The following is a 115343-nucleotide window of genomic DNA, read 5'->3' as shown; positions in this document are numbered from 1 at the left end:
GCGGGGTACACGGGCCTCTGGACCGCGTACTACCTGAAGCAGCAGCGCCCCGAACTGCGGGTCGTCGTCATCGAGCAGCGGCACGCCGGCTACGGCGCGTCGGGCCGCAACGGCGGCTGGCTGACGAACTCGGTCACGGGCGGCCGCGAGCAGTACGAGAAGACCCACGGGCGCGACGCCGTCGAGCGGTTCCAGCGCGCCATGAACGAGACGGTCGACGAGGTGATCCGCGTCGCCGAGGCCGAGGGGATCGACGCCGATATCAAGCGCGGCGGCGAGTTCGGCGTCGCGTACACGCCGGCGCAGGAGTCGCGGCTGCGAGCCTTCGCCGCGTCGGAGCAGCGGTGGAAGCACACCGACCTCGAACTCCTCGAGCAGCCCGAGGCGCAGGCCAAGATCAACGTCGCCCACACCCGGGCAGCCGTCTGGCACCCGCACGCCGCGCGCATCCAGCCGGCGAAGCTCGTCGCGGGCCTCGCCGCCGCCGCGGAGCGCCTCGGCGTCGAGATCTACGAGCGCACCCGCGTCGTCGAGATCGCCCCCCACCGCGTGCACACCACGCACGGCACCGTCTCCGCCGAGTACGTGGTGCGCGCCACCGAGGGGTTCACCGCCAACCTCAAGGGGCTGCACCGCCTCTGGCTGCCGATGAACTCCTCGCTCATCGCCACCGAGCCGCTCGGCGCCGACGTGTGGGACGAGCTGCGCTGGAACCAGGGCGAAGTGCTCGGCGACTTCGCGCACGTCTACATGTACGCGCAGCGCACCGCCGACGACCGCATCGCGATCGGCGGCCGCGGCGTCCCCTACCAGTTCGGGTCGAAAACCGACACCGACGGCCGCACGCCCGAGGTGACGGTCGAGACGCTCAGCGAGATCCTGCACCGCTTCTTCCCAGTGACCCGCAACGCCGCCATCGACCACGTGTGGTCGGGCGTGCTCGGCGTGCCGCGCGACTGGGCGGCGACCGTGGGGCTCGACCGGGCGACGGGCATCGCCTGGGGCGGCGGGTACGTCGGCACGGGCGTCACGTCGACGAACCTCGCCGGCCGCACCATCGCCGACCTCATCATCGGCAACGACACCGAGATCACCGGGCTGCCCTGGGTCAACCACCGGGTGCGCAAGTGGGAGCCGGAGCCGTTGCGCTGGCTCGCCACGAAGGGCCTGTACGCGGCGTACGGGCTCGCCGACCGCTCGGAGCTCGCGGGCCGACCGCAGACCTCGCCCATCGCGCACATCGCCGACGTCGTCACCGGACGGCACTGACCCCATCACCCTCAGAGGAGCAGCACGCATGACCACCACCACCGTCCGCACGCACGCCGCGCACGGCACCGACACCCTCGACCTCGGCGGCCACGCGCCGAAACCGACGGCGCTGACCCCGGGCCAGACCGAGGCCTCCGCCACCGTCTGGGACGACGCCCGCATCACGACCGGGCTGTGGGAGTGCACCGCGGGCGACTTCACCGCCGAGCGCCTCGGCTACACCGAGATCTGCACGATCCTCTCGGGCCGCGTGACCGTCGAGGTCGCCGGCGAGGAGCCCGAGGAGTTCGGGCCCGGCGACGTCATGGTCATGCCCTCCGGCTGGGTCGGCGTCTGGCGCGTGCACGAGCCGCTGCGCAAGCACTTCACCACCATCGCGGACTGACCGCATGACGACGAGAGCGGGTCGCCCGACGGCGATCGTGGTGGGGGCGGGCGCCTGGGGGCTCCCCGCCGCACTCGGGCTGCAGGATCGCGGGTGGAACGTCACCCTGATCGAGCGCTTCGCGCCGGGCGGCCCCGAGGCGTCGAACGGCGGCAGCACGCGGCTGTGGCGCCTGGCCGACACGCAGCCGTGGCGGGCGCGCTCGCTGCGCGGCACGCTCGACGCGATGGAGCGCCTCGGCGAGCGGCTCGGCGAGGCCGTGCACCGCCGCACCGGGCTGCTCTGGCGCGACGACGCCTCCCTGCCCGCCGTCGCCGCGTCGCTCACCGCGATCGGCGAACCCGTCGAGCGCATCGCCGCCGACCGGGTGGGGGACGCCTTCGCCGGGCTGCGCCCCGACGGCCGCGACGCGCTCTACGTCGAGCAGGCGGGCGTGGTGCACATCCACCGCCTCCTCGACCGAGCGCTCGCAGCCTTCGTCGACGCCGGGGGAGCCTACCTGCCCCAGACGCGCGTCACCGCGATCGAGCCGGGCGACGGCTCCGCGACCGTGCGGTTCGCGGACGGCGCGAGCCGCACCGCCGACCAGGTGCTCGTCGCGGCCGGGCCGGGCACGGCGGAGCTGCTGTCCGGCCTCGGCATCGCGCTGCCGCTCACCCCCTACATCGAGCAGGTCGTCTACGTGGGCGACCCAGCGGCCGCGCCCCCCGCACCCGATCTCCCCGGGCTCGTGGACTGCCCGCAGGCGGTGCCCGCCGCCGACGGCCCCGACTCCGCGGGCGTGTACGCGATGCCCAACGGAACGGCCGGGTACAAGATCGGGCTCGACCGCCCGCTGCGCGCCCTCACCGGCGGCACGCTCGGCGACGACCTCGACCGCGCCCCCGATCCCGCGCGCACCGAGACGATCCGCGCCAGGGTCGAGCGCGACCTCACCGCCATCGCACCCCGCGTGCTCGGCGCCCAGGTCTGCACCTGGACCGACTCCGGCGACGGCGACTTCATCATCGGGCGCACCCACCCCTCGGTCGTGCTCGCCTGCGGCGACTCCGGCGAGGGATTCAAGTACGCTGCGTTCATGGGGGAGTACCTCCCCGCGCTCGTGGCGGGCGACCCCTCCGACGCGGAGTTCGACCGGCACTGGGATCCGACCCGATTCGGAGCGGAGACGGCCCCGCGCCGCCACTACAGCCCAATCGGCCGGCACTGAGCCCGCCGCCCGCACCCCCGGCGGTGGGCACTGAGCCCGCCCCCCGCACGGCCCGAACCGCCCACCGATCACCACCAGAACGGAGCACCATGGAGCACACCGGAGGCGACCTCGCACTGATCGGCGCGTCGCTGCGCAGCAATACCGAGGAGGATGCCGACGCGACCGCGATCCTCATCCGCGCCGGGCGCATCGAGCTCGTCGGCACCGACGAGGAGGTGGCCGAAGCCGCCGCGCAGTTCGGCATCGACACGCGCGACGTCGGCGGGGCGACGGTGACGCCCGGCCTCTTCGACTCGCACACCCACCCGCACTGGGCGGCGTCGGTGACCGCCGGCCTCGACCTCGGCGGCCTCGAGACGATCGAGGAGCTGCGCGCCGCGCTGGCGGCGGAGCACGCGCGCCTGCCCGAGGGCGCCTGGCTGCGGGGCTGGAACCTCGAATACGAGGCCTTCGAGCACACCGGCCTGCGCGGCGACCTGATCGCCGACGCCGCCCCGGGCCGGCCCGTCGCCCTCATCTGCTACGACCTGCACACCGGGCTCGCCACCGCACCCGCGCTCGCCGCAGCCGGCATCACCGGCGCCCGCGACTTCGACGATGCGAGCGAGATCGTCGTCGACGCGGCCGGCAACCCGACCGGAGAGCTGCGCGAACCCACCGCCTACAACCTCGTGTTCGACGCCGCGCCTCGGCCCGCGCACGACGAGGAGCGCGACGCGCTGCGCGACATGTTCCGCCGCCTCGCGTCGGTCGGACTCACCGGCGGGGCGATCATGGACGGGAAGGACGCCACCGTCGAGCTGCTCGCCGAACTGGAGGAGCGGGGCGAGCTGGATCACCGCTTCACCGTGCACCACTGGCACGCCGTGGGCGACACCGACGCCGACGTGGAGCGCGTCATCGCCGCGAAGGATCGCGCCGGCCGCCTCTGGCAGACCGGCGCCATCAAACTCTTCAGCGACGGCGTCATCGACACCGGCACCGCGTGGCTGCACGAGCCCGACGCCTGCGGCGACGGGCGCGCCGCCTTCTGGCCGTCGTGGGAGCGATACGGCGAGGTGGTGCGCGCCTACCACGACGCGGGCATGCTCATCGCCACGCACGCGGTCGGCGACTACGCCGTCAGCCGGGTGCTCGACGTCTACGCGTCGCTCCCCGAGCGCGACGGCCTGCCGTTCCACTCCATCGAGCACCTCGAAGTGCTCTCCGACGCCGACGTCGAGCAGCTGCGCGGCAGCCGCACAACCGCCTCGATGCAGCCCCTGCACATGCAGTGGCGATCCTCCGACGGCAGCGATACGTGGGCGAAGCGGCTCGGCGAGGGCCGCAGCAGCACCGGCTACCGGGTGCGCGACGTGCTCGACGCCGGTGCGACGCTCGTGCTCGGATCGGACTGGCCGGTGGCGCAGTACGATCCGCGGATCGGCATGGCGTGGGCGCGCGGGCGGCACACCCCGGGCGACCCGTCAGCGAACGTGTTCGAACCGGCGCAGCGGCTCACCGCCGAGGAGGCGCTGCTCGCCTACACGCTGTGGCCCGCGCGGGCGCGCGGTCACGCCGATCGGGGCGTCATCGCGATCGGCGCGGTGGGGGATCTGACGGTGTGGGGCGCCGACCCCGTCGCGACCGACGCCGACGCGCTGCCCGCCGTGCCCATCACGCTGACCGTCGTCGACGGCCGCGTGGTGCACGAGGCGTAGGGGGCGCCACTCCCGCTTGCGAGCGGGGTCGCTTTCCGTGCGTGTTGCGCGCGCGACACGCACCAAAAGTGACCCCGCTCCGTAAGGAGGAGGGGGAGGGTTGGGGCGGGGCGGGCTCGCCGGTCAGGCGAGCGCGGCCGCGATCCTGCGTGCCTCCCGCAAACCGCTCTCGATCGCGCCGTCGACGAAGCCGCCCCACAGGTCGGCGTTGTCGGTCGTCGCGAAGTGCACCGCACCGTGCGGGCGCTGCAGATCGGCGAGGTACCGGGTGAGCTGGCCGGGCCGGTGCGTCATCCACGTGTTCTGCGACAGGGGGTCGGCCATCCAGTCGTGACCGGTGGCGGCGGTCACCTCGATGCCCGGACGGAAGGCGTCGACCGCCGCCTGCACCGCCGCGACGTCGTCGAGGTCGAGGCGCGTGTGATCGGGGCCGAACGCGACCAGCAGCGTGAACTCGCCGTCCTCGTCGACGCCGTAGTACTCGGCCTTGAGCACCGACAGCGGGTCGTGCTGACTCGCGTAGGCGAAGAACCGCCGCACATGGCCGCGCGCGCGAATCCACGCCTTCGTGCCCTGCGACGCGACCCGCTCCTCGCCGAGCCGCCGCCACGCCTCCGGCAGCGGCGGGTCGAAGGCGATCGTCGATAGGGCGTTCGCCGGGAGCGTGGAGACGACGCGGCGGGCGCGGATCCGCGACCCGTCGACCAGCTCGACCTCCGCGCCGGGCTCCGCGCCGGCGGCGACCTGCGTCACAGCCGCCACCGTCGCCCCCAGGCGCACGTCGCCCCGCACGTCGCGCGCGATCTCGGCCGTAAACGCGCTCATGCCGCCCACCACCCGGTACGTCGCCGACGCCTCGTGCATCAGCTGCCAATGGCCACCCGTCGCGGCCACCCAGCGGAGGGCGCTCGACAGGCCGACCTGATCGAGCGGGGCGTTCACGTGCCCCACCCACACCGACTCGTTCGCGGCGCGCGCCTCGGGGGCGAGCCCGAGGGCGTCGATGCGATCCTGCACCGTGAGCGCGTCGAGCTCGGCGATGCCCCCGCTCGTGGGGTCGACGCCGCGGGGGATCGCGGTGCGCACGTCATCGATGATGCCCTGCTGCCCGTCGGCGATCACCGCCATGAACTCGGCGATCGTGCCGGTTCTCGGGGTTCCGTCGGCGTCGCGCCAGTACGCCTCCTCGGCGCTCGGGCTGCGCTCGATGTCGCGGCCGTACCGGGTCATCTCGGCCCACGTGTGCGGCTGCACCCAGTGCACCCAGGTGCCGCCGAGCTCGAGGTCGTGCCCGAAGCGGCGGTCGGTCCAGGTGCGCCCGCCCACGCGATCGCGCGCCTCGAGCACGACGACGCTCAGGCCCGCCGCGCTCAACTCCCTCGCGGCGATCAGCCCCGCGAACCCCGCTCCGATGACGACGACGTCGACCGACTCCATGCGCTCCTCCTCGAGTGCTCGTTGCCCCGATCCTATCGGCGCGCATCGGGGGCGCTGCGCGCGCCCCGCCCACCGCTCCGCCGCTGCTGCCGCTCCGCCGCCGCTGCGCCGCCGTCCCCCCCCCTTTGTGCGAGCGGGGTCACTTTCGGAGAGTGTCGCGGGGCTGCACCGCTTCGACACCCTCCGAAAGTGACCCCGCTGCAGAGTGGCGGGGCGGCGGAGCGGCAGCGGCGGTGCGGCGGCGCAGCGGCAGCGGCGGCGGGGCGGCAGCGGCGGAGCGGTGCGGCGGCGGGGCGGCAGCGGCGGAGCGGCGGGGCGGGCGCCGGTCAGAGCTGGGCGACCACGCGGGAGAGGAGATCGGCGAGGCGCGGCTCGGCGGCCCTGCCCTCGGCGAGCACCTCGGCGTGGCTCAGCGGATCCCCCATGCCGGCGGCCGGGTTCGTGATCAGCGAGAGCCCGAGCACCTCCATGCCCGCCTCGCGGGCGGCGATCGCTTCGAGCGCCGTCGACATGCCGACGATCTGCCCGCCGATCGTGCGCAGGTAGTGGATCTCCGCGGGGGTCTCGTAGTGCGGGCCCGGCAGCTGCACGTACACGCCCTGCTGCAGACTCGGCTCCACCGAGCGCGCGACGTCGCGCAGGCGCGACGCGTACAGGTCGGTGAGGTCGACGAAGTTGGCGCCCTCGATGGGGGAGACGGCGGTGAGGTTCAGGTGGTCGCTGATGAGCACCGGCTCGCCGGCCCGGAACGCCGGATCGACCCCGCCCGCGCCGTTCGTGAGGATCATGATCTCAGCGCCCGCGGCGGCGGCGGTGCGCACTCCGTGCACCACGGCTCGCACGCCCCGACCCTCGTAGTAGTGGGTGCGCGCCCCGATGATGAGGGCGTGCTTGCCGTTCGCGAGCCGGATCGAGCGCAGCGTGCCCGAATGGCCGGGCACCCCGGAGGCGTGGAAGCCGGGCACCTCGTCTGCGGAGACGACCGCGACGGTCTCGCCGAGCACGTCGGCCGCCTTGCCCCATCCGCTCCCGAGGGTCAGCGCGATGTCGTGACGCTCGACCCCGGTGAGCCGGGCGATCGCGGAGGCGGCGTCGGCGGCGAGGGCGCCGGGTGAGGTCGGCGCGCCCGGTGCGGCGGAGTCGGATGCGTGGGCGGCGGGTGCGGCGTCGGATGCGCGGGCGTCGGGTGCGGCGGAACTCATGCGCACCAGCTTAGAGCGCCGGGTCGCCGGCGCGCCGCCCAGCGCGAGCACGAGGGTTCGCGCCGAGACCGAGCGTTTCCACCGTGCAGAAAGCCTCGGTCTCGGCGCAAACCATCCGGCTCGGCCCGGGGGGGGGGGCCAGGCCGCCGCGCACGGCCGAGCCCAGCCCGCCGCGCACGGCCCCGCCCCGCTCACTCCTCCGGGCGGAGGATGCGGTATCCGCGGCGCACGTCGTAGCCGTGGATCTCGCGGGTGTCGAGCACCGCCATGAAGTCGAGCACCTCGGCCGAGATGACCTGGCCGGGCACGAGCACCGGGAACCCCGGCGGGTACGGCGTGACGAATCCCGCCGAGACGGGCACGTCGCCGCGCGAGACGCGCCGGAGCAGCTCGGCGTGCGAGACGTGCTCCACCGCTCCCCGCTGCTGCCCGCGGAAGAACGCGGCGCGCATGTCGCCGTCGGGCAGTACGCCGTCGGTGGCGTAGCGGGGGGAGAACGCGCTGAAGTCGGGCAGCGGCGGCATGTCGGTCTCGGCCCCTGCGAGCAGGTCGGGATCCTGCTGCGCCCGCGCCTCCTCGAACCGTTCGGCGAGTTTGACGAGCACCTCGATGAGGTACGCGATGGCGCTGCGCGACGTGCCGATGTTGGTCATGAACAGCACCGTGTTGCGGCTGGTCTTGTTGACCTGGATGCCGTAGCGGTCCATGAGGTGCTCGTGCTTGAAGGTGTCGCCGTCGACGCCGGTGCGGCTGATCTCGATGGTGATGCGCGAGGGGTCGACGACGAACTCGTCGGTCGCCCACGCCTCCCACATCGACGCGAGCCCGTCGCGCAGCGGCATCGGCCGGCCGGCTTCGCGGTTGGCGGCCGGCACGAGGTCGTGAGCGGTGAGCACGCGGAAGGTGCGGCGCAGCAGCGGGTGCCGGGCGATCGCCTGCGAGAGGCTGGTCGCGAGGTCGAGCTGGCGCTGCACGAGCTCGAAGCCCTCGAGCTCGACCTGCCGGCGGCCGATGTCGAGGGAGGCGAGGATCTGGTAGTTCGGCGAGGTGGAGGTGTGCGTCATGTACGCCTCGTGGAAGGGCTCCTCGGCGTCGCGCACCCAGTCCTGGTCGTAGACGTGGATCATGGACCCCTGCCGCAGGGCGGTGAGCGTCTTGTGGGTGGACTGCGTGGCGTACACGCGGATGCGCGCGTCGGGTGCCGGGATGAGGCGCTCGGAGAGCCACACCTCGTCGCTCGCCGGCGATCCGTCGGCCTCGTAGAGGCGCTCCCGCTGCGCGCGGTGGGCGGCGGCGTGGGCGGTGGTGCCGAGCTGCTGCTCGAGGCGCTTCGCGGCGGCCATCGCGGTGCGCCGCCGGGTGACGGGGTGGAACGCGGCGAACGCGAACCAGGCCTCGTCCCACAGGAAGACGAGATCGGGTTTGATGGCGAGGCACTCGGCCATGACGCGCTCCGGGTCGTACACGATGCCGTCGAAGGTGCAGTTCGTGAGCGTGATCATGCGCACCTCGTCGAGGCGGCCCTGGGCGCGGTAGTCGAGCAGCAGCTGCTTGATGCGGTCGATGGGCACGGCGCCGTAGAAGGCGAAGTCGTTCAGCGGGTACGCCTCGAGGTAGGCGGGGCGCGCCCCGGTCAGCATGACGGCGTGATGGTGCGACTTGTGGCAGTTGCGGTCGACGAGCACGACGTCGTTCGGCGCCATGAGCGCCTGGTGCACGATCTTGTTCGCGGTCGAGGTGCCGTTGGTGACGAAGAACGTGTGCTTCGCGCCGTATGCGCGGGCGGCGAGATCCTGCGCCTTCTTGATGGCGCCGGTGGGGGCGAGCAGCGAGTCCAGGCCGCCCGAGGTGGCGGAGGTCTCGGCGAGCAGCAGGTTCAGGCCGTAGAAGTCGGCGAGGTCGCGGATCCACTTCGAGGCGACGACGGAGCCGCCTCGCGCGACGGGCAGGGCGTGGAAGACGCCCACGGGCCGCCGCGCGTGATCCTGGATGGCGCTGAAGAAGGGGGTGTCGTAGAGGTGTGAGACGCGTCGCAGCAGCGTGAGGTGCAGTTCGAGCTGGTCCTCGCGCCTGAAGACGCGGCGGAAGCGGCGGGTGAGCGCCCCCGCGAGATCTTCGATGTGGGCGCCGGCGACGAGGTAGAGGTCGAGTTCGGGCCGGATCGCGGCGAGCGTGTCGGCGAGGCCCAGCACGCGCTGCACCGAGGCGAGCGAGCTGCGCGCCGGGGCCGAGCCTCGGACGACCTCGGCGCGGGCGAGCCGGATCGACTCCTGCAGGTCGCGGCTGAGCTTCTGCCGGGTGCGCTCGCTGAAGCCGGGGCGCACCAAGCAGGCGAGGATGTTGGGGTTCGTGAGCACGGCCGCCACCGCGTCGTCGGCCGAGGGCACGACGACGTAGTCGTAGACGAAGTCGTCGGCGGGGCCGCGCAGGCGGAGGAGCTCGGTGCGGAGGCCGTCGCGATCCTGCGCCGTCGTCTCGTCGACGACGAGCACTTCGAAGCGGGGGCGCGGGTCGGCGTCGATGGTGAACTCGGCGCGCTCCGCCTCGTCGAGGTATTCGTCGCGCGGTTCGTCGGGCACGGTGTCGTGGCGCAGCCGGTGCACGACGCGGCCGATGCGGTCGAGGGCGGTGCGGTAGTCGCCCGCTTCGAGCAGTTCGCTGATCGCGGCGACGTAGCGCTGGCCGAAGCCGGCCCAGTACAGCTCGATGGTCTCGAGCGCGCGCAGGTTGCGGTGCACTTCACCGTCGGTGGCGAGCGCGTCGGCGGTCTCGGAGTCGGTGGCGAGCCGCTTCACGGCGAAGCGGAGGTACTCCCATGCATCGCTGCGCAGCCGCCAAGAGGAGGCGGGCATGCCGGGGTCGCGTTCGAGGGCGGCGGGCGCGTAGGCGTTGCGGCGCCGCAGGGTGCGCGGGGGCAGGCCGCCGCTGATGGCGTCTCTGCCGGCGTGGGCGTCGATCGAGGTCGCGGCGGAGGATTCGATCCTCGTCATGTGTGGCGGTCCTTCCAACTTCATCGTGTGGTGTCGGCGCGGGCGCGCCGACCGGCCCGGATCCCCCGGCTGCGCAGGCTCGTAACTGTCGATCTTAGGCGACCGCAGATGCGGCTCCGGGCACGCGGCCCGCTGGGCGGGGCAGCCCGCGCGGACGGGCGACGAATTCGCTGTGAGATCTTCCGACCAAGGTTAGGTTGACCTAAGATGAGGGTGTGAACTTCTCTGAACCATCCGATTTCCCCGAGGCTGTCTCGGTCGTCGACCCCGACGGCATCGACTGCGTGGTGGCTGCCGGCGACGCTTCGGACCTGCCCCAGCTCGGGGAATGGCTCCGCGAGCTGCCCGACACGGCGTACGGCCGCGTCTTCATCGAGGTGTTCTCCGAGATTCAGATCGAGACGCTGCCGGCACCCCCGAACGTGGGCATCACGTGGCTGTGCCGCGAGCAGCGCGAGCAGAGCCCGCGGCCGGGCCTCGGGCGGCGGCGCGGCGAAGCGCTCGCCGGCGCCGTGGACGCCTGGTTCGACGAGTGGCTGTGGGCCGACGGCGAGGCCGTGCGCAACATTCAGCTCTGGATGGGCGCGCGCACGAGCTCGGTCATGCAGACCTACTGGATGGGGCTCGACCGGCGCCTCGAGAAGCGGTGGCCCGGGTACTGCGATCGCGACTGCCGCACGGAGTGCCAGCGGGGCGAGTGACGCCGCTGAGCGCAGCGCAGACGCGGCGGGCTGGGGCGGAGCGCGGGCGCGAGGGCCCCGCGTAGACTTGCAGCATGGCGAAAGCGAATGAACGGAAGCATCGGATCGCGATAGTCGGCGGCGGCCCCGGCGGCTACGAGGCGGCGCTCGCCGGAGCCCAGCTCGGCGCCGAAGTCATTCTCATCGAGCGCGCCGGAGTCGGCGGCGCGGCCGTGCTCACGGATGTCGTTCCGTCGAAGAGCCTCATCGCCACGGCGAGCGCGGCGCAGAGCGTGCGCGATTCGGGGCGGCTGGGTGTGCAGGCCTTCGTGCCCGGCGGCGACGGCAAGCCGGTGCGCCCCGAGATCGCCGTGAACCTGGCGGCGGTGAACAAGCGCCTGCTCGCGATGGCGGGCGCGCAGTCGGTCGACATGCTCCGCTCGCTCGAAGACGCCGGCGTGCGCGTGGTGCAGGGCGAGGGCCGGCTCGACGGGCCGAACGCGGTCGTCATCTCCACGGCGGCGGGCGGCGGCGGCACCGACTTCGACCGTATCGAGGCCGACACGATCGTCGTCTCCGTCGGGTCGAGCCCGCGAGAGCTCGACTCGGCGAAGCCCGACGGCGAGCGCATCCTCACCTGGAAGCAGCTCTACGACCTGCCGAGCGTGCCCGAGCACCTCGTGGTCGTCGGCTCCGGGGTGACGGGCGCCGAGTTCGCGAACGCGTACCGCACCCTCGGCTCCGAGGTGACGCTCGTGTCGAGCCGCGACCAGGTGCTCCCGGGCGAGGATCGCGACGCTGCGGGCGTGATCGAGCGGGAGTTCACCCGCCTCGGCATGCAGGTCATGTCGAAGTCTCGCGCCACGTCGGTGTCGCGCACGGAGACCGGCGTGCTCGTCGAGCTCGAGGACGGGCGCACGATCGAGGCGACGCACTGCCTGATGGCGGTCGGGTCGATCCCGAACACCGCCGGCCTGGGCCTCGCGGAGGCCGGGGTCTCGCTGACCGACAGCGGGCACATCCGGGTGAACAAGGTCGCCCGCACGAACGTGCCCTCGATCTACGCGGCGGGCGACTGCACCGACTTCTTCCCGCTCGCCTCGGTCGCGTCGATGCAGGGCCGCACGGCCATCATGCACGCGCTGGGAGACTTCGTGCGCCCGATCGATCTGCGCAACGTCGCGGCGAACGTCTTCACCTACCCCGAGATCGCGACGGTCGGCTGGAACGAGAACTCGCTCGCCGAGGCCTCCGACGTGGCGAAGGCCGTATCGCACACGATCCCGTTGAGCGTGAACCCGCGCGCGAAGATGATCGGCTTCACCGATGGCTTCGTGAAGCTGTTCGCGTGGCAGGCGTCGGGCACGGTGATCGGTGGCGTCGTCGTGGCGCACCGCGCCAGCGAGCTGATCTTCCCGCTCGCGCTCGCCGTCGAGCACCGGCTCACGGTCGACCAGGTGGCCTCGGCGTTCGCGGTCTACCCGTCGATGACCGGCGCGATCACGGATGCGGCGCGTGCGCTGCATCAGCACTGAGCGGGACGGCATCGTGGATCGCAGCACCGTGGATCGCAGCACCGTGGATCGCGGCATCTCGCGGCGACGTCTGCTCAGCGGGGCGGCCGGCGTCTTCGGCGCCGGCGCCGCCGCCGTGCTGGCGGGCTGCGCGCCCGCGGGCAAGCCCGATCCCGTGCCGTCGGATGACGACGTCAAGGCGTACGCGACCGTCACCGTGGTCGACAACCGCTTCGAGCCCGCCGAGGTCGAGATCGCGCCGCAGCAGGCGGTGCGGTGGGTGTTCGTCGGGCCGGGCGAGCACGACGTCGTCGCCGACGACCGCGGCTTCGTGAGCGAGCTGCTCGTCGAGGGCAGCTACACGCACCAGTTCACCGAGGAGGGGGAGTACCCCTATCTCTGCTCGATCCACCCCGAGATGCGCGGCGTGGTGCGCGTCGTCGCACCGTAGCGCGCCGACGCACCGGTGCGCGTCGCCTCACCCGAGCGTCGCGTCGCGTCGCGCCCCGATCTCGATGGGGAACGGCGGTGCGGCGACGAGCTCGGTGATCGCGGAGCCCGCGCGGAACACCATCGCCTCGTCGAAGGGGTGCCCGACCACCTGCACGCCGATGGGCACGCCGACCGGTGAGAGGCCGCTCGGTACCGAGAGCACGGGGACGCGGTTCGCGATGTTGAACGGGCTGGTGAGGTGGGCCTCCCAGTAGTGCTCCAGGTGCCGCGTCGTGCCGTCGGCGTCGCGCACGTCGATGCCGTCGAGGTACGCGCCGTCGGCATCGAGCATCTCGACGGCCTGCGTGGGCGTCAGGAGCACGTCGACGCCCGCCATGGCGGCGGCGAGCTCCGACTGCACCGCGGCGTCGAGCGCGAGCGAATCGGGGAGGCTCACCTGCGACGCGGCGCGGGCGGCGTCGGCGATGAAGCGCCGCGTGTAGTCGGCGAGCTCCGCCTCGGTGCCCGCGGTGAGCCGCGACATCGCGGGGCCGAGGATGTGGCCGAAGTGGGCGAAGGCGGTGCGGCGCAGCCGGTCGGTGGTCCAGGGGAGATCGACCTCGACGATCTCGGCGCCCGCGGCTTCGAGCGCGCGGGCCACGTGCAGGGTGCGCTCCCGGATCGAGGCCGCGACGGGGTAGTCGCCGAGCGTGAGCGAGAGCCCGACCCGCAAACCCTGCGCTCCCGCAGCGCCCTGCAGCGCGGAGGTGAGCGAGCCGATCGCCTGCGGTCCCCACGACGCGTGGTCGCCGGGGTGGCGCCCGCTCATCACCTCGGCGAGCAGCGCCGTGTCGGCCACGGTGCGCCCCATCGGGCCGTCGCCGCGGTACCAGTCGGCGGAGAGCGGGGGCGCTCCCGGAATGCGGCCGTAGGGCGCCTTGTACCCGACGGTGCCGGTGAACCCGGCCGGAATGCGGGTGCTGCCCGCGATGTCGGAGGCGGTCGCGAGCACCGCCATGCCCGCGGCGAGGGCCGCACCGGCCCCGCCCGATGATCCTCCCGGCGTCGCGTCGAGGTTCCACGGGTTGCGCGTCACGCCCCACATGGGGGAGTGCGTCGTCGTGGCGCACGAGAACTCGGGCGAGGTCGTGCGGCCGTGGATCACACCGCCCGCGGCGAGCACGCGCTCGACGACGGGGTGGTGCGCGGCCGCGATGTCGCCGCGGCAGGCCGCGAGCCCCTGTTCGAGGGTGAGCCCCGCGATCCCGTGCTTCTCCTTCGTCGCCACGGGGATGCCGAGGAGCGGCGGGAGCGGCGCGTCGCCCGGGCGGGCTGCCGCGTACGCGGCGTCTGCGGCCCGCGCCGCCGCCCGCGCGGAGTCGGCGAGGATCTCGGTGAAGGCGTTCACGCCGGGGTGCTCGCCGTCGCCGTTCACCGCCTCGATGCGGGTGAGCACCGCCTCGAGCAGCGCGGACGGGGCGAGGTCTCCGCTGCGGAAGCGGTCACGGGCGGTGTGCGCGTCGAGCAACGCGAGCTCTGCGTCGCCGCTGATGACGGCGCGGCGGGTATCGGGGGTCTCGGGCGCGCTGATGGCGCCGGTGCCGCCGGTGCGCTCGGCCGCGGGTGCGGCCGTCGATGCGGATGCCGTGCTCATGATGCCTTCTCGGTCACGCGCTCGCCGCGAGTGCGGATGCGGTCTCGGGCTGCAGGGCGCCGTGCACGAGCCGCCAGCCGACCTCGGCCAGCATCTCGACGCCGGCCACCATGTCGGCGTCGCTCGTGTACTCCCGCTCGCAGTGGCTCACGCCGTCGACCGAGGGGATGAAGAGCATCACGGTGGGCGCGATCCGGTTCATCGCGACCGAGTCGTGCCCGGCCATCGTGCGGATGCGACGGGCGCCCAGCCCGAGATGCGCCGCGGCCTCCTCCGCGAGGGCGAGCCCGGCCTCGGGGTAGTGCTGGTTGTCGCGCACGTCGAAGTCGCGGGCCGTGATGGTCAGCCCGTAGGCGTCGGCGATCTCCGCGATGTCGGTGCGCAGCCGGTCGCGGGCCGCGAGCACGACGGCGGCGTCGTCGGCGCGGAGGTCGGCGACGAGGCGCACGCGGCGGGCCACCACGATGGGCGAGTTCGGCTCGAGGGTGAGCTGACCCACCGACGACACGAGCGTCTCGGGCGGGAAGAGCTCGGTCACCTCGTGCACGCGGGTGATCACCTGCGCGGCGCCCAGCAGCGCGTCGTGCCGATCGGCCATCGCGGTCGCACCGGTGTGCGACTGCTCCCCGAGCACCTCGATGTCGAGCTTCTGCGTGTACCAGCTGCGATCGACGGCGCCGATCGGCAGGCCGTCGCGTTCGAGCAGGCGCCCCTGCTCGATGTGGATCTCGGCGTACGAGGCGATGGCGGGGCGCTCGTCGGCGCCGAGGTACCCGATGGCGGAGAGCGCCTCGCGCACGCTCGTGCCCTCGAGATCGCGCACGTCGAGCATCTCCGCCTCGTCCTTGATGCCGGCGAACACGGAGCTGCCCATGATGGAGGGGGCGAAGCGGCCGCCCTCCTCGTTGAACCAGTTGACGACGGCGAGGTTGAACGGCGGCCCGTCGGCGGCGGCGCCCGCACCCGAGACGCGAGCCGCGATCCGCTCCGCCGCGTGCAGGGCGGCGATCACGCCGTAGGCGCCGTCGAAGCGGCCGCCGAGCGGCTGCGAGTCGAGGTGCGAGCCCAGCAGCACGTAGGGGGCTCCGGGCACGAGCTCGACGAGCGCGAACTGGTTGCCGATGCCGTCGACGCGGGTCTTCCAACCGCGCCGGGCGGCGAACGCGCCGAACCACTCGCGCGTCTCGCGATCGGCGGGGGTCGCGGCCTGGCGGTCGACGCCGCCGGCGGGCGTCGCGCCGATGCGGGCGACGGCGTGGAAGTCAGCGAGAAAGGCATCGGGGGTCATCGGACAACTCCTGTCAGGGGCTTCCGCTTCAGCGGATGGGTTTCGGGGATGCGGGTGAGCACGAGCACGAGGAACACGATCGCGGCCGCTGCCGCCATGTAGACGCCGGGGCTCGCACCGAACCCGGTGGTCTCGACGAGCCACGTGCCGATGAACGGCGCGGTGCCGCCGAAGATGGCGTAGCCGACGTTGTAGCTGACGGCGGCGGAGGTGAACCTCGTGCGGGTCGTGAAGATCTCGACGAAGAAGGTGTAGCAGCCGCCGCCGTACACGCAGACGGCGCCGACGAAGAGGAACTGGCCGAGGATCGCGAGCGGCAGCGACCCTGACGTGACGAGCATGAAGGCGGGCACGGCGAGCAGCGCGATGACGGCCGCGCCCGCGATCAGCATGGGCTTGCGCCCCACGCGGTCGCCGATCATGCCGCCGACCGGCAGCAGCAGCGCGTACAGCAGCATGGCTGCGGCGTTGGCGAGCAGCGAGCTCTCGCGCGAGAGATCGCCGGCGGTCTGCACGTAGGAGACGAAGTAGCCCGACAAGAAGTAGAAGCCCATCGCCGTGAGCCCCATCACCATGATGACCTGGAGCATCTTCAGCCAGTTCTCGCGGAAGGCGTCGCGGATCGGCGTCTGCCGCTCGGTCTGCTGCTGCTCGGCCTGCACCTCCTTGAACGCCTCCGACTCGTCGGTGCGGGAGCGGATCCACAGCCCGAATGCGGCGAGCGGCAGGGCGAGGAGGAACGGGACGCGCCAGCCCCAGCCCTCGAACGCGTCGGCGGGGAGACTCTGCGAGAGCGCGAGGATCAGCGCGCCGCCGATGACGGAGGGCAGGGCGGTGGCGGCGAGTGTGATGTTCAGCCAGAGCCCGCGCCGATGCTTGGGGGCGTGCTCGAACACGAAGGCGGGCGCGCCGACCGACTCGCCGCCGGCCGAGAAGCCCTGCAGCAGGCGGCAGAGCACCAGCAGGATGGGCGCGGCGATCCCGATCTGCGCGTACGTGGGGAGGAGCCCGATGCCGGCCGTCGCGATGCCGATCGTGAGCAGCGTGATGTACAGCACGGGGCGGCGGCCGTAGCGGTCGCCGATCGCGCCGAAGAACAGCCCGCCGAGCGGGCGGATGAAGAATGCGACGCCGAAGGCGGCGAACGTCGAGAGGAGCCCGACCGCGGGGTTGTCGCTTGGGAAGAACAGGGTGGCGAGGGTGAGCGCCGAGAGGCCGTAGAGGCTGAAGTCGTAGAACTCGATGAACTGGCCCACGCTGCCGGCGAGCAGCACGCGCAGACGCTTCTTGTCGAGCCGCTTCCGCTCCGCGACGGGCAGCGGCCCGGTCGGGAGGTTGACGGGGTCGGTGGGCGGCTGGGCGGTGGCGGTCGGTTCCGCGGCGCGCGACGACGCGCGCTCGGGGGCGACGGGATGGGCTCGGTCGGAATTCAGCGTCATTGCGTCCTCCATGGATGTCCCGGTCGGGTCAGGTCGATGTGCCGCAGGGCCGGTGACCGGGTTCCCCAATCCTCGAAGACGGGGAGCGCGGCGTCTAATGGGAAGGTTCGTTGCGGCCGATCGACGCAGTCGATGCCCCCGCGGAACCCTGGTAGATGTCGCGGCAGACCTCGACGAAGGCCTGCGCCTTGCGGGTGGGCGAGATGTCGCGCCGCTGCACGAGCGACACCTCCGTGGGCGGGAACTCGTCGGAGAGGCGCAGCGGCACGACCCGTTTGCCCGAGTAGGTGAGGCTCTGATCGAGCCACTGGTTCAGGATCGAGTAGCCGTGGCCGCGCGCCACGTACGAGCGCACCGTCTCGTAGCCGAGGGAGACGTGCCGGATGCGCGGCTCCAGCCCGAGCTGGCGGAAGAGCCGGAGGTAGTAGTCGCCGGTGTGGGGGAGGTTGAGCAGGATGAAGGGGTCGTCGGCGAACTCTCGGAGACTGACGACGGATCGCCCGGCGAGCGCCTGGGCCCGCGCTTCGGGCACGATGACGTGGGGCGGCACGCGGTCGATGACGGTGCGGGCGAAGCGGTGGTCGACGCCGAGGTCGTACATGAGCGCGACCTCGCAGCGCCCGTCGTGCAGCGCCTCCTGCAGGCTGCCCTGGTCGCCCTCGAAGAAGGTGAGCTGCACCTCGGGGAACGCGGCCTCGAACCGGTCGAGGATCTCGGGGGCCCGGAACGGCGCGAGCGGCGCGTAGATGCCGACCGACAGCTCGCCCGAGAGGGCCTCGCTCGCCGAGCGCACCGACGACGCGAGCAGCTCCGCCTCTTCGAGCAGGGCAGGGCCGCGGGCGAGCAGCGCCCGGCCGGCCGGGGTGAGCTGGAGGCCGCGCCCGCGATCCCGCGTGAAGAGCTCGACGGCGAGTTCGCGCTCCAGCTGCGAGATGGCGCTCGAGAGCGTCGACTGGGTGACGCTCAGCTCCGCGGCCGCGGCCGTCATATTCTCGAGGCGCGCCACCGCGCTGAAGTACGAGAGCTGCACCAGGGTGAACGCCGTTGTCATGCATCCATGATCGCAGTGCACGATTTCAGCGAGGTTGCGCGCCCGCCCTCACGGGCGCGACGCCCGCCCTCGGGCGCACGGCGCGCCCGCCCTCCCTCACGCGCGCTGGAAGACGGCGAGCGATTCGAAGTGGTGCGTGTGCGGGAAGATGTCGAACGCGCGGAGCCCGGTGAGCTCGTACCCCGAGTCGCGCAGCGACTTCGTGTCGCGGGCGAGCGACACCGGGTCGCAGGCGACGTAGACGATGTTCATCGGCGCGAGCTCGGCGAGCTGCGCGGTGACGCCGTTGCCGGCGCCCGCCCGCGGCGGGTCGAGCACGACGGTGCCGCGGCGCAGGCGCTCCCGCACGGGCCCCGAGGCGCGCAGCAGATCCGCGAGGTGCCGGTCGACCCGCGCGGTGTGCGCGAGCGCCCCGACGATCGCGGAGAGGTTCTCGGCCGCGTCCTCCGTGGCGGCCGCCTCCGCCTCGACTGTGGCGATCTTCACGCCCGGCCCGGCTGCCTCGGCCACGGCGGCGGCGAGCAGCCCCGCCCCGCCGTAGAGGTCGAGGTTGCCGGCGACCGGGTCGAACCTGCCGTCGTCGATGAGCTCGCCGATCGCGTCGCGCACGGCCGTGAAGAGCACGGCGGGAGCGGCGCGGTGCACCTGCCAGAACCCGCCGGCGCGCACGAGGAACCCGCGATCCTCGACCCACTCGTGGATCGGATCGCTCGCGCCCGACCGCTGCTTCTCCCCGGCGAGGGTGAGCAGCATGCGCGGGTCGTCGCCCGACGGATCGACGAGGTCGACGGTGTCGACGCCGGGCATGGCCTCGGCGAGGGGCGCGATCTGGTTGATGCCCTCGGTCGCGAGCGGCAGCGACTCGACGGGGATCACGCGGCGGCTGCGGGCGGCGTACGGGCCGACGGCGCCGGTCTCGGGATCGACGTGGAGGCGCACGCGCGTGCGGTAGCCCAGGCCCGAGTCGGCGGCGGGGTCGGGATCGGCGTCCTCGTCGTCGACGAAGACGGGAGGCGGCTCGACGATGTCGGCGAGGGCGTCAGCCGCGTCGTCCGCGCCCTCGGCGGTCAGCTGCACGCCGCCGAAGCGCTGCATCGCGTCAGCGAGCACCTCGGCCTTCAGCGCCCGCTGGCGCTCGAGCGAGATGTGCCCGAATTCGGCGCCCCCGGCCCGGTGCTCGGGATCCCGCGCGATGGCGGCCTCCGCCCAGACGTGCTCGCGGCGATCGGGGGAGGCGTCGAGCACCTCGACGGCCGTCGCCCGGGCGAACGACTTCTTCTTCGCATCGGTGACGCGGGCCCGCACCCGTTCGCCGGGGATCGCGTCGGCCACGAAGACCACGCGGCCCTCGTGACGCGCGACACCGACACCGCCGTGGGCGATGCCGGTGACGACGAGGTCGACCTCGACGCCGGGTTCGAGCGGGGCTGAGCTGTGCAATGCAGTCATGCCCTCATTCTCCCACTGCGCGAGGTCGACCTCGGGAGGCGGCGCGTGCGCGCCGCGGTACTGCGCCGGGATTACGCGGCGCGGTTGCCCTTGCGACCCGTGATCAGGCCCCAGACCAGCAGCACGACGATCGCGCCGCCGATCGCGACCAGCCAGGTCTCGATCGAGAAGAACTCACCGAGGTCAGCGCCGAAGAGCAGGCCTCCGAGCCAGCCGCCCACGAGGGCGCCGATGACGCCGAGGATGAGCGTAGCGATCCAACCGCCGCCCTGACGGCCCGGCAGGATGGCCTTCGCGATCGCCCCTGCGATCAGCCCGAGCAGCAAAAATCCGAGGAAACCCATGAGAACTCCTTCCGTTCACGGGGAGGCACGGTGCATCCCCATGACCACAAGGTACGTCGGATCGCTCGAGACGGAATAGGGGGTTGTCGCCGTCGAAGGTGCTGGTGTAGCGCGCGCACGAATATCAGCCCTCGTCGCTCCACTGACGCACGGCGCCGGCGGCGGCGCCTCGGGCTGATCGGCAGTCGATCCCTTCCTCCCCTCGGAGTGTATGCACGCGAACTGAGTGTGTACAGAGGCTGACTCGGGAATCCGCCGTGAACGCAATGGCGAACCCGCTCGCGCCCGGGCCGTACACTGCTGAGCATGCGTCTTCACCTCGCGTCCACGTCGCCCGCCCGGCTCTCCGTACTGCGCGGAGCGGGCATCGAGCCGGTGTGCTTCGCACCCGACGTCGACGAGGAGGCGGAGGTCGCCGCGCGCGAGACGGAGCTCGGGCGCGCGCTGACCGCTCCGGAGCTCACCGAGTATCTCGGGCGGCTCAAGGCGGAGGACGTGGTGCGGCGCCACGGCCCCGACGGCACGGGCGAGATCGACGGGCTCGTGCTCGGCGGCGACTCCATGTTCCTGCTCGACGGCGAGATTCTCGGCAAGCCGCACCTGCCGGAGGTCGCGCTCGCACGCTCGCGGCAGCACCGCGGCCGCACGGGCGTGCTGCACTCGGGGCACTGGCTCATCGACTGCACGGGCGGCGCGACGCGCGGCGCCGCGGGGGCGGTCGACACGGCGACCGTGACGCTCGCGAGCGACCTCGCGGACGCCGAGCTCGAAGCCTACGTCGCCACGGGCGAGCCGCTCGAACTCGCGGGCGGCTTCGCCATCGACGGCCTCGCCGGGGCGTTCATCGAACGCATCGAGGGAGCGCCGAGCTGCGTGATCGGGCTCTCGCTGCCGGCTCTGCGACGACTCGTGATCGCACTCGGTCACCACTACCCCGATCTCTGGAGCGATTGAGCCGACGCGCCTCAGTCGGTGCGCGCGAGCAGAGCGACGGTGAGCGCCGCGATCGTCGTTCCCGCAGAGAGATCGACGTCGAGCAGCTCCTCGATGAGCGCGAGGCGCTGGTAGAAGACGGATCGCGAGAGCCGCGCCCGCTGCGCCGCCAGCGATCGGTTCGCGGGGTGCTCGAGGTACGCCCGCAGCACGAGCAGCAGGTCTCCGCTGTGCCCGGGCCCCGACTCGGCGTCGTGCGCGATGAGGGGGCCCAGCGCATCCGATGCGAACTCCTGCACCTCGGGGGTCGCCGCCAGGCCGCGCACCAGATACGCGAGCGCCTGCCGCTCCGCCTGCTGCACCGTCACCCGGCCGGTCGACGCCGTCGGACGCAGGCGCCCGGCGGCGCGCACCCGCTCCAGCGAGGTGATGAGCGAGCGCACGCCGCGGCCCGGGGCGCCGAGACCGAGGTGGGCCCGCCATGCCGGAGGAGTCGTCGAGGGGATGAGCATGTCGAGCTCGCGCGCCAGGCGCACCGCGAGCGGCGGCGGCGATCCGGAATCCGCCGCGGCCGCTACGCGCGGGTCGTCGGCGGGGAATGAGAGCAGCGCGAGCAGCAGAGGGCGATCGTGATGGGCGACGCCGTCGTCGGCCGGCTCGGGGGCGATGATCACGCGGCCCTCGGGCGCGACCGCCCGACGCAGCGCCGTCTCGAGCACCGCCCGCTCGAGCGACGTGTGCGCGCCGAAGCCGTCGGTGCCGCGCAGCGTCGCGCCGAGCAGCGTGCGCCCCTCGATCGTCAGGCCGGCGGCGGCGAGCTGTGTGGCGAGCTCGCCGTCGCTGCGGTACCGCCCGTTGAGGAGGGCGTCGAAGAGGCGCTTCGCGCTCAGCCGCAGCCACTGCTCGCCGTCGGGGTCGGCCAGCTTGCCGAGCGCGAGCGCGAATGCTCCGAGCTCGAGCACAGTGCACCGGCCGGCCGGGTGCGGCGGCCCGGGGAGCGCGGAGAGCCGCCCCCAGCGCCTGCCCTGCGCTTCGACGGCGACCGAATCCGATCCGTGGGGCAGCGCACCGGGCTGCGGCGCCGACCACGGGGCGAGCGCCGTCTGCGGGAGGAGCTCCGCGCCGGTCCAGGCGACGACCCGGCCGGCGGAGTCCTCGAGCACCACCGGGGCGTCGAGGGTCTCGGCGAGGCGTTCGACGACGTAATCGACGGGGCTGCGGTTGAGGCCCAGCTCCGTGAGCATCGTGTGCACCTCGGCCCGCGCCGCGAGCGCCTCCGTCTGCGCCGCGAGCACGCGCTGGTGCACCCGCTGGGTGATCTGCACGAACCGCACCTCGCGATGCAGCACGATGAGCGGAATGCCGTGCCGCTCGCACGCGTCGGCGAGCTCGGCCGGAGCGGCGTCGAAGTGCGGCCCGAGCTCGAGCACGGCCGCGGCGGGGCCGGCGGCGACCACGGAGGCGGCGAGGGCCGAGAGGGCGGGCGCGTCCGTCGGCCAGCCGGCCCCCGTCGTGAGGATCAGCTCGCCGCCCTCGAGCAGCGGGAGGGCGCCGGCCCCCGCGACGACGTGCGCCCATCGCACGGCGCGGTCGAGCCCGGCGCGGCCGGCGACGAGCTCGGGCGACCCCGCGCGCAGCTCGGGGAGGGCGAGGGCGTCGGCGACGGTCACGGGCGGTGCGTCGGCATGCATGTCAGTCATATCGAACAGAGTGTACGGGAGCGGGGCCAATCGTGGATGGAATGCGGTCGATCAGCCGACACTCGCCTGTCACACTGGGTCGTGGCGGAATCGACGATTCCGAACAGATTGCCCGAAGAGCGGCGATCCCCGTCACGAACGCGTACGCGCAGGCACGCGCACTCACGAGAAAGCAGGCGAAGCATGGCACGGATCCCCCACGTCATCGGCGGCGAGAAGGTCGACACCGCGGAGCGCACCCAGCCGGTGTACAACCCGGCGACCGGCGAGGCGCAGCACGAGCTCAGCATCGCATCGGTCGAGACCGTCGAGCAGGCCATCGCCGCCGCGCAGGAGGCGCTGCCGAAGTGGCGCCGCACGAGCCTCACGAAGCGCGCCGACGTGTTCTTCAACCTGCGTCAGCTGCTCAAGCAGCGCACGCCCGAGCTCTCCGCCATCGTCACCAGCGAGCACGGCAAGGTGCTCTCGGATGCGGCCGGCGAGATCGCGCGCGGCCTGGAGAACGTCGAGTTCGCGTCGGGCCTGCTGCACCTGCTGAAGGGCGAGCGCGACGAGCAGGTCTCGACCGGCGTCGACGTGCACTCCATCAAGCAGCCGGTGGGCGTCGTCGCGGCGATCACCCCCTTCAACTTCCCGGTCATGGTGCCGCTCTGGATGATCGCGAGCGCCATCGCGTGCGGCAACACCGTCGTGCTGAAGCCCTCCGAGCGCGACCCCTCCGCCTCGGTCTTCATCGCCGACCTCTTCCGCGAGGCCGGCCTGCCCGACGGCGTGCTCAACGTCGTGCACGGCGACAAGGTCGCCGTCGACACCCTGCTCGACAGCCCCGACGTCAAGGCCGTCTCGTTCGTCGGCTCGACCCCCATCGCCAAGTACATCTACGAGCGCGCAGCCGCCAACGGCAAGCGCGTGCAGGCGCTCGGCGGCGCGAAGAACCACATGCTCGTCATGCCCGACGCCGACATCAACGTGACCGCCGACGCCGCGATCTCCGCCGCCTACGGCTCGGCCGGCGAGCGCTGCATGGCCGTCTCGGTCGTCGTCGCAGTGGGCGACGTCGCGGATCGCCTGATCCCCGAGCTCACGAGCCGCATCGCGAACCTCAAGATCGGCGACGGCACCGATCCCGCATCCGAGATGGGCCCGCTGATCACCCGCGAGGCCAAGGAGCGCGTCGAGGGCTACGTCGCGGGCGCCGAGGCCGAGGGTGCGACCGTCGTCGTCGACGGCCGCGAGGCGCAGTTCGAGGGCGACGGCTTCTTCACCGGAGTGTCGCTGATCGACCACGTGCAGACCGACAGCAAGGTGTACCGCGAGGAGATCTTCGGGCCCGTGCTCGCCATCGTGCGCGTCGACAGCTACGAGGAGGGCCTCGAGCTCATCAACTCGCACCAGTTCGGCAACGGCACCGCGATCTTCACGCGCGACGGCGGCGCAGCCCGCCAGTTCGAGTTCGAGGTCGAGGCCGGCATGGTCGGCATCAACGTGCCGATCCCGGTGCCCGTGGGCGCCTTCTCGTTCGGCGGCTGGAAGGACTCGCTCTTCGGCGACTCCCACATCTACGGCCCCGAGTCGATCAACTTCTACACGCGCTCGAAGGTCGTCACCACCCGCTGGCCGAACCCCGACCAGTCGAAGATCGACCTCGGCTTCCCGAGCAACCACTGAGGAGCGACCGCATGAGCGACTACATCGATCTCACCGGCGCCGAGCAGAGCTTCGGCGACACCGACGCCCAGCGCGAGGTGCGCGAGAACGACCGCCAGTACGTCTTCCACTCGTGGTCGGCGCAGGGCGCGATCAACCCGCTGCCCATCGCGAAGGGCGAGGGGGTGCGGTTCTGGGATTACGACGGCACCGAGTACCTCGACTTCTCGTCGCAGCTCGTCAACCTGAACCTCGGCCACCAGCACCCCGGCCTCGTCAAGGCGATCCAGGATCAGGCGGGCCGTCTCGCGACGATCCAGCCCGCCATGGCGAACGACGTGCGCGGCGAACTCGCCAAGCGCATCGTCGAGCACTCCTTCGAGGGGGCGCGCTCGGTGTTCTTCACCAACGGCGGCGCCGACGCCGTGGAGTACGCGGTGCGCATGGCGCGCCACCACACCGGCCGTCAGAAGGTGCTGGCCCGGTACCGGTCGTACCACGGCTCCACGTCGACCGCGATCACGCTGACGGGCGAACCGCGGCGCTGGGCCAACGGCACGCTCGATGCGGGCGTCGTGCACTTCCACGGGCCCTACCCCTACCGCTCGGCGTTCTACGCCGAGACCCCGGAGCAGGAGACGGAGCGCGCGCTCGCCCACCTGCGGGCGACGATCGAGCTCGAGGGGCCGGCGACCATCGCGGCCGTCATCCTCGAGAGCGTGACCGGCACGAACGGCATCCTCATCCCGACGCCCGGCTACCTCGCCGGCGTGCGCGAGCTGTGCGACGAGTTCGGCATCCTGCTCATCGCCGACGAGGTGATGGCGGGGTTCGGGCGCACCGGCCATTGGTTCGCCTACCAGGCGTTCGACGTGAAGCCCGATCTGGTGACGTTCGCCAAGGGGGTCAACTCGGGCTACGTGCCGCTCGGCGGCGTCGTCATCTCCGAGGCCGTGCACCAGACGTTCGATCAGAAGCCGTTCCCCGGAGGGCTGACCTACAGCGGGCACCCGCTCGGCGCTGCGGCGGGCGTCGCGACGTTCGACATCTTCGCCGAGGAGGGCATCCTCGAGCGGGTGCGCGACCTCGGCGAGCGCGTCGTCGGGCCGCGTCTGCGCGAGATCGCGGAGCGGCACCCGTCGGTCGGCGAGGTGCGCGGCACCGGGCTGTTCTGGGCGATCGAGCTCGTGAAGAACCCCGAGACCCGCGAGCCCCTCATCCCGTTCAACGCGTCGCGGGAGGCCGCCGCGCCGTTCAACGCGGTCGTCGCGGCCTGCAAGCAGGCGGGCCTCTGGCCGTTCGCCGCGGGCAACCGCCTGCAGGTGGCGCCGCCGCTGATCATCTCCGAGGAGGATCTCGTGCGTGGTCTCGACATCATCGACGAGGCCCTGAACGTCGCCGACGGGTACGTCGGCGCGTAGCCCCTCCGTCAGCGCACCGCAGCAGACCCGCTCCACCGTCGGTGGGGCGGGTCTGCTGCTGCATTCGGGGCCGTGCTAGCATCGCCGTATTGCAGGGTCAGACACTGTCTGCATATGCAAGACGGCAAGCGATCACGAGGAAGTGCGATGACCGAAGCGACCCCCGGCCCCCGTTCGGGCGAACCGCAGCGCGGAAGGGGCGCCCGCCGCGCGACGGGCACCCCCGTGCTGCAGACCGGCATCAAGATGCTCACCGTCATCGACGCGCTCGCACGAGCCGAAGCCGGGCTCTCGGTCTCCGCGCTCGCCGAGCGACTCGACTGGGCGCGGGCAGCCGCGCACCAGTACCTGCAGACCGCGGTGGCCGCGGGCTGGGCGTTCCAAGACGAGAACGCGGTGTACCGGGTCAGCCTGCGCGTCGCCGACCTCGCCTCGCGCGTGAACCCCGCGAAGGAACTGCGCCCGATCCTGCTCCCCGTCATGCAGGAGGCCGTGGCCGAGCTCGGCGCCCCAGTGTCATTCGCCGTCATGGAGCAGAGCACCCCCGTGATCGTCGAGCGGGTGGAGCCCGCACGGGCGAAGTTCATCAGGCGGGGCTACGAGGCCCGGGTGTCTCCGAGATCTTCCGCATCCGGCCAGGTGCTGCTCGCCTTCTCCGATGAGGCGCACCGCGCCGCGGCCCGCGACTCCGGTGTGCTCGACGACGCCGTCTACGCGCGCATCAGGCTCCAGGGCTACGCGCTCGTCCACTCCGAGTGGCTGGGCGACCGCATCACCGCCGTGGCCGTGCCCATCGCCCACGAAGGCGCCGGCATCGGGGCGCTCAGCGTCATCACGGAGCAGGGAGCCCTGCCCGACGACCGCCTCATCGACGCGATGCTCCGCGCGGCCGGGCGGCTCCACGACGCCTTCGCGTCGCGGCAGCCGTAACCGCACGGCGCCCCTCACCAGAACCCCCGCAGCACGCCGCCCGACCGCGAACGAAGGATGAACCCGCATGACCGACACCGTCGCCAGCACCATCGTCACCCACCTCGAGAGGCGCGGCATCGCGCGGGTCTACCACGTTCCGGGCGAGAGCTTCCTCGGGCTCCTCGACGCCCTGCACGACTCCCCGATCCGGCTGGTGACCGCCCGGCAGGAGGGCGGCGCCGGGTTCATGGCGCTCGCGGAGGCCCGGCTCACCGGCCGCGCCGGCGTCGTCGCCGTGACGCGGGGGCCGGGGGCGGCGAACGCCTCGATCGCGATCCACACGGCCTACCAGGACTGCACCCCGCTGGTGGTGTTCGTCGGGCTCATCGCGACCCACGTGCGCGACCTGCAGGCGTTCCAGGAGTTCGATCTCGCCTCGTGGTTCGGGAGCACGGCGAAAGCGGTGTTCACACTCGACCACCCCGAGACGGCGGCCGAGCGCGTCGCCCGCGCGTTCGAGATCGCGGAGTCGGGCAGGCCCGGCCCGGTGGTGATCGGGCTGCCCGAGGAGGTGCTCGTCGCCCCGGTGGCGCGCACGCGCGACCTCGCGCCGGCCGAGCGGCCGCCCGCGCGGTACGGCGACGATGCGCTCGCCGCAGCGGCCCGCGCGCTCGACGCCGCCGAGCGGCCCGTGTTCGTCGTCGGCGGCGACGGCTGGGACGAGGCGAGCGCCGCGCGGCTGCGCCGTATCGCCGAGCACGCCGCGATCCCGGTCGTCTCCGACTTCCGCAGCCATGACGCGTTCCCGCACAGCTCGCCAGCCTGGGTCGGCAGCCTGGGGTTCGGTCGCAACGACGGCGCGGCGGAGGCCTACGGTGAGGCCGACCTCGTCTGCTACCTCGGCACGACGCGACGAGACGTGCTCTCAGACGAGTACACCCTCGGCGGCGGCGAGGCCACGACGATCGTCGTCGGCGACGACGCCGACCTGCTCGCGCACGAGGGGCAGACCACCCTCCACTACGTCGCCCCGCCCGCGGCATGGCTCGACGGGCTGACGCAGCTGGGCGCGGGCTCGCCCGAGCGCCGCGCGCGCCTGCAGCGCGAGCGGAAGGCCTACGTCGCCTGGAGCACCCCCGCTGCATCGCGCGCGGGCGAAGACGTGTGGCGGGGGGAGGTGTTCGGTGCGATGCAGCGGCTGCTGCCCGACGACGCCATCATCACCGCGGGAGCCGGCAACTACGTCATCGGCGCGCTGCGCTACCTGCACCACGAACGGCCGCGCACCTTCGCGGGCCCGCGCAACGGCGCGATGGGCATGGGGGTGCCCGCCGCGGTCGCCGCGTGCCTCGTGCACCCCGACCGCACCGTCGTCGCGCTCGCCGGCGACGGCTGCTTCGGGATGAACGGGCAGGAGCTCGCCACGCTGCAGGCGACCGGGGGCCGCGCCATCGTCGTCGTGATCGACAACAGCGGATACGGCACGATCCGCTCGCACCAGGAGCGCCACTTCCCCGGCCGCCCCTCGGGCACGGAGCTGACCAACCCCGACTACGCGATGCTCGCCCGAGCGCACGGCATCGCCGGGCATCGCGTGGACGACGCCGCCGAATTCGCCCCCGTCTTCGCCCGAGCGCTCGACTCGGGCGCCTCCGCGTTGATCTGGCTGCGCCTCGACCCGATCGTGCCGGGCCGCGCGGCATGAGCGAGCAGAAGAGCGTGCGCACGAGCGCGGGTGCGAGCGCGGGTGTGAGCGCGAGTGCGAGCGCGGGTGTGAGCGCGAGTGCGAGCGCGGGCTCGTCGCGCGTCGACGAGGTGCTCGAGCGCGCGTCGCGGGCCTTCGCCGCCTGGAGGGGGGAGCCGGTCGCCGCGCGGGCGGAGATGCTCGCGCGCGCGGCGGAGGTCTACGAGCGGCGCGCCGACGAGATTGCGCGGCAGATGGCGCGAGACATGGGCAAGCCGGTCTCGCAGGGGCTGGCCGAGGTGCGCTCGTGCGCGGCGATCCTCGCCCACTACGCAAGCGAGGCGGCTCGCGTGCTGCAGCCCGAAGCCGTCGCGCTCGATGACGGAGGCCGCGCCGAGGTGCGCCTGCAGCCGACCGGCGTCGTGCTCGGCATCATGCCCTGGAACTACCCGCACTACCAGCTCGTCCGCTGCATTGCGCCGAATCTGCTGCTCGGCAATGCGGTCGTGTTCAAGCACGCCGCCGTCTGCGCGGGGAGCGCCGCGATCGCGGAGCGCATCTTCGCGGAGGCGGGCGCCCCCGAGGGGCTGGTGGCCCACTCGGGGTTCTCGCACGACGAAGTGTTCGCGGCCATCGCGCACCCGCTCGTCGCCGGGGTGTCGTTCACCGGCGGCGAGGCGGTCGGCGCCGAGATCGCCCGCGCCGCCGGGGCGTCGCTCACGAAGGTGGTGCTCGAGCTCGGGGGCAGCGACCCGTTCATCGTGTTCGACTCCGAGCGCTGCGACGAGCTCGCGCGGCTCGCGGCGGCGATGCGGCTCTCGAACGCCGGGCAGACGTGCGTGTCGCCGAAGCGCATCATCGTGCGGCGCGACCTGCTGCCCGGGTTCGTGAACACCTTCTCGGCGGAGTTCCTCTCGGCGCGCGCGGGCGATCCGCTGCTCGCCGAGACCGTGCTCGGGCCGCTGTCGAGCGCGGCGGCGGCCGACGAGCTGCGCGGCGCGGTGCGGTCGGCGCAGCGGGGCGGCGCCGAGGTGCGGGGCGACCTGACCCGAGACGACGCGGATCCGCGTCGCTTCGCTCCCGTCGTGCTGCTCGAGCCGCTGCGCGATCAGCCGGTGTGGCGCCGAGAGCTCTTCGGGCCGGTGGCGATGATCGTGGGTGCGGACTCGGTGGACGAGGCGATCGCGCTCGCGAACGATTCGCCGTACGGTCTGGGTGCCACGGCGTTCGCGGATACCGAGGAGGCGGCGCAGCGCTTCGCCGCCGAGATCGATGCGGGCATGGTCTCGGTCAACCGCGTCAGGGGCGGGAGCCCGGCGCTGCCGTTCGGCGGGGTGAAGCGATCGGGCTTCGGCCGGGAGCTCGGCGTGCAGGGGGTGCGCGAGTTCGCGAACCAGCAGTTGGTGGTGATCGACGAGGGGCGTTCGGCGGACGGTGCGCGAATTGCATAGCAATACGATGTAATCGCTGGTAGCATGGTCGCCATGACCGCCCAGCGCTTCTCGAATGCCCAGGGCACCGATGCTTCGGGTGCCGATGCTTCGGACTCCGATGCACTCGCCCGCGACCTCACTCGCGTCTCGGGGCGCTTCGCGCGCATCGCCGGGCGCGTCGCCGGTCGCGGATACTCCCTCATCGCCTGGCGCGTGCTCCTCGGGCTCGAGCAGTCGGGCCCCGCGCGCATCAGCACGCTCGCCCACGAGCAGCGCGTCGCGCAGCCCTCGATGACCGGGCTCGTGCAGCGGCTCGAGGGGGAGGGGTGGGTGGCGCGCGCACCCGATCCCGCCGACGGCCGCGCCACACTGGTCTCCATCACCCCCGCCGGCAGCGCGGCGCTCGTCGACTACCTCGGCGCCGCCGCCGAGCGGCTGCGCCCCCACCTCGAGGCCCTCTCCGAGTTCGACCGAGCCACCCTCGCCCGCGCCGCCGAGCTGCTGCACCAGCTCGGCGACCGCATCGACGATCCATCGGGGGAGCGCCGGGAGCGCCCCGCCGCCGGATCGCCGTAGAGCCGGATCGCCGGAGGCCCGCGGTGCCGCAGCGCCCGCGCGGCGGCACCGGGCCGCCTCGCAGTGCCGCATCGGCCCGGCGCACCGGCCCCACCGCCGAGCAGCCCTCCCCCTCACCACGCAGAACCGCGCGCACCTGCGCGCACGACCCAGGAGCAGATCACGTCCACGACAGCCGAATCCCGACCAGACACCGGTTCCACCCCGGCGACCTCCAGTACGCCGAAGGCGTCGATCCTGCGCCAGCCGACCGCCGTGTGGGCGATCGCCTTCGCGTGCGCGGTCTCCTTCATGGGCATCGGCCTGGTCGACCCGATCCTCCCCGCGATCAGCCACGAGCTCGGCGCGAGCCCGAGCCAGACCATGCTGCTGTTCACCAGCTACCTCTTCATCACGGGCGCGGCCATGTTCTTCACGAGCTGGGTGTCGAGCCGGCTCGGCGTGAAGCGCACCCTGCTCGCCGGCCTCGTGCTCGTCGTCGTCTTCGCGGCGCTCGCCGGCGCCTCGGGATCGGTCGACGCGATCATCGGATTCCGCGCCGGGTGGGGGCTCGGCAACGCGCTCTTCATCTCGACGGCGCTCGCCGCGATCGTCGGCGCGGCCTCGGGCGGCTCCCGTCAGGCGATCGTGCTCTACGAGGCGGCGCTCGGCGTCGGGCTCGCCGTCGGCCCGCTGGTCGGCGGCGTGCTCGGCTCGCTGTCATGGCGCGGCCCCTTCTTCGGCACCGCGGGCCTGATGGCGATCGCGCTGATCGCGATCCTCGTGCTGCTGCGTCAGCCGATGCGCGGCGCCGATAGCGCCGCCGGAGCGACCGCCCCGGCTCCCGAGAAGCTCTCGATCCTCGCCGGATTCCGCGCCCTCCGCAATCCCGCCCTCCGCTCCCTCTCGCTCGTCGCGCTCTTCTACAACTTCGGCTTCTTCGTGCTGCTCGCCTACAGCCCGTACCCGCTCGAAGCCGCGGCGTCAGCCGTCGGCAGCGCATTCGGCGCCCACGAACTCGGCCTCGTCTTCTTCGGGTGGGGGCTCGCCCTCGCCATCACCTCGGTGCTCGTGGCGCCCGCCCTCACCCGCCGCTTCGGGCTGCGCCCCGTGCTCTTCACGATGCTCGGCGGGCTCACCGCCTGCCTGGCGCTGCTCGGCTGCCTCACCGGCTCGCTCGTCGGCCTCGTCGTGATCGTGATCGTCAGCGGACTGCTGCTCGGCGTCATGAACACGGCGCTCACGGAGGCGGTGATGGAGGCGACCGATCTCCCGCGCAACGTCGCCTCGTCCACCTACTCGGGCGTGCGATTCATGGGCGGCGCCGTGGCCCCGGCCGTCGCGGGCCCCATCTCCGAGGCGCTCGGCGCGGGCGCGCCCTACTGGTTCGGCGCGGGCGCGATCGTCGTCGCCATGGTGATGCTCGGGATCGCGGGGCGCCACCTCGCGCACATCGGGCGTCCGCACGAGAGCGCGACCGAGGAGGCGCAGAGCATCACGGCGGGCGACGCGTAGGGCCGGTCGGTCGGGCCGGGGTGGTCGCCCCGGTGCCCGCCGCCCGCCGCGGTCCGCCACAATAGAACCATGGCAGACACCGCGATCCCGCTCTTCCTCGACTGCGACCCCGGCATCGACGACGCCATAGCGATCGCCTACCTGCTCTGCCAGCCCGACGTCGACATCGTCGGCATCGCGGCGAGCGGCGGCAACGTGTCGACCGAGCAGGTCGTGCGCAACACCCTCGGGTGGCTCGCACTCGCCGGGCGCCCCGACCTGCCGGTCTTCCCCGGCGCCGTGCACCCGCTCGCGCAGCCCGCCGATGAGGCGCGGGCGGAGGCGGCGGAGGCGGCGGGCGATCCCGGGCCTGACCCCGAGTACGCGGAGGTGACGCACGGCGACACCGGCGCGGGCTACGCGGCGCTCCCCGAACCCGCGAGCCCGGTGCGCGACCTGAGCGCTGCGCAGGCGTGGGTCGATGCGGCGCGGGCGCACCCCGGTGAGCTGATCGGCGTCATGATCGGGCCGGCCACGAATCTCGCGCTGGCCCTCGACATCGCACCCGAGCTGCCGCGGCTGCTGAAGCGGCTCTTCGTGATGGGCGGGGCGTTCAACTACCGCGGCAACACCCAGCCGACCACGGAGTGGAACGTCAGCTACGACCCGGAGGCGGCGGCGCGGGTGTTCGCCGCGTTCGGCGACGCCTACGTGGCGGGAGACGCCCCGTTCCCGCCGGTCGTCGGCCCGATCGAGGCGACCGAGATGGTCGAGATGACGCCCGAGCGCCTGAACCGCATCGTCGGCGCCGCCGATCCCGCGCCGGCGCCCTGGCCCGCTCTGCTGCACGAGCTCGGCGAGGCGCTGCGCTTCTACTTCGAGTTCCACGAGGCCGACGGGCACGGGTACCTCGCCCACATCCACGACCCGTACGTGACGGCGACGGCGGTCGAGTGGGCGCGCAGCGCTCGCGGGGCGGCGGCCGAGCGGCTCCGCGGCGACGGCGCGCGCGACGCGGCCGAGGTGCAGGCCGAGTCGCGCGGATCGGCGACGGCTGGCAGAATTCCGTGGGCGGAGACCGCGTTCGCCCCGATCGACGTCGAGCTCACGGGCACCCTCACTCGCGGCGAGACCATCGCCGACTGGCTCGGCCGGTGGAATCGGCCGGCGAATGCCGAGATCATCCGCCGGGTCGACGCGACGCGTTTTCTCGACCATCTCACCGACACCCTCAGGGAAGGACCGCAGTATGACCGCGCAAGATAGCGTCTCTGGGCAGGGGCTCGCCACCACGACGAGTCCCGGAGAAGCCCGCACCACCGCCCCGAAGTGGGCGTACCTCCTCACCGCAGCCGGCGCGCTCGTGATCATCGCGACGTACGTCGCCGTGCTTTTCACCCAGCCGGCCACCCTCGGGCAGGATCTCGGCAACACCACCCTGTGGGTGATGGTCGGCTACCTCGCCGGTGCAGCCCTCATCGCCGCCGGCACGCTGCCGCTCATCCCGCGCAGCATCTTCGCCCTCATGCCGATCGCGATCGCCCTGAACATCACCGTCGGGCAGATCGTCGGCACACTGACTCCCATTCCGCTGTACCTCGACTCGCTCGGCTCCGTCATCATCGGCGTGCTCGCGGGCCCCGCAGCCGGTGCGCTCACCGGCATCCTCGGCAACGTCATCTGGGGTGTCACCATCAACCCCACCGTCATCGCGTTCACCGCGGGAGCCGCGTTCGTGGGCGCCGCCGCAGGGTGGGCGGCCCGACTCGGCGCATTCCGCGCTCCGTGGTGGGCGGTGCTCGCCGGAGCCATCGCCGGCATTCCCGGCGGCGCACTCGGGGCGCCCGTGGCCGCGTTCGTCTTCGGCGGCGGCCTCGGCGTGGGCACCGGCGGCATCGTCGCGACGCTGCAGGCCGCGGGCCTCGAGATGCTGAACGCCACTACGGTGCAGAGCCTCGCATCCGACACCGCGGACAAGGCGATCATCTTCCTGCTCGCCTTCCTCGTGCTGCGCGCGCTGCCCAAGCGCATCGTGCGCCGGTACCCGTTGGCCATGCGGTCGCTCGCGCCCGCGCGCTCGCGCTCGGGGCGACCCGTCGGCGGCGCGTAGGGCGCCGCGTGCCGGTGCGTCAGCTCAGCTCGGCGGCGGGTGCGGGGCCGCGTTCGGCTCCGCGTCCGCGGCCGGCGGCTGCAGCCCTGCACCCCGCCACCGAGCTCGTGCTGCTGGTGTGCGCGCTCGTGCTGACGTACGGCATCCCCTCGCCCCTCGTGCCGGTCGCGCTGCTCATCGCCGCGGCCGGGGTTGCAGCGCGATCCCCGCGGGTGCGCTTCGGACGGTGGATCGCGACCCTCGCGGCGCTCGCGGTGCCGATGCTCGTCATGGTCGGCATCGTGCAGGGCCTCTTCTACCCCGGAGATGACGTCGAGGTGCTGTGGCGCTGGGGGGCGGCAGCGGTGACCGTCGAGGGGCTCTCCGTCGCCCTCCAGCTCTGGCTGCGCGTCGCGGCGATGGTCGCGGTGTGCGCGCTGTTCGCGTTCGGCTCCGATTCGGCGCGCACGTTCGACGGCATGATCCGACTCGGCATGCCCCTCGGCATCGCGTACGTCTGCGCCACCGCGCTGAGCCTCATCCCGCTGCTGCGCGAGCAGGTGTCGCGGGCGCTCGCCGCGCGCGCCGCGCGCGGCTGGGACACGGCGCGCCTCGGCACGCGGGTGCGCCTCATGCCGGGCATCATCGCGGGGCTGCTGACGGCGTCGCTCGTGCAGCTCGACCAGCGGCACGACACGCTGGAGCAGCGCGGGTTCGGTCGTGCGCGGCGCCCCGCAGAGCTGCAGGATCACCGCGACGGCGCCGCGCAGCGCGCGCTCCGGTGGGCGGCGCCGCTCGCGACCGCGCTGCTCGTGGCGTCGGCGCTCACCGGTGCGCTGCACCTGCCGACGGCCTCCGAGCTGCTGAAGGTGCTGCGTGGCTGAGGCGTTCGAGCTCTCGCTCGCGGGCGCCGGGTTCGCGTTCCACGACTCGGAGGAGGCCGCGCTCTCGGGGATCGATCTGCGCGTGCGCGCGGGCGAAGCGGTCGCGGTGCTCGGGCCCCAGGGGTCGGGCACCTCGACGCTCTGCCGTCTCGCGGCGGGGCTGCTCGACGAGCGGGGGGTCGGTTCGGGCGCGGTCGACGCCCCGGCGAGCGTCGCGATGCTCGGGGAGGATCCCGAGGCGCAGCTGACCGGGATGACGAGCTTCGTCGACGACGAGGTGCGGCTCCCCACACGGCTCTCGGGCAGCACCCGACCGGTCGACGTCGGTGCGGCGCTGCACGCGTTCGGCATGCGCCGCCTTCTCGGGCGCCGCCTCGACACGCTCTCGGGCGGCGAGCGGCAGCTAGTCGCGCTCACGAGCCTCATGACGCTGCGGCCGGCGCTACTGGTGCTCGACCAGCCGGGCCTCTCGCTCGATCCCGGGGCGCGCGGCCTGCTCGCGGTGGCGTTGCGGCGCTTCTGCGCGCGCGGCGGGGCGGTGCTGCTGGCCGGCCACCAGCACGACGAGCTGACGGCGGGGGCGGATCGCGTCGCGTTTCTGCGGGGCGGGCGTCTCACGGCCGGCCCGCGACCCGGCGCGCTCTCCGACGCGGTGCTCGGCGAGCACGGCGTGTGGAGCGCCGTCGGCGGGGATCCGCATCGGGAGGCTCCGGTCCGGGAGACCTCGGGCCGCGCGGGCGACGCGCGCCTCGATGTGCGTGCGCTCACCGTGAGCCGGGGGCGGTCGACGATCTTCGCCGATGTCGACTGCCGTGCGACGCGCGGCGAGGTGGTCGCGGTGGTCGGGCCGAACGGGGCCGGCAAGTCGACGCTGCTCCGCGCGGTCGCGGGCCTGCTCGACGCGGAGGCCGACGTGCGCGTCAACGGGGCGGTGCTCGTCGACGGGGAGCACCTGACCGGCATGCCGGTGCATCGGCGCGCGCACCGGGTCGCCTGGGTGGGGCAGGATCCCGGCGCCCAGCTCTCGGCGTCGACCGTGCGGGCCGAACTCGATCGCGCGCTGCCGCTGCCGCCGCACCGGCGCCGCGAGCGCGCGGGGCTGCGGGCCGCCCGCGCCGCGGAGGTGGAGCGCGTCTTGGCGCGGACCGGTCTCGCCGAGCACGCGAATGAGCATCCGTACGACCTCGATCCCGCTCAGCAGAAGGATCTGGTGATCGCCTCGGCGCTGCTGCTCGGGGCGGGGGTGCTGCTGTTCGACGAGCCGACGCTGGGCCGCGATCTGGCGGGCATGCGCCGCCTGGAGCGCGTGATCGCCGAGGTCTCGGCGGCGGATGTATCCGTGGTGCTCTCGACGCACGACCTGCGCTGGGCCGGGCGCATCGCCCACCGCACCCTGCGCCTCGGGTGAGAGATCCGGCTTCGGTGAGACCGAATGCGGCCCGGACGCCTCACCGAAGCCGAATCTCTCACCGAAGCGGCGGGCTGACCGAACTCAGCGTTCGAACTCAGCGCCCGCCCCGCGCTTCGCTCCGTGGGCTGGCGCTGTGGCGCCACCGGGCGCGGAGTCCGAACGCGGTGCGTTCGAACTCAGCGCCCGCCCGTTGCGAGCTTCATGAGGTCGCTGTCGAAGTCGATCCCGAGCTCCGTGCCGCCCGCGCTGCCGTAGGAGTGCTGGTACGCGCCCCACGATTCCCCGCGCACCGACTCGCGGAATCCGCCGTCGACGAGGGCGATCAGCTCCGTCGCGGCGCGTTCGATCCGCTTGCCGAACTCCCGGCTCGTCCAGTCGTCGGGCGCGGCGAAGAGGCCGGTCGGCACCGTGATGGTGCGGAGGTACGAGAAGAGCCCGCGCAGCTGATCGTCGACCACGAGCGCGTGCCGCGCGCTGCCCGCCGTCGCGCCGAGCACCACGGGCGTGCCGATGAGCAGGTCGTTGTCGAGCACCTGGAAGAAGGCGGTGAACAGGCCGCTCGCGCCCGCCTTGTAGACGGGGGTGGATGCGACGATGGCGTCGGCGTCGCGCATGATGTCGCTGGCCGCCTGCAGAGCGGGCGAGACGTGCTGGGCGACGAGCGCCGTGGTCACATCCTCGGCGAGGGCGCGCAGGTCGACGAACCTGATCTGCAGTGCGAAGCCGCGCTGCGCGGCGATCTTCGCGGCCGCGTCGGCGACTCGGTTCGCGAGCATCGTCGTGGTGGAGGGGTCGCTCGTGCCGGCGCTCACCACGGCGAGGGTGCGGGTCGGGGCGGCTGCGGGTTCGGTGACGGAACCGTCGAATGGGGTGGTCATGGGGTGCTCCTCGAGCGTGTCGCGGTGAGAACGGGATTGGGGATCAGGCCGCGCCGCCCCCGCCGGTCAGCTTGCCGGCGAGGCTGCGCAGATCCTGCATCTCCTGGGGGGTGAGTGCGGCGCCGAGCTGACGGGCGACGCTCTTCGCGTGCGCCCGCCCCACCTGCTGCTGCAGGCCGCGGCCCGCAGGGGTGAGGCTCAGCAGCACGGCGCGGCCGTCGTTCGGGTCGGGTTCGCGCGCGATCAGATCGCGGGTCGCGAGCCGCTCCACCATGCGCGAGAGCGCGGGCTGGCTGAGCAGCACGCCGCTCTGCACGTCGCACATGCGCATGGGGGCGTCGTGCTTGGCGAGGGTGTAGAGCACGTCGTACTCGCGCATGCTGATCTCGGACCACATGTGCTCGGCGGCGAAGGTGTGCATGAGCGCCGAGTGGGCCGACATCACCGACTCCCACGCCTCGTTGGCGAGGCGCACATCGATACGAGCGGGCTGATCCATCTCGCGTTCTCCTTCTCATGCTCTGACGTGGGTGCGTGCTGCGGTGGGCGAGTGCGCCCGGCGGCTGTCGGCGGCGCCGGGTGCCGGGCGCACTCGCGGGTTCTCGGTTCAGGCGAGCCCGAAGGCCGCGCCCTGCTTCGCCGGGGAGTCCTGGTACGGCGAGCCACCCGTTACATTGTCTCCCCGGTTGGCGTTCGGGCGGGGCTGGCGCGGCGCGGCGTCTCCGTACTTCGCGGTGACGAGGCTCGCGTGAGAGGGCGCCTCCGCGGCCCGCGGGTCGCGATCCTTCGCCATCTCGGCCCGCAGCACGGGCAGCACCTCGGAGCCGAAGAGGTCGAGCTGCTCGAGCACGGTCTTGGTGGGGAGGCCCGCGTGGTCGATGAGGAACATCTGCCGCTGGTAGTCGCCGAAGATGTCGCGGAATCCGAGCGTCTTGTCGATCACCTCCTGCGGGCTGCCGACGGTCAGCGGGGTCTGGCTCGCGAAGTCCTCGAGCCGCGGCCCGTGGCCGTAGACGGGCGCCTCGTTGAAGTAGGGGCGGAACTGCGCCACCGCGTCCTGCGAGTTCTTCGCCATGAAGGCCTGCCCGCCGAGGCCGACGACGGCCTCCTGCTGCGTGCCGTGGCCGTAGTGCTCGAAGCGCTCGCGGTAGAACCGCACGAGGCGCAGGGAGTGCTCGGAGGGGGCGAAGATGTGGTTCGAGAAGAACCCGTCTCCGTAGTAGGCGGCCTGCTCGGCGATCTCGGGGGTGCGGATCGAGCCGTGCCACACGAACGGGGGCACGTCGTCGAGCGGCCGCGGCGTGCTGGTGAAGCCCTGCAGCGGGGTGCGGAAGTTGCCGTCGTAGTCGACGACGTCCTCTCGCCAGAGGCGGTGCAGCAGGTTGTAGTTGTCGAGCGCGAGGGGCAGTGCGGAGCGGATGTCCTTGCCGAACCAGGGGTAGACCGGTGCGGTGTTGCCGCGGCCCAGCATGAGGTCCATGCGGCCCTGCGCGAGGTGCTGCAGCATCGCGTACTCCTCGGCGATGCGCACCGGGTCGTTGGTGGTGATGAGCGTCGTGCTCGTGGAGAGCTTGAGCGTCTTCGTCATCGCGGCGATGTAGGCGAGGAAGGTGGTGGGGCTCGAGGAGAAGAAGGGGGCGTTGTGGTGCTCGCCGATCGCGAAGACGTCGAAGCCGACCTCTTCCGCGTGCACGGCGATCTCGGCGAGCCCGCGGATGCGCTCGGCCTCGCTCGGCGTTTCGCCGGAGACCGGGTCGCGGGTGACGTCGCTGACCGAGAAGATCCCGAATTCCATGATGTGCTCCTGTGTCTCGCGTGCGCGGAGTCGGGCTCCGCACGTGGTGTGCGCCATTTATATGCGCTTGCATACAAATCTAACACGGCGGCGCACGATTCATTCCCGGTAATCTGAACCGCGATGCCCGCACCCCGCCGATACCCGAGATCTCCCGCCGTGACGGGCCAGCGCGCGGTCGATCGGGCGAACGATCGGGGGAGTGCGGGATCGCCGCGCCGCGCGCTTCGATACGCACTCGGAGGGTTCGCGCTCGCCGCGGTGCTGATCGCGGCCGCCGTCGCGGTGCTCCTGACGGGCGCCCAGCCCGTTGCGCCCCCCGTTGCTCCCGCTGCGGAGCCCGAGGCCGCGGGGGAGCCGCATGCGGAAGCCGACTCCGCCGATGCGCCCGCCGCCGCGGACGACGCCGCGGGTGATGCGGCCGGCGCCGATTCCGCCGATGCGCCCCTCGCCGCGGATCCGGAGTGGCTCGCCCGCGTCGCGGCCGACACGGGCATTCCGAAGCGGGCGCTGAGCGCCTATGCGAGCGCCGCGCTGACCCTCGCGAGCGAGCAGCCGGGGTGCCGCCTCGGGTGGAACATGCTCGCCGGCATTGGCAGCGTCGAAACGGATCACGGGCGCATCAACGGCTCGCGCCTGCTGCCGAGCGGGCAGACGACGCCGCGCATCATCGGCGTTCCGCTCGACGGCACTCGATTCATCGCGACTCCCGATACCGACGGCGGGGCCATCGACGGCGACGCCGAGTGGGATCGAGCGGTCGGCCCGATGCAGTTCATTCCGCAGACCTGGGAGATGTTCGGCCGCGACGGGAACGGCGATGGCCGCGTCGAGATCGACCAGATCGATGACGCGGCGCTGTCGGTGGCGGCGCTGCTCTGCGACCCCGGGCTCGATCTCACGATCGGGGAGCACTGGATCGCGGCCCTCGACGGCTACAACCCGAGTGCCGCCTACAACAACGATGTCGCGGATGCCGCCGAGCGCTACGCGCGGTACGGGTAGGCGTCGTGGCGGGGCGATGCGCGGAGGGCGCCGCGCCTACGGCTGCTGCGCGGGGCCGCGCATGAGCGAGTCGAGATCGAGTCGGATCTGGTGCGAATCGCGCCGACCGGTGTCGAGCCCGGGCGCGAACGGCGCCTCGATGCCGCTCGGCGCGGGGTGATCGAGCGGGTCGCCGCGCGGCCGATCGGCGACGATGTGCTCGAGACCGGCGAGGTACTGGTTCAGCTGCCGCATCACCTCGGCCTCGTTCGCCGCGAAATCGTCGACCACGAGATTCAGCTGCACCGCACCGTCGAGCACTTCGGCCGCGAGATCGTCGAGCAGGTCTCGTATGTAGCGGTCGAGGCTCTTGATGTGCTCCGCGGGCCCCGTCGCCCCGAGGCCGATCGCCGCGTTCCGCGTCACCGCGAATGCAGTCGAGCACGACTCGTTGAGGTCGGCGATCTCGGCGAGCTCCCGCGCGAGGGCGGGCAGCGTGTGGTCGGCGATGTGATTCAGCGATTCGGCGTCCATGCCGATGGCGGCGGTGGGCCCGAGCGCGACATCGTCGAGGTCGTAGTCCGCGCGATTGCCTGCGCGCTGCGAGTCGTCGATGTGGGCCTCGATCGTTCTGCGGATCGTCGTCTCCTCGGCTCGCACATGCTCCGAGAGCGCGTCGAGCGCCGACCGCAGCTCGCTCAGCACCGCTGCATACGTATCCGCTCCGATCGTGACGGTTGCGGACTGGGTGCTCTGCACGGTCGCGAGACTGGCGCTCACGAAGTCGATGGCTTTGCCCACCACTCCCGGGGCGAATGCTTTGATTGCCTGAGCGGCGACACCGATGAAGCCGAACGTGTGCGTGAGCTCGTCGCCCTCATCGGTCACGACCGCCCGCATGGCCGATGTCGTGAGCGTGATGACGCTGATGAGTTCGGTGCGCACGGCAGCCCACAGCTGCTGCTGCGCGAATACCGACCCGCCCCGAGTGAGCGTCAGCGCGAGGTGGCTCTCGATGACGGCCGGGATGCGGAACAGGTACGTGCTCCGGAAGTTCCTCGCGGTCGCCCCGGTGAAGTCGGCGCTGTCGGCGGCGATCGCCGACAGCGAGCTGTCGATGACCGCTCCGGCGCCCCGATGTGCTCCGGAGCCGTCGGTCCAGTGCTCGCGGATGAGGCGGGTGGTCACATCGCGACAGGCGGCGATCGAGCGGTCGAGGTCTTCGGGGTCGGGCAGCTCCCGCCAGGGATCGAGCAGCTCGCTGATCGTGCTTCTGACCGCTGCGAACTGCGCCGTGTAGTCGATGTTGTGCTCGGGCGCTGCCGCGAACCCCGTGTCCATCGCCGGGGTGAACGTGCCGAGGCCCCCGCCCGAGCCGGTGGACGGATCGGGGCGCTCGATGCGCTCCACGCCGTTCGCGAAGGTGAGGTGGTACTCGCCGCCGCGAACGGCGAAGCTCGTCAAGGGGTCAGCGCCCGCGAGCTCCTGCATGCGCGCGTCGATCGATGCGACGATGATCTCGCCGATCACGTGATCGCTGATCGCCTTCGACGTCATGGGTCATCCTCTCGACCCCCCGATCGCGCTGAACAGTTTCGCGAGTCCGCGCCACTCGCCTGCTCGGCGCGTGGTGTGACTCATCATCAACATAGTGCATGCTCGACACGATCGCCAACCCGGGTCTGCCCGGGCCGGGTGCGCCGCTCAGTCCATGCCAGCCCCGCCCGGGCTCTCGCCCTGCCCGAGGCGCTGGAGCGTCGCCGACTGCCGGTGCTGCGCGAGCCTGATCACCCCGAGTCGGCGCAATACGAGTCCGAGCAGCGCGGCGATCCCGCCTCCAGTCACCAGGACGAGGGTCGTGTGCTGATTCAGTCGAGCGACGCTGCAGCGTTCCGCAACGCCGAGCTCTGCTTCGAATCGATCTTGGTCGGTCACTTCATCCGCCCGGTTGTCAAGATATTGATCGACTGCTGCGTATGCGGGCGCATAGCTTGGCAGGCCTCCGATGAGTGTGCCGCCCTGCAGCAGCCCCGCGGCCAACGGGCGGCAGCTCGCCGGTGCCCCTGCGTACGAGATGAGCGGCGGCGCCAAGTACAGCCACCCCGTGACGATGACGAAGACGGCGGCGATCGCGATGGTTCGGCGCCGGCGCCTCCGTGCGCTGCTCGTCCGCCTGCGTGCCGGGGTGGTGGTGTCTGCTCGCGTCATGCGCTGCCTGCTTCGCTCTCGGTGCTGCTGGGCCCACCCCGCCCGACTGGTGACCGATAGTCTACACGACGAAGCGGGTCGCATAAGCGCGGGGAGCCGCGGCAGACGACAGCGGGCGGTGCAGGATCCCGTGATCCCGCACCGCCCGCTCGCCGGCGGCCGACTACTCGCCGAGCAGCGCCTGAATGCGGCGCACGCCCTCGACCAGCGCCTCGTCGCCCAGGGCGTAGCTGAAGCGCAGGTATCCGCTCGGCCCGAAGGCTTCGCCGGGAACCGCTGCGACCTCGGCCTCCGAGAGGATGAGGTCGGCGAGTTCGAGCGACGTCTCCGGGGTGACCCCGCGATACGTCTTGCCGAGTGCGGCGGTGACGTCGACGTAGGCGTAGAACGCGCCCTCGGGGGTCGGGCAGGCGAAGCCCGGCACCCGGTTGAGCTCGGCGACGATGAGCTTGCGGCGGCGGTCGAACGCCTGGCGCATCTCCTCGATGGGCTCCTGCGGCCCGGTGAGCGCGGCGATGGCGGCTCGCTGGGCGATGTTGTTGACGTTGGAGGTGAGGTGCGACTGCAGGTTCGACGCGCCCTTGACGATGTCGGCGGGCGCCACCATCCAGCCGAGCCGCCAGCCGGTCATGGCGTACGTCTTCGCGACGCCGTTGACGAGGATGGTGCGCTCCTGCAGTGCGGGAACGGCCTCGACGATGGAGACGGCGCGCACGCCGTCGTAGGTCAGGTTCTGGTAGATCTCGTCGGCGATGATCCAGAGGCCGTGCGATTCGGCCCACTCGCCGATGGCGCGGGTCTCCTCGGGGGAGTAGACGGCGCCGGTCGGGTTGGAGGGCGACACGAAGAGCAGCACCTTCGTGCGCTCGGTGCGCGCGGCCTCGAGCTGATCGACGGTCACCTTGTAGTGCTGCTCGGCGCCGGCGAACACCTCGACGGGCACGCCGTCGGCGAGCTGGATCGCCTCGGGGTACGTCGTCCAGTACGGCGCGGGCAGGAGCACCTCGTCACCCGGATCGAGCAGCACCTGGAACGCCTGGTAGACGGCCTGCTTGCCGCCGTTGGTCACGACGACCTGCGACGGGTCGACGGCCCAGCCCGAATCGCGAGCGGTCTTGTCGGCGATCGCGCGCTTCAGGTCGGGCAGGCCGGCGGCCGCCGTATAGCGGAAGTTCTTCGGGTCGTCGAGCGCGCTGCGAGCGGCCGCGACGATGTGCTCCGGGGTCGAGAAATCGGGCTCGCCTGCCGCGTAGCTGATGACCGGACGGCCCTCGGCCTGCAGGGCTTTCGCCTTCGCGTCGACCTTGAGCGTCGCCGACTCGGCGATTGCGGAGATCTTCTTTGATAAACGGGAGATGTGGCTCACGCTCCGATCCTATCCCGGGCCGGCAGGCCGTGGCGGGCGGTCTCGCGCGATGCGCGAGTCGCGGCGGGGAACGGGGCTTGCCGCTGCAGCGACGCGCCCGGGCGGTCGGCGCTCGGTTCGACACGGGCGTGCGGATCACGTAGAGTGTCTCTCGGTAGTTGACTTCTGCCAGAATTTCCTATGCCTGGCGGCCACGGATCTTCCGGCCGAGAACTCCATAGGGCAGTGGCGCAATTGGTAGCGCAGCGGTCTCCAAAACCGCAGGTTGCAGGTTCGAGTCCTGTCTGCCCTGCCACACCCGTTCGGCGCGAGAGCGCCGAACGGGGGCAACGGAAAGGACATGCCAGTGAGCAGCACCGAAGTTGAGGAGAGCGGCGGCCTCGTCGAGCGCGCCAAGGCCGATCGCGCCGCGAAGCGCAACTGGTTCAGCCGCATCGTCCTCTTCATCCAGCAGGTCATCGCAGAGCTGAAGAAGGTCGTCACCCCGACCCGCAAGGAGCTCATCAACTTCACCCTCGTGGTGATCGCCTTCGTGTTGATCATGATGGCGCTGGTGTGGCTACTCGATCAGGCGTTCGGATTCGTGACGGTCTTCCTATTCGGAACGACGCTCGGCTGATCGGCCGACGAACGAACCGACCGCAGAGCAAGGAAAGCAAGTAGAGATGACGAGCGAGAACAACACCCCCGAGGCAGACCTCGACGCGGCACTCGACGCACTGGTGCAGTCGACGGACCCCGATGTGGACGCCGCGGTGGAGGATGCGCTCGATATCGACAGCGCCGAAGAGGCCGAGGCGGCCGCGGCCGCCATCGTCGACGAGGAATCCGAGGAGGAGACCGGCGAGGACGGCGAAGCCGCGGTCGATCCCTACAAGGCCTTCAAGAAGGACCTCCGCCGCCGCCCGGGCAAGTGGTTCGTGATCCACACGTACGCGGGCTACGAGCGCAAGGTGAAGTCGAACCTCTGGAACCGTCGCGAGACGATGGGCGCGGTCGACGACATCTTCGAGATCCAGGTGCCCATGGAAGAGGTCATGGAGGTCAAGAACGGCCAGCGCAAGATGGTGACGCGCGTGCGCATCCCCGGCTACGTGCTCGTCCGCATGCACCTCAACGAGACCACCTGGTCCGTTGTGCGCCACACCCCGGGCGTCACCGGCTTCGTCGGCAACGCGCACAACCCGGTCCCGCTGCGCATCAACGAGGCGTTCGAGATGCTGAAGAGCACGGTCGAGCTCGAGCCGGCCGCCACGGCGAAGGGCAAGGCCGCCGCCAACGCCGCCGCGCAGGGCAACGTCGAGATCGACTTCGAGGTCGGCGAGACCATCACCATCAAGTCGGGCTCGTTCGAGGGGCTCCCGGGCACGATCAGCGAGATCAACCCGGCGTCGGGCAAGCTCACGGTGCTCGTGTCGCTCTTCGAGCGCGAGACCCCGGTCGAGCTCAGCTTCGACCAGGTCACCAAGATGGTCTGAGCGCCGCGCGCGCTGCAGTGCAGAAGAGCCCCGCTTCGGCGGGGCTTTTCGCATGTTCGGGGGGTACGGTGACCGCATGCATTCGGGTCGGGCGGTCGCGCGCGTGAGGGCCGCAGCGGTCGGCATCGCGGCGGCGCTCGCGGTGCTCGGCGTCGCCGAGCTCGTCGCCGTGCTCGTCGCACCCGGCTCCTCGCCGCTGTTCGGCGTCGGCGCCCTCGCGATCGACCTCGCACCGAGCTGGGTGAAGGACGCCATGATCGCGCTGTTCGGCACCGCCGACAAGATCGCCCTCTTCGTCATCCTCGGCGTCGTGGTGCTCGGCCTCGCCGTGCTCGCGGGCATCGCCGAGGTCGTGCGCCGGTTCGCGGGCATGGCGGTGCTCGCCGCGGTCGCGCTGGTCGCGCTGGTCGCGATCCTCACCCGCACCGAGGCCACCCCGCTCTGGGCGCTCCCGACGATCGCCGGAACGCTCGCCGGCCTCTGGGTGCTCGGGGTCGGCCGCCGTCGCGCGCTGGCCTGGAGCGCCGCCGAAGGATCGGGGGCCGAGGGGGCGGGAGGCGCCGGAGCGGTCGGAGCCGCTGGCGTCGCGAGACGCAGCTTCCTGGTCTTCGTGGGCTCGACCTCGGCGGCGGCGATCCTCGTCGGCGTCGGCGCGCGGGTCAAGAACGCGGGCAGCGCCGCCTACACCGCGGTGCGCGCCGCGATCCGCCTGCCGCAGCCCGCCAAGGCCGCCGCCCCGGTACCCGTCGGCGCGCAGCTCGACGTGCCGGGCATCAGCCCGCTCATCACCCCGAACGCCGACTTCTACCGCATCGACATCGCGCTGCAGGTGCCGCGCATCGACCCGTCGACGTGGACGCTCGAGATCACCGGGCTCGTCGATCGGCCCCTGACGCTCACGTACGAGGAGCTCCTCGCGCTGCCGCTCGAGGAGCACATCACCACCATCGCGTGCGTCTCGAACACGGTGGGCGGCGACCTCATCGGCAACGCCACGTGGCTCGGCTACCCCGTCAGGGAGCTGCTCGCCAAGGCGGGCGTCGCGCGCGGTGCCGACATGGTGCTCTCCTCGGGGCCCGACGGGTTCACGGCCGGCACGCCGCTCGACGCCCTCACCGATCCGCGTCGCAACGCGCTGCTCGCCGTCGGCATGAACGGCGAGCCCCTGCCCGAGCAGCACGGCTTCCCCGCTCGCCTCATCGTGCCCGGCCTGTACGGGTACGTGTCGGCGACGAAGTGGGTCACCCGTCTCGAGGTGACCCGGTTCGCCGACGCGGAGGGCTACTGGACGCCGCGCGGGTGGTCGGCTCGCGGGCCGAACAAGACCGCCTCGCGCATCGACACCCCGCGCTCCGGCGCGGAGGTCGCGGGCAGCACCATCGCCATTGCGGGCGTCGCCTGGGCGCAGCACACCGGCGTCGCAGGGGTTGAGGTGCAGGTCGACGACGGCGAGTGGCAGCAGGCGACCCTCGCCCCGGCGATCTCCGACGACACGTGGGTGCAGTGGTCGCTCGAATGGGCCGCGACCCCCGGCCCCCACACCGCTCGCGTGCGGGCGACCGATGCCTCGGGATACACTCAGACCCCCGACGAGGCGCCGCCCGCGCCCGACGGGGCGACCGGCTGGCACACCGTCGAGTTCACCGCGTAGCGCGCGCCCCACCGGGCCCGCTGCGAGGACGGCGGTCGGACGTGCGCGATCCCGAATTCTCGGGTAGACTTGCCTGGTTTGCGTCTGCGAACGCCACTGGCGTGAGCCGAGGTGAACGAGTACCGCATCCGGAACGGCCGGACTCGCGGGAGAGCTCGCACCACCGTGCGAGTTCGAAGGAAAGGAAACAATCATGGCAAAGGCCAAGAAGGTTACCGGTCTGATCAAGCTTCAGATCCCGGCCGGTGCAGCCAACCCCGCGCCCCCCGTGGGCCCGGCGCTCGGTCAGCACGGCGTCAACATCATGGAGTTCTGCAAGGCGTACAACGCTGCGACGGAATCCCAGCGCGGCAACATCGTGCCGGTGGAGATCACCGTGTACGAGGACCGTTCGTTCACGTTCGTGCTCAAGACCCCTCCGGCAGCCGAGCTGCTGAAGAAGGCGGCGGGCGTGCAGAAGGGCTCCGGCACTCCGCACACCGTCAAGGTCGCCAAGGTCACCGCAGAGCAGGTTCGCCAGATCGCCGAGCAGAAGCAGGCCGATCTGAACGCGAACGACATCGACGCTGCGGCGAAGATCATTGCGGGCACCGCTCGCTCCATGGGCATCACGGTCGAGTAAGGGGCATCGGACATGGCACAGAAGTCGAAGGCGTACCGCGCCGCTGCCGAGAAGATTCAGGCAGACAAGTTCTACACTCCCGCCGAGGCAGTCGCCCTGGCGAAGGAGACCGGTTCCACCAAGACCGACACGACCGTCGAGGTCGCCGTCAAGCTCGGTGTGGACCCCCGCAAGGCCGACCAGATGGTGCGCGGCACCGTGAGCCTGCCTCACGGCACCGGCAAGACCGCGCGCGTCATCGTGTTCGCCGTGGGTGCTGCCGCTGAGGCGGCCATCGCAGCCGGCGCCGACGAGGTCGGCGGCGACGAGCTGATCGAGAAGGTCGCCGCGGGCTACACCGATTTCGATTCGGCAGTCTCGACCCCCGAGCTCATGGGCAAGGTCGGTCGTCTGGGCAAGGTGCTCGGCCCGCGCGGCCTCATGCCGAACCCGAAGACCGGCACCGTGACCCCGGATGCGGCGAAGGCCGTCACCGAGATCAAGGGCGGCAAGATCGAGTTCCGCGTCGACAAGCACTCGAACGTGCACTTCATCGTCGGCAAGGCCTCGTTCTCGGCCGAGCAGCTCACCGACAACCTCAACTCGGTGCTCGACGAGATCTCGCGTCTGAAGCCGTCGTCGGCGAAGGGCAAGTACGTGCAGAAGGGCGCCGTCTCGACGACCTTCGGCCCGGGCATTCCGCTCGACGTCTCCGGCCTGTAATACCCGCCGGATCCAGTGCAGCCCCCGACCGCTCCGCGGTCGGGGGCTGCACTGCTCTCGGGGTGCTGCGGGACGTGCCCGCGGCACCCCGATTCCGGGGCTGTGGATAGGGGTTTCGCACCCCCTCCCCTCGATTAGGATGATCACGTGACACTCTGTTCCCGCGCCGCGCAGGCGCCCGCACGCGCACTGCGCGCGGGCGAGCGCGAGCCCGTCGCACGGGGAGCCGTTCGTGGTTGAGCGTGCACCGGTGGGCGCTCCGGCGATCCCCGGGTTCAGCTACGTGCGCCCGCTCGGCTCGGGCGGGTTCGCGCAGGTCTTCCTGTACGAGCAGGACATGCCCCGCCGCCTCGTCGCCGTGAAGGTGCTGAACGGCGCGGCCCGGGGCTCATCGGCCGTCGACGAGCTGCGCGAGGTCTTCGAGAGCGAGGCCGACGTCATGGCGCGCCTGAGCAGCCACCCATCGGTGGTGTCCATCTACCAGGCCAGCATCTCGCTGGAGGGGCACCCGTACCTCGCCATGGAGTTCTGCCCCGCCTCGATGGGCGCCCTCACGAAGGGCCAGCCGGCGCGCCTGCGCGACGTGCTCGACGCGGGCGTGCGCATCGCGGGCGCCCTCGAGACGGCGCACCGCGCCGGAGTGCTGCACCGCGATATCAAGCCCTCGAACGTGCTGCTCACGACGCTCGGCCGCCCCGCGCTCTCCGACTTCGGCATCGCGCAGGTGCTCGGCCGGCGCGAGCTCGACGGGGAGATGGCGATGTCCATCCCGTGGTCGGCGCCCGAGGTCGTGGGGCTGCAGAGCACCGGCAGCGTCGCGACCGAGGTGTGGTCGCTCGGCGCCACGCTGTACTCGTTCGCCGCCGGCCGCTCTCCGTTCGAGCTCGCCGACCGCGCGCAGAACTCCCGGTCGAAGCTCACGGAGCGCATCTCGAAGGCGGTCTACCAGGCGATACCCGGCGCGCAGGGCTACGAGCGGTTCGACGAGGTCGTCTCGCGCGCGCTGCGCAAGAACCCGCACGAGCGGTACGCCTCGATGGCGGAGTTCGGCGAGGCGCTGCAGCAGCTGCAGCGCGTGTTCGGCTACGACGTGACCCCCCTCGAGATCGTCGCGGAGGCCTGGCTGCCCCGCGCCGAGGCGGTGCCCGCGGGCACGCGCGGCCCCGTCGTGAGCACCGTGGGGCGCGTCACCCGCGCCGAGGCCCGCGCCGAGATGCTCGCGCAGCGACGCGGCACCGACGATGACGGGCTCATCCTCGACCGGCCCGCCTCGCCGTGGCGCGCCGGGCTCATCGGGGCGGGCGTCGCGCTCGCCGTGGTGGCGGCCGCCGCGGGCGTGCTGTGGGCGATGAGCGGCGGTGCCGGGTGAGCGCGCCGCCGAGCGCCGGGCGCGAGCGGTTCCGTCGGCTGCAGTGGTGGATCGCGGGGGCGGTGTCGTTCGCTCTCATCGCGACCGTGGCGGTGATCGCCAACGGCTACGACGCGCGGGAGACGCCGCGGGCCGAACCCGGGGTGTGGGTGGCTCGCGAAGCCGGGCAGTACGCCCGTGTGAACACCGACACCGGCGAGCTCGACCTCGTGCGGAAGGTCGCCGATCCGAGCGGGGTGCTGCAGTCGGGAGCGCGCGCCGCGGTGCTGTCGCACGGCAACGGCCGGGCCTGGCCGCTCGACGCGGGCGACCCCGTCGATCTGGGCGACCGCGCCCCCGCCGCCGCGAGCGGAGACGAGGCCGCCGACGGAGACGCTGCGGGGGAGGGAACCGCGACCCCCGTCTCCGACGCGGAGGAGGGCGCGGGCGACGCGGCGAGCGCGGCCGGTGCCGCGGCGGGCGGCGCCGAGGCGGTGCGTCTGCCCGACGGCACGCGCGAAGTCGTCAGCGCCGGCCGCTTCGTCGCCGTGCGAACGGAGTCGGGGGCCGTCTACGCCGGGGAGATCGCCGCCGACTCGGCGAGGCCCGCCCTCGGAGGCGCGGCCGCGGCGTCCACCGATCTCTCGGGCGACGACGGCGCGCTCGCCGACCTCGAATCACGCCTGGCCTCCCTCGAACGCGTCGACCCGCTCGCCGGCGAGGACGACGCGGCGGGCGGCGGTGCCGCCGGCGGCGACGCGGACGATGACGGCGGGGCGGCCGGCGGGGCGGCGGCGGAGAGCGTCGACGGCGGATCCTCATATCGCGCATCAGCGATCGCCCTCACCGAATCGGGCCGCGTCGCGCTCTTCTCCGGCGACGACGACGCGGTGCGGGAGTACGACCTGACCCGCCGCGAATTCGTCGGCGGGCCGCTCGACGTACCCGCCGAGGCCGGCGACGCACCCGCACCCCAGCTCGCGCTCGTCGCGGGCGACTGGGCGCTGCTCGACCCCGAGAGCGGCGCGCTCTGGCGCGAGGGCGGCGCTTCGACCGAGCTCGACCTCGACGGCTCCGCGCGACTGCAGGCGAGCGGCGGCGACGGCGCTCGCGAGGGCCGCAGCGTGCTCATCGCCGACACGAGCGGGCTGACCGTCGTCGACGCCGAGGGCGAGGCCGAGCGCGTCGTCGAGACGACCGGCACGCCCGCGCAGCCGGTGTACATCGGCGAGGTCGCCTACGCCGCGTGGGTCGGGCAGAACTCCGGCGCGCTCTGGACCTCGGAGGAGGGCGAGAAGCCCCTCGTCATCGACGACTCGGCGCGCGAGGCCGGCGACCTGCTGCCCGTGATCCGGTCGAACGGGGAGCGCGGCGTGCTGAACGAGATGCGCACCGGCATGCTGTGGACGCTGCCGGGCGGCGATCTCATCCCCCTCTCGCAGTGGACGATCTCCGACCCGCCGAAGGAGGATCGCGGCACCGTCGTCGTCGAGGACGTGACCGAGCAGGTGCCGCCCACCGCCGTCGACGACGCGTTCGGAGTGCGGGCGGGCGAACCCGCGCCGCTGCCGGTGCTGCTCAACGACTACGACGCGAACAAGCGCGATGTGCTCACGATCGTGCCCGACTCGATCGGCGACCCCGGCCTCCCCGAATCGTTCGGCGCCCTGCAGCTCATGCCCGACGGCCAGTCGCTCACCGTTCAGCCGGCCGCCGACGCGAGCGGGAGCGCCACCTTCACCTATCGCGTCACCGACGGCGCCCTCCTCTCGGAGCCCGCGACCGTCACGCTCACGGTGGTGGGCGACGAGACGAACACGGCCCCCGCGTGGTGCCCGGTCGAAGGCTGCCAGCGGGAGTGGCGAGTGCCGTCGATCGCGCCCGGCGGCACGCTCGTCTACCCGGTGCTCGAGGGCTGGGTCGATCCCGAGGGCGACGTCATGACGCTCGCCGCGGCCGAGGCGGTGCGGTCGGAGGATCCGGTGCGCGCGATCGTCACGGCCGACGGCCGACTCGGGATCCGGCACACCGACCCCAACGCCGGCGCGTCGGATGTCGCGCTGCGGATCACCGTGCGCGACGGCCGCGGCGAGGAGGCGCAGCGCGAACTGACGCTCGTCGTCGACCCGAGCGCGACCCCCGAGTTCACCGCGACCGCGACGACCGTGCAGGTGGGGCGCACCGCCACGGTGCGACCGCTCGACCGCGTCGCCGGCGGGTCGGGATCATTCGCGCTGCTCGACGCCACCGACCCGAGCGGCACCGTGCAGGTCACCCCGAAGCCCACGAGCGGCGCCGTCGAGATCGCGGCCTCGGCGGCGGGCACGGCGGCCGTCACCGTCACCGTGCGCGACACCGTGACGGGCGGCGAGATCACCGGGCAGGTGCGCGTCACCGCGACTCCCGCGGGGCCGCCGCTCGCACTCCCGGCCCTGCGCGCCTTCGTGCGCCCGCTCACCGATGCGACGGTCGAGATACTCGATGCGATCCCGGGCGCCGCCTCCCGCTCCCTGTCGGTGGCGGGAGCGGACGTGGCGGACGGAGATCTGCAGGCCGACCTCATCGACCACGCCCAGGTGCGCGTTGCCGGCAGCACCCCCGACGGCGGCACCGGCCGCATCGGGTCGGTCGACGTCACCGTCGCCGAGGGGGACGCCCGGGCGACCGGCAAGCTCACGGTCTTCCAAGTGCCCGACACCGGGGCCACGGGCGCGATCGCGGTCGCCGACACCGCCACCGTTCGCGCCGGATCCGTCGTCGACATCCGCGTGCTCGACAACGACGTCGCCGCTCCGGGCGAGCGCCTGCTGCTCGATCCCGAGATCGTCGGATCGGGCACGAAGGGCGAACTCGCCTTCGCCTCCGGCAACGTGCTGCGCTACCTCGCGCCCGATCAGCCCGGCACGTACCGGCTCAGCTACACCGCGTACGGCGCCAGCGATCCCGCAGCCGGCGACGTCGGCTCCGTGATCGTCACCGTGCTGCCCGAGGGATCGAACCGCGACCCCGAACCGGCCGCGGTGACCGCGCGCGTCAGCCCCGTATCCACGACCCAGGTGCGCGTGCCGCTCTCGGGGGTCGACCCCGACGGCGACCGCGTGCGCCTCGTGAGCGTCGAGGGCGACGCCGACGCGGGCATCTCGGCGACGGTGAACGCCGCCGCCAACGGCTTCGACGTCACGGCGCTCGCGGACGCCGCGGCCGGAGCCGTGGAACTGACCTACAGCGTGCGCGACGCGGAGGGGGCGACCGGCACGGGCCGGCTCTCCGTCATCGTCGTGCCCGCCGCCGAGTCGAGCGCGATCGTCGCATCGACCGATTACCTGCGGCTCACCCCGCAGAGCGAGCCCGCCGTGGTGCGCCCCCTCGACAACGACGTGGACCCCGCCGGAGGCGAGCTCTCCATCGAATCGGTCGTGCCCAACGTCGTCGGAGGTGCGAACAGCCCCGAAGCGCGGCAGCTCGCCGAGCGACTCGACCTCTCCCAGCTCGAGGAGGGGCGCATCTCGGTGCAGCCCGGCGACGAACTCGGCGCCGTCTCCTACCGCTACACGGTGCGCTCGGCGGCGACGAAGAGCACCGCCGACGGGCTCATCGTGGTGCACACCTCCGAACGGGTCGGCGCCCAGGCGCCCACGATCACCGACACGGTGCTCAACGTGCGCGACCGCGCCGAGCTCGCCGCTGGCGGCGTCGACGTGGTGACCGACAAGGTGCGGTGGGCGACGGGCGACGTGTCGAAGCTGAAGCTCTCGCTCTGGTCGGGAACGCGCGACGGGTATCGCGTATCGGGCTCGAAGATCGCGGGGGAGTACCGACCGGGCGGCGACACGGTCGTCTTCAAGCTCACGGGAACGGACGCCTCGGGGCAGGAGGTCGCCTCGTACGGCCTGCTCGTCGTGCCGCCGCTCGACGAACTGCGGCTGACGCTCAAGCCCGACCTGCAGCCCATCAAGGTCGACGAGAACGAGCAGCGCGAAGTCGCGGTCTCCGATCTCGTCGACAGCGGAACGGGCGACCGCGTCGAGCTGCGCCGCGAATCGTTCGCCGTGGGGCGCGCGCAGGCCACCTGCGAGGCCGTCTCGGCAGACCGCCTGCGGTACTCGGCGGGCCGCGAGGCGCCGTGGAACGACTCCTGCCTGATGCAGGCGCGACTCGTCGGCCAGAAGACGTGGACCACGCTGCCCGTTCCCGTCGTCGTCGTACCCGACGAGCCGGCCGTGCAGGCCGCGCCGCTCACACGCACCGTCGACCCCGGCACGAGCGCGACGATCGAGCTCGTCGACATGGTCACCTGGCAGGGCGGCCGCGAGGGCGACGCCTCGAAGCTGCGGTTCGAGGTCTCGGGCGGCAGCTCCCTGTTCTCCGTCGTGCAGAAGGGGGCGACCCTCTCGGTCGAGGCGCGCGCCGACGCGGTGCCCGGTAGCCAGGAGTCGGTCTCGGTGGCGGTGAGCGGCGCCGGCGCCTCTCGCGCCCCCCTCACGCTGCGCGTGGGGCAGGCGCCCCGCGACCTGCCGAAGGGCGCGACCGTCGCACTGCAGTGCACCGTCGGCAGCTCGTGCCAGACGCAGCTCGTCGGCGTAGCGGGCGAGCACGACCCGTTCGCGGGCAAGAGCGGCGGCGGGCTCAAGCTCGCGGCGGTCAGCGGGGCGGGCTGCTCGTACGGCAGCTTCACGCGCGTCGGCGACTCGGGCGTCTCGGTCTCGTGGCCCGGCGGGCCGGAGATCGGCGGCACCTGCCGCGTGGGCTTCACCGTCGTCGATGCGCAGGGCCGCACGGGCGAGGGCGTCATCGAGTTCGACGCCCAGGGGCTGCCGAGCCGGCCGAGCATCCAGCAGACCGGGTATACCGCCGACAGCGCGAGCTTCACGGTGACGCTGGGCGGTCGCCCGGCGCACCCCGCCGTCTCGGGCGTGAACCTCTCGGGCGGCGGATCGACGAGCTGCACCGCGGTCGGCGGCGCATCGTTCCAGTGCGTCGCCACGGGCCTCGCGAACGGGCAGAAGCACCAGTTCACCGCGCAGGCCGTGAACGCCGTCGGCTCCTCCGCGGCGTCCACTGCGGTGACCGCGTGGGCGTACGCGGCGCCCGCCGCCCCGAAGGTCACGGTCGAGCCGATCAAGAACCCGCGCAACACCGACCAGAGCACCGGGGGCGTGCGGCTCTCCGTCAGCGGATCGAGCGATACGCGAAGCTTCGCAGTCTCGTACCGCGGCGTCGACGGCGGCACGATCGACGGCGCGCAGGGCAGCCGCGAGTACACGGGGCTCGCGGTCGGAGCGGTGTCGTTCACCGTGACCCCGACCACCCGCTTCGACGTGCCCGAGATCGGCGGCGGGTCGAACACCGGTGCTGCGGCGCAGGGCGACGGGTTCGTCTACGGGGCGCCGCACCTTTCGCGAGCATCGCTGACAACAACAGGGGACAACTCGGCTGTCGTTGGCCATGACGGCACGAGCGACGGGGTGACGTCGAGGTACACCATCAGCGACCCGTACGGGCAACCCGGGGACTGCTTCGCGGACGGACAACTCAACGACCCGAATTTCAAGGCGTTGAAGAAGTATCGCGTCTACACCGCCAAGGTGTGCTTGAGTAACGAATTTGGCCGAAGCGAAGTGACGACGAATCCAGAACTCATTGGGGGGTCCGTCCCCCGACCGACCGCGTCGTTTACAATCGGTCCTGATCCTCGAGCTGCGGAGACAGGCTACGACTATGCCTTGTCGTCTGCAGAGATTGCGACCGTCGAGGGCGCTGTCGGTCAGTGGTCGGTAGGCAACGCTGTCGTAGCGGCAGACCAATTGGGTAGCGCACTCCGTGCGGATTCCGCGCAGAAGGTGCGGGCGCGCCAGTGTATCGACACTCGCAATGAGAGCTCCTGTTCGGATTGGGCCGATGCTCGCGTGAACACCGCCCCGACAGTGGTGACGGTTCGCGAGCAGGGCACGTGTTGGGTTGCAGCCTCCCCGCCGCGAACAGCGGAGGAGAAGCGCGCGCTGCTGAGCATCTCCGCTGCGGCGAGGGAGTCTGCGATTGTGACGGAAGGCGTACCAGAGGGTGAGCGGATCCCGCTGACGATCACGTGGACAGGCGATTACAGAAATCTCGCTCCCGTCACCATCAATGTGTGTTACCAGCCCGAGACGCCGACAGCACCGGAGCCGGGCGGCGATCCCGATCCCAGCACCCCGCCGCAGACCCCGTAGCGCACGCACGCACCACGTTTCGACCAGCCCCGCCGAAGGAGCCGCATGACCGCACAGCCGCAGACCTCGTCCCACGCCATCACCCCCGATCAGGCGCAGTGGGTGGCGCAGCTGTTCGCGACCACGGCTGATGCGATGGAGCAGGCGATCCACGGGAAGCGCCGCGTCGTCGAACTGGTGATCGCGTGCGCCCTCGCGGGCGGGCACGTGCTGCTCGAAGACGTGCCCGGCACGGGCAAGACGGCGCTCGCCCGCGCGCTCGGCCAGGTGATCCAGGGCACCTCCTCGCGCGTGCAGTTCACCCCCGACCTGCTGCCCGGCGACATTACGGGCATCACCGTCTTCGACCAGCGTGTCGGCGCCTTCGAGTTCCATCCGGGCCCGATCTTCGCGAACGTCGTGCTCGCCGACGAGATCAACCGCGCCAGCCCGAAGACGCAGTCCGCGCTGCTCGAGGTGATGGAGGAGGGGCGCGTCACCGTCGACGGCACCAGCCACGATGTGGGCAGCCCGTTCCTCGTGATCGCGACGCAGAACCCGGTCGAGCAGGCCGGCACGTACCGCCTGCCCGAGGCGCAGCTCGACCGCTTCATGGTGAAGACCTCGATCGGGTACCCCGACCAGGCGGCGATGACCCGCATCCTGCAGGGCGACCGCGCCCCGCAGCAGCCCCTTTCGCCGGTGGTGACCACCGGAATGGTGACGCAGGCGCAGGATCTCATCAGCCGCGTGCACGTCAGCCCCCTGGTCGCCGACTACGCCGTGCGCCTCGTCGAGGCCACCCGGCGCGCGAGCGAGGTGCGACTGGGGGCGAGCGTGCGCGGCGCCCTCGCGCTCGTCCGGCTCGCATCGGCGTGGGCTGCGGCGAGCGGCCGCCACTACGTCACCCCCGACGACGTGCGCGACCTGGCGATGCCCGTGCTCACGCACCGCCTCGTGCTCGAGCCCGAGGCGGAGTTCGACGGGGTCACGGCGGCGCAGATCCTCGGCCAGATCCTGCTCGACATCGCGGCTCCCCAGGAGAACGGCACCGCGTGAGTCTCGACACCTCGCGCGCCCCGGTCTCGAACACCGGGACGAACACGCGCGGCAGCACCGCCACGCGGTTCGGCGACACCGTTGCGGGCACGGGCCGTGCCGGCACGCGCCGTCGCCGTGCCGCGCGGCGCTGGTGGCGCCGCAACCGGCGCAGGGTGCGGCGCCAGTGGCGGCGCGTGCGCGAGACCGTCACCCCGACCGGCTACTTCGTGCTCGGCGTCGCCGTGCTCTCGCTGCTGCTCGGCGTCGCCTTCGGGTGGGTGGAGGCCTGGTTCGTGGCGATCGGCTTCGGCGTGCTGCTGCTCGTCGGCCTGCCGTTCCTGCTCGGGTCGCGCGCCTACCTGATCCGCATCTCGCTCGACCGCATGCGCGTCGTCGTCGGCGGCGAGGTGGCGCTGCGGATCGATGTCGAGAACTCCGGCGCCCGCCCCGCGCTCCCGGCCACGGCCGAGCTGCCGGTGGGCGAGGCCCTCCGCGAGATACCGATCCCGTTTATCGGGCCGCGCGGCACCGCGACGGTGCCGGTCGGCATCCCCGCGGTCTCCCGCGGCGTCATCGAGGTGGGGCCGCTCACCCTCGCGCGCCGCGACCCGCTCGGCCTCGTGCGCCGCGAGATCACCTGGCGCGACCGCCATCTCGTGCACGTGCACCCGCGCACCGCGCTCCTGCCGCAGGGATCGGCCGGGCTCGTGCGCGACCTCGAGGGCGCTGCGAGCCGCCGCCTCACCGACTCCGACCTCTCGTTCCACGCGGTGCGCGAGTACGTGCGCGGCGACGCGATGCGGCACGTCCACTGGAAGTCGACGGCGAAGACCGGAACGCTCATGGTGCGCCAGTACGAGGAGTCGCAGACGGCGCGCGCCGCGATCCTCTTCGACGCCGTGCGAGCGGAGTACGCGAGCGACGAGGAGTTCGAGCTCGGCGTGAGCGTCGCCGCATCGCTCGGGCTGCAGGCCGTGCGGGAGGGGCGGGAGCGATTCATCGCGTCCCAGTGGGCGCCCGGCCGCGTGCGCCCCAGCATCGACGGGCTCGAGGAGCTGCCGTCGGGCACGCCTGCGCAACTGCTCGACGCGTGGGCCGAGCTCGAAGCCGCCGAGGATGCGCTGCCCATCGAGCGGCTCACCCGCGGCCTCGCCGAATCGCGGCGCCCGCTCTCGATCGTCGCGGTCATCACGGGCTCGGTTCCGGATCCGTCGCGGCTGCGCCGCGCCGCCGCCGCGTTCACCGAAGACGTGCGGGTGCTCGTGGTGCGCGTCGAAACCCTCGCCGATCCCGCAGCGCACCTCGTCGACTCCTGCACCATGTTCACCGTCGGCGCGATCGGCGACCTGCCGCAGCTGATGGTGCGGGGAGGGCTGACGTGAGCGCGCCGGCAGAGCCGGGGCGCCGGCGGCGGCCCGCGCGGGGCGGTCGCCCGTCGTTCGAGCGACGCCGTCGGCGCGGCGCGCCCACCAGCCCCGCTCTGGTCGTCGGCGCCGCGATGCTCAGCGCCGTCGCCCTCGCCGCCGGTGCGTTCTCGGCGATGCCGATCTACCGCACCGGCTGGGTGTGGGTCGTCGCCGGCATCGCCTGGGCCCTCGCGTTCGGCGTCGTGTGGGCGGGCCGGCGCCTGGGATGGGGGGTCGCCGCCATCGCCGCCCTGGTCGCCGCGTTCGTGGTGGCGGTCGTGCCGCTCGGCGTGCCGAGCGCGCTCGGCACCGGTCCGCTCGGAGTGCTCGGGGGCCTCATCGACGGACTCGCCACGGTGACGCTCGGCTGGAAGCAGCTGCTCACCCTCACCCTGCCCGTCGGTACCTACCAGGCCGTCATGGTGCCGTGGCTGCTCGTCGCCATGTGCACGACGGCGATGATCGCGGCGCTCGCACTGCGCGGGGGCCGAACTGCGCCCTTCGCCGCGGTGCCCGCGCTGCTGCCCGTCGCGTTCGGCGTCGTCTTCGGATCGTCGGCGGTGAGCGCTCCCGCCCAGATCGGACCGGTCACCGTGTCCGCGCCGCGCGAGCTGCTGCTGTGGGCCGTCATCTGCGTGGCGGGCGCCGTCTGGGTCGCCTGGTCGTCGGGCATCGGCCGGCGCCGGGCGCTCCGCCTGGGGCGCTCCGCGCAGCCCGCCGAAGGAGCCGGCGGGGTGCGCCGCAACGCCGTCGTTCGCGCCGTCAGCGCAGTCGTCACCGCGGCCGTCGCCCTCGGCGTCGGTGCGGCGGTCGCACCGCTCGCGAACGCCGACCGGCAGGTGCCCCGCGACCGCGTCGACCCCGAACTCGTCGTGCGCGAGCAGACCAGCCCGCTCGCCGGATACCGCGCTGCGAAGCGCGACGCCGCGTTCGCTGCGCCCATGTTCAGCGTGCAGAGCGACGGCGCGATGCCCGAGCGCCTGCGCATGGCCGTGCTCGACGGCTACGACGGGGTCGACTTCTTCGTCGAACCGGGAGCCGACGGCCGCTTCACCCGATTCCCGAGCGGCGAGGCGGTGCCCGAGCCCGTCGACGTGTCCGTCGAGATCGCGGAGGGGTACGACGGCATCTGGCTGCCCATCGCGCCCCCGCTCGCGGCGCCGCCCGTGTTCGAGGGATCGCGATCCGGCGCCCTCGGCGACGCCTTCTACGTCAACCGCTCGAGCTGGGCCGCGATCGCGGTGCCCGGCGGGCGCGGGGTGCGCGCCGGAGACGCCTATACGGCGGAGATGAGCGCCGCCGACGGCGCCGACCCGTCGGGCGACCCGGTGCAGGACGCGCCGCTCATCGACCTCGAGCGCACCCCGCAGCTCGCGCAGTGGCTCGCCGCCCAGCAGCTGCCGACAACGGTGGACGGACTGCTCGAAGCGATCCAGCGCCTGCGCGACCGAGGCTACCTCAGCCACTCCCTCACCGACGGCGACGGGGAGCGCGCATGGTTGGAGGCGGCGGCCGAGGCGCACGGGGTGAAGTTCATCCCGAGCACCGGCGGGCACTCGATCGCCCGGCTCGAAGCGCTCTTCCTGCAGCTGAACGAGCAGCAGCGCGCCGCCGGCGACGGGGCGGATGAGCGGGCGCTCGTCGCGGGCATCGGCGACGACGAGCAGTTCGCGGCCGCCGCCGCCCTCATCGCCCGCGCGATGGGATTCGACTCGCGCGTCGTGCTCGGCGTGCGACTCGGCTCCGCAGACGACGCGGGAGTGCCCGGAGTGCCCGCCTGCACCGAAGTATGCACCGGAGAGCATCTCGCGGCATGGATCGAGGTGCGCGGCGACGACGGCGCGTGGGCCGCCGTCGACACGAGCCCGCAGGTCGAGACGCCGCCCATCACTCTCGAACGCGGCGAGCAGCTGCCCGAGTTCCCGTCAGTGCCCGAGGAGCGCGACGCGAGTCAGGCCGATCCGCCGTCGGGCACGAGCGGCGATTCGAACGAGCCCTCTGAGACGCAGGATCGCGACGCGTTCGCCGCGCTGTGGCCGATTCTGCGCGCCGTCGGGCTCTCGCTGCTCGCCCTCGCGCTGCTCGCCCTCCCCCTGCTCTTCCTCCCGGTCGCCAAGCGGATGCGCAGCACCCGACGCCGCCGTGCATCGACCCCCGAGGAGCGCGCGCTCGGCGCCTGGGACGAGCTGGTCGACGGGTACGCCGACATCGGCCGCGTCGCCGCGATGCCCGGAAGCCGGCGCGACATCGCGGAGCAGCTGCGCGTGCCGTCGGGGGAGTGGCTGGCCGCGACCGTCGATCGGGCGGTGTATTCTCACGAGGGAATAGACGGCGACGACGCCGAGCAGCTGTGGGCCGCGGTCGATGGTGAGATCTCGGCGAGGCGCGCGGAGCTGGGATTCTGGAAGCGCCTGCGCGCCCGATACTCCCTCCGCTCGCTCATGCCGCACACACGTACACGACGCGTCGCTCGCCTGCCGCGACGCGCGAACGCAGGAGGACGATGATGCGAATCGGAATGGCGCCGGAGGTGAGCGCCGCAGTGCGCACCGACCCCGGCATGCTGCGAGCGGTGAACGAGGATTCGGCGCTCCTCGAGTTCCCGAGCTACCTCGTCGCCGACGGCATGGGCGGGCACGAGGCCGGCGACCAGGCGAGTCGAGCCGCGGTCGACGCGTTCGCCTCGGTGATCCGCCCGGGCGAGCTGTCGACCGTGCGCGACGTGGGCCTCGCCCTCGACGCCGCGCGCGAGGCGGTCGGCGCGGTCGCGGCGCACCGGGAGCGAGGGGCCGGCTGCACACTCACGGGAGCCGTCATGGTGCGGCACGAGGACCGGGCGTGCTGGCTGGTGCTCAACGTCGGCGACTCGCGGGTCTACCTGCACCGCGGGGCCGAACTCCACCAGGTGACCGTCGACCACTCGCTCCGCGACGAGATGATCGCGGGCGGCGCTCGGCCCGACGCGCTCCCCGGCCGAAACGTCATCACGCGCGCGCTCGGATCGGCCGACACCACCGCCGACAGCTGGTTGCTGCCCGTCGAGGACGGGTCTCGCCTGCTCATCTGCTCCGACGGGCTCACCACCGAGGTCGACGACCAGCAGCTGCGCGCCGCACTCACCATGGGAGGCCAGCCCGATGCGGTCGTCGAGGAGCTCGTGCAGCGCGCCAACGAGGCCGGCGGGCGCGACAACATCACCGTGCTCGTGGTCGATGTGCTCTCCGGCGGATCGGCCTGGCACGTCAGCGCGGAGCCCGAGTCGAGCATCGCCACCGAGAGCGAGAACGATCACACCCTGACCGCGACCGTGCCGAGGCGCGGGCAGTGAACGAGCCGCAGGGGGCGGGTGGATCGGGCGGGCCGGGCGGATCGGGCGGATCGGGCGGGCCGGGCGGGCCGGGCGGGCCGGGGGTTTCACGGGAAACGGTTGACGAGACGATCGTGACTCCGCGGGCCGTGGAGCCTGCGCCCGGGGCTCGACCCGGGGCCGGGGCCGGGTCCGGGCCGGGGTCCGAGTCCGGGTCCGACGCTCCGCCGGTGGACGAGACGATCGTGACGCCGCGCGCGGCTCCGCCCGCGCCGAAGCCCGACGCCGCCCCCGTGGACGAGACGATATTCGCCCCGCGCGCGGCCTCGCCCGCTCCCGCGCCCGCTCCCGCTGCTTCCGCGCCTCCCGCGACCGGTCGAGCTGCGGCCAGGCGTGCTGCAGCGTCGTCGTCCACGCCCGACCCGAGTATCCCGGGCGCGGGCGGCTCCGGCTCGGGCGGCTCCGGCGGGGCGGACGCGGCGGCCGACGCCACAGCAGTCGCAAGCGCGTCAGTGCCGGAGGTGGCATCGCGGGCTTCCGGCGGTTCGGGGTCGACGAGCTCGGATGACGCGGCGCGCTTCAGCCCCGCGCGATCCGACTCGGCTCACGCGCCCTCGGCGGGCACCGCCTCCGCGCGCAATCCGGCGCCGCCCATCGAGGAACCCGCATCGCTCGAACTTCCCCCCGAGCTCGCGGCGCGCATGTTCAAGTCGCCGCTCGACGCCCGCTACCGGGTGCCCGAGGCGCCCACCCCGGCGCCCGAGCACGCGTTGCCCCGCCGCGGGGTCAGCCCGGCGCTTCCGGTGATCACGTCGCAGCGCACCGGGCGGCGCGCTGCCGCTGACATCGACCCGGAAGCCCGATTCGGCCCTCCGCCGGAGTCGCGCCCCGCCCCGCCTGCGGCGGACCGCTCGGCTGTGCGCTCGACGCTCCGCGCCAATCGTCGCTTCGGTACGGGCGCCCTCGTCGGGTTCGCCGCCAGCCTGCTGATCGCGGTGGGCGGGCTCTGGGGCATCGCCGTGCTCGCGTTCGGCTAGAACGCCGCGGCGCGCTCCGCCCGCGCCGAGCGCGGCGCCCGGCGCTCCGCGCCCCGCTTTTGCGCCGAGCACGGGCTTGGAGCGGAAGGGGCCGTCGGGGCCCAGCACGCCGGGTGTCGGTACGGGGCCGGGTGCGCCGTCGCCGAGCGGGTGGACGCCGCCGGGGTCGGGAGGGCCCGGGGGCTCGTCGGGCCCGGATGGGTCGGGCCCGGGCGGAAACGGTTCGGGGCCGGGCGGGCAGCAGCCGACGGGCCCGGGCGGCTCGCAGGGGCCGAACGATCCGCCGTCAGGGGGCCCGGATTGGCCGCACGTGATCGCGGACCCGCCGATCGTCGATCCCAACCGGCCCGGAGGCGATTCCCCCGGATCCGGTGATGATCCGCACTGGACGGACCCCGGTCGTCGGCCGAGCGTGGACAGCAGCCTCGACGGGTCGACCATGCGCAGCGGGCTGGGTGCCGCAGGGCTGGGTGCCGCCGGGCTCGCGGCCGGCGCGAAGCTGGCGGGAGCGGGTGGCGGCGGCGGGCTCGGAGTGGGCCTCGGCGCCGTCGGGCCGGGCGGATTGGGCGCTGCGGGCGGCCCGGCAGCGGGCGGTGGCGGCCTGCGCGGCGCGGCGGCGGCGGCAGGCACCGGTGGCTCGGGTGCGTCGAACGCGTCGTCGAACTCGTCGGGCTCGGGCCGGGGCGCTCGCCCCGGCGGCATGATGATGGGCGGCGGCGGTGCCGGTGGAGCGGCCGAGAAGAAATCGCCGAAGTCGGGCCTGGGCGGCTACATCGCCCCCAAGCTCGAAGACGAGGGCGACGGCGGCCCCGCGGCACGCGCGTCTCGCGCGGGCTCGCGCACGACGGAGGAATGAGCGCGAACCGCCGGTGAAGCGGGCCCGGAACGCCGCCGGCGTTCCGGGCCCGCATCAGCGGCGCGTGCGTAGTGGAGGCGGGAGACCGCCACGGCTCGGGGGAGCAGATCAGAAAGCAGGAGTTCATGAAGCACCCCCGACGGCACCCAGCAAGCAGGCGTACCCCCGCCCGTGCGGCGTTCACCCGATGGAGCACCGCTCTGCTGGCGGCGGTCAGCGTGACGGCGGTCGCGCTGTCGGCGGCGGGCCCAGCTGTTGCGGCTCCCAACTCGGATGATAGCCGCGAGTCGGGGTTGTGGCACGCGGAGAAGTTGGGGTTCGATAGTCTGCGGGATTCGGGTGCGGCGGGTGCGGGTATGAAGATCGCGGTGATCGACACGTTCGTGAATCCGGATGCGCCGGAGTTGGCGGGTGCGAATCTGCAGGTGCGGGGGACGACGTGCGTGGATCCGGATTCGGGGGAGCCGCATCAGATCGTGTCGGATGATCCGGATCAGGCTGCGCATGGCACGAATGTGGTGTCGATGCTGGTCGGCAATGGGGTCGCGGGTGATGGTGGGCTGGGGGCGCGTGGGATCGCGCCGGAGGCCGAGGTGTGGTTCTACGGGGTCGGCGATCTCGATCAGGCGGGGTCTGATCAGTGCAAGCTGCAGGATCCGACGGTCGAGGAGGGCGGCATCGACCTCGCCCACGACATCACCTGGAGCGGTAGGAAAGTTGAAAACAATACGAGTGGGCTTGGGGATTCAACGGCCCTCGCGGCGCGGGCCGCGATTCGCGACGGCGCCGACGTCGTGTCGGTCTCTGTGCTCGCCGGCGGACCTACGGATTGGGATCAGGTCATCTTCGAGTCGTTGATCGCTGAGGTGCCGATCTTCGTCGGGGTGCTAAACCCTGATGATTTATTTGCACTGCAAGGCGGTCCGTACATGCACAACGGTGCGTTCGCGATCAACGCAATCGAAGAGGACGGTTCGCTGTTGACCGACCGGGAGACGGGGATGACGTCTGGAGCCAGCGGAACCATCGCGGTGGCAGCGCCGGGGGGCCGGTTGCTCGGGGTCGGCGATGACGAGGGGTGGGGGCCTCGGCTGATCTCGGGGACGTCGTATGCGACGCCGCTCGCGGCGGGTGCTGCGGCGCTGGGGATGCAGAAGTATCCGGATGCGTCACCCTTCCAGGTGACGCAGGCGATGTTGCGCACCACGGGTTCGGGCGGGGTGCACGAGATCGAGTGGGGGCTCGACGAGCTGGGTGCGGGGTACCTCAACGTCATGGAGATGCTCAAGGCCGATCCGAGTCAGTTCCCCGATGAGAATCCGCAGTGGGTCACCAGTCTGGATGACCCTCGGTGCGAGCAAGACGGGAAGCCGGGGTACATCGCGGACAACGGCCAGGTGATGTGCGGCTGGAGCGCGAGCCCGTTCGTCGAGGGGTACGAAAAGTATCGTGCGGCGTACGTCGACGGTGAACCGATCGCGCCGTTCGGCGAGCTCGAGGCGACGCCGTACACGACGCAGCCGCTCGATGAGGAGCCCGCGCAGGTGGCGGAGTCGGCGGGCGTGTCGCCGTTAATGGTGGCCCTCGCGGTGGTCGGGGTGCTGGTGCTGCTGGGCGGTATCGCGGTCGCGATCGTGCTCGTGGTGGTGTCGCGTAAGCGCAGGCGCAACCGCGAGCAGACGACGACCTACTGACCGGCCACCCACTGCTGCCACTTCTCGGCAGTGAGCGCGGGCGACATCTCGGCGGCCACCTCGGCGATGGGCCGCCCCTCCGTCATCGAGTCGACGGCCAGGGCCCAGGGGTCTCCGCTGTTCTCCGCGACGAAGAGGTAGAACGATCCCGCCGAATCGTAGGCGACTCCCGCGGTGGCCTCTTGCAGAAGCCGGTCGTCGGTGAACACTTCGACACCGAGCGACGCGACGGCAGACGTCAGCTCCGGGTAGGCGACGAACTCCGACGCGCCGGATGCGTACTCGGCATACCGGGCGAAGCCCTCCAGCGCCGCGCGCGACGTGCCCCAGTTCTGCGAGGGCGCCGCGGTGTAGTGGATCGCGTGCGCGAACTCGTGGATGAACACGGCGCGTCGGTCGTAGTCGGCGCCCGGGCCGAGGATCACGGTGGTGCCGCCCGTCGCGTTGCCGGTCGCGATGGTCGGGTCGATCAACTCCGAGGTCTGCGAGGGCCGGTAGAGGGATCGGGCGAAGCCTGCGGCGTCGATCTCGCCCTCCGGCTGCTCCCTGTTGCCGTACCGCCAGTGCTGGAGGCGCTCGTTGCTCGCCGTGATGCCCGACGTGAAGCCGGTCTGGGGCACCTGACCGCCCATGCGGGTGGCGAGCTCGAGGGTCGTCGCCGCCGCCTCCTCGGCCTCGTCGATGGAGCGGGTCACCAGTTCGCGCTCGTCCTCCAGCGCGAAGAGCACCACGTGATCGCGGCGCTCGACGTAGATCTTGCCCTCGTCCCACGGCTGGATGATGTCGCGCGGAACGAAGGAGGTGATGCGCAGCGCATCGTCGCTGCCCGATGTGGTGATGCGGTAGTAGCTGCCCTGCGTCAGAATGAGGCCCGCGTCGGCCGTGCCGCTGCCGCGCATCTCGTTGGCCGGGAATCCGAGGTCGACGCCGATGTTGACGAGTTGCGATCCGTCCTCGTCGGTGGTGGGGGTGATGAAGCCGGTGGTCCAGCCGATGGCCGAGAGGTTGTCCCACCACAGCGCGAGCTGCTGCTGCGCGTCGCCCTCGGCGTACGACAGGAAGAGCTCGCGGTCGTGCGTCTGCAGCGCGGTGTTGAGGTCGAACCACGCCTGCTCGTAGGTGCTCGACTCCGCGGCGTAGTCCTCTTCGATCCACAGGGGCGTCGTGTCGCCGATCGGCACCGCCGCCGCCTCCCCGGCCGGAAAGGGGCGCGGCCAGACGACGGCGGCGACGGCGCTCGCGCCGGCGAGGCAGAGCACGGTGACGCCCACGATGATGAGCTGGGCGACGCGCGCCCCGCGGTTGCGCGGGGGGCGCTGCGCGACCTGCCCGGTACGGGTCTCGGGTGCGTTCATGCTCCTGCCACCTCCGCGACCTGGATGAAACGGAGCGTCTGCCCGGGGATGCTCGACTCGTCGGGCGGGGTGGCGGCGACGGTGAACACGTACTCGGAGTCGCCCACGGTGATCGGATACTGCGAGAGCGGCGGCAGCGAGGAGAACCCGGCCCGGGCTCCCATGATGTCGTTCGGAATCTCGCTGAACTCGTTCATGACGGGGAACTGCTGCGCGACGGCGGCCGGGTCGAGCGCTTCGGGCCGCAGGCTCGCGTCGCCCTGGCGGAAGAGGCACGAGCTGCGCAGCATGCCGTCCTGCCGTGAGAGCCGCGACATCTCGAGGATCATCGCCTCCACATCGAAGCACACGGTCTCGTCGCTCTCGACAGCCGCGTCGGTGAAGGTGGTGGCGAACTCCTCGCCCGAGGAGTCGTAAGAGATGGTCGATCCGGCCGCGAAACCGGCGACCCGCCACGGCCCGACCGCGCTGGGGGTGCGCGAGGCCTGCGAGGCGCTCGGCTCGTCGGAGCCGTCGTAGTAGAAGGGGCGGGTGAGCCACACGGCCTGCGTCAGCTCGGAGGTGAACGTCTCGCCGTCGACGGTATAGGTGTAGGTGAAGTCGACGGGCACGGAGGCGGAGTCGGCGGTCTCGGGCTCGCCGCCGATGTAGCTCTCGGTGGCGTTGGCGTAGTCGAGCTCTGCGAGGTCGTACCGGTAGTCGATGGCGAGATCGAGCTGCTGCGCGGAGGCGAGGTCGCCGTACAGGGGCGTCGCGGTGTCGTCCGTCTCCGGGTGCAGCGCGGGGTCTGCGGCGTCGCGCCATGCCGGGTCGCCGACGGTCGTCGCGGCGAGGAACTGCTCGAGGGCGGCGCCCGGGTCGCCCCGCAGGGCCTCCGCTTTCGCGCCCGCCATCCAGGCGAGGGCGGGAACCGTCGCGACGACGAGCACGGCGCACACGATGAGGGTGGCGACGGTGCCCTTCGTCCAGGCGCGCTCGTGCGGCGCCTTGCGGCGGCGCTGGTACGCGGGCGCGGTCGCCTGCGTCGCCGCGTACGGGGTCTGCGGGGCTGCGGGGGCGAGATGCTCGGTCCAGGCCCGCCCATCCCAGTAGCGCAGCAGCCCGCTGCCCGCCGGGTCGGCGTACCACCCCGCGGCCGGTGCTCCCGTCGATCCTTGCCCGAGCTCCATGGAAACTCCCCTGCATTGCACGTTGACTCTTGTCTGCGCCCGGTTGCGAACCCGTTCGCGTCCCCGGCCGCCGTGCTGACAGACCGTTCCCCCGCACACAGTGTACCGGGCGTGGGCCCGGGAGATGCCGCATCGCGATGTCGCACGTCGTTGATAGTCTGAATCGGCGGCCGCAGGCACGGGCCGCGCGCAGCGCCGTCTCGAAGGAGCACATCGATGAGCAGTCGACTCGCGCCGCCGCGCATGCCCTCCGGCAATGTGAATGTGCAGGCGCCCCCCGAGATCGAGCCCTCCGAGGGCGGCAGCAGCCTGCTGACCTCGGCGCTGCCGATGCTCGGCAGCGTGGGCGCGATCATCATGGTCTCCGTCAGCAACGCCGGGCCCACGGGCTGGATCACGGGCGGCATGTTCCTCATCTCGGCGCTCGGCTTCGTCTTCGTCAACGGGTGGCGGCAGCGCGCGACCCGCCAGGCGTCGATCCTGAGCTCGCGGCGCGAGTACCTCGCCTACCTCGCCCAGCTGCGCGACACGGTGCGCACGGCCGCGAAGGCGCAGCGGCGGGAGCGCAACTGGAGGTACCCGGCGCCTGAGACGCTCAGCTATCTCGTCGAAGACGGCACGCGGGTGTGGGAGCGCTCCGCGTCCGACGACGACTTCCTGACGGTGCGCGTGGGCACGTGCGCGCAGCCGCTCGCGCTCACGCTCGTGCCGCCGGAGCTGCCGCCCGTCGCCGACCTCGATCCGGTCGCGACGACGGCGGCCCACCGCTTCATCGTCACCCACGAGACCCAGCCTGATCTGCCCACGTACCTGCGGATCTCGCAGTACCGCAGCGTGCAGCTCGTCGGCGATCGCGTCGCGGGCATCCGCGGTCTTGCACGCGGCATGCTCTGCCACCTCGCCGCCCTGCACAGCCCGGAGGACCTGCAGATCGTGATCGCGGCGAGCCCCGAGTCGCTCCCGCAATGGGAATGGGCGAAATGGCTGCCCCACGCGCAGTCGACGCGCCTGCACGATGCGCTCGGCCCGGCCCGCATGATCGGCTCCGACCTCGACACGCTGATGCGCATGCTCCCGTCGGATCTGCGCGAGCGCCCCCGCTTCTCCGCCGAGGGCTCGGCTCCGGCACCGCGCCCCCATCTGCTCGTCGTCGTCGACGGAGCGACTGTGCCGCCGAGCGACTCGGTGTTCGCGGGCGGGCTGCAGGGGGTCACGGTGCTCGACCTCCCGAACACCTGGGACGACAACGACGATGCCAGCACGGCGCGCATCTACGTGGGCTCGCACACCGCCGAGGTCGCGGAGGGCCGCACGCAGGCGGAGTCCATCACCCCCGACGACATGAGCCTCGTCGAGGCGGAGGCCGTCGCGCGCCGGCTCGCCCCGCTGCACCGGGAGGGAGGCGGCGGATCGGTGGCGCGCGCGAGCAAGCGGCAGCAGGAGCTGCTCGAGCTGCTCGACCTGCCCGACGTGCGCGACCTCGACCTGGAACGGCGGTGGCGGTACCTGCCGGAGCGGGATCGGCTGCGCGTGCCGATCGGCCAGGACACCCACGGCGCCCCGCTGATCCTCGATCTCAAGGAGTCGGCCTCGCAGGGCATGGGCCCGCACGGTCTCATCATCGGCGCGACGGGCTCGGGAAAGTCGGAGGTGCTGCGCACGCTCGTGCTGTCGCTGGCGCTCACCCACTCGCCGGAGCAGCTCAACTTCGTGCTCGTCGATTTCAAGGGCGGCGCGACGTTCGCGGGCATGGCCGAGATGCCGCACGTGTCGGCGATCATCACGAACCTGGGCGAGGAGATCAGTCTCGTCGACCGCATGCAGGATGCGCTGCAGGGCGAGATGAACCGCCGTCAGGAGCTGCTGCGAGCGGCGGGCAACTTCGTGAACGTCGGCGAGTACGAGAAGGCGCGCAAGAACGGCCGCACCGATCTGCCGCCGCTGCCCGCGCTGCTCATCGTCGCCGACGAGTTCTCGGAGCTGCTGAGCGCGAAGCCCGAGTTCATCGAGTCGTTCGTCGCGATCGGCCGCCTCGGCCGCTCCCTCCACGTCCATCTGCTGCTCGCCTCGCAGCGGCTCGAGGAGTCGCGGCTGAAGGGCCTCGACACGCACCTGTCGTACCGCATCGGCCTGCGCACCTTCTCGGCGGCCGAGTCGCGCACCGTCATCGGCGTGCCCGACGCCTATCACCTGCCGCAGGAGCCGGGCGGCGGCCTGCTGAAGGTCGGCAGCGACGACCACCTCACGCAGTTCCGCGCCGCGTACGTCTCGGGCCCGCCGCCCGCGCGCCGCGTGATCGCTCCGAGCGACGACGCCTCCGCCGCTCCCGGAGCGGCGCGCATCACCCCGTTCACGGCCGCCGCGAAGCAGCTGGCCGACCCCGCCGATCAGGCGGCCCGCGCCGCCGCCGAAGCCGAGCGCCGCGCCGCCGAGGCCGCGGCCGCCGAGCCGGAGGAGACGCGGAGCACCTTCGAGCTCGCCGTCGCGCGCATGTCGGGCATCGGCCCGGCCGCGCACCAGGTGTGGTTGCCCCCGCTCGAAGAACCCGCGACGCTCGATCAGCTGCTCGGCAAGCTCGTCGTCAGCTACGAGCTCGGCCTGCACGCCCCGCGCTGGCGCGAGGGAAGGCGGCTCACCGTGCCCGTCGGCATCGTCGACGTGCCGCTCTACCAGCGCCGCGACCTGCTCACCCTCGACCTCTCGGGTGCCGCGGGCAACGTCGCCATCGTCGGAGCGCCGCTGTCGGGCAAGAGCACCGCGGCGCGCACCCTCGTCTCCGCGCTGGCGCTCACGCACACGCCGCACGAGGTGCAGGTCTTCGTCATCGACTTCGGCGGCAGCTTCACGGGTCTGCGCGATCTGCCGCACGTCGCCGGGCTCGCGACTCGCGGCGAGCCCGAGGTGATCCGCCGCACCGTCGCCGAGGTCACGTCTCTGCTCAACGCGCGCGAGGCGTTCTTCCGCGCCCACGGCATCGACTCCATCGACACGTACCGCCTGCGGCGCGAGCAGGGCGTCGTCGACGACGGGTACGGCGACATCTTCCTCGTCATCGACGGCTGGGCGACGCTCCGCAGCGACTACGAGAGCCTCGAGGCGGCCGTGCAGCAGATCGCGGCGCGCGGCCTCAGCTTCGGCGTCCACGTCGTGCTGACGGCGAGCCGCTGGCTCGACATCCGCCCCAACGTCAAAGACCTGCTGGGCGCGCGCATCGAGCTGCGCATCGGAGACCCCTCCGACTCCGAGATCGATCGCCGAGCGGCCGGCAACGTGTCGGCGCTGCCGGGGCGCGGCCTCGATCCCAACGGGTTGCAGATGCTCACCGCCCTGCCGCGCATCGACGGCGACACGACCGCCGAGACGCTGGTCGACGGCGTCGACGACCTGGTCGCCAAGGTCGGCAGCGCCTGGCAGCGCGAGCACGGCCCGAAGCTGCGCCTGCTGCCCGAGCGCCTGCCGCTCGACGAGTTGCGCGCCCACCCGGCCGCCGACCCGGAGCACCTGCTGCTCGGCCTCGACGAGGCGGAGCTCGCGCCCGTCGGCTTCGACCCCGAACGGGAGCAGCACCTCTTCCTGTACGGCGACTCCGGCTCGGGCAAGTCCTCCATGCTGCGCGGCATCGTCCACGAGATCACCCGCCGCTACGAGCCGGGCCAGGCCCGCATCTTCATGATCGACTACCGCCGCGCCCATCTCGGCGAGATTCCCGACGCCTACCTCGGCGCGTACCTGACGACCGCCGAGCAGGCCTCCGGCGCGGTGACGCAACTCGTCGAGTTCTTCCGCAGCCGGCTCCCGGGGCCCGACGTCACCGCCGAGCAGCTGCGCTCGCGGAGCTGGTGGACGGGCGCCGAGGGGTACATCCTCATCGACGACTACGATCTCGTGGCGACCCAGCAGGGCAACCCGGCGGCGCCCCTCGCGCAGCTGCTCGCCCAGGCGGGCGACCTCGGTCTCCACGTGATCGTGACGCGGCGCTCGGGCGGTGCCTCGCGCGCCGCGTACGATCCGATCCTCCAGGGCATGACCGATCTCGGCGTCACCGGCATCCTGCTGAGCGGCAACCCCGAAGAGGGCCAGCTCATCGGCAAGGTCAAGGCGATCCCGAGCGCGCCGGGGCGCGCGCAGGTCGTGTCGCGGGCCCGCGGGTACCAGGTGGTGCAGCTCGCCTACGCACCCTCGACGCAAGACGACGAGGCGCTGTAGGCGGGCTCACCCGGATTCTCGAATGCGCCCCGGAACGGTACCCTGTCAGAGGCACGCCCGCGTCGCCCACCGCTTGCCCGCATCGCCGCCCAACGGAAAAGAGTGATTCATGGACTACGAGACCTCGACGCAGCTGGGTGCTGGGTTCTTCCTCGTCTTCGGTGTCTGGTCGCTCGTCGGCCTTGCGGTGTACGTCTGGTACCTCTGGTCGCTCGCGCGCCTCTTCCCGTACCTGGGGCTGCCCTCGGGGTGGGGGTGGATCCCGCTCTGGAACCAGTGGCAGCTGATCCAGCGCGGCGGGCTCCCCGGGTGGCTCGCGATCTTCTTCCTCGTTCCCGGCCTGAGCATCGTCGCGCTCGTGGTCTCCATCATCGCCATTCACCGCATCAACACCGAGTTCGGCAAGGGCGGCGGCTTCACCGTGCTGGGCGCGTTCATCCCGCCACTCTGGGCGACGCTCTTCGCGTCGCAGCTGCGGGATCGCGAGTACGGCGCCCCGGGCTACGCCTCGGGCGGTTACCCGCAGGCACCCGGCGCGGCCGGCCCGGGAGCGAACGGCTTCCCGGCCGCTCCCGGCTCCAGCGGCGGTTTCGCGCCCCAGCCCGGTGTGCATGATCAGCACGATCCCGCGTGGCAGGGCCTCCCGCCCGTGCCGCAGCAGGCCGCTGCCCACGACCCGTGGGCCGTGCCGCAGCAGGCGCCGCAGCAGCAGGTGTCTCAGCCCGCGGCTCAGCCCGCGCCGCCCCACGCGGCTCAGGGGCAGTACGCGCCGGGCGCCGCCCCGGCGGCGCAGCCCGCGGCCCCCGCCGACCCGTGGCAGCAGCAGGCCGCAGCGCCCGCGCCGGCTCCTGCGCCGGCGCCGGCACCTGCGCCGAACAACTGGGGCTTCAGCAACACCACGGAGGGCGACTTCGAGCGCCTCGCCGCCGAGGGCGCCCCGCCCCGCCAGCCCGCGCCGCTCGGAGCGGTGGCACCGCCCCGGCCGTTCTCATGGCCGGCCGTCGAAGACACGAACGTCGAGCACGAATCGGGGCCGCTGCTCCTCCCCGAGCCGTCGGCGGAAGCGCTCTCGCAGGGGCAGGGCGTCGGCGCCGCCGACGCTGCCGCAGCGGGGCCCGCGGCTCCCGCGGCCGAGCCCGAGCCCGAGCCCGAGCCCGCTCCGGCTTCCGCTCCCGCTGCGGAGCCGGCGCCCACTGCTGCGCCCGACCCGGCCGCCGAGCCCGCCCCCGCCGTCGATCCGGTCGCCGCCGAGCCGTCGATCTTCGAGCGCGGGGCCCCGGCCGCACCGCCCGCCGCCGCACCGCCCGTTGCCGTTCCCGCGCCGCCGGCGCAGCCCGCCCCCGAACCGCTCGCGCCGCAGCCGCCAGCCTCGACCCCCGCCGCCCCCGAACCGATCGCCCCCGAACCGATCGCACCGTCCGTCGTCGCCCCGCCCGGGGCGCTCGGCGGCCTCGACGAGGATCACACAGTGGTCGTGTCGCGCCGCACTCGCTGGGGCATCGAACTGCCCGGCGGTGAGACGCTCGAGCTCGAGGGCGACGACATCGTGATCGGCCGCAAGCCCGAACCCCGAGACGGGTCGACGGTGCTGCAGATCAGCGACCCCACCCGCACGACGTCGAAGTCGCATGCGCGCCTGCGCCGCGACGGCGACTCGTGGACGATCGAGGATCTGCAGTCGACCAACGGCGTCTCGCTCGTCGGCCCCGACGGCGCGGCGACGCAGCTCGAGCCGGGGCGCACGGCCGAGGCGACCGAGCAGATGATCATCGGCACGCTCGAGGTGCGCCTGCGAGAACTGTGACCTGCCACGCGAAGCTGAGCGATTTGTCAGCAGCGACACGTCGGCTCCACAGCCGCCCCGGCGTAGGGTGTGTTCTGCTGGGCTGAGCCGGCCCGCACGACCCCATGGAGGAACGCGATATGAAGGTCATCAGCTACAACTTGCGGAAGAACCGCGCCGTCAGCGAGCTCGACGCGCTCGCAGATGACCACGGCGTCGACGTGCTCTGCCTGCAAGAAGCTGAAGCCGTCGCGCTCCCCGCGCGTCTCGGGCATCTCGAACTCGTGCACGCGACCGAGCGCAACCGACTCGGCCTCGCGATGTATGTGCGCGGCGACCGCTTCCACACCCGCTCGGCGCACACGTTCCAGTTGAAGAAGTCGCTGCACGACCGGCTGCTCGCCCCCGCCCACGAACGCCTGCTCGGCGTGCGGCTGCACGACGCCGAGCTGCAGCGCGACCTCGTCGTCGCCTCCTTCCACGCGGCGCCGCTCACGGCGCTCAACTCCCTGCGCCGCCATCAGATCCACGCCGCGCTGGCCGAGCTGCGGCACCTCGGGCCCGGCCTCCCCGCCCTCATGGTGGGCGACTACAACTACCCCGTGTTCAAGGGGCGGCTCGACACCGAGATGCGCGACACCGGCTATGAGCTGAGCCTCAGCGACAAGCGCACGTACACGCGCTACAAGATGTTCCGCGGCCACTTCGACTTCGCGACGTCGATGGGCCTCGACATCGACAGCGTGCGCACCCTGAAGCGCGGAACGTCGGATCACCTGCCCATCATGGTGACCGCCTCCATGTCGGAACTCGCCGCCCTGCAGACCTCCGCGGCCTAGCACCGTCGCAGACGCGCCGCCGCCGCGCGACGCCGGCAGAGGCGCACCGCGGCCTAGCACCGCCGCGCTACACGGAGAGCAGGCCGGAGGCGGGCGTCGCCGTCTGCCGCGAGAGGTGGTTGCGGTGCTTCGCGCTGTTCTCGACCACGAACGTCGCCATGGTGGGCAGGTACCGGTCGTCGGCGCTCTCGATGACGGTGCCGAACTCGTTGTAGGCGAGCCGGCGCACGCGCAGCAGCGGACTGCCGGGTGCGATGTGCAGCTGCTCGACTTCGAGCGGGTGGGCCGCGATCGCGTCGATCACGTGGCGGGCGCGCATTGGCACGATGCCGACGTTCGCGAGCGCCTGCGTCACGCTGCCGTGGTGGAAGTCGGTGCCGAGCAGGTGCTTGCCGATCTCGTACGGGAAGAGTGAGCGCTCGAGCATCGCGGGCTTCTCGTCGAGGTAGCGCACGCGGATGATCTCGATCACGGGCGAATCGGGCGCGATCTGGAGTTCGCGGGCGCTCTCCTCCGTCGCCGAGCGGCGGCTCGCCTCGATCACGCGCTGGCCGGGGGTCAGCCCGAGCTCGCGGGCCCATTCGCTGAACGAGATGAAGGTGTCGAACGACTGCGGGGGAGCGGTGTGCTGCACCCGAGGCGGGGTGCCGCGGCCGCCCACGATCATGCCCTCCGCGCGCAGCGCCGCGAGCGCCTGGCGCACCGGCCCGCGCGACGTGCCGAACTCCGCGATGAGCGACTTCTCGCTCGGCACCTTCTCGCCGGGCTGCCACGCGCCCGTGCGGATGCGGTGGATCATCTCCTCGTACAGCTGCACGTGGAGCGGCGAAGTCGTCGTCATGGTGCCACTGTATAAGTCACAACTTGGTTACGGTCGCCCGGGCGGTAACGGGTGCGTGAACGGTCGGCGAACGGCGGGTGAGCCCCCGCTACTCGGCCGCCGAGGCGTTGAAGCGGTGGAGCGAGGCGCGCAGTTGATCGAGTTCGCCGGGGCTCCAATCCGCGAACCGCTCGTGGTAGGCGTGCGCCCACTTCTGGCGGATGGCGCCGAGCAGCTCCTCGGCCTTCGCGCTCGCGGTGAGCAGCAGCACCCGCCGATCCTCCGCTGCGGCGCGCGTGTCGACGAGCTCCAGGTCGCGCAGCTTCGCGATCTGCCGGCTCACCATCGCCTTGTCCATGTCGAGCAGCTGGCTGATTCCGGTCGCGCTGATGGGCCCTTTGCGCAGGATCAGCTGCAGCACCATGATCCCGACGCCCTTCAGCTCGGGATCCACTTCTTCGGCGTAGCGCGCCCATCGCGTGCGCGCGAAGGCGAACACCTCCGAGAACTCCGCGATGATCTCCGAGATGCCGTCGTGGTTCACGGCATCCCGCGCGGTCTCGTTGGCGTCGTGCATGGGTACTAGTGTGCCGCAATGCGGCAGAATGGAGGGTGGCCGGTGCGGCAACGCACGGTCGAGGCGAACCCGAGAGGCGAGACGTGACCCAGAACGGCAGCATCAGGATCGGCGTGATCGGCGGCGGGCAGCTCGCCCGCATGATGGTGCCCCCCGCCATCCACCTGGGCCTGCGCATCAGCGTGCTCGCCGAGAACGAGGGGTCGAGCGCCGAGCGCGCGGCCGACGCGGTCGGCGACTACCGCGACCCCGAGACGGTGTACGCGTTTGCGGAGGCCGTCGACGTCGTCACCTTCGACCACGAGCACGTGCCGCAGGCCATTCTGCGCGAGCTCGAGTCGCGCGGCGTCGCCGTGCACCCGCGCCCGGAGGCGCTGCAGTACGCGCAGGACAAGATCGTGATGCGCGAGAAGCTCGCCGAACTCGGGGTGCCGATTCCCGACTGGGCGGCCGTCGCCGATGAGGCCGAGCTGCAGGCGTTCCTCGAGGCGCACGGGGGCCGCGCCGTCGTGAAGACGGCGCGCGGCGGCTACGACGGCAAGGGCGTGCGCGTCGTCTCCGACGCCGCAGAGGTGCGCGACTGGTTCACGGCGCTCGCCGAAGACGGCAACGGCGGGCACCTGCTCGTCGAGGAGCTCGTCGACTTCGTGCGCGAGCTCTCCCAGCTCGTCGCGCGCCGGCCGAGCGGCGAGACCCGCACCTGGCCGGTGGTCGAGACGATCCAGCGCGACGGCGTGTGCGCGGAGGTGCTCGCGCCGGCGCCGACCGACCGGCCGGCCGTGCTCGACGAGGCGGCGCGCATCGGGGCGACCGTCGCCGAGGGCGTCGCCGTGACGGGCGTGCTCGCGGTCGAGATGTTCGAGACGCGCGACGGCCGCGTGCTCGTCAACGAGCTGGCGATGCGCCCGCACAACTCGGGGCACTTCTCGATCGAGGGATCGGTGACGAGCCAGTTCGAGCAGCACCTGCGGGCGGTCGCCGACCTGCCGCTGGGCGACACGTCGATGACGGCGCCCGCGGCGGTCATGGTGAACGTGCTCGGCGGGCCCGCCGAGGGCCCGATGCCGGTGCGCTACCCCGAGGCCCTCGCCGCCCATCCGCGCGCGAAGTTCCACAGCTACGACAAGCAGCCGCGCCCCGGGCGCAAGGTCGGCCACGTCACCGTCACCGGCGAGCGGCTCGACGAGGTGCGCGCGGAGGCGACCGCCGCCGCGCGACGCTTCGCGTGATCCGGCGCCGATACGATGGGACGCATGGCTGAAACCTCCGCGCCCCTCGTCGGCGTCATCATGGGCTCCGATTCCGACTACTCGGTGATGGCCGACGCCGTGCAGGTGCTGCGCGAGTTCGGCATCGCGCACGAGGTCGAGGTGGTGAGCGCGCACCGCACGCCCGAGAAGATGGTGCAGTACGCGCGCGAGGCGGCGGGCCGGGGCATTCGCGTCATCGTCGCGGGCGCCGGCGGCGCGGCGCACCTGCCCGGCATGGTCGCGTCGATGACGACGCTGCCCGTGATCGGCGTGCCCGTGCCGCTCGCGAAACTCGACGGGCTCGACTCGCTGCTCTCGATCGTGCAGATGCCGGGCGGCATTCCGGTGGCGACGGTCTCGATCGGCGGTGCGAAGAACGCGGGGCTGCTCGCGGCGCGCATTCTCGGCGCGGCCGACCCCGCTGTGTCGCAGCGCCTCGCGGAGTACGCGGAGGGCCTCACGGCCGCGGTGGGCGAGAAGAACGCCGCGCTCCAGGCCCGTGTCGCAGCCGAGGCGAGCTAGCGCCGCGGCACGCAGGCGCCGAGACACCTGGGCGCCGAGGCGAGCTGACGCCGAGCGACGCTCGGCCGCCGATCCCTACAGGTTGGCGTGCGTCTCCCACAGGTGCCAGGCCGACGCCCGCCAGCTGAAGCCGCGGCTCCGGTCGCATGCGAGCACGGTCAGCGTCGGCAGCGCTCCCGACTGCTCGGTCAGGCTGCGGTACTCGTGCGAGAACGCCTCGGCGGTATCTCCCGACACCCCGGCGTCGAGCACCAGCTCCTCGGTCGCGGGGTGCCCGGCGTGCACCACCGGTACGGCGGCGTCGAGCGCCGCGAGCAGGGTGTACCCGGTTCCGGCGAACGCCTGCGGCTGCAGCAGCACCACGGCCGCCGCCATCGCCGCGCCGATGTCGGAGAGATCTTCGATGCGCACCGTGCGCACGCGGTCCGCAAGGTCATCGGGAACCTCGATTCCCGGATCCCGCTCCTTCTCCCGGCCCACGGGCCCCTGCGGGTCGACGCCCTCGAGCACCACGAGCGGCGGCAGCTCGGGGTGCGCGCGCATCGCGTCGAGCACCCACTCGAGACGACCGTGCTCGCCGGGCCGCGCCGTGGTGAGGGCGTAGCGTTCGGGCAGCCCCCACGCGGCTCGTCGCTCGGCCGCGTCGGCCGGCGCCGCGAGCGCGGAGGGCGTGGCGAGGGGGAACACCTGCACCGGCAGATCGCTGCCGTACTGCTGCTGCAGCACGCGGGCGGTCGCGTGGGTGGGGGTGAGGATGATGTCGGCGTGCTTCACCGCGCGGCGCACGAAGGCCCGGTACAGCCGGGCCTGCGAATTGCCGAGCAGTGCGGGCGCCTCCCACGCGATGCTGTGCGGAATCGTCACCGAGGTCTGCGAGCCGTCGTCGTCGCCGCGTGCTCGCAGCGGCATCATCGGCGTGAGCGCGTGCACGAACTCCCCGTCGAGGGGTCGCGCCGTCGCGCCGTTCTGCCAGACGAGGGGCAGCACGCTGGCGCGGAGCGGCAGCACATCGGTGGCGAGCCTCGGAGATGCGAAGTCGGGCATCTCGCCGCCGCGGGCCAGCAGGTACCGGGCACTGCACCCGCGGGGCGCGGTCTCAGCGACGGCCTGCGCGAGATCGCGGGCCGCCGACGCGTGCGCCGCGGCCTCCCAATCGGGGAACGGGTCTGCGATGAGGGTCAACGTCGCCAATCGTTCCCCCTCAAATATCCAGACGCGTGCGCGCGGTGCAAGTTGCGCTCTCCACATTGTATGGAATGCGAAGCTGTGAGCGGCTGAGCGCCACGGGGGAAAGCGCCGGAGTGAGACGCAATCGCAACAATTCGGGCCGCGCTCCGAGTTTTCTGCGCCCGGTCGCCGTCGAATCCGCGTACGCGAAACGCGCGCATCGCGGTGCGGCTTGAGCATTCCCCCACGAACGGCGAAGTACCCTGTCCGCATGCGTGTTTTGTTGACAGGCGGCGCCGGCTACATCGGCTCGCACACCGCCCTCGTTCTGCTCGAGCGCGGTCACGAGGTGATCGTGATCGACGACTTCTCGAACAGCAGCCGCGAGGCGGTGCGCCGCGTCGAGGAGCTGAGCGGCGCGACGGTGCGCCTCGTCGAGGCCGATCTCGCCGATCGCGAAGCCGCTCGGAGCGCGCTCGCGCACGTCGAGTTCGACGCCGCGATCCACCTCGCCGGGCTCAAGGCCGTCGGCGAATCGGTGGAGCAGCCGACCCGCTACTACAGGGTCAACCTCGACTCGACGATCGTGCTGCTCGACCTGATGCGCGAGCGCGGGGTCACGAACTTCATCTTCAGCTCATCGGCGACGGTCTACGGCGACCCGCAGTACGCGCCCATCGACGAGGCCCACCAGGTGGGGGTCGGCGTCACCAACCCGTACGGCTGGTCCAAGTTCATGAACGAGCAGATCGTGCGCGACGCGCAGCGGGCCTGGCCCGAACTCGGCGCCGTGCTGCTGCGCTACTTCAACCCGGTGGGCGCGCACGCGTCGGGCCGCATCGGCGAAGACCCGAGCGGGATCCCGAACAACCTGATGCCGTTCATCGCGCAGGTGGCGGTCGGCAAGCGCGAGCGGCTGAGCGTCTTCGGAGACGCCTACCCGACCCCCGATGGCACCGGCGTGCGCGACTACATCCACGTGATGGATCTCGCGGAGGGCCACGTCGCCGCGCTCGAGCACAACGCCCCCGGCGTCTCGGCGTACAACCTCGGCTCGGGCGTCGGCTCCACCGTGCTCGAGGTCGTGCGCGCGTTCGAGTCGGCCTCCGGCCGCCCGATCCCATACGTCATCGAGGCCCCCCGATCCGGCGACGTCGCCGAGACCACCGCCGATCCGTCGCGCGCGAACGCCGAGCTGGAGTGGCGTACGACGCGCACCCTCGCCGACGCCTGCCGCGACTCCTGGAACTGGCAATCGCTGAACCCGGCCGGATACGGCGCATGACGCTCGACCTCGAGCGGCCCCTGCGACACCCGGACCTCGCATCGGAGCCGCTCATGAGCAAGCGAGCCCGCTGGCTCGTGATCCTCGGGTTCCTGCTCCCCGGCACCGCGCAGGTGGTCGCCGGCAACCGGCGGCTCGGACGCTTCGGCCTGATCGCGACCGCGATCCTCGTCATCGGCGGCGCGATCGCGGGCGTCGGCCTCCTGCTCGCGCGCACCGCCACGCTCACGTTCTTCACGAACGGCATCGTGCTGCTCATCGTGCAGTGGCTGCTCTTCGCGTACGCCGTGCTCTGGGTGGTGCTCGGCATCGACACGCTGCGCCTCACGAGGCTCGTGCGGGTGCAGCGCGGCTGGCGCGTGCCCGTCGCCATGCTGTCGGTGCTGCTCACCATCGTTCCCGCGGCGGGCGCCGCCTGGGCGGGCAACGCGGTGGGCGCGGGGCGCGGGCTCATCAGCGACCTCTTCCGCAGCGCCCCCGCGGTGGCTCCCGTCGACGGGCGCTACAACATCCTCCTGCTCGGCACCGACGCGGGATCGGACCGGGAGGGCCTGCGACCCGACAGCATCTCGCTCGTGAGCATCGACGCCGAGACCGGGCAGTCGATGATCGTCGGGCTGCCCCGCGAGCTCAAGGACACGCCGTTCCCCGAGGGGTCGCCGCTCGCCCCCGTCTACCCCGAGGGGTACTGCGACGAGGTGAACAACTACGAGGTGGTCGACGGCGGCGGCTACTACTGCTTCACCACCGGAAACCTGAACTCGCTGGTCACCGAGCTCGAGGATTCGGGGTCGCCCTCGTACGAGGGCATGTACGCCGACGCCGTCTCGCAGGGCTCCTCGCCCGGCATCGAGGCGACCAAGGACGCCGTGTCGGGCGCGACCGGCCTCGAGGTGCAGTTCTACGTGCTCGTGAACATGGACGCCTTCGAGAGCCTCATCGACGCGCTCGGCGGCATCACCATCAATGTGCAGGAGCGGCTGCCGATCGGCGGTCAGATCGACGAGATGTCGGGCGAGCTCGTCGGCGTGGAGGGGTGGATCGAGCCCGGCGAGCAGCAGATGGACGGCTTCACCGCCCTCTGGTACGCGCGCTCCCGCTACGGGTCGGCCGACGGCGACTACGCCCGCATGGAGCGGCAGCGCGAACTGCAGTCGGCGATCCTCGCGCAGATGAACCCCCAGAACGTGCTGGCGCGCTTCCAGGAGGTGCTCTCGGCGGGATCGCAACTCGTCGACACCGACATCCCGGATTCGATGCTCGGGCGCTTCGTCGACCTCGCCGCCGACGCGCGCGGATACGAGCCGGTGAACGTGGAGCTCGTGCCGCCGGCCGTCGATCCCGAGAACCCCGACTGGGCCGCGATCCAGCAGCTCATCGCCGACGGCGTCGCCGCCGCATCGCCGGCCGAGGAGGACGCGGGCTAGACTTGCCGGGTTTGCTCGAAACGTGAAGGAGACGCATCACATGCGCGTGACCGCGGTGCTGGTGGCCTACAACCGACGCGAGCTGCTGAGGGAATCCCTCGCGGCGCTCGCCGCTCAGAGCCGACCCGTCGACCGACTCGTGGTGGTCGACAACGCCTCGGACGACGGCTCCGTCGAGGCGGCGGCCGAGATGCTCGAGGCGTGGGGGGAGCGGGCGCGGCACATCCAGCTCACCGAGAACACGGGCGGCGCCGGAGGATTCGCGGCGGGGATCGCGGCCGCCGTCGTCGAGGAGGACACCGACTGGGTGTGGGTGATGGACGACGACACCGTGCCCGGCCCCGACGCGCTCGCCGGGGCGCTGGCGACGCACGAGCGGTACCGGGCGACGGGCCCGGACGACCTGGCGGTGATGGGATCCCGCGTGGTGTGGACCGACGGCGAGGACCACCCCATGAACACGCCGAAGCCGAAGATCCGTGCGTCTGCGGCCGAGCGCGCCCGCGCGGCCTCGGTCGACGCGATGGAGATCCGGTCGATCTCGTTCGTCTCCGCCTTCCTGCGGGCCGCCCGCGTGCGGGAGCAGGGGCTGCCGATCGCCGACTACTTCCTGTGGAACGATGACTTCGAGTACTCGGCGCGCCTGCTCCGGGGCGCGCGCGGCCTGTACGTGCCCGCCTCCGTCGTGACGCACCGCACCGAGAAGCGCGGCTCCAGCGATCAGGATCCCGGCGCGCGCTTCTTCTACGAGGTGCGCAACAAGCTCTGGGTGTTCCGCTGCAGCCCGGCGCTGTTCCCGTGGGAGAAGGCGCTGTACTCGGCTGCCACCGCGCGACGCTGGTTCCGCACCTTCCGCGCCTCCCGCGATCGCGCGCAGCTGCGGGACTGCCTGCGCCGCGGCTGGTCGGAGGGGTGGCTCCGAGCCCCGCGTTCGACGCGTGACGTGCTGCGCGGCGCGGGGGTGCCCGTCGACGTGATGTACGAGGTCGAGCGGCTGTCGCGGCTGAACGGACGATAGCCGTCGCGGGCGGTCACAGCACCGTGATGTCGGTCGCCCGCCAGCGGTCCCTGAGATGCTCGAGGCGGATCGCCGCGACCGTCGACCGGGTCTCGAGGTGGAGCACCACGGTGGCCTCGATGACGTGGGGGAGGGGTGCGGTGAGATGCGCACGGCCCGGCATCGCCGTGCGTCTTCGGCGGTCCCGTGTGAGCGTCGCCCGCTCGGCGTGCAGCGCGCGCCGGGCGGTGAGGGCCGCGGCGACCTCGGGCGTGATCCAGCTGCCGAACTGCGCGACGGAGCGCACGCCGTCGATCACCTCGAAGGCGTAGACGGCGAGGCGCTGCACCAGCGCATCGGGCGGCGGTGGAACGGCCGGCGCGTCGAGCACTGCGCCGCGCGCGTCGGGCATCGGCGACGACCGGCTCGGGGCGGAGGGCGGCGGAGCGGCGTCGGCGCGCATCGGCGGCATGGCGCGCAGATGGGAGCGCTGCGTCGCCGCACGAGCGGCCTGCGATGCGGCTCGGATGGCACGGCGATGCTCGGGGGAGGGTGCGGAGGCGGGCATGACGGTCCTTTCGAACGGATCCGCGCGCCGCTCCCTCTGCGACTCACCCTCACTGCACTGCCGGATTCGAGATGATGTGGGGTTCACCCTATGACCTCCGCACTATGCGCTGTCAAGACGGTCGGAGCGCCGGCTCGGAGCGCCCTGCGGGCCGCTCCGAGAGCCGTTCCGCCGGCTCCGGAGTCAGCTCTCGGAGGTCGTGCTCTAGTCTGGGGGCGTGGCCACACTGCGCAGTCTTGCAACGAAGTACTCGTCCCTCGACGAAGAGGAGATCGAATGGCTCGAGCTGCTCACGCTCGACCTGCGATTACTCGCCGACCTCGCCCTGGGCGACGTCGTGCTCTGGGTGCCGACGAGCGACGAGAACTACCTCGCCATCGCCCATAGCCGGCCCGCCGGATCGGTGACGCTCTTCTACCGCGACGTCATCGGCGACCTGCTGCGCGCCGACTGGCGCGAGCTCGTGGACGAGGCGATGACGAGCACGAACCCGATCGTCTCCACCTCGCCCGCCTGGTACGAGGAGAACCCGATGCGCCTCGCGGCGTTCTCGGTGAGCCGCACCGATGCCGAGGGCGAGGTGCGCGGCCCGTTCGCCGTGATCACCGTGCACACGAGCGTCGCCGACACGCAGCCGGCGTCGCGCATCGGAGCCGCGTTCCGCGAGGTCGCCGCCGACCTGCTCGGCATGATCCAGAAGGGCATGTTCCCCGTGCCCGGCAGCTCGCGCGGCGGAGAGCAGGGGGCACCGCGCGCAGCGGACGGCCTCGTGCGCATCAACCTCGACGGGGTCGCGACGTTCGCGAGTCCCAACACGCAGACCACGTTCTCCGCGCTCGGGTTCCGCGACGAGATCGAGGGCGAGAACTTCAGCGAGGTCGTCGCCGACGTCGTGAAGGGGCAGTTCGACACCAACGAGTCGCTGCCGCTGATCGCGCAGGGGAAGATCGCGAAGCGCACCGAGATCGACACGAACGGGCACACGATCACGCTGCGCTCGATCCCCGTGTTCCGCGACGGCGCCCGCGTCGGCGGCATCGTGCTGACCCGCGACGTCACCGAGCTGCGGCAGCAGGCGCAGGAGCTCATCACGAAGGATGCGACGATCCGCGAGATCCACCATCGTGTGAAGAACAACCTGCAGACCGTGGCATCGCTGCTGCGCGTGCAGGCGCGTCGCGCGCGCAGCGAGGAGGCCAAGCAGGTGCTCGGTCAGGCGATGCGGCGCGTCGCGGCGATCGCCGTGGTGCACGACACCCTCTCGGCGGGGCTCTCGCAGATCGTCGACTTCGACAAGGTGTTCGACCGGGTGATCGGGCTCGCCGCCGAGGTGGCGAGCCTGCACAACACCACGGTGCACCCCCACAAGGAGGGCGAGTTCGGCGAGCTGCCCTCGGAGTACGCGACGCCGCTCGCGCTCGCGCTCACCGAGATCGTGACGAACGCGGTGGAGCACGGTCTCGCGGGGCGCGAGGGCGAGGTGTTCGTCACCGCGCGCCGCACCGACGAGCAGCTGACCGTCGAGGTCGTCGACACGGGCACCGGCCTGCCCGGGGGCACCGTCGGCGACGGCCTCGGAACGCAGATCGTGCGCACCCTGATCGAGGGGGAGCTCGGCGGCAGCATCACCTGGGGGCCCGAGTCGGGCGGCGGCACCCGGGTGTCGATCCAGGTGCCGCTCCACTGGATCTCCACGCAGACCCGCGAGATTCCCCGGGTCACGGGGTAGGCGTCACGGCCTCCGCCTCGTCTCGCGGCGGCTGCGGATGAGCACGGCGAAGCCGACCCCGAGCAGCAGCACGCCGAGGCCGATGACGGTGGCGGTGATCCACCCCGCCGCGTCGAGACCGCCGCCGCCGAGCACCTGCTGCGACACGTACCCGCAGAAGACGAGGATGAGCGCGCCCCACACGATCGGCCCCGTGCGCGGGCTCGGCCGTGCCGAGGGCGCATCAGCCGCGGCGGGGGCAGGCGCGGCTGCCGGATTCGCGGGCTCGGTGCGACCGGCCGCTGCGGGCCGCGGCGCGGTCGGGGGTGCGTCGGCTTCCGCGCTCGGCTCCCGCGGTTCGGGATCGGCGGCGGGCTCGTGCGGCGGTGGCGGAGTGAGCGGGATGCGCGTCGTCGACTCCTCGGCCGTCTCCGGTCGTGCGGGTTCGTCGCTCGGCGGCCCGGGGCGCGCGGCATCGGTGTTCATCGGTTCATCTCCAGTTCGAGGTCTTCGAGTTGTCGTGCGAGGTCGTTCTGCTCGGCTTCGAGACTGCGGCGCTCCGACGAGCTGAGGCCCGGCTCCGAGAGCCTCCAGTCGATGACCGCGAGTTCGTCGTTCAGCTCGTCGCGCTGCCGCTCGAGGCGCTGCTCCGAACTCCGGTCGGTCGTCGTCTCCCGGTCGCCCGCATCGTCGGTCGACGCCTCATCCGAGACGCTCCCGCCACCGCGCACGTCGACGTTGCCGGCCAGCAGGGTGACGGTGACGACGCTCGCGGTGTCGACGTTGCCCGGCGTGACGTTCGAGCGGATCTCGCGCGAGATGAACGGGCCGCTCGTCATGACCTGCTGCTCGCGGGAGGCGTCGAGGTCGGTGCGCCCGGATTCGTCGATGCGGCCCGCGAGCATGCGCACATGGGCGATCACGGGGCCTGAATCGGGGAGCTCGACGGTGACGCGCCCGGCGATCACCCAGACCTCGAGGCCGTCGTCGCCGGTCGAGGCGCCGGCGGCGTCGCGGTCGGCGGCGCCGATGCCCGTGAGATCGACGGTGGTGTTGCCGGCGAGCACCACGGCGCCGGTCTCGGATCCGGTCACGTGGAGGTCGCCGAACGGCTGGAATCGGGTGCCCCACGGCAGCACGACCGTGACGAGCAGAGCGACCACGCCGCAGGCGGAGAGGAAGCCGACCCAGCCGGTGTAGCGGCCGCGCGTGCCCGCGACGATCAGGGAGACGGCGAGCACGGCGAGCGCGGCGATCAGGCCGGTGATGAGCGCGTCGGGGGCGGCGCTCTCGATCACGAGCGGCCCGTGCACGGCGGTCGTCCAGAGCGCGGCCAGACCGCCCGCGAGCAGGGCGAGCGCCAGGGTGATCACGGTGTGCGCGGTGCCGAGGCGATGGGCATCGTGGTGCTCGGCGTACCGGGCGCTCCACGCCTCGGTCTGCTCGCCCACCTCGCGGCCCCACTTGTCGGCCGCGGCGCCCGCCCGGCGACCCCACTCCGCCGCGTCTCGAGCGACGCGGTCGGCGCTCTCGCTCGCCCGCGCGGCGAACGAGGCCGCCGAGTCGCCGGGCTGCGGGGTGTCGCGCTCGGGCTGAGGGGCATCGCGCTCGGGATCGCCTGCACGGGAATCGCGTTCGCCGCGAGCCGGGCGCGGCTCCCGCTCGCGATGCTCGCGGCCCCGCTGCAGCACCACGTGCCGGATCCAGAAGAAGGCGAACCCGAGAATCGCGATCCACGACACCCACGCCACCGTCGTCGAGAGCCACCCCGGGATGCCGAGCCGCCCCCACACGTCCCAGCTCCAGACGCTGAGCATCGGGAAGCCGAGGCCCGGGCTCGCGAGCCCGATGACGCCCGGGATGATGACGACCGACGTCAGTACGACGGCGACGACGATCGTCCCGGTGTCGGCTCGCCCCCGCACGATCTCCTCCACGTGGATGCGGCCCGAGGCATCGGGCAGCAGGAGCCAGCCGGCGAGGTAGAGCAGCAGACCCGGCCCGCCGAGCAGCGCGAGCACGATGAAGACGCCGCGCACGATGATGGGATCGACGCGCAGGCGCTCGGCGATCCCGGCGGCGACGCCGGCGAACCATCGATCGGCGCTCCGGGTGATGCCGAGCCCGCGAATCCAGTCGAAGAAGCCCTGCCCGGCGGGCGGCCCAGCCGGGCGACTCGCGGAATCTGCGGGGGGAGGTGTCGTGTGCATGCTTCGAGTCTGGCCGAGGGGGTGACGGCGGGCTATGGGGGATCCCCCTGATCCGCCCCTGAATTCCGCGCCCCGAACCCCCGAGCGCGGCCCCGACCTGCTTGGATGGGGGCATGACCGATGCTCCGCTCACCCGATCGCGCAGCGACCGGGTGCTCGCGGGCGTCTGCGGCGGACTCGGAGCCCACCTCGGCATCTCGCCGCAGACGGTGCGCGTCGCGGTGCTCGTGCTCACCGCGCTCGGCGGAGCGGGCGCGGTGTTCTACCTGTGGCTCTGGGCGACCGTGCCCTGGGAGGACGCGGAAGACGGCATCGTTCCGCTGCGCCGCGCGCTGACGCGCCCCGCGGGTGCGGGTGCTGAATCGGGCGCCGGTGCGGGATCGGAACCCGCGGAGGCGGGGTCGCCCGTCGATGTCGCGGTGCCGCCCGCGGCGGCGGTCGAAGCCGGGGCGGGAGCCGCCGGGTCGTCGCAGTCGCCCGCGCCGCCCGCATCGCCGGCATCGGGCGACCCCGCGCCCGCCCGCCGCCGCGTGCGCTGGCCGATCGCCGAGCTCCTGCTCGGGTTCTGCCTGCTGCTCGCCGGGCTCGGGCTCGTGCTCGAACGCGCTGGCGTGGAGCTGCGCCTCGAGCTGCTGCTGCCGGCGCTCGCGGTGCTCGTCGGCGTCGGCCTCACCTGGTGGCAGATCGCCGACCGCGATCGGCCCGACCGCAACGCCCTGCCGCGCGCGCTCGGCGCCCTCGCCCTGGTCGCCGTCGGCGTGCTCATGTTCTTCGTCACCGCCCGCGAGCCGAATACCTGGACCGTGATCGGCGCCGCGCTCGCCGTGCTCGGCGGGGTCGCCCTCGCGGTGGCGCCCTGGCTGCTGCGCATCAACCGCGAGCTGATGGCCGAGCGCTCCGCCCGGGCGCGGGAGGCCGAGCGCTCAGACATCGCGGCCCACCTGCACGATTCGGTGCTGCAAACGCTCGCCCTGATCCAGCAGCGCTCGGAGCCCGGCAGCGAGGTGGCGCGGCTGGCGCGCGGCCAGGAGCGGGAGCTGCGCGAGTGGCTCTTCCGCACCGCCGACGGCGCGGTGCCGCAGGCGCGGGAGGCCGTCGATGCGGAGCTGCGCGCGCACGCGGCGGCCCTGGAGGAGCACCACGCGGTGCGCTTCGAAGTCGTCGCGGTCGGCGCGGGGGAGGGGCTCATCGCCCCGGCGCCGATCGTGGCCGCGGCCCGGGAGGCGATGCTCAACGCGGCGCGGCACGCCGGCGGAGACGTGACGGTGTACCTCGAGGCGACGCGGGATCGCGTGATGATCGACGTCACCGACCGCGGCCCCGGGCTCGACCCGAGCCGGCTGCCGGAGGGCAGGATGGGCGTGCGCGAGTCGATCCTCGGCAGAATGGAGCGCGCGGGAGGCGACGCGCGGATCGTCCGGGGGCCGGGCGGCGGCACGTCGGTGCGCCTGGGCATGCCGAGGCACGTCTCCGCCGACGCCCAGGGGGCGCCGACCCGAGACACCGCGCCGAACGAGGAGAAGCGATGAATGCTGCAGCGAACCCGATCCGGGTCGTCATCGTCGACGACCACCAGATCTTCCGCACCGGCCTCCGGGCCGAGCTCGGCCCCGAACTCGAGGTGGTGGGCGAGGCGGCGAACGTCGACGAGGCCGTCGCCGTCGTGACGGCGACCGTTCCCGACGTCGTGCTGCTCGACGTCCACCTTCCCGGCGGCGCGGGGGGCGGCGGCGCGGAGGTGCTGCAGCGCCTCGCCGGCCGATCCGACACCCGCGGCGTCCGCATGCTCGCCCTCAGCGTCTCCGACGCCGCCGACGATGTCGTGCAGGTGATCCGCGCGGGCGCTCGCGGCTATCTGACGAAGACGGCCTCCGGCCCCGAGGTGACGGCGGCGGTGCTGCGCGTGCACAGCGGAGACGCCGTGTTCTCGCCGCGACTCGCGGGCTTCGTGCTCGACGCCTTCGGCACGGGCGGCGGGGAGACCGCGGTGCAGGACGACGAGCTCGACCGCCTCTCGGCGCGGGAGCAGGAGGTGATGCGCATGATCGCCCGGGGGTACGCCTACAAGGAGGTGGCGGCCGAGCTCTTCCTCTCGATCAAGACGGTCGAAACGCACGTGTCGAACGTGCTGCGCAAGCTGCAGCTCTCGAATCGGCACGAGCTCACGGCGTGGGCGCTGTCGCGGCGCCTGCTCTGACGCGAGCGGGTCACTGCCAGCCGGGAAGCCACAGATGCGCGCGCCAGAACCACTCGGCCATCGGCGCTCCCGACCACACCGGGAAGAACCAGGCGGCGAGCGCGACGCATGCGACGAGGAAGATCGCGGTCGCGATGCGGATCCCGAGCAGCGTCTCCGCCTCCGGCTTCGTCGCCGCCGCGGCGTCCTCCGCACCCGCCTCCGCACCCGCCTCCGACCGGCGGCCGCCGCCCGCGACCGCGGTTTCCGGCACGCGGGCGGCGCCTCCGATGCGGGGGCGGATCGCGATGCGGCACAGCAGTGCGAGCGCGATGGCGAGCGCGAGGGCCGAGAACGGCGTCAGCACGACCGCGTAGAACTGGAATACGGCGGAGCGCGAGACGGTGAGCACCCAGGGCAGCCACCCCGAGAGATAGCCGACGATCACGAGGGCCCCAGCGGTCGCGATCGGATCGGGGCCGCGTAGCGCTCGCACGATGACGACGGCGACGAGGGCGATGAGGGCCACGACCCCGCCCCAGGTCACGAGCGGGTTCGGCAGCGGCGAGACGGCCGCCGCGCACGCGGCCCACGGGCACCCCTCGCCCGGCCCCCAGTGCGTCTCGTACATGCCGGTGGGGCGGAGCGCGAGCGGCCAGGTCAACGGGTGGGAGGCGTACGGGTGCGGTGCGCTGAGCGACCGGTGCCAGTCGAGCATCTGGGCGTGGTAGCCGACGAGCGCGGGCCACCACCCATCGCCCGACGCGCGGTTCCACCCGCCGGAGGTGAGGATCCACCCCGCCCAGCTCGAGAGGTAGACCAGCGCCGCCGCGGGCAGGGCGATCGCAGCGGCGATGAGCGCCTGCAGCGCCGAGCGGACCACCGCGCGGCGCTCCCGCAGCCGGACCCGCAGCACGAGGTCGCGCACCGTCACGAACACGAGGAAGGCGGCGAGCGGGTAGAGCCCCGACCACTTGATCGACGCCGCGGCCCCGAAGGCCGCCGCCGCCGCGAGCAGCCAGGGGCGACGCCAGAGCAGAGGGACGCGGGGCGGGGCGGGGCCGGTCGCGCCCCCCGGATCCGGAACCGGCGACCGCGCACCCGTCCATTCGACGTCGCGCCACACGCACAGCGCGCCCACCGTCACGGCGAGCGTCAGAAACCCGTCGAGCAGCCCGACGCGCGTGAGCACCACGTGCACGCCGTCGACGGCCAGCAGCAGGCCCGCGGCGCACGCCACCGTCAGGCTGCGCGTGATGCGCCAGCCCAGCAGCATCGTGACGCCGACGGTGAGCACGCCCGCGAGCGCGACGGCCGCCCGCCAGCCCCAGCCCGAGCCCGGCCCGAACACGAGCACGCCGAGCCCGATGAGCCACTTGCCGAGCGGCGGATGCACCGCGTTCGACGCCGCGTCTGTAAAGCCGTACGGGCGCGACCCGCTCATGCCGGGGTCGTCGTCGGGCCACGCCGTCGGGTACCCGTGGGCGAGCTGACTGATGGCGTCGCGCACGTAGTAGAGCTCGTCGAACACCAGCACGCCGGGCCGCCCCAGCGCCCAGAACCGGAGCGCAGCGGCGAGCGCGAGCACCGCAATCGGTGCGAGCCCGTGCAGCCAGCGGTTTCGCGTCACGGGACCAGCGTACGGCTCGCCGCCGACACGCGCCGCGGGGGCTACGATGGTGAGGTGATTACCCGGCTCAGCTCCTACTTCCTGAAGACCCTGCGCGAGGATCCCGCCGATGCAGAAGTGGCGAGCCACCGACTGCTCGTGCGCGCCGGCTACATCCGCCGCCAGGCGCCGGGAATCTTCGGCTGGATGCCGCTCGGGCTGCGGGTGAAGGGCAAGCTCGAGCAGATCATCCGCGAGGAGATGGTCGCCGCCGGTGCGCACGAAGTCCACTTCCCCGGGCTGCTGCCGCGCGAGCCCTACGAGGCGACCGGTCGGTGGGAGGAGTACGGCGACGCGCTCTTCCGCCTGCAGGATCGCCACGGCGCCGACTACCTGCTCGCGCCGACGCACGAAGAGGTCTTCACGAACATGGTGAAAGACATCGTCACGTCGTACAAGGATCTGCCGCTCACGCTGTTCCAGATTCAGGACAAGTACCGCGACGAGGCCCGCCCCCGCGCCGGCCTGCTGCGCGGTCGCGAGTTCACGATGAAGGACGCGTACTCGTTCGACGCGACCGACGAGGGGCTGAACGCGAGCTACGAGCGGCAGCGGCAGGCCTACGAGCGCATCTTCACGCGGCTCGGCCTCGAGTACGCGATCGTCTCCGCCGATGCGGGGGCGATGGGCGGATCGCGCAGCGAGGAGTTCCTGCTGCCCACGCCCATCGGAGAGGACACGTTCGTCCGCTCCGCGGGCGGGTACGCCGCCAACGTCGAGGCGTACCGCACGCCGGCGCCGGAGCCCGTCGCGTTCGCGGACGCGCCGGCGGCGATCGTGTACGACTCGCCCGACACCCCGACCATCGACACGCTCGTCGCGCATACCAACGCGGCGCTGCCCCGCGAGGACGGGCGCGAGTGGACCGCGGCCGACACGCTGAAGAACCTCGTGCTCGCGGTGACGCCCGTCGGCGGCGAGCGCGAGATCGTGGTCGTCGGCATCCCGGGCGATCGCGACGCCGACATGAAGCGCGCCGAGGTCGCGTTCCCCGGCGCCGAGGTCGAGGCCGCGACGGCCGCCGATCTCGCGCGGCACCCCGGTCTCGTGAAGGGGTACATCGGCCCCGCACAGGTCGGCGAGGCGGGCGAGACGACCGCTGTGCTCGGGGAGGAGAGCGCCACCGGGCTGCGGTACCTCGTCGATCCCCGCGTCGCCGAGGGCACCGCCTGGGTCACCGGAGCGAACGTCGAGGGCCGGCACGTCGCGCATCTCGTGTACGGGCGCGACTTCCACGCCGACGGGATCGTGGAGATCGCGAACGTGCGCGACGGCGATCCCGCCCCCGACGGATCGGGCCCCATCGAGACCGCGCGCGGCATGGAGATCGGGCACATCTTCCAGCTCGGCCGCAAGTACGCCGAGGCGCTCGGCCTCAAGGTGCTCGACGAGAACGGCAAGCTCGTCACCGTGACCATGGGCTCGTACGGCATCGGCGTCACCCGCATCATGGCGATCCTCGCCGAGCTGCACCACGACGACCGCGGCCTGATCTGGCCGGAGGCCGTCGCCCCGTTCACCGTGCACGTGGTCGCCACCGGCCGCGACGCAGCCGTGCACGAGATCGCCGAATCGCTCGTCGAGACGCTCGACGCAGCCGGAGTCGACGTGCTCTTCGACGATCGCCCCAAGGTCTCGCCGGGGGTGAAGTTCGGCGACGCCGAGCTGCTCGGCGTGCCGCGCGTCGTGGTCGTGGGCCGAGACGCCGCCGAGGGGTTCGCCGAGGTGTGGGATCGCGCCGCCGGCACCAAGGAGAAGGTCGCGCTCGCGGAGGTTCCCGCCCGGTTCGGGGCGTAAATCTCACTGACGCCCACCGGCTGCTGCCGGTCGAGGCCGACGGGGTGTTGCTGCATGAGCAGCGGCACCCCGTTCTGCGTTTTCGGGGCGGGGCGGGGCGGTGCTGGGGTGCGGCGGTGCTGCGGGGGTGTTGCGTTGCTGCGGCGGTGCCAGGCGTGTACGGCGGCGGAAGCGCGATGAGGGGTGTGCGCAGGCATCGGGCTCTTGCTGCTGCAATCCGGGCGATCCGTGCGCAAAAGACATCCGCTCATACTGCATTTCGCCCACGCGCATACTGCAACTGGCCGCATTCCTGCGCAAACGGCGTTTCGACGCTCCGCCGTTGCGTACCGTGAAGAGCGTCTCCCGGAGCACCGGGCGACGTTCATATGCAGTGTCGCGAGCCGGGGGGATCGCGCGAGAGAAGGGATCCCCATGGCCAACATCACCGTCACCTACGCCGAGATCGAGCAGGCTGCGTCGCAGCTGGGTTCGGGGCGCGACGAGATCACCGAGAAGCTGCGACTGCTGCAGTCGCAGATCAACAACCTCGTCGCCTCCGGCTTCGTGACCGATCAGGCGTCGGGCAAGTTCAACGCCGCGTACACCGACTACACGACGAGCGCGAACACGGTGGTGCAGAAGCTCACCGAGATTCAGAACTTCCTCACGCAGACGGCGAACGCGATGCGCGATATGGACGCGCAGATCGCGGCCCGGATCAACTGACGCCGGGGGCGCGGCCCGCTGGCGCGCGCAAATCCCACCTGAGGGATCGCGACCGACGCTGCGGGCCGCGCCGCTCGTACGCGTGCTCGTCGCCTGGGGCTTCGATCTCGGGTGCACGGTGCCGCGCCGCCGACTCGACGACAGCAAGCGAGGACGCTTGCCACAGAAAGGACCATTCGTCATGCATGAACTTCGCGATTCCGCTCAGAAGCCCACGCCCGCGTTCATCGGCGCCTCGTGGGTCGCACTGCTGCTCGGAATGACGACCTACATGATCGGCCTCTTCAACGCGCGCATGGAGCTCAACGAGAAGGGCTACTACTTCACGCTGCTCGTGTTCGGCCTGTTCGCCGCGGTATCGCTTCAGAAGACGGTCCGCGATCGCGCCGAGAAGATCCCCGTCACCAACCTCTACTACGGCATCGCATGGAGCGCGCTCATGATCGCGCTCGCGCTGCTCGCCATCGGGCTCTGGAACGCGGGGAGCATCACCCTCAGCGAGAAGGGCTTCTATGGCATCGGCTTCGCGATGAGTCTCTTCGCCTCCGTGGCGGTCCAGAAGAACGTGCGCGACCTCGCCCGCTTCCGGGGTGAGTCCGCCGAGGAAGAGGCGGCGCCCGTCGACACCGACAGCCCGGTGTACCGGTTCACCCAACAGACGGCGGAGTGAGCGCGCGACCGTTCGGGGCGTACGAGACGCTACGGAACCGACATCCAGAAGGGATCACCGAATGAGCGATCGATTGACGCTCTCCGATAGTGAGCTGTCACTTGCAGGCTCGACGCTCGGCACCGCAGCCCGCACGATGGAGGAGGGCAGCGAGGGTCGGCCTTCGGCCCAGTTCCCGAGCCTGACCGGCATCGGCGATGAAGCAGATGAGTTTCTCCGCAGTATCGAAGTCGCGCAGAACGCTCTCGCCGACGCCGCCAAGTCGGCGAGCCATGCAGTGAACGGATTGATGGAGGACAGCTCGGCGCTCGATGCGCGGCTCGCGGCGTCGCTGTACTCGGGGTACGCGGTCGGAACGGGTGCGCAATGACGTGGATTCCCGCTGACGCGCTCGAGAGTGGCGTGCTTCCCGCACCGTCCCCGATTCTGGGCAGTGTCGACGACATCTCTCCCGTTGCCGACTACCTGCGCCGAGCGGACGACAACGTCGACATATTCTCGTCACTCGTGCGCGATGCGCACGTGAGGTTGGGAGCGGGCTCGGGGCGGGCGGTGACCCGGCTGAACGCGAAGCTGGCCGACAGACTCCTCCCGGGAGCGCGCAAGCTGGAGGAGAGTTCCGCCGCGGCGAAGCGAGCGTTCGACGACTTCGCGATGGAGATCGATCGTATTCACGCGCGAGCGCGCGGCACGGTAGACGACGTGGAGAGCAGCCTGGCGAGCATTCGCACCCAGGCGGGCGCGATCGACGAGATCGCCCAGGTGATCGGGGCCGAAGCGCCAGGTGACTGGGCGACGGTGCCGCCGGGCGAGATGCCGACTCCTCGGCTGGGTGCAAATGCGCAGAGCCTCAGCGCGGTGGAGCAGGAGGGGATCAGGAGCACGCTGCATGCCCAGCACTCCACGCAATGGCTCAATGCCGTCGTGGTGTGGAAGCAGGCCCTCGACGATATCGAGCGTGCTCGCGCACAGTGGAAGACGCTCGTGGACGATCGGAGGAGCGCGGAGAAGCGGCTGCTGAGATCGCTGCGCGACACGGATCTCGGAGTGCTGATCGCGGCAAGCGCAACGGGCGGATGGTCCTCGAACGAGAACGTCGCCTTCGGCATCGCCGGCGAAATGCGCGGCGTCGAGATCCGCGATGACGGCACGCCGAACCCGGCCGTCGACGCCCTCCTGGAGGAGGGGCTCAGCGGCGCGGCGCTCGGGGAGGCGTGGCGAGCTCTCGGTCTCAGCCGCGAGGAGGTCGAGGCGCTGCCGATGCGTACGCTCGCCCAGCTTGCGACCTGCGACGGCCTGTCCGCCTGGGTGCAGGACATCGCCTCACGCGAGCTGCTGCACTACGCACTCATCGCGCCCGACCAGGCGCGGGGCCTGCTGGGGCTCAGCGAAACGGATATGACGGTCGCGGAGGTGCAGACGCAGGTCATGGGGCTGTACAAAGCTTGGCAGGACGCGAAGAAAGATGCGAGGACAATGGACGGCGCACCAGTGATTCAGCTGCTCGCGGTCGGCAGCCACGACGGGGCGCTCACCGCCGCCATCTCGCACGGTGACCTCGACGCCGCGTCGCAGGTAGCGGTCAATGTCTCAGGGATGAACTCGAGCGTCGGTGACATTGCGTATGACGCGAAGGGTGCGCGTGCGCTGTACCGCGAGGCGCATACGGTGAATCCATCAGAGACTTACGCGGCGGTGACCTGGATTGGCTACCACTCTCCGGGGGTCGCAGACGTCAACCGGATGACGCGCGCTGAGGCTGGCGCTCCTGAACTGGCCGGGTTCATCGACGGCGTCTTCGAGAGCCGTACTGCGAACGGGGTTCCGGTGCCCGCCGTTTCGGTGTTCGCGCACTCGTACGGCTCCACCACAGCGGCGGTCGGGCTGACGCAGACGGTGCACCCCATCGACTCGTTCGTCATGTACGGCTCGGCGGGTCTCGCGTCAGACACCTCGATCGAGGCGATCAACGCCGAGTCGGTGTACGCCGCGTTTGCGGCGGGCGATGACATGGCGCAGTTCGGCCGCTTGGGTGCCCATCCCCGGGATCCGGGCGAGCTGGAGGGCGTGCAGAACATCACGATCGACGGTGTCGAAGGGTACCTCGATGTGACCGTGCACGACATGTTCAGGGACGGCACTGGTCCGAACGAGCCCGAGCAGTCGGGTGAGGTCGGGTACTTGTCGAAGGGAACCTACTTCGCCGCTGCAGCTGGTGTGATCTTCGCGAAGGGCGGTCGCTGATGCCGCGTCAATGGAGAATGACGGTTCGAGTGGTGATGGCCGCAATGGTGGGCGCTGTGCTGGTGTTGAGCGCTGCGGGGTGCAGCGGGAGTGGAGGCAAAATGGAACGAGATGGTGCGGGCATGACGCAGGCAGAGGCTTCGTTGTCGCTGCGTGAGCAGTTCGAGCTGGTGCGGGAGCGGGACGCGCGCATGCAGGAGTTGATGACCGACGCGCAGGTGCAGGTCAGCTCTGATGTGTGGGGGTGGGGTCAGAAGGGCGGTGCCCCGATCGCCGACGTGAATGTGTGGTCGGTTCCGGGGATGACGTCGGACAACAGCTACTACCTGAACATGGGGCGGTGGATCCGGCCGGAGGGGGCGACGGGGGCGAAGGCGGATCTTGACCCGATGATCGCCTACTTCGAGCAGCAGGGCTGGGAGGTGGAGGTGACGACGCTCGAACTGGAGGGGGTGTTCGGCCCCGACCACCTCGTTCGGGCGGACACGGGTGACGGGTATCTCGTGAGCTGGAAGGTGCAGGCGAACGGCTATTACAACATGGACGTGACCAGCAAGACTTTCTGGGGGGAATCTGATGCGCTGCTTGACGAGGTGAGCGGTCGTACTCCCGATGAGGCGCTCGATATCGAGGAGTCGGTTCCTGGGGTGTACGTCCCGTTCCCCGAATGGGACGACCCTATTGTGTACGTACCCGATCTGCTCGATCACTCGGGGAAGGGCGGGTAGCCCGATGCGCCCGACGATCCCATGAAGCTGAAGCTGACGCTCGTCGTGCCGCGCCTCGAGCTCCACGACGTGACGCTCTCGTGCGACGTCACGGCCACGGTCGCCGACGCCGCGCGAGCGCTGCTCACCGCCGGCATCACCGACGACCCCCGCCTGCGCGACGCCGCGCGCGATCGCCTGGCGCCGGTCACGCTGCGCGGGCGAGCGGGTGGTTCCGGTCCCGTGCTGCTCCTCGACCCGATGTCGCCGATCGGCGCGTCGGGCCTGCAGTCGGGATGGATCGTCGAACCGGTCGCCGAGTTCGGCACCCGCAGCGGCGAACGACGCGTCATCGAGATCGGCGGCTACCTCGAAGTCATGACCGGCGCGCACGCCGGCGCGACGTACAGCCTCATCGCGGGCGTCAACACGGTCGGCCGCGATCAGAGCTGCCGCGTGCATCTCGGCGACCGGAGCGTCTCGCGGCGGCACGCCGAGATCGAGATCACCGCCGGGAGCGGCGCGGGCATCGTCATCCGCGATCTCGGATCGGCGAACGGCACGAACCTCGGCGGCCCCGACGGCCAGCCGATCGCCGAGCACCTCATCCGACGGTCCACCGAGTTCGCGCTCGGCGAGGTCGTCGTGAGAATCACACCGGGCCCGCCGGTGCCACCCATCCCCGCCCTCTCGCACCGCGTCATGCACACCCGCGCACCGCGACTCGCCCCCGTCTTCCCGGCATCGCTGCGCGAGCTGCCCGCCCCGCCGGCGCCCGCGCAGCCGAACCGCATCCCGATGCTCGCCATGCTGGCGCCGATGATGATGGGCGGAGCGATGTTCGTCATCACCCAGTCGCCCATGAGCCTCATGATGGTGGCGTTCTCCCCGATCATGATGATCGGGTCGTGGCTCGACACCCGGATCGGCGGCAAGCGCAAGCAGAAGCGGGATCGCGCGAGGTTTGAGGAGTCGCTCGCGGCCGATCGCGCAGCCCTCGCAGAGCTGAGACGCCGCGAGATCGAAGCACGGTCGGCCGAAACCCCGGCGATCGCTGAGATCGCGGATGCGGTGGAGCGCCGATCCGGCCTGCTCTGGACCCGTCGGCCCGAGCATCGCGCCTTCCTGGAGGTGCGATTCGGCGACGGCGTGCTGCCCAGCCGCACGCAGATCGAGCTGCCCGCGCGCGGCGACGCCGATCGCGCCCAGTGGGACGTGCTGCAGCGCATCGCCACCGAGTTCTCGGAGGTCGCGCCCGTGCCGCTGCTCGAACGGTTCGAGCGCTGCGGCTCGATCGGTGTGGTCGGCGACCCGATCTGGGCGGAGGGCATGGCGCGATCCCTGCTGCTGCAACTGGTCGGCCTGCACTCGCCGACCGAGCTGGTGATCGCCTGCTTCGCGTCCCCGCACCACGCGGCGGAGTGGGAATGGCTGAAGTGGCTTCCGCACGTCGACGCGGTGACGAGTCCGATCGGGTCCTGGCAGCTCGCAGACGACGAGCGCAGCTCGATCCGTCTGATCGCCGCACTCGAAGGTCTGCTGGCGCTCCGGCGATCCGCGGCGTCGCGTCGAAGCTCGGTGCGGTCGCATCTCGATGGTGAGACGCGCAACGACGAGCAGCACGGGGATGCGATCGACGACCTCCCGACGATCCCGGCGGTGATCGTGCTCGTGCTCGACGCCGTGCACGTCGACCTCTCGCGCATCATCGCCCTCGCCGAAGATGGGCCCGACTTCGGCATCCACGCGTTGTGGGTGGCCCGTGCGGTCGACGACCTCCCGGCGGCGTGCCGCACCTACGCGGAGCTCGGCAGCGCCGAGGGCGCCGTCAGCTTCGTCCGCTCGAGCAGCCGAGCGCCGCTGCAGCGGCTCGAACCGGTCGAATCGATGCGCGCCCTCGAACTGGCGCGGCGTCTCGCGCCCGTCGAGGACACGAGCGCGCGGGCGCTCGACGAGAGCGACCTCCCGAAAGCGGTGCATCTGCGAGACCTGCACGCCGTCGACCTGCTGGGCGGCGCGCAACCGGTGCTGCGGGCCTGGCATCGTTCGGGGAGCGTGACCGCGACCTGGCGGCTCGGGGAGGAGCGCGAACCGATCTCGCTCGCTGCAGTCGTCGGGCAGAGCCCGGACGGCCCGGCGATCGTCGATCTCCGCCTGCAGGGGCCGCACGCGCTCGTGGGGGGAACCACGGGCGCGGGCAAATCCGAGTTCCTGCAGAGCTGGATCATGAGCCTGGCGGCGACGGTCGGTCCGGATCGCCTCACCTTCCTGCTCGTCGACTACAAGGGCGGAGCCGCGTTCGCAGAGTGCGTCGACCTGCCGCACACCGTCGGGCTCGTCACCGACCTCAGCCCGCATCTCGTGCACCGCGCGCTCGCGTCGTTGAGAGCTGAACTGCACCACCGGGAGGAACTGCTGGCGGCGCACGGGGCGAAAGACCTGATCGCCATGGAGCGGCGGTCGGACGCCGCCGCCCCGCCCGTGCTCGTCATCGTCATCGACGAGTTCGCCGCGCTCGCCGCAGAGGTGCCGCAGTTCATCGACGGCGTCATCGACATCGCGCAGCGCGGGCGCTCGCTCGGCCTGCACCTCGTCATGGCGACGCAGCGGCCCGCAGGGGTCATCTCCGACAACCTGCGCGCCAACACCAATCTGCGGGTCGCGCTGCGCATGGCGGATGCAGCGGACAGCAGCGACGTGCTCGGCGTCGCCGACGCGGCGTCCTTCGCCGCCGAGACGCCCGGCCGCGGCGCCATGAAGGTCGGCCCGGGGCGTGCGCGGCACTTCCAGACGGGGTACCTGGGCGGACGCGCTGTCGACGATCGTCCGGGCGCGCTCGTCGAAGTGCGCTCGCTCGGATTCGCCGAGGGGGCTCCCTGGAGCATTCCTCCTCCCGGGCGCGCACCGCAGCGCCGCCGCGCGAAACCGCCGCGCGATATCGAACGGCTGCGAGACGGCATCGTCGCAGCGGCGCGGGAGGCCGGGATCGCCGCTCCCCGCCGACCGTGGCTCGACGCGCTGCCCGAGTGGGTGGGGCTCGATGCGCTCAGAGCACGAGCGCTCGAGCAGCTCGGCGATACGGGCGACGCCGCGATCCTCGGCCTGCGCGATCAGCCGACCGCGCAGGCGCAGCGGCCCGTGCCGATCGATCTCGAGGAGGCGGGGAACGTCGCCTTCGTCGGCGCGAGCGGCACCGGGAAGACGTCGGCGCTCGTCGCGCTCGCCGCGTCGCTCAGTGCGAGCGCCGATGCGCATCCGGTGCAGCTCTACGCCATCGACGCGGGCGGCGGCGCGCTCGACGTGATCGATGCACTACCGACGGTGGGCGCGGTGGCTCAGCTGGCGGACCGGGAGCTCACCGTGCGCGTGCTGCGCCATCTCGTGGATCTCGTCGCCGAGCGGTGTGCGCGGTACGCGGCGGCGCGCGCCTCGGGGCTGCGCGCGTTCCGGCGCACCCCCGGCGGCAGCGGAGAGGCGCGCGTGGTGCTGCTGATCGACGGCTTCGCCGCGTTCAGGCAGAGCGCCGAGACCCGCGCGGGCGCGGATGCTCCGATGCATCTGCTGAGCGAGATCATGTCGGCGGGGCGCTCGGCGGGCGTGCACGTCGTCATGACGAGCGACCGGGCGGGTGTGATCCCCTCCGCCATGTCGTCCGCCGTGCAGCAGCAGTACGTGCTCCGTCTGGCGGGCCAGCACGGCTCTCACGCGTTCGGGGTGCGCGCCGACTTGCTCGCCGACGCTCCGCCCGGCCGGGCGGTGCTCGCCGGCACGGACGAGGAGATTCAGATCGCCTGCGTGGGCGATGGTCCGGGCTCCGCCGCGCAGGCCCGCGGGCTCGAACGGCTCGCCGACGAGCTCCGCGCCGGGCGCGTGGCGGAGGCGGTGCCGGTGCGCAATGCGCCGACCCACCCGGCTCTGACGGAACTCCCGGTCGAGGTCGCCGGGCGCCCGGCGTACGGCATCGACACCGACGGCTTCGCGCCGCTCGGCATGCCGCTGGCGGGTCTCGGCGTGATCGCGGGCCCGCCGGGCTCCGGTCTGTCGACGGCTGCGCGCACCTGCGTGCACGCGTACGAGCGCTGGGCCGCGGGCCGCGGTGCCGGGGTCGAGCGGGTGCTGCTGACGTGCGTTCCGCACGGGCTCCGCGCAGCGGAGGAGTGGGATCGGGTGGCGTTCGGAACGGACGAGGTGCGGGATCGGGCGCGTGCCCTCACGCGGGCGCTCGGCGGGAGACCCCCGTCGCGCCGGGCCGCGTCGCCGACGATCGGGTCGAACGTGATCGGGGGCGGCATCGGCGATGCGCCGGTACCCGAGGCGGAGGGTTCGGCTGCGGCGTTCCCCTCAGCGGGCTGGCGCGGGGTGGTGGTGATCGAGCGCCCGGCCGACACGGAGGGAACGGAGGCTCTGCCCGAACTCGTCGCGCTCGCGCGGGCGGCCCGCCGATCCGACGTGCTCGTGCTCTTCGAATGGGAGCAGGGGAGCGGCGCGGGGGTCTGGGATCTGTTCACCGCCCTCCGGCAGCCGACCTGGGGGCTCGCCCTGCAGCCCGACGACTCGGAGGGGCAGACGCCGTTCCGAGAATCCCTGGGTCGCGTGAAGCGCGCCGACTTCCCGGCGGGGCGAGGTGTGGCGATCGAGTCGGGGCGCGTGACACCGGTGCACGTCGCGCTGCCCGGGGGTCGCGCGCCGGAGCACGGATCCGCCGCGGCGTCGAGATGAAGCCGCGGCGGGTGCGTTACCCTGGTGATTCGCCCGCCGGTGCGGGCCATATCTGAATAGACATCTCAATACCCAGGAGGCCACTCGTGAAGATCGAACTCGTCACGCTGCGACAGATCGAGCGTGAGAAGGAGATCCCCTTCGACGAACTGATCGAGATCATCGAGCAGGCGATCCAGTCGGCGTACCTGCGCCACGCGGAGAACCAGAAGCTCCCCGTTCCGCGGGAGAGCGACGTGCGCGTCACCCTCGATCGCAAGACCGGCGAGATCTCGGTGCTCATCCCCGAGCTCGACGACGACGGCCAGGTCATCGGCGAGGCCTACGTGACCACCGACGAGTTCGGCCGAGTCGCGTCGAGTGCCGCCAAGCAGGTCATCAACCAGCGCCTGCGCGACCTCACCGACGACGCGGTGCTCGGCACCTTCAAGGACAAGGAGGGCCAGATCGTCTCGGGCGTCGTGCAGCAGGGCCCGAACCCGCGCATGGTGCACATCGACCTGGGCGAGCTCGAGGCGATCCTGCCCCCCGAGGAGCAGATTCCGGGCGAGAGCTACGCGCACGGCACGCGCCTGCGCGTCTACGTCACCAGCGTCTCGAAGGGGACGAAGGGGCCGCAGGTCATCGTCTCGCGCACCCACCCGGGCCTCGTCCGCAAGCTGTTCGAGCGGGAGGTGCCCGAACTCGCCGAGGGGCTCGTCGAGATCGTCTCCCTCGCCCGCGAGGCCGGCCACCGCACCAAGGTCGCGGTGCGCGCGAAGCAGGCCGGGATCAACGCGAAGGGTACGTGCATCGGCGAGCTCGGCAGCCGCGTGCGCGCCGTGATGAGCGAACTCGGCGAGGAGAAGATCGACATCGTCGACTACTCGCCCGCGCTGCCCGCGTTCGTGGCGAACGCGCTGTCGCCCGCGAAGGTGACCGACGTGTTCATGCTGAACGAGTCGCTCAAGCAGGTGCGCGCGCTCGTTCCCGACTTCCAGCTCTCGCTCGCCATCGGCAAGGAGGGGCAGAACGCGCGCCTCGCGGCGAAGCTGACGGGCGCGAAGATCGACATCCAGCCGGATTCGATCATGAACGACTGAGCGAGGCACGGGCTGCGCGGCGACCGATTCACCGATCGAGTGTTCGCTCCGCGCGGATTCGGCCCGGCCCCGCGCCGGGCCGCATCTGGGAGTGTTGCAAGAAGGAAGCTGGTAGGATGGTTCCGGTTCGAACCTGTGTCGCGTGTCGCGAACGCGCAGCGCGCACAGAGTTGCTGCGGGTGGTGGTGCACGAGGATCGGCTTGTCGTCGATGATCGTGCGGTGCTCCCGGGGCGTGGAGCGTGGGTGCACCCCACGGTTCACTGTTTGGACCGTGCGGTGACGCGAGGATTCCTCCTCCGTGCACTGCGAGTGTCGGGTAAGCCCGACATAAGTCCCTTAGAGAACAGGCTGAAAAAACTCATGGACAACTAATGAGCGGCTCACAATGATGCCCGTCGGCTAATTTATGGTTCTCGCCTGTCTGGCGTGAACCCAGACAGGAGAAAAGTGGCAAACCCACGCGTACACGAGATCGCTGCGGAGATCGGTGTCGATAGCAAGGTCGTTCTGGCCAAGCTCAAAGATATGGGCGAGTTCGTCAAGGCGTCCTCGTCGAGCATCGCGCCCCCGGTGGCGCGAAAGGTCAAGGCTGCCCTCGAGGCAGAAGGCGTGACCAAGTCCCAGGGCGACGGAGGCGCGGCTGCGAAGCCGGCCGCCAAGAAGCCCGCCGGCAACGGCCCCAAGCCGGGCCCGAAGCCGGCACCCAAGCCCGAGACCCCGGCACCGGCCGCGGAGCAGGCCGAGCCGAAGAGCTCGCCCGCAGCCGATGCCCGTGCTGAGGTCAAGCCCGGAGGGCCCAAGCCTTCGGCGAAGCCCGCCGACGCCAAGCCCGCTGCGGCGAAGCCCGGCACGGCCGAGAAGCCGGCCGCTGCGAAGCCCGGCTCCGCCGCTAAGCCCGGCGCGCCGAAGCCCGGCGGCCCCCGTCCCGGCAACAACCCCTTCGCGTCGAGCCAGGGCATGGGCATTCCCCGTCCTCCCCGCCCGGGCAACAACCCGTTCGCCCCGAATCAGGGCATGGGTCGTCCCGGTGGCGGCGCGGGTCGCCCGAACCCCGGCAACATTCCCCGGCCGGCTCCCCGCCCGCAGGGCGGCGCCGCAGGCGGCCGCGCAGGCGGCCCGGGTCGTCCCGGCGGCGGTCGCCCCGGTGGCGGCGGCGGCTTCAACCGTCCCGGCGGCGGCGGTGGCGCTCCCGGTGCGGGCGGCTTCGGCGCGCCGCGCCCGGCGGGCGGTTTCGCCGGCCGTGGCCGCGGTGGCCGTGGCGCCGGCACCGCCGGCGCGTTCGGTCGCGGCGGCTCGAAGAGCAAGGCGCGCAAGTCGAAGCGGGCGAAGCGGCAAGAGTTCGAGATGCGGGAGGCGCCGTCGCTCGGCGGCGTGAGCGTTCCCCGCGGCAACGGCTCGACCCCGGTGCGTCTGCGCCGCGGCGCGTCGCTCTCGGATTTCGCCGACAAGATCGACACCAATGCGTCGAACCTCATCACCGTGCTCTTCCACCTGGGCGAGATGGCGACGGCGACGGAGTCGCTCGATGAGGCGACCTTCCAGATCCTCGGCGACGAACTGGGCTACAAGATCCAGATCGTCTCTCCCGAGGATGAGGATCGCGAGCTCCTCGAGGGCTTCGACATCGACATCGATGCCGAGCTCGAAGAGGAGGGCGACGACGTACTGCAGCCGCGACCCCCGGTGGTCACGGTCATGGGCCACGTCGATCACGGCAAGACCCGACTGCTCGACGCGATCCGCAAGGCGGACGTGGGCGGCGGCGAGGCCGGCGGCATCACCCAGCACATCGGTGCGTACCAGGTGCACACCGAGCACGACGGCGTGGAGCGCGCGCTGACCTTCATCGACACCCCGGGCCATGAGGCGTTCACCGCCATGCGCGCCCGTGGTGCGCAGGTCACCGACATCGCGATCCTCGTGGTCGCGGCCGACGACGGCATCATGCCCCAGACGATCGAGGCGCTGAACCACGCGCAGTCGGCGAATGTGCCGATCGTGGTGGCGGTCAACAAGATCGACAAGGAGGGCGCGAACCCGGAGAAGGTGCGTCAGCAGCTCACCGAGTTCGGTCTGGTCTCCGAGGAGTGGGGCGGCGACGTCATGTTCGTCGACGTGTCGGCGAAGAACAACGTCGGCATCAACGACCTGCTCGACGCCGTGCTGCTCACGGCCGACGCCGGTCTCGACCTGCGCGCGAACCCCGACAAGGATGCTCGCGGCGTCGCCATCGAGGCGAAGCTCGATAAGGGCCGCGGCTCGGTCGCGACCGTGCTCATCCAGTCGGGTACGCTCCGGGTCGGAGACGCGATCGTCGCCGGCACGGCTTACGGTCGCGTGCGTGCGATGAGCGACGAGAACGGCGACCCCGTGATCGAGGCGGTTCCGTCGCGGCCGGTGCAGGTGCAGGGTCTCTCGAGCGTGCCGCGCGCGGGCGACAACTTCATCGTCACCTCCGAGGACCGCACGGCGCGTCAGATCGCCGAGAAGCGTGAGGCGGCGGAGCGCAATGCGATGCTCGCGAAGGCTCGCAAGCGCATCAGCCTCGAGGAGTTCACGAAGGCGCTCGAGGATGGCAAGGTCGAGTCGCTCAACCTCATCATCAAGGGCGACGTGTCGGGTGCGGTCGAAGCGCTCGAGGAGTCGCTGATGAAGATCGAGGTCGACGACTCGGTGCAGCTGCGAATTCTGCACCGCGGCGTCGGCGCGATCACCGAGTCGGACGTGGATCTCGCCACGATCGACAACGCGATCGTCATCGGCTTCAACGTGCGCCCCGATGTCAAGGCTCGCGAGCGCGCAGCGCGCGAGGGCATCGACATCCGGTTCTACAACGTCATCTACAACGCGCTCGATGACATCGAGAACTCGCTCACGGGCATGCTCAAGCCGGAGTACGAAGAGGTCCAGTCGGGCGTCGCCGAGATCCGCGAGGTGTTCCGCTCCTCGAAGTTCGGCAACATCGCGGGCGTCATCGTGCGCAGCGGTACGATCACGCGCAACGCGAAGGCCCGCGTCATCCGCGAGGGCGTCGTCATCGCGGACGGTCTGGCGATCGAGTCGCTGCGCCGCTTCAAGGACGACGTCACCGAGGTGAAGACGGACTTCGAGGCCGGTATCGGGCTCGGCAAGTTCAACGACATCCAGATCGGCGATGAGATCGAGACCACCGAGATGGTGGAGAAGCCGCGCGGCTGACGCGCGGTCGCCCAGCAGGGGCGGGGAGGATCGGCTTCGGCGGATCCGCCCCGCCCCTGCGGCGTTTCACTGTGCCGGGGCTTCACCCGTGCCGGGGGCGTGTCACCCCGTGCCGGGGCGTTTCGCCCCGGGCGTCATGCAGGAGATCCGGCTTCGAGCGGATGCCATCGCGCGAATTGTGCACGCGGGAGCGAGGATCTCCTGCATGAGGAACGCTGCGGAGGGGCGTGGGTCGAGCGGGGCTCGGGTGGAGCGGGCTCGGGCTGTGCGGGTGCGCGTGCGGTGCGGGTGCGCGTGCTGCGCGGGTGCGGGTGGAGCGGGCTCGGTTGGAGCGGGCGGTGCGCGTGTTGTGCGGGTGCGCGGGTGCGGGTGCTGTGCGGGTGCGCGTGTTGTGCGGGTGCGCGGGTGCGCGCGTGCGTGTCGGGCTCCTGGTCCCTGGTGCGCCAGTCGTGCAGGAGATCCGGCGTCGTGCGGATGCGATCGCGCGTTCGCTCCCTGCGCGAGCGAGGATTCACTGTGCGAACAACGGTCCGCGACGGCCCGCGACGGCCCGCGACGGCGAGCTGCGGTGAACCACGGCCCACGACGGCACGCCGTCCCACCACCGCCCGGGAACGCCGCAGGCCCGCGCCGCCGAAGCGGGCGCGGGCCTGAGAACTCGATGCGAGGAGCGGTCAGAAGCGGTCGAACCGCCGTCCGAGTGGGCTCGACGGGAGGAACATGAAGACGAGCACCACGAGGCCGCCGACATAGGGGATGAAGCTGAGGAAGTAGAACGGCCCCGCGAAGTTCGCATCGTGGAAGCGGCGCCACGTCACAGCGATGGTCGGCACCAGCAGGCCGAGGCCGACGGCGAGCAGGAGGATGACGCCGACGATGAGAATCGTGATCCCGAGGCCCGCGGCGGGCGCGGACGAGGTCGATCCGAACTCGTCTCCGAAGCCGTCGTTGTAGGCCGAGGAGGCCGCGCTGGCGGAGGCGAGCATCACGGCGCCCGCGATGTAGAACGCGAGCGGGATGAGCGACGCCAGGAAGCTGAAGAGCACCGTCCACCAGTACTCGCTGCGCGACGCGCGACCGCTGAAGCCGGCGTAGTTCTTGAGGAACCGGCGGATCGCCTGCCCGAAGCTCGCTCCGTAGAGCGGGCGGCTGAGATCGTCGGGATCGGTCGCTCCGTCGAACGGCTCACCCGGGCCCGGCGTGCCGGCAGACCCTGCGGCATAGGCGGGCGCCGCGGCGAACGCCGGCTGCTGCGGGTATGCGGAGGGCGCGGGAGCCGCGAACGGCGCCGGCGGCTGCACGGGCTGCTGCGGTGCCGAGTACTGCGGCGCCTGGGAATCGGGTGCCGAATACTGCGGTGCCGAGTACTGCGGCTCCGAGTACTGCGGTGCCGAGTACTGCGGCGTCTGGGAATCGGGTGCCGGGTACTGCGGCGCGCCGTACGGCGGCGTCTGCGGCTGCGGCGCTCCGTACTGGGGGGCCTCATTCAGCGGCGCCGCATACTGCGGAGGGGTGCCGCCTGCGGGCGGCTGCTGCTCGTCGGGCGCCGCTGACCCGGTCTCGGCCTGGCCCGGCTTCTCGTTCTCGGGCTGCGCCGGGTTCTCGGGGGTGGGCGGGTACGTCATGAAGACGCCTCCTCAACTGCTCGTCGCGTACGTCTGACTGCATCCATCGTAGGGCCAGCTCCGCGCGGCGCCTGGGAACGATCCGGCGGTAGTGTGGTGCTATGAGCAATCCACGGGCGGGAAAAGTCGCCGAGCGCATCCAGCAGATCATCGCACGGCGCCTCGAGAAGGGGCTGCGTGATCCGCGCCTCGGCTTCGTCACGATCACCGACGTGCGGGTGACGGGCGACCTGCAGCACGCCAGCGTGTTCTACACGGTGTACGGCGACGAGCAGGAGCAGGCCGACACGGCGGCGGCGCTGCGGGCGGCGACCGGCATGCTGCGCACTGAGGTCGGCAAGCAGCTCGGCACGCGGCTCACCCCGGTGCTCGAGTTCATCCACGACGAGCTGCCCGAGAGCGCGCAGCATCTCAACGAGCTGCTCGCCGAGGCGAAGCGCCGCGATGACGAGGCTGCGGCGCTCGCGGCCGATGCGCAGTACGCCGGCGACGAGGATCCGTACGTGAAGCCGCGCGAAGAAGAGGATCGCTGACGCCCCGCCGCGTCAGGGCAGTCGCGCCCGACCGTCGACCTCGATGATGAGGCCGTCGGCGATGAGCGAGTCGTAGGCGCGTCGCGGCTGCTCCGGATCGGCGACGCCCCCGAGGGCCGCGGCTTCGAGGGCCGCGGCGTGTGCGACGGGGTCGGCGGAGCGGCGGAGGAGCGCCATGATCCGGCCTCGCACCTGACGATCGCTGCCGGCGAATCGTGCCTGCTTGGGCCGCTTCTCGGGCGCGTTGTCGGGGTAGCCGGCTCCGCGCCACTCGCACCATGCCGCGACGGGGCATGCGTCGCACCGCGGCGCTCGCGCGGTGCAGACGGTCGCCCCGAGCTCCATGGCCGCGGCGTTGAACACGGCGGCGTCTTCGGGCGGGTGCGGCAGCAGCGACTCCATGTCTGCGAGGTCTGCGGGCGCGGGCATGCCCGCCGCCGCTCGTCCGTGCACGAGCCGGGCGAGCACGCGTCTCGTGTTGGTGTCGACGACCGGGTGCCGCTCGCCGTACGCGAAGGCGGCTACGGCGCGGGCGGTGTAGGGGCCGATTCCGGTGAGTGCGAGCAGCGCGTCGACGCTGCGGGGCACGACATCGCTGTGGCGCTCCGAGATCTCGACGGCGGCGCGATGCAGCCAGAGGGCTCGGCGCGGGTACCCGAGGCGATCCCACGCGCGCACCGCCTCGCCGGGCTCGTCGGCGGCGAGGGCGGAGGCGGTGGGCCAGCGCTCGATCCAGGCGAGCCAACGGGGGAGCACGCGGTCGACCTGCGTCTGCTGCAGCATGAACTCGGAGACGAGGATCGCCCACGGCGTGACCTCGGGGCCCCGCCAGGGCAGGTCGCGCGCCGAGTGGGCGTACCACTCGTTGAGCGCCGTCGAGATCTCTGCGGCGGTGGCGGCGGTCGGCTTCATCGGCTCCAGTGTAGGACGCTGGTGCGTCGGGCCGGCCGCGGTGGGGCGTCGGCCGACGCGCTCGGAGGGGGCGCCGCGCCGCCGCCGGTAGGCTGAGTCCGTGACGAACGACCCAGCCATTCTGCCCGCGCAGGGCGCCATCTTGCTCGTGGACAAGGCGGAGGGGTGGACGAGCCACGACGTGGTCGCGAAGGCGCGGCGCGCACTCGGCACCCGCAAGGTGGGTCACGCGGGCACCCTCGATCCCATGGCGACGGGTCTGCTCGTGCTGGGGGCGGGGCCGTCGACCCGGTTGCTCACGCATCTGGTCGGGCTCGACAAGACGTACTCCACCACGATTCGCCTGGGCGCTGCGACGGTGACGGATGACCGCGAGGGGGAGCGGATCAGCACGGCGGGCGCGGACGCCATGGCGCTGGTGACCGCCGACCGGATCGCCGCCGCCGCGGCCGAGCTGACCGGAGCGATCGAGCAGGCCCCGAGTGCGGTGAGCGCGATCAAGGTGGACGGCCGACGCGCGTACGATCGCGTGCGCTCGGGGGAGACGGTCGAGCTGCGGAAGCGGCCCGTCACGGTGCACGCCTTCGAGCTGGGCGCGCCTCGCATAGGGATCGACGAGACGGGCGCGCCGGTCGTCGACGTCGACGCGACGATCCGCTGCTCGACGGGAACGTACATCCGCGCACTCGCGCGAGACCTCGGTGAGGCGCTCGGCGTGGGAGGTCACCTCACGATGCTGCGGCGCACACGGGTCGGGCCGTTCGACGTGGCGGATGCGGCGCCGACGGAGGCGCTCGCGCTCGGCGACCCGCTTCCGCTGCGCGCTCCGGCGCGGGTGGCGGAGCAGCTCTTCCCGCGTCTCGATCTGAGCGAGGCGCAGGCGCTCGATCTGAGCAACGGCAAGAAGCTCGACGTCGATGCATCGATCGCCGATGCTCCGCTGGTCGCCGCGGTGGGTCCGGGCGACCGCCTCGTCGGGTTGGTGCAAGTGCAGCGGGGCCGGGTGCGCGCCGTGACGAACTTCCCGGCGGAGACGGGGGTGCGCGCGTGATCGCCTGGTACGGCGCCGCGGTGATCGTGGTCGCGCTCGCCGCCGCGGTGCTCTGCAGCGTCGAGGCGCTGCGCAGGCGATCGCCGAACGACTTCACGATGGGGGCGACGCTCGTGGTCGCGCTGCTGCTGGTCGCGCAGATCGTCGTCTCGATCGTCGCGCCGTTCGCGGGCAACGAGCCCGTGGGCGACCCGCTCGAGTTCTGGATGTACCTCGTCGTCGCGCTGCTGCTGCCGCTCGGCGCGGGTTTCTGGGCGTTGATCGACCGCACCCGGTGGGCAAATCTGGTGCTCGCGGTGGTGCACCTCTCGGTGGCGGTGATGACGTACCGGATGCTCGTGATCTGGGGCTGACGGCGGTGGAGGCGCGGGGAACGGTTGCGACACGCTGGCGTGTCCTCCACCCTCAATGCGTTATTGAGGGTTTAGAATCCTCAGCTTGACTTGAGAGAATCACACCGGTGTAATTATGTGAGCGCGGTTGCGAACACGCGCCGCTGAAGTCGAGGAAGGGACGGGATGTTGAGCGATACTTCGCACACGCCGGTACCCGGTAACTGGTTCGTCGATCCGGTGTTCCTCGGTACTCCCGGGATTCGGCGCGACGACGAAGAGGGCCTCTCGTGGCAGAGCGATGCGCTCTGCGCGCAGACCGATCCCGAAGCGTTCTTCCCGGAGAAGGGCGGCTCGACGCGCGAGGCCAAGCGCATCTGCGAGGGGTGCGAGGTGCGCTCCGAGTGCCTCGAATACGCCCTCGAGAACGACGAGCGCTTCGGCATCTGGGGCGGGCTCTCCGAACGGGAACGCCGGAAGCTGCGTCGCGAAGCGATCTGATCCGCGAGCGGCATGGCTCCGGGGTGCGCACAACAACCCCGCCTAGACTTGCCGAGTGATGCGCACCCGAGTTACCGCCATTCTGGTCGCCCAGCGGGGCGGCGAGTGGCTCGATCAGACCATAGCCGGCATCGCCGGGCAGACGCTCGCGCCCGCGAACATCATCGCGGTGAACAACGGCGGGTCGGACGGAGTGCGCGAGCAGCTGCTCGCGAGCGGAGCAGAGCGCGTCGTCGGCATCCCCTCCCGCCTTCCGTTCGGGCAGGCCGTCGCACGAGCGGTCGCCGCGATGGCGCCGCTGCCCGACGAGGGCAACGCCGGGGTGCGCCCGGACGCGGAGCTGACGCGCCAGGGCGAGGGCCAGCCGCGCCTGCTGCCGGGCACGGCCCCCGACGAGTGGATCTGGCTGCTCAGCGAGGATTCCTGCCCCGAGCCGGAGGCGCTCGAGCGGATCGTGAGCACGGTGCAACGCTCGCCATCGGTGGTCGTCGCCGGGCCGAAGGTCGTCGACTGGGATCGCCCCGACCGCATCATCGAGCTCGGCCAGAGCCTCACCCGCTACGGATCGCGCTGGGTGCTGCGACGCCAGGAGCTGGATCAGCAGCAGTACGACCACATGCAGGACGTGCTCGCGGTGGGCCCCGTCGGCATGCTCGTGCGCCGCGACGTCTGGCAGGAGCTCGGCGGCTTCGACCCGGCGCTTCCCGTCTACGACGACGGCCTCGACTTCTGCGTGCGCGCACGCCTCGCCGGGCACCGCGTGGAGGTGGCCCCCGCCTCGCGCGTGCGCTTCGCGCAGAGCGGCGTCGCCGGGCCGCGCATCGATCGCAAGCGCTCGGTGCTCCGCCACGCGCACCGCCAGGCGCGCACCTCGCACCTGCATCGGCGCATCGCGTACGCGCCCGCCGTCGTGGCCTGCGTCGCCTGGCTCGGACTCCCGGTCTATGCAGTGCTCCGCGTGCTGTGGGCCCTGATCCGCGAGCAGCCGGGATACATGCTCGGCGAATTCGTCTCGGCCTTCGCCGTGTTCTTCCGGCCGCACGCGATTCTCGCGTCTCGGCGCCGCATCAAGCAGCACTCCTCCGCCGGGTGGTCCGCCGTGCGGCAGCTGCGGGTCGACCCGAAGAGCGTGCGCACGGCGCGCATGATCGATCGCGAGGCCATCCTCGCCTCCTCCGGGCGGCAGCGCCGGGAGATGCACTTCATCTCGATGGGCGGCCTCGCCGTGCTCTCCGCCGCCGCGGTCGCCGCGGTCGCCCTCACCTGGTGGGCGTTCCCGCAGACCAGCCTGTTCGGCGGCGGCCTCGCCCCTCTGAGCCCGCTCGACCAGCTCTGGGCCAACACCCGGCCGGTCGACGGGGTTCCCGCCGACCCCTTCACCTGGGTGCTCGCCCTGATCGGAACGCTGACGTTCTGGAACCCTTCGCACGCGGTCGTGCTGCTCATGATCGTCTCGATTCCGCTCACGGCGCTCGGCGCATGGATCTGGGGCGCCCAGCTCACCGAGTCGAAGGCCGGGCGCGCGCTGCTCGCGATCGGCTTCGCGCTCAGCCCCGTGCTGCTCGGCTCGCTCGAGGCCGGCCGCCTGCAGACGCTGGTGCTCGCAGTGGTGCTGCCGTGGCTGCTGCTCGCCGCATCGCGCTGCCGCGAATCGTGGAGCTGGGCCGGCACCGCCTCGCTGCTCGCCGCCACGGCGCTCGCCGCCGCGCCCATCCTCATCCCCGCGGCAGTCATCATGCTCGTCCTGGGGCTCTTCACCACGCTGCGCGGCGTCGCCCGGGTGCTCACCACGGCGCTCGTGCCCGCGATCCTCTTCGCACCGAAGATCTTCACGAGCATCGTCGCCGGCCGGCCGCTCGACGTGCTGCTCGACCCGGGCATCAACGCCCCCTTCCAGCCCGGCACGACGTGGCACCTGCTGATCGGCTACCCGGAGTTCGGGCTCGAGGGCTGGGCCGGCATTCTCGACGGCATCGGACTCGGCGGCCCGCCCGCCACGCTGCTCGTCGGCGTGCTGATGCTGCCGCTCGCGCTGCTCGCGCTGCTCGGACTGTTCACCGGGCGGGTCGCCGTCACGCTGCTGCACTCCGCGCTCGGCGCGCTCGGTCTCGCCACCGCCGTCGCGGCGGGCCAGCTGCAGCTCACGGCCGCGGGGGAGTCGAGCATATCGGTGTGGACGGGCTCGGGCCTCGCGCTCTACTGGATCGCGATCCTCGGGCTCGGCGCCGTCGGAGCGGAGGCGCTGCGGCGCGGTGCGGCGCCCGTGGTCGCGGTCGCCCTCGCCGCCGCGATCGTCGCCGTGATCCCGGTCTCGTCGCAGCTGATGCTCAATCGCGCCCCCTTCGTCTCGGCCTCCGATCAGATGCCCGCGCTCGTGCAGGCGGCGGGCGAGACGGATCCCGGAGTGCGCACGCTCGTGATCACCGCGGAGGGGGACCACGCAGTGCGCGCCGAGCTCGTCACCGGGTCGGGCCTGCGTCTCGACGAGATTCGCACGGCGCTGACCACGCCGGTCGAGCGGGAGGCGGATCGGCAGGTCGCCGACCTCGTCGCGGGTCTCGCCAGCATCGGAGGCGCCGATGTCACCGACGCGCTGCGCGCGGAGGGCGTGGGCTTCGTGCTGCTGCCGAGCGGCGGGGACGACGTCGAGCGCGCCGAACTGCAGCGCGTGTTCGATCAGCACGAGGCGCTGTCGAGCGCCGGGCTCACGGAGCAGGGGCTGCTCTGGCGCGTGCAGCACGCGGACGCGCAGGAGGCCGAGGTGGGCGATTCCGCGACCCGCCTGGGCGGCACCTCTCTGAGCGGCACCACGATCTGGGCCGTGCAGCTCGCGGTGCTGTTCGGGGTGCTGCTGCTCGCGCTGCCGACCGCGGAGGTCACCTGGCGGCCCGAGAAGCGGAAGCGCCCAGCGCGCCGGAAGCCCCGGCGGGAGCGCGTGCGCGTCGGCGCGGGCCGTCAGAGCAGCGCTCCGGCAGCGGAGGCGGCCGAGGAGCCGGTCGCCGCCGCCGACGCGCCCAACGCTCCCGGCCGGCCCGATGCCGCCGCTGATCAGCCCGAGGGCGATGCACCGGTGACACCGGCGGCCGATACGCACGCGGCCGACGAGACGGACCCGGCCGCTGGGACGGACCCAGCCGCCGATACGCACCCGACTGCTGAGACGGACCCGACTGCTGAGACGGACCCGACCGACGAGACGAACGGAGAACGGCGATGACCGATCGTTCACGACTGCTGCGCGGCGGAGCCCGTGCGGTCACCGGGCTCCTCGTGGTCGCCGCAGCCGCGGCGGGCGTCGTGCTGCTCGGCAACGTCCCCCTGCCGGCCGTCGCCCGTGAACCGCTCGCGCTGACCGTGGATACGACGCAGAACACCAACCGCTCGCTCGTCTGCGCCGGATCGTTCTCGGAGCTCGGCGCCGACCCCGAGCGGCCGGGAGCGGCGATCCCGGTCGGCGAGGCGACCGTGGCGACGTCGGGCGCGGCTGCCGAGACCGCGACGCTGGCGCGCAGTGCTGGATCCGGCCTGCCGGTCGTCGTCTCGGCGCCGATGGCCGATCCCCTCGCCGGCGCCCAGGTGCAGTCCGTCGACTCGGAGAGCCTGCGCGGAACGGCTTCGAGCAGCTGCTCCGAGCCGAGCAACGAGCAGTGGCTGGTGGGCGGCGCCACGTCGCTCGGACTCGCCACGACGCTCAGCCTCGGCAACCCGGGCACGGTGCCCGCCACGGTCTCGATCACCGTGTTCGACGAGAACGGCGAGGTCGACGCCGTGCAGACCGCCGGCGTGATCGTCGCCCCGGCCACGCAGCAGACCGTGTCGCTCAACGGCTACGCCCCCGACCGCGAGCGGCTCGCGGTGCGCGTCGAGAGCACCGGCGCTCCAGTCGCCGCGCATCTCGGCGTCGCGCAGAGCTCGGGCATCACGCCGTTCGGCATCTCGGGCGTCACTCCGCAGACCGACCCCGCCACGTCGCTCGTCATCCCCGCCGTCGAGAACGCCGACGGCGACGGTCGCGGGCCGAACGACTCGGGGGAGGGCGATGCGTTCCCGGCGATCGTGCGGGCGCTCGCGCCCGGCGACGCGGGCGGCACGGCGACGGTGCGCGCGCTCGACCAGAGCGGCAAGAGCACCGATGTCGGCACGATCGAACTGGCGCCGAAGGCGGTCGGCGAGCTGAGCATCGCGACGCTGCCGGCGGGCACGAACGCGCTCGTCGTCGACGCCGACGTGCCGGTGATCGCGGGCGCCCTCGGCTCGGCCGAGGATCCCGACACCCGCGAGCACGACTTCGAGTGGTTCGCACCCGCTCCGGTCATCGCCGCCGACACCGAGGTCGCCGCGCCGGTGGTCTCGGGAGGCCGGTTGGTCGTCGTGAACCCGTCGGACGCGGAGGCGGAGATCACCATCGCGCGCGCCGATGGGAAGGGCAAGACCACCTCCGCGGCGGTCGCCCCGGGCGCTGCAGCCGTCATCTCCGCTCCCGCGGGAGCGACGATCACGAGTTCCGAGCCGGTGCACGCGGGGGTGCGCTCCGTCACCGAGACCGCGATCGCGGGCTACCCGATCCTCGCCCCCGATCCGCGCGACGGCACGCTGACCGTCTACCCTCGGTAGGCGACGTACACTGAAGGCATGTTCGGTCGTCGACGCTCCTCCCCCCGCGGCGTGCCCGCGGCGCCCGCCCGCGCGCGGGCTTCGCGTCACGGTCGGCGGCCGATCCGGTCCTCGCTCACGGGCCCCACGCTCCCCGATCCCGAGGG

At 72.1% G+C, this 115343-nt stretch carries 90 protein-coding genes and 1 tRNA gene (2 of these 91 only partly in view); 63 read left to right on the top strand and 28 right to left on the bottom strand.

All coding sequences use genetic code 11. The annotated features are described in order from the left end of the window. The 4 genes from BLT44_RS01045 to BLT44_RS01030 all read left to right on the top strand — a co-directional run. Positions 1-1269 carry the 3' portion of an NAD(P)/FAD-dependent oxidoreductase gene (locus BLT44_RS01045; RefSeq protein ID WP_010156032.1) on the top strand. 102 nt of this gene lie to the left of the window's left edge, so 1269 of the gene's 1371 nt are visible here — the last part of the coding sequence; its start codon lies beyond the left edge, outside the window; the stop codon is at positions 1267-1269. A 28-nt stretch (positions 1270-1297) separates the two neighbouring features. Continuing rightward, positions 1298-1657 carry a cupin domain-containing protein gene (locus BLT44_RS01040; RefSeq protein ID WP_010156033.1) on the top strand — a complete coding sequence of 120 codons (360 nt, stop codon included), beginning with the start codon at positions 1298-1300 and terminating at the stop codon, positions 1655-1657. 4 nt (positions 1658-1661) lie between these two features. Beyond that, positions 1662-2867, top strand: a complete 1206-nt coding sequence (locus tag BLT44_RS01035; RefSeq protein ID WP_074689829.1) for an NAD(P)/FAD-dependent oxidoreductase — start codon at positions 1662-1664, stop codon at positions 2865-2867. A gap of 89 nt (positions 2868-2956) precedes the next feature. Continuing rightward, positions 2957-4570: an amidohydrolase gene (locus tag BLT44_RS01030; RefSeq protein ID WP_010156036.1), complete on the top strand. Its 1614-nt coding sequence runs from the start codon at positions 2957-2959 to the stop codon at positions 4568-4570. Positions 4571-4693: 123 nt separating this feature from the next. On the opposite strand, the gene BLT44_RS01025 is transcribed toward BLT44_RS01030, so the two are convergent. From BLT44_RS01025 to BLT44_RS01015, 3 genes are all read right to left on the bottom strand, one after another. Continuing rightward, positions 4694-6007 (bottom strand): flavin monoamine oxidase family protein, encoded by a 1314-nt coding sequence (locus BLT44_RS01025; protein ID WP_010156037.1) that lies wholly within the window; start codon positions 6005-6007, stop codon positions 4694-4696. 326 nt (positions 6008-6333) lie between these two features. Then, the gene (locus tag BLT44_RS01020) at positions 6334-7209 is read right to left on the bottom strand and encodes a purine-nucleoside phosphorylase (protein WP_074690273.1); all 876 of its coding nucleotides are present in this window, start codon (positions 7207-7209) and stop codon (positions 6334-6336) included. Between the two features lie 191 nt (positions 7210-7400). Further along, positions 7401-10199 carry an aminotransferase class I/II-fold pyridoxal phosphate-dependent enzyme gene (locus tag BLT44_RS01015; RefSeq protein ID WP_010156038.1) on the bottom strand — a complete coding sequence of 933 codons (2799 nt, stop codon included), beginning with the start codon at positions 10197-10199 and terminating at the stop codon, positions 7401-7403. 215 nt (positions 10200-10414) lie between these two features. Between BLT44_RS01015 and BLT44_RS01010 the strand changes: the two genes are divergently transcribed. The 3 genes from BLT44_RS01010 to BLT44_RS01000 all read left to right on the top strand — a co-directional run bounded on the left by BLT44_RS01010 (position 10415) and on the right by BLT44_RS01000 (position 12844). Further along, the gene (locus BLT44_RS01010) at positions 10415-10900 is read left to right on the top strand and encodes an SIP domain-containing protein (protein WP_010156039.1); all 486 of its coding nucleotides are present in this window, start codon (positions 10415-10417) and stop codon (positions 10898-10900) included. A gap of 74 nt (positions 10901-10974) precedes the next feature. Then, positions 10975-12414 carry an NAD(P)H-quinone dehydrogenase gene (locus BLT44_RS01005; protein ID WP_010156040.1) on the top strand — a complete coding sequence of 480 codons (1440 nt, stop codon included), beginning with the start codon at positions 10975-10977 and terminating at the stop codon, positions 12412-12414. Beyond that, positions 12395-12844 (top strand): cupredoxin domain-containing protein, encoded by a 450-nt coding sequence (locus tag BLT44_RS01000; RefSeq protein WP_010156041.1) that lies wholly within the window; start codon positions 12395-12397, stop codon positions 12842-12844. Before BLT44_RS01005 ends, BLT44_RS01000 begins: the two co-directional genes overlap by 20 nt. 27 nt (positions 12845-12871) lie before the next feature. Here the strand turns inward: BLT44_RS01000 and BLT44_RS00995 are convergent, their stop codons facing one another. From BLT44_RS00995 to BLT44_RS00970, 6 genes are all read right to left on the bottom strand, one after another. Continuing rightward, a complete protein-coding gene (locus BLT44_RS00995; RefSeq protein WP_083351955.1) occupies positions 12872-14479 on the bottom strand; it encodes an amidase in 1608 nt (535 codons plus the stop codon). 13 nt (positions 14480-14492) lie between these two features. Beyond that, positions 14493-15767: a M20 family metallo-hydrolase gene (locus tag BLT44_RS00990; RefSeq protein WP_010156044.1), complete on the bottom strand. Its 1275-nt coding sequence runs from the start codon at positions 15765-15767 to the stop codon at positions 14493-14495. Continuing rightward, positions 15764-17206: an MFS transporter gene (locus BLT44_RS00985; protein WP_010156045.1), complete on the bottom strand. Its 1443-nt coding sequence runs from the start codon at positions 17204-17206 to the stop codon at positions 15764-15766. Before BLT44_RS00985 ends, BLT44_RS00990 begins: the two co-directional genes overlap by 4 nt. A 94-nt stretch (positions 17207-17300) precedes the next feature. After that, positions 17301-18257, bottom strand: a complete 957-nt coding sequence (locus BLT44_RS00980) for a LysR family transcriptional regulator (RefSeq protein ID WP_010156047.1) — start codon at positions 18255-18257, stop codon at positions 17301-17303. Positions 18258-18353: 96 nt separating this feature from the next. Continuing rightward, the gene (locus BLT44_RS00975; RefSeq protein ID WP_074689827.1) at positions 18354-19706 is read right to left on the bottom strand and encodes a class I SAM-dependent RNA methyltransferase; all 1353 of its coding nucleotides are present in this window, start codon (positions 19704-19706) and stop codon (positions 18354-18356) included. A 71-nt stretch (positions 19707-19777) separates the two neighbouring features. Next, positions 19778-20050: a GlsB/YeaQ/YmgE family stress response membrane protein gene (locus BLT44_RS00970; RefSeq protein WP_010157817.1), complete on the bottom strand. Its 273-nt coding sequence runs from the start codon at positions 20048-20050 to the stop codon at positions 19778-19780. 306 nt (positions 20051-20356) lie between these two features. Between BLT44_RS00970 and BLT44_RS00965 the strand changes: the two genes are divergently transcribed. Then, positions 20357-21004: a Maf family protein gene (locus BLT44_RS00965; RefSeq protein WP_010157816.1), complete on the top strand. Its 648-nt coding sequence runs from the start codon at positions 20357-20359 to the stop codon at positions 21002-21004. Positions 21005-21015: 11 nt separating this feature from the next. On the opposite strand, the gene BLT44_RS00960 is transcribed toward BLT44_RS00965, so the two are convergent. Further along, the gene (locus BLT44_RS00960) at positions 21016-22683 is read right to left on the bottom strand and encodes a PucR family transcriptional regulator (RefSeq protein ID WP_244887457.1); all 1668 of its coding nucleotides are present in this window, start codon (positions 22681-22683) and stop codon (positions 21016-21018) included. A gap of 183 nt (positions 22684-22866) precedes the next feature. Here BLT44_RS00960 and BLT44_RS00955 point away from each other — a divergent pair, with 183 nt between their 5' ends. From BLT44_RS00955 to BLT44_RS00930, 6 genes are all read left to right on the top strand, one after another. Then, positions 22867-24351: a CoA-acylating methylmalonate-semialdehyde dehydrogenase gene (locus BLT44_RS00955; RefSeq protein WP_010156050.1), complete on the top strand. Its 1485-nt coding sequence runs from the start codon at positions 22867-22869 to the stop codon at positions 24349-24351. A gap of 11 nt (positions 24352-24362) precedes the next feature. Then, the gene (locus BLT44_RS00950; RefSeq protein ID WP_010156051.1) at positions 24363-25751 is read left to right on the top strand and encodes an aspartate aminotransferase family protein; all 1389 of its coding nucleotides are present in this window, start codon (positions 24363-24365) and stop codon (positions 25749-25751) included. 147 nt (positions 25752-25898) lie between these two features. Beyond that, positions 25899-26681 carry an IclR family transcriptional regulator gene (locus tag BLT44_RS00945; protein WP_010156052.1) on the top strand — a complete coding sequence of 261 codons (783 nt, stop codon included), beginning with the start codon at positions 25899-25901 and terminating at the stop codon, positions 26679-26681. 67 nt (positions 26682-26748) lie between these two features. After that, positions 26749-28368, top strand: coding sequence for a thiamine pyrophosphate-dependent enzyme (locus BLT44_RS00940; RefSeq protein ID WP_010156053.1), 1620 nt, complete (start codon positions 26749-26751; stop codon positions 28366-28368). Next, the gene (locus BLT44_RS00935) at positions 28365-29798 is read left to right on the top strand and encodes an aldehyde dehydrogenase family protein (RefSeq protein ID WP_010156054.1); all 1434 of its coding nucleotides are present in this window, start codon (positions 28365-28367) and stop codon (positions 29796-29798) included. The genes BLT44_RS00940 and BLT44_RS00935 overlap by 4 nt, the downstream gene beginning before the upstream one ends. Positions 29799-29831: 33 nt before the next feature. Further along, a complete protein-coding gene (locus BLT44_RS00930; RefSeq protein WP_010156055.1) occupies positions 29832-30356 on the top strand; it encodes a MarR family winged helix-turn-helix transcriptional regulator in 525 nt (174 codons plus the stop codon). A gap of 113 nt (positions 30357-30469) precedes the next feature. Here the strand turns inward: BLT44_RS00930 and BLT44_RS15810 are convergent, their stop codons facing one another. Then, positions 30470-30655 carry a hypothetical protein gene (locus BLT44_RS15810; RefSeq protein WP_244887487.1) on the bottom strand — a complete coding sequence of 62 codons (186 nt, stop codon included), beginning with the start codon at positions 30653-30655 and terminating at the stop codon, positions 30470-30472. Between BLT44_RS15810 and BLT44_RS00925 the strand changes: the two genes are divergently transcribed. From BLT44_RS00925 to BLT44_RS00905, 5 genes are all read left to right on the top strand, one after another. After that, entirely contained in the window at positions 30648-31850 is a 1203-nt protein-coding gene (locus tag BLT44_RS00925; protein ID WP_425311207.1) for an MFS transporter, read from the top strand. The genes BLT44_RS15810 and BLT44_RS00925 overlap by 8 nt on opposite strands. Positions 31851-31919: 69 nt before the next feature. After that, a complete protein-coding gene (locus BLT44_RS00920) occupies positions 31920-33095 on the top strand; it encodes a nucleoside hydrolase (protein WP_010156057.1) in 1176 nt (391 codons plus the stop codon). Beyond that, positions 33079-33939 carry a hypothetical protein gene (locus BLT44_RS00915; RefSeq protein WP_010156058.1) on the top strand — a complete coding sequence of 287 codons (861 nt, stop codon included), beginning with the start codon at positions 33079-33081 and terminating at the stop codon, positions 33937-33939. The genes BLT44_RS00920 and BLT44_RS00915 overlap by 17 nt, the downstream gene beginning before the upstream one ends. A gap of 8 nt (positions 33940-33947) precedes the next feature. Next, positions 33948-34802 carry an energy-coupling factor transporter transmembrane component T family protein gene (locus BLT44_RS00910; RefSeq protein WP_010156059.1) on the top strand — a complete coding sequence of 285 codons (855 nt, stop codon included), beginning with the start codon at positions 33948-33950 and terminating at the stop codon, positions 34800-34802. Beyond that, entirely contained in the window at positions 34795-36210 is a 1416-nt protein-coding gene (locus BLT44_RS00905; protein ID WP_074689823.1) for an ATP-binding cassette domain-containing protein, read from the top strand. The genes BLT44_RS00910 and BLT44_RS00905 overlap by 8 nt, the downstream gene beginning before the upstream one ends. Before the next feature lie 179 nt (positions 36211-36389). On the opposite strand, the gene BLT44_RS00900 is transcribed toward BLT44_RS00905, so the two are convergent. The 3 genes from BLT44_RS00900 to BLT44_RS00890 all read right to left on the bottom strand — a co-directional run bounded on the left by BLT44_RS00900 (position 36390) and on the right by BLT44_RS00890 (position 38886). Continuing rightward, a complete protein-coding gene (locus BLT44_RS00900; protein WP_010156062.1) occupies positions 36390-37091 on the bottom strand; it encodes a CE1759 family FMN reductase in 702 nt (233 codons plus the stop codon). Between the two features lie 43 nt (positions 37092-37134). Continuing rightward, on the bottom strand, positions 37135-37590 hold the full coding sequence (locus BLT44_RS00895) for a MarR family winged helix-turn-helix transcriptional regulator (protein WP_010156063.1): 456 nt from the start codon (positions 37588-37590) through the stop codon (positions 37135-37137). A 108-nt stretch (positions 37591-37698) separates the two neighbouring features. After that, positions 37699-38886 (bottom strand): CE1758 family FMN-dependent luciferase-like monooxygenase, encoded by a 1188-nt coding sequence (locus BLT44_RS00890; RefSeq protein ID WP_010156064.1) that lies wholly within the window; start codon positions 38884-38886, stop codon positions 37699-37701. A gap of 123 nt (positions 38887-39009) precedes the next feature. Here BLT44_RS00890 and BLT44_RS00885 point away from each other — a divergent pair, with 123 nt between their 5' ends. Beyond that, on the top strand, positions 39010-39891 hold the full coding sequence (locus BLT44_RS00885) for a lytic murein transglycosylase (RefSeq protein WP_081473313.1): 882 nt from the start codon (positions 39010-39012) through the stop codon (positions 39889-39891). A 36-nt stretch (positions 39892-39927) separates the two neighbouring features. Here the strand turns inward: BLT44_RS00885 and BLT44_RS00880 are convergent, their stop codons facing one another. The 3 genes from BLT44_RS00880 to BLT44_RS00870 form a co-directional block, all read right to left on the bottom strand. Next, positions 39928-41427 carry a hypothetical protein gene (locus BLT44_RS00880; protein ID WP_010156066.1) on the bottom strand — a complete coding sequence of 500 codons (1500 nt, stop codon included), beginning with the start codon at positions 41425-41427 and terminating at the stop codon, positions 39928-39930. Positions 41428-41574: 147 nt separating this feature from the next. Next, entirely contained in the window at positions 41575-42078 is a 504-nt protein-coding gene (locus BLT44_RS00875) for a hypothetical protein (RefSeq protein WP_010156067.1), read from the bottom strand. Positions 42079-42241: 163 nt separating this feature from the next. Further along, positions 42242-43444: a pyridoxal phosphate-dependent aminotransferase gene (locus BLT44_RS00870; RefSeq protein ID WP_010156068.1), complete on the bottom strand. Its 1203-nt coding sequence runs from the start codon at positions 43442-43444 to the stop codon at positions 42242-42244. A 219-nt stretch (positions 43445-43663) separates the two neighbouring features. Between BLT44_RS00870 and BLT44_RS00865 the strand changes: the two genes are divergently transcribed. From BLT44_RS00865 to BLT44_RS00795, 15 genes are all read left to right on the top strand, one after another. Continuing rightward, positions 43664-43739: transfer RNA gene (locus tag BLT44_RS00865), tRNA-Trp, on the top strand. Between the two features lie 51 nt (positions 43740-43790). Then, the gene (secE, locus tag BLT44_RS00860) at positions 43791-44063 is read left to right on the top strand and encodes a preprotein translocase subunit SecE (protein WP_010156069.1); all 273 of its coding nucleotides are present in this window, start codon (positions 43791-43793) and stop codon (positions 44061-44063) included. A 46-nt stretch (positions 44064-44109) separates the two neighbouring features. Further along, a complete protein-coding gene (gene nusG, locus BLT44_RS00855; protein WP_010156070.1) occupies positions 44110-44922 on the top strand; it encodes a transcription termination/antitermination protein NusG in 813 nt (270 codons plus the stop codon). 76 nt (positions 44923-44998) lie between these two features. Then, entirely contained in the window at positions 44999-46573 is a 1575-nt protein-coding gene (locus BLT44_RS00850) for a molybdopterin-dependent oxidoreductase (RefSeq protein ID WP_029608189.1), read from the top strand. A gap of 193 nt (positions 46574-46766) precedes the next feature. Next, positions 46767-47195, top strand: a complete 429-nt coding sequence (rplK, locus tag BLT44_RS00845) for a 50S ribosomal protein L11 (RefSeq protein WP_010156073.1) — start codon at positions 46767-46769, stop codon at positions 47193-47195. A 12-nt stretch (positions 47196-47207) separates the two neighbouring features. After that, complete coding sequence (rplA, locus tag BLT44_RS00840) at positions 47208-47897, top strand: 50S ribosomal protein L1 (RefSeq protein WP_010156074.1); 690 nt, start codon at positions 47208-47210, stop codon at positions 47895-47897. Between the two features lie 232 nt (positions 47898-48129). After that, on the top strand, positions 48130-49266 hold the full coding sequence (locus tag BLT44_RS00835; protein ID WP_029608190.1) for a serine/threonine-protein kinase: 1137 nt from the start codon (positions 48130-48132) through the stop codon (positions 49264-49266). After that, on the top strand, positions 49263-55454 hold the full coding sequence (locus BLT44_RS00830) for an Ig-like domain-containing protein (protein WP_074689821.1): 6192 nt from the start codon (positions 49263-49265) through the stop codon (positions 55452-55454). The genes BLT44_RS00835 and BLT44_RS00830 overlap by 4 nt, the downstream gene beginning before the upstream one ends. A 45-nt stretch (positions 55455-55499) precedes the next feature. Beyond that, entirely contained in the window at positions 55500-56492 is a 993-nt protein-coding gene (locus BLT44_RS00825) for an AAA family ATPase (RefSeq protein ID WP_010156078.1), read from the top strand. Further along, entirely contained in the window at positions 56489-57856 is a 1368-nt protein-coding gene (locus tag BLT44_RS00820) for a DUF58 domain-containing protein (RefSeq protein ID WP_010156079.1), read from the top strand. Before BLT44_RS00825 ends, BLT44_RS00820 begins: the two co-directional genes overlap by 4 nt. Beyond that, a complete protein-coding gene (locus tag BLT44_RS00815; RefSeq protein WP_244887456.1) occupies positions 57853-60387 on the top strand; it encodes a transglutaminase domain-containing protein in 2535 nt (844 codons plus the stop codon). Before BLT44_RS00820 ends, BLT44_RS00815 begins: the two co-directional genes overlap by 4 nt. Further along, entirely contained in the window at positions 60384-61208 is an 825-nt protein-coding gene (locus BLT44_RS00810) for a PP2C family protein-serine/threonine phosphatase (RefSeq protein ID WP_143025938.1), read from the top strand. The genes BLT44_RS00815 and BLT44_RS00810 overlap by 4 nt, the downstream gene beginning before the upstream one ends. A 500-nt stretch (positions 61209-61708) precedes the next feature. Then, positions 61709-62224 (top strand): hypothetical protein, encoded by a 516-nt coding sequence (locus BLT44_RS00805; protein WP_029608191.1) that lies wholly within the window; start codon positions 61709-61711, stop codon positions 62222-62224. A gap of 310 nt (positions 62225-62534) precedes the next feature. Beyond that, entirely contained in the window at positions 62535-63080 is a 546-nt protein-coding gene (locus tag BLT44_RS00800; RefSeq protein ID WP_074689817.1) for a hypothetical protein, read from the top strand. A 356-nt stretch (positions 63081-63436) separates the two neighbouring features. Further along, positions 63437-64774, top strand: a complete 1338-nt coding sequence (locus BLT44_RS00795; protein ID WP_029608192.1) for a S8/S53 family peptidase — start codon at positions 63437-63439, stop codon at positions 64772-64774. On the opposite strand, the gene BLT44_RS00790 is transcribed toward BLT44_RS00795, so the two are convergent. Both BLT44_RS00790 and BLT44_RS15085 read right to left on the bottom strand, forming a co-directional pair. Further along, on the bottom strand, positions 64768-66129 hold the full coding sequence (locus BLT44_RS00790) for a hypothetical protein (protein ID WP_010156085.1): 1362 nt from the start codon (positions 66127-66129) through the stop codon (positions 64768-64770). The genes BLT44_RS00795 and BLT44_RS00790 overlap by 7 nt on opposite strands. Continuing rightward, on the bottom strand, positions 66126-67298 hold the full coding sequence (locus tag BLT44_RS15085; RefSeq protein WP_010156086.1) for a DUF2510 domain-containing protein: 1173 nt from the start codon (positions 67296-67298) through the stop codon (positions 66126-66128). Before BLT44_RS15085 ends, BLT44_RS00790 begins: the two co-directional genes overlap by 4 nt. Positions 67299-67514: 216 nt before the next feature. Here BLT44_RS15085 and eccCa point away from each other — a divergent pair, with 216 nt between their 5' ends. The 3 genes from eccCa (at position 67515) to BLT44_RS00770 (ending at position 74126) form a co-directional block, all read left to right on the top strand. Next, positions 67515-71504: a type VII secretion protein EccCa gene (gene eccCa, locus BLT44_RS00780; protein WP_074689815.1), complete on the top strand. Its 3990-nt coding sequence runs from the start codon at positions 67515-67517 to the stop codon at positions 71502-71504. A gap of 109 nt (positions 71505-71613) precedes the next feature. Next, complete coding sequence (locus tag BLT44_RS00775; RefSeq protein ID WP_074689813.1) at positions 71614-73308, top strand: DUF5684 domain-containing protein; 1695 nt, start codon at positions 71614-71616, stop codon at positions 73306-73308. Positions 73309-73427: 119 nt separating this feature from the next. Further along, complete coding sequence (locus BLT44_RS00770) at positions 73428-74126, top strand: endonuclease/exonuclease/phosphatase family protein (protein ID WP_010156091.1); 699 nt, start codon at positions 73428-73430, stop codon at positions 74124-74126. Positions 74127-74193: 67 nt separating this feature from the next. On the opposite strand, the gene BLT44_RS00765 is transcribed toward BLT44_RS00770, so the two are convergent. Together BLT44_RS00765 and BLT44_RS00760 are read right to left on the bottom strand one after the other, a co-directional pair. Further along, positions 74194-74967 carry a GntR family transcriptional regulator gene (locus BLT44_RS00765; RefSeq protein WP_010156093.1) on the bottom strand — a complete coding sequence of 258 codons (774 nt, stop codon included), beginning with the start codon at positions 74965-74967 and terminating at the stop codon, positions 74194-74196. Positions 74968-75055: 88 nt separating this feature from the next. After that, positions 75056-75523: a MarR family winged helix-turn-helix transcriptional regulator gene (locus BLT44_RS00760; protein WP_010156094.1), complete on the bottom strand. Its 468-nt coding sequence runs from the start codon at positions 75521-75523 to the stop codon at positions 75056-75058. An 83-nt stretch (positions 75524-75606) separates the two neighbouring features. Between BLT44_RS00760 and BLT44_RS00755 the strand changes: the two genes are divergently transcribed. Both BLT44_RS00755 and purE read left to right on the top strand, forming a co-directional pair. Then, positions 75607-76752: a 5-(carboxyamino)imidazole ribonucleotide synthase gene (locus tag BLT44_RS00755; protein WP_010156095.1), complete on the top strand. Its 1146-nt coding sequence runs from the start codon at positions 75607-75609 to the stop codon at positions 76750-76752. Between the two features lie 24 nt (positions 76753-76776). Continuing rightward, a complete protein-coding gene (gene purE, locus BLT44_RS00750) occupies positions 76777-77295 on the top strand; it encodes a 5-(carboxyamino)imidazole ribonucleotide mutase (RefSeq protein ID WP_010156096.1) in 519 nt (172 codons plus the stop codon). Between the two features lie 75 nt (positions 77296-77370). On the opposite strand, the gene BLT44_RS00745 is transcribed toward purE, so the two are convergent. Continuing rightward, a complete protein-coding gene (locus tag BLT44_RS00745; RefSeq protein ID WP_010156097.1) occupies positions 77371-78477 on the bottom strand; it encodes a glycosyltransferase family protein in 1107 nt (368 codons plus the stop codon). A 256-nt stretch (positions 78478-78733) separates the two neighbouring features. Between BLT44_RS00745 and galE the strand changes: the two genes are divergently transcribed. From galE to BLT44_RS00730, 3 genes are read left to right on the top strand one after another with little or no spacing between them, the layout of a single operon-like run. Next, the gene (gene galE / locus BLT44_RS00740) at positions 78734-79747 is read left to right on the top strand and encodes a UDP-glucose 4-epimerase GalE (RefSeq protein WP_029608194.1); all 1014 of its coding nucleotides are present in this window, start codon (positions 78734-78736) and stop codon (positions 79745-79747) included. Positions 79748-79800: 53 nt separating this feature from the next. Then, positions 79801-81174, top strand: a complete 1374-nt coding sequence (locus BLT44_RS00735) for an LCP family protein (RefSeq protein WP_231291528.1) — start codon at positions 79801-79803, stop codon at positions 81172-81174. A 40-nt stretch (positions 81175-81214) separates the two neighbouring features. Beyond that, on the top strand, positions 81215-82192 hold the full coding sequence (locus BLT44_RS00730) for a glycosyltransferase (protein WP_010156100.1): 978 nt from the start codon (positions 81215-81217) through the stop codon (positions 82190-82192). A gap of 13 nt (positions 82193-82205) precedes the next feature. Here the strand turns inward: BLT44_RS00730 and BLT44_RS00725 are convergent, their stop codons facing one another. Beyond that, positions 82206-82739 carry an Rv3235 family protein gene (locus BLT44_RS00725; RefSeq protein ID WP_010156101.1) on the bottom strand — a complete coding sequence of 178 codons (534 nt, stop codon included), beginning with the start codon at positions 82737-82739 and terminating at the stop codon, positions 82206-82208. 217 nt (positions 82740-82956) lie between these two features. On the opposite strand from BLT44_RS00725, the gene BLT44_RS00720 reads away from it, so the two are divergent. Continuing rightward, the gene (locus BLT44_RS00720) at positions 82957-84468 is read left to right on the top strand and encodes a sensor histidine kinase (protein WP_010156103.1); all 1512 of its coding nucleotides are present in this window, start codon (positions 82957-82959) and stop codon (positions 84466-84468) included. A gap of 3 nt (positions 84469-84471) precedes the next feature. Here BLT44_RS00720 and BLT44_RS00715 read toward each other — a convergent pair whose 3' ends face one another. Both BLT44_RS00715 and BLT44_RS00710 read right to left on the bottom strand, forming a co-directional pair. Beyond that, entirely contained in the window at positions 84472-84933 is a 462-nt protein-coding gene (locus tag BLT44_RS00715; protein ID WP_010156104.1) for a hypothetical protein, read from the bottom strand. Then, complete coding sequence (locus BLT44_RS00710; protein ID WP_010156105.1) at positions 84930-86657, bottom strand: PspC domain-containing protein; 1728 nt, start codon at positions 86655-86657, stop codon at positions 84930-84932. Before BLT44_RS00710 ends, BLT44_RS00715 begins: the two co-directional genes overlap by 4 nt. A 113-nt stretch (positions 86658-86770) precedes the next feature. Between BLT44_RS00710 and BLT44_RS00705 the strand changes: the two genes are divergently transcribed. Then, complete coding sequence (locus BLT44_RS00705) at positions 86771-88186, top strand: ATP-binding protein (protein ID WP_074689811.1); 1416 nt, start codon at positions 86771-86773, stop codon at positions 88184-88186. Then, positions 88183-88854, top strand: a complete 672-nt coding sequence (locus tag BLT44_RS00700; protein ID WP_010156108.1) for a response regulator — start codon at positions 88183-88185, stop codon at positions 88852-88854. The genes BLT44_RS00705 and BLT44_RS00700 overlap by 4 nt, the downstream gene beginning before the upstream one ends. Before the next feature lie 10 nt (positions 88855-88864). On the opposite strand, the gene BLT44_RS00695 is transcribed toward BLT44_RS00700, so the two are convergent. Then, the gene (locus tag BLT44_RS00695) at positions 88865-90463 is read right to left on the bottom strand and encodes a phospholipid carrier-dependent glycosyltransferase (protein WP_010156109.1); all 1599 of its coding nucleotides are present in this window, start codon (positions 90461-90463) and stop codon (positions 88865-88867) included. Between the two features lie 54 nt (positions 90464-90517). On the opposite strand from BLT44_RS00695, the gene BLT44_RS00690 reads away from it, so the two are divergent. From BLT44_RS00690 to infB, 10 genes are all read left to right on the top strand, one after another. Continuing rightward, on the top strand, positions 90518-92299 hold the full coding sequence (locus tag BLT44_RS00690) for a proline--tRNA ligase (RefSeq protein ID WP_010156111.1): 1782 nt from the start codon (positions 90518-90520) through the stop codon (positions 92297-92299). Positions 92300-92713: 414 nt separating this feature from the next. Continuing rightward, positions 92714-93007 (top strand): WXG100 family type VII secretion target, encoded by a 294-nt coding sequence (locus tag BLT44_RS00685; protein WP_010156112.1) that lies wholly within the window; start codon positions 92714-92716, stop codon positions 93005-93007. Positions 93008-93188: 181 nt separating this feature from the next. Continuing rightward, positions 93189-93677, top strand: a complete 489-nt coding sequence (gene yiaA / locus BLT44_RS00680) for an inner membrane protein YiaA (protein ID WP_010156113.1) — start codon at positions 93189-93191, stop codon at positions 93675-93677. A 73-nt stretch (positions 93678-93750) separates the two neighbouring features. After that, the gene (locus BLT44_RS00675) at positions 93751-94047 is read left to right on the top strand and encodes a hypothetical protein (protein ID WP_143025936.1); all 297 of its coding nucleotides are present in this window, start codon (positions 93751-93753) and stop codon (positions 94045-94047) included. Between the two features lie 182 nt (positions 94048-94229). Further along, complete coding sequence (locus tag BLT44_RS00670) at positions 94230-95921, top strand: alpha/beta hydrolase (protein ID WP_176783256.1); 1692 nt, start codon at positions 94230-94232, stop codon at positions 95919-95921. 122 nt (positions 95922-96043) lie between these two features. Continuing rightward, entirely contained in the window at positions 96044-96649 is a 606-nt protein-coding gene (locus BLT44_RS00665) for a hypothetical protein (protein ID WP_010156116.1), read from the top strand. Positions 96650-96670: 21 nt separating this feature from the next. Next, positions 96671-101347, top strand: coding sequence for a type VII secretion EssC family protein (locus BLT44_RS00660; protein ID WP_010156117.1), 4677 nt, complete (start codon positions 96671-96673; stop codon positions 101345-101347). An 86-nt stretch (positions 101348-101433) separates the two neighbouring features. Then, complete coding sequence (nusA, locus tag BLT44_RS00655) at positions 101434-102429, top strand: transcription termination factor NusA (protein WP_010156119.1); 996 nt, start codon at positions 101434-101436, stop codon at positions 102427-102429. Between the two features lie 116 nt (positions 102430-102545). Continuing rightward, positions 102546-102803, top strand: coding sequence for a YlxR family protein (locus tag BLT44_RS00650; RefSeq protein ID WP_074689809.1), 258 nt, complete (start codon positions 102546-102548; stop codon positions 102801-102803). A gap of 75 nt (positions 102804-102878) precedes the next feature. Beyond that, positions 102879-105629: a translation initiation factor IF-2 gene (gene infB, locus BLT44_RS00645; protein WP_074689807.1), complete on the top strand. Its 2751-nt coding sequence runs from the start codon at positions 102879-102881 to the stop codon at positions 105627-105629. 674 nt (positions 105630-106303) lie between these two features. Here infB and BLT44_RS14855 read toward each other — a convergent pair. Beyond that, on the bottom strand, positions 106304-107254 hold the full coding sequence (locus BLT44_RS14855) for a DUF805 domain-containing protein (protein ID WP_010156123.1): 951 nt from the start codon (positions 107252-107254) through the stop codon (positions 106304-106306). A gap of 101 nt (positions 107255-107355) precedes the next feature. On the opposite strand from BLT44_RS14855, the gene rbfA reads away from it, so the two are divergent. Further along, positions 107356-107787, top strand: coding sequence for a 30S ribosome-binding factor RbfA (gene rbfA, locus BLT44_RS00635; RefSeq protein WP_010156124.1), 432 nt, complete (start codon positions 107356-107358; stop codon positions 107785-107787). A 12-nt stretch (positions 107788-107799) separates the two neighbouring features. Here rbfA and BLT44_RS00630 read toward each other — a convergent pair whose 3' ends face one another. Beyond that, positions 107800-108699: an HhH-GPD family protein gene (locus BLT44_RS00630; RefSeq protein ID WP_010156125.1), complete on the bottom strand. Its 900-nt coding sequence runs from the start codon at positions 108697-108699 to the stop codon at positions 107800-107802. A gap of 100 nt (positions 108700-108799) precedes the next feature. On the opposite strand from BLT44_RS00630, the gene truB reads away from it, so the two are divergent. The 6 genes from truB to BLT44_RS00600 form a co-directional block, all read left to right on the top strand. Beyond that, a complete protein-coding gene (truB, locus tag BLT44_RS00625) occupies positions 108800-109750 on the top strand; it encodes a tRNA pseudouridine(55) synthase TruB (RefSeq protein ID WP_010156126.1) in 951 nt (316 codons plus the stop codon). Further along, positions 109747-110103, top strand: a complete 357-nt coding sequence (locus BLT44_RS00620; protein WP_010156127.1) for a hypothetical protein — start codon at positions 109747-109749, stop codon at positions 110101-110103. The genes truB and BLT44_RS00620 overlap by 4 nt, the downstream gene beginning before the upstream one ends. Positions 110104-110268: 165 nt before the next feature. Next, positions 110269-110583, top strand: coding sequence for a WhiB family transcriptional regulator (locus BLT44_RS00615; RefSeq protein ID WP_010156128.1), 315 nt, complete (start codon positions 110269-110271; stop codon positions 110581-110583). 58 nt (positions 110584-110641) lie between these two features. Further along, entirely contained in the window at positions 110642-113800 is a 3159-nt protein-coding gene (locus BLT44_RS00610) for a glycosyltransferase (protein WP_040504954.1), read from the top strand. Beyond that, positions 113797-115197, top strand: coding sequence for a DUF5719 family protein (locus tag BLT44_RS00605; protein WP_010156130.1), 1401 nt, complete (start codon positions 113797-113799; stop codon positions 115195-115197). The genes BLT44_RS00610 and BLT44_RS00605 overlap by 4 nt, the downstream gene beginning before the upstream one ends. Positions 115198-115215: 18 nt before the next feature. Then, positions 115216-115343 carry the 5' portion of a metallopeptidase family protein gene (locus BLT44_RS00600; protein WP_010156131.1) on the top strand. 328 nt of this gene lie beyond the right edge of the window, so the window shows 128 of its 456 coding nt (coding positions 1-128); its start codon is at positions 115216-115218; its stop codon lies beyond the right edge, outside the window.

It is taken from the genome of Leucobacter chromiiresistens, assembly GCF_900102345.1.
GTDB classification, from domain to species: domain Bacteria; phylum Actinomycetota; class Actinomycetes; order Actinomycetales; family Microbacteriaceae; genus Leucobacter; species Leucobacter chromiiresistens.
This window is presented reverse-complemented; position numbering and strand designations above follow the sequence as displayed.

Excerpts from the sequence above, each read along its gene's own strand:
- BLT44_RS00615 (WP_010156128.1), top strand. The coding sequence starts at position 110,269 with ATGTTGAGCGATACTTCGCACACGCCGGTACCCGGTAACTGGTTCGTC.
- BLT44_RS00790 (WP_010156085.1), bottom strand. The coding sequence starts at position 66,129 with ATGAACGCACCCGAGACCCGTACCGGGCAGGTCGCGCAGCGCCCCCCG.
- BLT44_RS00630 (WP_010156125.1), bottom strand. The coding sequence starts at position 108,699 with ATGAAGCCGACCGCCGCCACCGCCGCAGAGATCTCGACGGCGCTCAAC.
- BLT44_RS00765 (WP_010156093.1), bottom strand. The coding sequence starts at position 74,967 with ATGACGACGACTTCGCCGCTCCACGTGCAGCTGTACGAGGAGATGATC.
- eccCa (WP_074689815.1), top strand. The coding sequence starts at position 67,515 with ATGAGCAGTCGACTCGCGCCGCCGCGCATGCCCTCCGGCAATGTGAAT.
- BLT44_RS00715 (WP_010156104.1), bottom strand. The coding sequence starts at position 84,933 with ATGAACACCGATGCCGCGCGCCCCGGGCCGCCGAGCGACGAACCCGCA.
- BLT44_RS00875 (WP_010156067.1), bottom strand. The coding sequence starts at position 42,078 with ATGACGCGAGCAGACACCACCACCCCGGCACGCAGGCGGACGAGCAGC.
- BLT44_RS15810 (WP_244887487.1), bottom strand. The coding sequence starts at position 30,655 with ATGCCCATGAAGGAGACCGCGCACGCGAAGGCGATCGCCCACACGGCG.
- BLT44_RS01030 (WP_010156036.1), top strand. The coding sequence starts at position 2,957 with ATGGAGCACACCGGAGGCGACCTCGCACTGATCGGCGCGTCGCTGCGC.
- galE (WP_029608194.1), top strand. The coding sequence starts at position 78,734 with ATGCGTGTTTTGTTGACAGGCGGCGCCGGCTACATCGGCTCGCACACC.
- BLT44_RS00810 (WP_143025938.1), top strand. The coding sequence starts at position 60,384 with ATGATGCGAATCGGAATGGCGCCGGAGGTGAGCGCCGCAGTGCGCACC.
- BLT44_RS00920 (WP_010156057.1), top strand. The coding sequence starts at position 31,920 with ATGGCAGACACCGCGATCCCGCTCTTCCTCGACTGCGACCCCGGCATC.
- BLT44_RS00980 (WP_010156047.1), bottom strand. The coding sequence starts at position 18,257 with ATGACAACGGCGTTCACCCTGGTGCAGCTCTCGTACTTCAGCGCGGTG.
- BLT44_RS00660 (WP_010156117.1), top strand. The coding sequence starts at position 96,671 with ATGAAGCTGAAGCTGACGCTCGTCGTGCCGCGCCTCGAGCTCCACGAC.
- BLT44_RS00890 (WP_010156064.1), bottom strand. The coding sequence starts at position 38,886 with ATGGAATTCGGGATCTTCTCGGTCAGCGACGTCACCCGCGACCCGGTC.
- rbfA (WP_010156124.1), top strand. The coding sequence starts at position 107,356 with ATGAGCAATCCACGGGCGGGAAAAGTCGCCGAGCGCATCCAGCAGATC.
- BLT44_RS00795 (WP_029608192.1), top strand. The coding sequence starts at position 63,437 with ATGAAGATCGCGGTGATCGACACGTTCGTGAATCCGGATGCGCCGGAG.
- BLT44_RS00885 (WP_081473313.1), top strand. The coding sequence starts at position 39,010 with ATGCCCGCACCCCGCCGATACCCGAGATCTCCCGCCGTGACGGGCCAG.
- BLT44_RS00965 (WP_010157816.1), top strand. The coding sequence starts at position 20,357 with ATGCGTCTTCACCTCGCGTCCACGTCGCCCGCCCGGCTCTCCGTACTG.
- BLT44_RS00850 (WP_029608189.1), top strand. The coding sequence starts at position 44,999 with ATGCATTCGGGTCGGGCGGTCGCGCGCGTGAGGGCCGCAGCGGTCGGC.
- rplA (WP_010156074.1), top strand. The coding sequence starts at position 47,208 with ATGGCACAGAAGTCGAAGGCGTACCGCGCCGCTGCCGAGAAGATTCAG.
- BLT44_RS01020 (WP_074690273.1), bottom strand. The coding sequence starts at position 7,209 with ATGAGTTCCGCCGCACCCGACGCCCGCGCATCCGACGCCGCACCCGCC.
- BLT44_RS00700 (WP_010156108.1), top strand. The coding sequence starts at position 88,183 with ATGAATGCTGCAGCGAACCCGATCCGGGTCGTCATCGTCGACGACCAC.
- yiaA (WP_010156113.1), top strand. The coding sequence starts at position 93,189 with ATGCATGAACTTCGCGATTCCGCTCAGAAGCCCACGCCCGCGTTCATC.
- rplK (WP_010156073.1), top strand. The coding sequence starts at position 46,767 with ATGGCAAAGGCCAAGAAGGTTACCGGTCTGATCAAGCTTCAGATCCCG.
- BLT44_RS00705 (WP_074689811.1), top strand. The coding sequence starts at position 86,771 with ATGACCGATGCTCCGCTCACCCGATCGCGCAGCGACCGGGTGCTCGCG.
- BLT44_RS00665 (WP_010156116.1), top strand. The coding sequence starts at position 96,044 with ATGACGCAGGCAGAGGCTTCGTTGTCGCTGCGTGAGCAGTTCGAGCTG.
- BLT44_RS00970 (WP_010157817.1), bottom strand. The coding sequence starts at position 20,050 with ATGGGTTTCCTCGGATTTTTGCTGCTCGGGCTGATCGCAGGGGCGATC.
- BLT44_RS01025 (WP_010156037.1), bottom strand. The coding sequence starts at position 6,007 with ATGGAGTCGGTCGACGTCGTCGTCATCGGAGCGGGGTTCGCGGGGCTG.
- BLT44_RS00915 (WP_010156058.1), top strand. The coding sequence starts at position 33,079 with ATGACCGCGCAAGATAGCGTCTCTGGGCAGGGGCTCGCCACCACGACG.
- BLT44_RS01035 (WP_074689829.1), top strand. The coding sequence starts at position 1,662 with ATGACGACGAGAGCGGGTCGCCCGACGGCGATCGTGGTGGGGGCGGGC.
- BLT44_RS00960 (WP_244887457.1), bottom strand. The coding sequence starts at position 22,683 with ATGACTGACATGCATGCCGACGCACCGCCCGTGACCGTCGCCGACGCC.
- BLT44_RS00770 (WP_010156091.1), top strand. The coding sequence starts at position 73,428 with ATGAAGGTCATCAGCTACAACTTGCGGAAGAACCGCGCCGTCAGCGAG.
- BLT44_RS00735 (WP_231291528.1), top strand. The coding sequence starts at position 79,801 with ATGAGCAAGCGAGCCCGCTGGCTCGTGATCCTCGGGTTCCTGCTCCCC.
- BLT44_RS00685 (WP_010156112.1), top strand. The coding sequence starts at position 92,714 with ATGGCCAACATCACCGTCACCTACGCCGAGATCGAGCAGGCTGCGTCG.
- BLT44_RS00935 (WP_010156054.1), top strand. The coding sequence starts at position 28,365 with ATGAGCGAGCAGAAGAGCGTGCGCACGAGCGCGGGTGCGAGCGCGGGT.
- BLT44_RS00930 (WP_010156055.1), top strand. The coding sequence starts at position 29,832 with ATGACCGCCCAGCGCTTCTCGAATGCCCAGGGCACCGATGCTTCGGGT.
- BLT44_RS01015 (WP_010156038.1), bottom strand. The coding sequence starts at position 10,199 with ATGACGAGGATCGAATCCTCCGCCGCGACCTCGATCGACGCCCACGCC.
- BLT44_RS00975 (WP_074689827.1), bottom strand. The coding sequence starts at position 19,706 with ATGACTGCATTGCACAGCTCAGCCCCGCTCGAACCCGGCGTCGAGGTC.
- BLT44_RS00990 (WP_010156044.1), bottom strand. The coding sequence starts at position 15,767 with ATGACCCCCGATGCCTTTCTCGCTGACTTCCACGCCGTCGCCCGCATC.
- BLT44_RS00775 (WP_074689813.1), top strand. The coding sequence starts at position 71,614 with ATGGACTACGAGACCTCGACGCAGCTGGGTGCTGGGTTCTTCCTCGTC.
- BLT44_RS01005 (WP_010156040.1), top strand. The coding sequence starts at position 10,975 with ATGGCGAAAGCGAATGAACGGAAGCATCGGATCGCGATAGTCGGCGGC.
- BLT44_RS15085 (WP_010156086.1), bottom strand. The coding sequence starts at position 67,298 with ATGGAGCTCGGGCAAGGATCGACGGGAGCACCGGCCGCGGGGTGGTAC.
- BLT44_RS00825 (WP_010156078.1), top strand. The coding sequence starts at position 55,500 with ATGACCGCACAGCCGCAGACCTCGTCCCACGCCATCACCCCCGATCAG.
- BLT44_RS00955 (WP_010156050.1), top strand. The coding sequence starts at position 22,867 with ATGGCACGGATCCCCCACGTCATCGGCGGCGAGAAGGTCGACACCGCG.
- BLT44_RS00710 (WP_010156105.1), bottom strand. The coding sequence starts at position 86,657 with ATGCACACGACACCTCCCCCCGCAGATTCCGCGAGTCGCCCGGCTGGG.
- BLT44_RS00895 (WP_010156063.1), bottom strand. The coding sequence starts at position 37,590 with ATGGATCAGCCCGCTCGTATCGATGTGCGCCTCGCCAACGAGGCGTGG.
- BLT44_RS00605 (WP_010156130.1), top strand. The coding sequence starts at position 113,797 with ATGACCGATCGTTCACGACTGCTGCGCGGCGGAGCCCGTGCGGTCACC.
- BLT44_RS00950 (WP_010156051.1), top strand. The coding sequence starts at position 24,363 with ATGAGCGACTACATCGATCTCACCGGCGCCGAGCAGAGCTTCGGCGAC.
- BLT44_RS00650 (WP_074689809.1), top strand. The coding sequence starts at position 102,546 with ATGGTTCCGGTTCGAACCTGTGTCGCGTGTCGCGAACGCGCAGCGCGC.
- BLT44_RS00940 (WP_010156053.1), top strand. The coding sequence starts at position 26,749 with ATGACCGACACCGTCGCCAGCACCATCGTCACCCACCTCGAGAGGCGC.
- nusG (WP_010156070.1), top strand. The coding sequence starts at position 44,110 with ATGACGAGCGAGAACAACACCCCCGAGGCAGACCTCGACGCGGCACTC.
- BLT44_RS00760 (WP_010156094.1), bottom strand. The coding sequence starts at position 75,523 with ATGCACGACGCCAACGAGACCGCGCGGGATGCCGTGAACCACGACGGC.
- BLT44_RS00925 (WP_425311207.1), top strand. The coding sequence starts at position 30,648 with ATGGGCATCGGCCTGGTCGACCCGATCCTCCCCGCGATCAGCCACGAG.
- BLT44_RS00985 (WP_010156045.1), bottom strand. The coding sequence starts at position 17,206 with ATGACGCTGAATTCCGACCGAGCCCATCCCGTCGCCCCCGAGCGCGCG.
- purE (WP_010156096.1), top strand. The coding sequence starts at position 76,777 with ATGGCTGAAACCTCCGCGCCCCTCGTCGGCGTCATCATGGGCTCCGAT.
- BLT44_RS01040 (WP_010156033.1), top strand. The coding sequence starts at position 1,298 with ATGACCACCACCACCGTCCGCACGCACGCCGCGCACGGCACCGACACC.
- BLT44_RS00730 (WP_010156100.1), top strand. The coding sequence starts at position 81,215 with ATGCGCGTGACCGCGGTGCTGGTGGCCTACAACCGACGCGAGCTGCTG.
- BLT44_RS00945 (WP_010156052.1), top strand. The coding sequence starts at position 25,899 with ATGACCGAAGCGACCCCCGGCCCCCGTTCGGGCGAACCGCAGCGCGGA.
- BLT44_RS00610 (WP_040504954.1), top strand. The coding sequence starts at position 110,642 with ATGCGCACCCGAGTTACCGCCATTCTGGTCGCCCAGCGGGGCGGCGAG.
- BLT44_RS14855 (WP_010156123.1), bottom strand. The coding sequence starts at position 107,254 with ATGACGTACCCGCCCACCCCCGAGAACCCGGCGCAGCCCGAGAACGAG.
- BLT44_RS00880 (WP_010156066.1), bottom strand. The coding sequence starts at position 41,427 with ATGACGTCGAAGGCGATCAGCGATCACGTGATCGGCGAGATCATCGTC.
- BLT44_RS00725 (WP_010156101.1), bottom strand. The coding sequence starts at position 82,739 with ATGCCCGCCTCCGCACCCTCCCCCGAGCATCGCCGTGCCATCCGAGCC.
- BLT44_RS00995 (WP_083351955.1), bottom strand. The coding sequence starts at position 14,479 with ATGAGCACGGCATCCGCATCGACGGCCGCACCCGCGGCCGAGCGCACC.
- BLT44_RS00900 (WP_010156062.1), bottom strand. The coding sequence starts at position 37,091 with ATGACCACCCCATTCGACGGTTCCGTCACCGAACCCGCAGCCGCCCCG.